The following is a 115,343-nucleotide window of genomic DNA, read 5'->3' as shown; positions in this document are numbered from 1 at the left end:
TGCCAGCTCACATAGTTCCCAAAGAAAGCAAAGCTGATGCTGCCCCCCGTACCTATGATTTCGCATTTGTCACTCTGTTGATGCTGACCAACATTAAATGACCAGGAACCATTCACTACAATCTTATTGCGGAAGACGATCTGTCCGCATACATGGTCATCTGCCGGGCCTGATCCGGATTGGTTCAGTGCATATCCCTGGTATTTCTCAGGTTTTCCAAAATAGTACAGCAGCAGATCTATCTGATGTGGGGCCAGATCATGAAAGTATCCTCCACCGGAAAGACCTGGCTGCAGCCTCCAGTTGTTTGCGGTATCTGCTACCAGCAGGGGATTTTCAGCCTGCCACATTCTGATTTGCACTGTTCTAATGTCTCCTATGATCCTGTTATCGATAAGTTCTTTTATTCTCAGAAATAACGGTACAGCCCGGCGATAATGGGCAACGACGAGTTTCGCCCCGCTTTGTTTTACTGCTGCAGCTAGTTCCTCTGCTTCAGCAGCATTGAGGGTAACAGGCTTTTCCACATACACATTCAGGCCTTTTTTTAATGCCGAAAGCGCATATGGTAAATGAAATGCCGGTGGTGTGGCGATGTATATGGCATTGATCTCCGGATGGCGCATCAGTTCCTCTGCATCGCTATACCAGTGAGGTACCTGATGACGTTTTGCATAATCAGCAGCTTTATCCGCATCCCGGCGCATCACCGCCACTAAGCGGCTGCCAGGTATTTTGTTAAATGCCGGTCCGCTCTTGACTTCTGTTACATCTCCACATCCTATTATTCCCCAGTTGATCATTTCTCTCTTTTTTTTATCCGGCAATAAGATAGACCTTTTGCCCAGAATATCCCATCCTTAATCCAAAAAAAAAGGTGGAGTACATTTTGATGCCTTCTGGTGCGTTTCAGCAGCAGGCAGCATCCAAATGTACTTCAGCTCTTTTTTTAAGAAGTAACTCTTATATCCCTACAACTCTGTAGGTAATCTTGTCTCCGTCCTGAACTTCTTCGTAATAAACGCCATCATCAGATACATAGAGTTTTTCACCTCTAACAGTTACTTCTCTGGTATTTTCAGGCAGCTGCTCTACGACATCCCCCAATTTAGCACCGTTTCCGGCATTTACATCCCCATTATCTGTATTGAGAACTCCATCCTTTCCGGAAATAATGTAAGCAGTTTTGCCATCAGCTTTTTCAAGCGGACTATAGTATACGCCTTTGTATTCGTAATAGGTTTGTCCGTTGATGGTCACTTCCTCAGCATCCTTAGGAAGTTCCGGTACTTCAGCACCCACCGGAGGAACAACGACTTTATACTGGTTATCATACTGCCTGTAATACAGACCGCTGGAATAGTAATATTGGGCATCGCCATAGTAAAATGGATAATATCCAAAAGGCAGAACACTCAGGCTGAATCCTAAATACGGCCTGTAGTAGTTATAGTATCCATAATAAGGTCTGCCAAAACCATGGCCATAATAGCCATGTACGCCGAAGCGGGAACGCACATAACGTGGACCGCCATAAAATCCGCCACGACCACCACGGCCTCCGCGGTAGACATAACCTCCCCTGTTATTGCCGCGATAGGAAGAACCACCCCTAAAAGCTGAATTACCACGGGAATAGCTGTTTCCACTGATGCGTGGACCATTAAATGCGCTGCTGCTGCCGCGACCGCCGCCACTACTGATACGGGCACCGCCTCCGCCGCTCATATGCGATCCGCCGGCGCTACCACGTGAACCACCGCCACCACCACTGCCGCGGCCTCCGCGACCTTGTGCTAAAACACTGTCTGCGGCAAACACGCTGGTCATCAGCAGCGCCGCCAATACAATAACCGATTTAAACCTTAGAGTTTTCATATTCATGAATCATTTGTGGTAGTAAGACAAATAACAAATGAAAAGGATTATTCGTGTTTTAAGAAAGGTAACAAAGCTGACAAATGGATGATAAATCCTGCTTTATGGCTTGGCAGGAATGGTTTTGCCCGCACTAACACTATCGGTTCCACGGTCATTTCTGAACGAACGGGTACTGTCAGCAGGTTTTACGCTTGTATCTGCCAGAGTGGTATCAGCAGTTGTACCATCAGTCATGCTCGTAGAAGTTGAGGTGTCTGAATCAGAAGTTTCTTTGTTGTTCCCGCCACATGCTGCTAAAACGGTTCCCGCAAATGCAAGGGCTACCAAGGTTTTGATATTTTTCATAAGATTATATTTGAGTTAGTTTAACATTACGGGCGGAAATTAGTTTTAATTCATTCCATTAATCTGAAGGCTGCTAAATGAAAATAAAAAAAGAATTGTACTTTCGGATTGCTAAACCACCAAAATCTAAAATGAATTTATTTAAAAAAAGCAGACTGTTTGTGATGCCGGCACTTCTGGTTTCGGCCATGGCCGCCCAGGCACAAATTGCAGCACCTTCGCCATATGGGGCAGTACCCAGTGCGAGACAATTGAAATGGCAGGAGACAGAAATGTATTGTATCATCCACTTTACACCGACCACCTTCCAGAATAAGGAATGGGGATACGGGGATGCCGACCCTTCGATCTTCAACCCCACAAAGTTCAGTGCAGACCAGATTGTAGCTGCTGCAAAATCGGGAGGTTTTAAAGGCATCGTTTACGTAGCCAAACACCATGATGGCTTTGCCCTATGGCCTACCAAAACATCAAAATATAACATCAGTGAGAGTCCATGGAAAGATGGCAAGGGAGATATGGTAAAAGAATTTCAGCTGGCCGCGAAGAAGGAAGGCATGAAATTCGGAATTTACTGCTCACCATGGGACAGGAGCAACACCACTTATGGTACTCCGGAATATGTAAATGTATACCGTCAGCAGATTACAGAACTGTACAGCAACTATGGCGACCTGTTCATGAGCTGGCATGACGGTGCCAATGGTGGAGATGGCTACTACGGTGGTAAGAACGAAAAGAGAAAAGTTGATCAGTCGTCGTATTATGACTGGATGAACACCTGGGCTATTACCAGGAAACTGCAGCCAAATGCATCTATCTTTAGTGATATCGGACTGGATGTACGCTGGGTAGGAAATGAAAAAGGCCTTGCTCCTGAAACAAGCTGGTCTACTATCACCATCAAAGGTAATGAGGGTAAAGCCCCGATGCCGGGATATATGGACGACTACAATCTTGGAAGCGGCACCAGAGGCGGAGAAAAATGGATTCCCTTTGAGGGTGATGTGGCACTCAGACCGGGATGGTTCTACCACCCTGAGCAGGATAACCAGTTAAAAACCACAGCACAGCTGTTTAACATTTACTGTAACTCCGTAGGACGCGGCGGGGCACTGGACCTTGGCCTCTCACCTACCACTGAAGGTATCCTCCATCCGAATGATGTGGCAGCGCTGGCAGCATTCGGGAAGTACCTGAAGGAAGTCTTCGCAGTGAATTTAGCCAAGCAGGCAAGTATCAGCGTAAGCAACGTACGCGGAAAACAGCAGAAACTATATGGTGCAGCAAAGCTGACAGATGCAGACCGCTACAGTTACTGGGCAACAGATGATAAAGTGCACCAGGCGACTGTAAATCTGGATTTCAAACAAGCGGTACGTTTTTCTATCCTGCAATTGCGTGAGAATATCAAACTTGGACAGCGTATCGACAGTGTGGAAGTGGAAGCTTTTAAAGACAATGCCTGGGTGAAGCTGGCCAAAGCAACAAGCATTGGTGCCAACAGAATCATTCGTCTGCCAAAAGAAGAAACAGCGGCTAAAATCCGGATCCGCATATTTGCGCCGGTAAGTATTGCCCTGAGTGAAGTCGGCCTGTTCCTGGAACCTGAGATCAAGACCGAAAGCAGCACTACAACAGAGAATGTTTATGATAAATCATCCTGGAAGGCAATAAATGATGCCAACTCCATTACGATCGACCTGGGTAAAAACACCAGCTTCTCTGCACTGAGCTATCTGCCTGAGCAGGATAAATCTTCTGCAGGAGCCATCCAGAAATACGATCTGCAGATCAGTGAAGACGGTGTTTCATGGAAAAGCATCAGTACGGGAGAGTTCTCCAATATTGAGGCAAACCCTATCCTGCAGCGTATAGCAGTACCAAACAGTTCAGCAAAGTTTATCAAACTGATATCCAGACAGGCAGTTCCCGGAAATGGCGGAAAAGTGCAGTTGGGACTGTCGCAGATTGAAATTTATAAATAGGTAATAACAGTCAATATTTATCCTAAGGTCAGGCTACAGAAAATAAAGCCTGAGTTCTTTTACAGCTAGCCTGATCTTAGATTTTACAGTCCCCAGAGGGATTTGCAGTTCATCAGAAACCTCCGCCTGTGTATAACCATGAAAGTATACCAGGTCGAGTATCTGCTTCTGGGATGCCGTCAGTACACACATCAGCTCCCTCACTCCTATAGAATCCGTTCTGTCGGGCACGTAATGGTACGAATCTACCTGGCAAAAAACACTGTCAATATCTTCGTTACGGGTGCTTTTGGAAAAGGTCTTCCCTCTCTTATAATCAATCGCCGAGTTGCGGGCAAGCCGGGCCATCCAGGTAAATAGTTTACCTTTTTCAGGATCAAAAGTGTCTATAGATTTCCAAATCTTTACAAAGGAATCCTGGAGTATATCTTCAGCAATTTCCCTGGCAGGTACAACCCTCAGGATAATCCCCAGTAAGGGAGAAGAATACAGACGATATAATTGTCTGAATGAAATATTGTCACGATCCTGAAGATCACGAATAAACTTAACTTCAGGGCAGCCATGATCATCCTGGTGATCATAGTGACCTGTAGTTAGGGGAAGAGTTTCAACTTCTGCTAGCATCATCATATTAAATTATTAATTAATTTAACCTTAGTAAAAATAGGTGCTACTAGTGTGATTACAAAAGGAATTTGCCGTTCATTCCATTCATTTTTTGTCTTAAGAGAATGAGGACTCATTAGCGGATTTGACAGTAAGATAACCCTTTACGACGAAAATGGGCTTATCTTCGCTGAATGGATAATTTAAGTACTAAAGATTTCGAGAAAGTGTTTGTTTCAACTTTTGCGGGCGACCATAGCGGAAACCTGCAACCAAGGCAAACACCGGGTGTATTGTACAGTAAAACCAATCCTACGCCTGTAGCTAAACCCGCTCTGCTGGCCTGGTCTGAAGATCTTGCTGCTGAGCTGGGCATCAGTGAACCAAATGAACAGGATGTTCAGATCCTCAGCGGAAATATGAGGACCCCAAGTATGTATCCATATGCTAATTGTTATGCCGGACACCAGTTCGGAAACTGGGCCGGACAGCTCGGAGACGGCCGTGCCATCACCTTGGGTGAATGGCCTGTATCAGAAAAGGGATCAATTGAATTACAGTTAAAAGGTGCCGGACCAACGCCATACTCGCGCAGGGGCGATGGACGTGCCGTGCTGCGTTCTTCAATCCGTGAATACCTGATGAGCGAAGCGATGCATTACCTGGGGATACCTACCACCAGGGCGCTGGCACTGGTAGCCACAGGCGACCAGGTACTGCGGGATATGTTCTATGATGGCAGGACGGCGTTTGAACCGGGAGCTATAGTGATGCGCACTGCGCCAAGCTTTTTACGCTTCGGGAGTTTCGAGATGCTGGCTGCAAGACAGGAAACCGCACAATTACAACAGCTGACCGACTGGACAATTGACCAGTTCTATCCACATATCACTGCTGAAAATAAAACGATCAGCTGGTTTAAAGAGGTGCTGGACAGAACTGCAGCGCTGATTGTAGAATGGCTGAGAGTGGGTTTTGTCCATGGGGTGATGAATACCGATAATATGTCTGTACTCGGATTAACTATTGATTATGGCCCTTACTCTTTCCTTGACGATTACGATCCCAACTTCACACCCAATACTACCGACTTACCGGGCCGCCGTTATGCCTTTGGCCGCCAGCATACTGTAGCTTACTGGAACCTGGGTTGCCTGGCAAGTGCCATTGCCCCTCTCTTTGAAAATACAGATGAGCTTTCTGCTGCATTGGAAGATTACAAAACAATCTATCTTGAAAAATATTACCGGATGATGGGCAATAAGCTGGGGCTTGATGCCATACGGGAAGGTGATCATCTGCTGATAGATGACCTGGAAGAAACGCTGGACAGGATTAAACCGGATATGACGATATTTTTCCAGCTGCTGATTACGTTGCCAGCTGATGCTGATGCTGAAGTAATCCTACAGCATTTCCAGCCTTCCTTTTACCAGGAGCCGGAGCAGGAGTCGCAGGATAAATTAATTAGTACCCTAAGTTCTTATCTGAGCAGGATCAGGAGAAATGAGATCAGTGCAGAAGCGTCCAAAACACTCATGAGGGCCAATAATCCACGTTTTATTCTGAGAAACTACCTGTTACACCAGGCGATACAGGAAATGGAAAAAGGAGAGAATACGCTCTTCCTTAAGTTGCAGGAGGCCATGAAAACTCCATATTCGGCTGATCACGACGAGTTCTTTAAGCTCAGACCTGAATGGGCCATTACGCAGCCCGGCAGTTCTACTTTATCCTGCAGTTCTTAACAGGAGGACTGTGGCGCTATAACTGGTTCTGATTGGTCTTTCCGTTTTCTGCATCAGTCAGGTTCTGCAATGTCGTACCGGCGATTTCCCTGAGCGCCTCCGTAGTAAAAAATCCCTGATGGGCTGTGATCAGTACATTGGGGAAACTCATCAGCCTCAGGATCTGTTCATCGGCAATCAGGCTTTCAGACAGATCCCTGAAGAACAGCTTCTCTTCCTGTTCGTAAACATCTATGCCTAAATAGCCCAGCTTACCTTTTTTAAGCGCTTCTATCGCATCATTGCTATCCAGGATGGCACCCCTGCTGGTGTTGATCAGCATCACACCATCTTTCATTTTGTCAAAGCTTTCCTGATTGATCATATGGCGTGTCATCTCATTCAGCGGACAGTGGATAGAGATAATGTCGGCAGTAGTGACCAGCTGATCATAATCAACCAGCTGTATATAGGAAGGGACGGCTGTAACTACAGGATCATATGCATAAACTGCTGTACCAAATCCATGCATGATCTTCGCAAAGGCCAGACCAATCTGCCCCAGGCCAATCAACCCCACTTTCTTACCATAAAGGTTAAACCCCGTTAGCCGCTCCAGTGAGAAATTTCCTTCCCTGATCCTGTTATAAGCTTTATGGGTTTTCCTGTTAAGGGTCATGATCATCGCCACCGCATGTTCTGCAACTGCCTCCGGTGAATAGGAAGGTACACGGAAGACACTGATGTTTAGATTTTTCGCAGTGATCAGGTCTACCTGGTTGAATCCTGCACAGCGTAATACCACCGTCCGGATACCTGACTCATGTAACACAGTTAAGGTAGCCGCATCTACCAGGTCATTCACAAAAACACAGACGGCATCACAGCCCGTGGCGAGGACAGCAGTATTTGCTGTTAAGGCCGGCTCCAGGTACAGCAGTTCATGCCCGAAATCAGCATTGACTGCATTGAAGAATTCTCTGTCGTAAGACTGGGTACTAAAAATAGCTACTTTCATGCATCTGAGTTTTCCTAAAGATAGGCTTTAGAAATTCAAATGATTCTGAGTAGGATCAGTGATTTAAATGATGAAGATCATTTCCCTGAAGGGATTAGCTCATTTTCAGCTTTTTCTGGATATCAGTAACGTATCCTTTGAACTTTTTATCTGTCTCAATCAGGTCTTCTACCGTCTGACAGGCATAAATCACTGTAGAGTGATCACGACCACCATAAAAGGCACCAATGCTTTTTAAAGACGATTTAGTAAGGCTTTTTGAAAGATACATGGAGATCTGGCGTGCCTGTACAATCTCCCGTTTGCGGGTAGCAGACTTCACCATATCCACAGGAACTTCAAAGTACTCACAAACCAGTTTTTGGATGTAATCCATTGAGATTTCCTTAGTGGTGTTCTTAATGAAATTCTTCAGCATAGATTTTGCCAGAGAGAGATCGATATCCTTTCTGTTGAGCGTAGACTGTGCAAGCAATGAAACCATGGCTCCTTCAAGTTCACGAACGTTATTATCTATGTTATTGGCTACATATTCTACCACTTCAGTTGGCAGTTCAATGCCATCGGCATACATTTTCTTTCTCAGGATAGCCACCCTTGTTTCCAGATCAGGGATCTGAAGATCGGCAGAAAGACCCCATTTGAAACGGCTCAGCAGACGTTCTTCCAGACCTGTTAAATCTTTCGGTGGCTTATCAGAAGTGATGATGATCTGTTTGCCCGACTGGTGCAGGTGGTTAAAGATATGGAAGAAAATATCCTGTGTTTTCTCTTTGCCTGCAAAATTATGTACATCATCCATGATGATCACATCCATTGCCTGGTAGAAATTCACAAAATCGTTGATCGTATTGTTTTTTAAGGACTCTACAAACTGCTGACAGAATTTTTCGCAGGATACAAAGATCACCAGCTTATCAGGCAGTGTGCGTCTGATCTCATTTCCGATGGCCTGCGCCAGATGCGTTTTACCCAGGCCTACGGCACCGTAAATCATGAGTGGGTTGAATGATGTCGCTCCCGGTTTGGCTGCCACTGCGAAGCCCGCAGAGCGTGCCAGACGATTACAGTCGCCCTCCACATAACTTTCAAAAGTATAATGTGTATTCAACTGCGGATCTACATTCAGCTTTTTTAATCCGGGAATGATAAATGGATTTTTAATGTCCTTATTGATGGCCACAGGAACTGGCATAGACTGCGTCTTCGATGCCGATCCGTTACCGCTGGAGGGCATACTGGTGGTGTAGGGAGAGCCACTGTTTGATGACTGATCAACTACGATATTATATTCCAGACGGCCTTCTTCTCCAAGCTGCTTTTTCACGGTTTTGCGCAGCAGCCCCACATAATGTTCTTCCAGCCATTCATAAAAGAATAAACTTGGCACCTGTACGGTTAATACATTGCCTTCCAGTTTTAAAGCAGAGATAGGTTCGAACCAGGTTTTGAAACTCTGGACCGGAATGTTATCCTTGATTATCTGGAGACAGTTATTCCATACTTCAGTACAAGTTTTTTCCATATTTCTTTAAATAAACTAGAGGTTTTCGAATTAAATAACGGCCGGTTGTACTGCCGTTTTGGGAGGGCGAAGATCCAAAAAATTACTAACAAAAAACGATTAAATTTCATCTATTTCGTAAGTCATTAACAGGCAAACCAATAGCGTAAAGAAATTTAAAATTTCTGTTAATAACTTATCAACAACGGGAAATCCATGTGAATAAGTATGTGTAAAAACATTTATCCCCGATATCAGGGATGAATGTTTTAAAATACATTATTTTTTGGGCGCGCCAAATTGTCATGTTTTTCTAATCAAGGTAATCTCCGTAAACAACTGATTATAAAACCGGTATATTTTCATGAAATTATTCAACTATTTTCAAAGATTATACAATCTCCAGTTCCACCTCAATATTCCCGCGTGTAGCATTCGAATAAGGGCAAACCTGATGCGCTTTTTCTACAAGTGAATGCGCTACTTCGGGAGCCACTTCCGGAATGGAAATCTGAAGCTTCACCGCCAGTCCAAAACCACCGTCCGCTAACTTTCCTATGGCTACCTGGGCAGTAACAGTACTATCTCCTGCTTCTATTTTTGCCATCCTGATGACCATGCTCAGCGCACTGTTAAAACAGGCTGCATATCCTGCTGCAAAAAGTTGCTCGGGATTGGTATAAGCTCCTCCCCCGCCACCCAGTTCTTTTGGTGCCCTCACTTCCAGATCCAGTACTCCATCGGAAGATTTCACATGTCCGTTTCTTCCACCAGCCGACAAGGCTTCAGCAGTATATAATTTCTCTATCTTTTCCATGATGTTTAAACATACATCGATAGCCTATGTTTTGATAAAACGTTTTAATATTTTATAATTACACCCATATATTGATCGGCCTTGCCAAAAACAAAAAGCCGTATCAGGAATCCCGATACGGCTTTGTAATTTGATTACAACAGTCAGATAACTGCTGCTGAGTAATAATCTATGCTTTGTTAGATAATCCTGGTATCTCCACCATTTCATCTGCTTCAGCGTCGTAATCGACACCGGCAACGTCAAAACCGAAGAGGTTCAGGAAGTCTTTCTTATAACCCGGAAGGTCTCCGATTTCTGCGAGTGTATCTGTATCGGCTTCAGCCCATAGTTTAGCAACTTCTGCCTGCACATCATCACGCATCTCCCAGTCGTCTACACGGATTCTTCCCTTTTCATCTGTAGGAATTTCAGCACCTGCAAATAACCTGTCCTGGAACAAACGCTGCATCTGTTCGATACAACCTTCATGCAGGTTAGCATCTTTCATTACTTTATACAGCAGAGAGATATACAAAGGAATTACCGGAATGGCAGAACTCGATTGTGTAACCAGGGCTTTATTTACAGAAACATAAGCTTTTCCATCCAGGTCTTTCAGTTTCTCTGTGATGCTGAAAGCAGAAGCTTCCAGATGGTCTTTCGCACGTCCGATCGTTCCGTTACGGTACACCGCTTCAGTGATAGCAGGGCCAATATAAGAATAAGCTACAGTAGTTGCTCCCTGAGCAAGTACACCTGCAGCCTTCAGGTCCTCAATCCAGAAACCCCAGTCTTCACCACCCATTACAGCGACAGTGTTTTCTATTTCTTCTTCGTTAGCCGGCTGGATAGAGATATCTGATACTAAACCGGTATGAAAGTCTACAGTCTTGTTGGTAAACACCTGACCGATTGGCTTTAACACTGAATTATATACCACCCCTGTTTTAGGATGCGTTCTGCGGGGAGAAGCCAGACTATAAATTACCAGATCAACCTGACCGAGATCAGCTTTGATCAGATCAATTGTTTGTTGTTTGATGTCGTCAGAAAAAGCATCGCCATTGATACTTTTAGCATACAATCCTGCTTCATGAGCCTGAGCTTCGAAAGCAGCAGTGTTATACCATCCTGCCGAAGCAGTTTTACCAGGAGCAGGTGCTTTCTCAAAATATACACCTACGGTAGATGCATCTGATCCAAATGCGGCTGTAATCCTTGATGCCAGTCCGAACCCAGTGGATGAACCGATAACCAACACGCGTTTAGGGCCATTGATAGCTCCTTTTGATTTGACGTGGTTAATTTGATTGACAATATTTTGCTCACATCCTTTTGGATGTGCAGTCAGGCAGATAAACCCACGTATTCTTGGTGCAATGATCATATTCTATTGTTTAAAGAGGCCTAAAATAGTAATTCTTTTTTATTTATCGTCTTTTGGAATTTCTTTCAATATCGCTAAAAGGTACGCCCAGAACTTTTTGACAGAAGAGATCTGCACTCTTTCGTCCGGTGAATGCGCCCCTCTAATGGTTGGCCCAAAGGAGATCATATCCATCGCCGGCAGGTGAGCACCGAGGATACCACATTCCAGACCGGCATGGCAGGCCTCAACCCTCGGAGATTTGCCAAAGGTCTGCTGATACAGTCCGGTCATTAACCGCAGTATTGCTGAATCAGGATCAGGTTTCCAACCCGGATAATCCCCGGCCTGCTGTACATCACATCCCATGTTTTCAAAAGCAGCCGCTACAGCATTAGATACATCTGTTTTGGTACTTTCAACACTGCTGCGCTGTAAAGACTGCGTTGTAAACTCTCCATCTTTGATCAGCACCCTCGCCAGGTTGGTAGATGCTTCTACGAGATTCCTGATATCAGGGCTCATTCTGAAAACCCCATTTGGCACCGCATAGATGGCATTGACGATCTTTTTGAAATCTACAAATGTCATCACCCTCGATGGCATGCTGGTCTCTTCGATGCTGATCTGCAAAGAGGGCTCCGCAGTATGGTATTCATCTGCCAGCACTTCAGAAAATTGTTTGAGCAGGAGTACAAACAGTTCCTTCTGACCATGCGGCACCACAACCACTGCAACAGACTCCCTCGGAATCGCATTTCTGAGGCTACCGCCGTCAACGCTGTGCAGCTGGATATGGATAGTCTGCGACAGGCTATGAAACAGCCTGTTCATCAGCTTATTGGCATTTGCCCTGCCCTTATGGATATCCATCCCGGAATGCCCCCCAAGGAGGCCCCTGACTTTAATCTGAAAGGCAGTCCCTTTTGTATCGGCATTCTCCTGCTGATACTGATAGCGGGTGTTGGTATCGATTCCGCCGGCACAGCCGATCGTAAGTTCATCATCTTCCTCTGTATCCAGGTTGAGCAGAATGCTGCCGCTGAAATTTGCAGGATCAAGTTGTTTGGCACCGGTCATACCCGTTTCTTCATCAATTGTAAACATGGCCTCCAAAGCCGGATGTTCTATCGACGAAGAAGCCAGCACAGCCATGATTGTAGCTACGCCTATACCATTATCAGCACCCAGAGTCGTGCCGCATGCTTTAACCCAGTCTCCCTCCACAAACATTTCGATTCCCTGTTCATCGAAATCAAAAATTACGTCCCCGTTTTTCTGGTGGACCATATCAAGGTGGGATTGTAAGACAACGGTTTTACGATCTTCCATGCCCCGGGTAGCAGGCTTTTTTATCACCACATTCCCGATAGCATCTTTAATTGTTTCAAGTCCAAGACCTTGACCAAAGCTCAGCATAAAGGCAATTACCTGTTCCTCCTTCTTTGAGGCCCGCGGAATTGCATTCAGGTTTACGAAATTTTGCCACAGTTCCTGAGGCTCCAGCTTGTTCAGTTCCATTTATTGTATGAATAAGCCGCCAAAATAACGATTATCGTTTATATCCGGGCAATCGTTTTGCCAAGGTACCAGAACATATAGCTGAATAAAGGGGCCGCAATTACATCTGCAGTATAGTGTACATGCTGGATCAGCAGCAGTATTCCGAGCACCGCGGTGGCACAGAATATCACGATTTTCTCGGTTTTATTTTCCAGACAAAGACCAACCAGGCAAAGTGTTGCGGTATGTCCCGAGAAAAATAAGTCCTTGGTAATCATATTTGATCCGTAGAAAATGATAGAAAATGGGTCGCTCATATGCACCAGATGCCGGGGGGCTTCCAGAGGAATCAGAGAAATGGTCAGCATCCTGACGAGGCACAGAAAAATATATCCCCAGAGCGCAGTAATACAAAGCATACTATTTTTTCGTACACGCCAGAAGAATAAACCCGATGCAGGATAGAGAACCAGGAAAATATATACCGATACATCTTTTGCAGGAAGCTGCTCCAGCACCCAGTCATGAACAGGAACCCCGTGTCTCCCCTGTACAAAAACGAAAAAGTCCTGCAAGTAGAAGACGATCAGGCTCATCAGCGATAAGCCCAGGATAAGTTTCAGCCTAAAAGCAGGATAATCCCAGGCGAAACGCCAGGGTAACTGTTTAGTATGCATTAATACGGTTTGTTGATAATTGGGCACAAATATAATATTAGATTCCCGGTACTGCACACATTCAGAATTAAATTGTCATTAAAATAAAATAGCGCCAGAATAACTACCGAAAAATAATTGTGGCCAATTGATTTCTTTTGTGGGCTGTAGAAAATTAGTATATTTCCCTGATGACGCTTAATCCCAGAAAACTGTCTGCATTTCCTATTGGTATTCCCTTTATTTTATTACTGTTGACGGTATTATTTTCACAATGCCGCCGCAAAGAAGTTAAGGTTCCCCGCGACATCACTATTACCCCGGTAAATGCCGTTACGAAGTTATTTGTGGACAGCTTACAGATGGAGGATTATATCAGTGCACAGGGTCTGGAAGATAGCTCCGCCAGTCGCCTGAGAAACTTTTACAACAGCCGGAACTTCCAGTTTGCCTGGGTAGCAGAAAAAGGACTGGCAGAACAGGCTAAGGTATTTTATGAACTTGATAAAAATTACATCACCCTGTCCGGCGACAGTACGGATGCGGACCAGGCGCTACACCAGCAATTAGGCCTGCTGATCAGTAAGGACACCCTGATCAGGGCCGTAAGTCCTGCGCTGATCGAACTGGAATTATCGCTGACACAACATTTCTTTGATTTCGTCACCTACGCCTACGCCGGAAAACTCGATCCCTCGGCCCTGCAATGGTATATCCCGAGAAAAAAGCTGGATGCCGTAGCCCTGCTGGATTCACTGGTGGCAAAAAAGGGCACCAGCATCGAAAACTGGGAGCCTGTAAACAGATATTATAAAACGCTGAACAAAGAATTACTGCGCTGGTATGGCATTCAGCGCAAAGGCGCCTGGGAAAAGCTCATCCCTGAAAAAGGTAAAATCTACAAGCCCGGAGATACAGGAATATTTATTGCGCAAATCAGAAAGCGTCTGGCAGATTTTGGGGATCTGACGGCAACAGACAGCCTGGCTATCTTTGATACGGCCATGACGGAGGCCATCAAAAAGGCACAAAAGCAATTCGGTACCATTCAGAGCGGCAAAATAGATCAGTCTTTGATCAGGGCACTCAATGTGCCCGTAGAAACACGGATTCAGCAGATGCTGATTAACCTGGAACGCATGAAATGGACACCTCCGATTCCGGAAACCAGATTTATTCTCGTGAACATCCCTGAGTACAGACTGCATGTCTTTGAAGCCAACAAGGAAGTCCTGAATATGGGTATCGTGGTCGGAAAAGCGGCCAATAAGACGGTTATCTTCAGCAATGAGCTTAAAAATATTGTGTTCAGCCCCTACTGGAATATCCCTCCAAGTATTGTACGTGCAGAAATTCTGCCCGCCATGCGAAGCAACCGCAACTACCTGGCTCAGAAAAATATGGAGCAGTATGGCAGCAGTGAAGGTCTGCCGCAGATCAGACAGAAACCTGGCGATGGCAATTCCCTGGGCAGGGTTAAATTCCTCTTTCCCAACAGCTACAATATCTACCTTCATGATACACCTGCAAAATCATTGTTTGCAGAGGAGAAACGTGCTTTCAGCCATGGCTGTATCCGCCTGGCCCAGCCGAAAAAACTTGCGGAATACCTGCTTTCTGACCGCCCGGAATGGAGCAGTGCCAAAATTGACCAGGCAATGAACAAAAAATCGGAAGTCTGGGTGAACATGAAACAACCGGTTCCGGTATTTATCACTTATTTCACCTCCTGGGTAGATAAGGACGGACTGCTGAATTTCAGGGAAGATCTCTATGGGCATGATCAGCTGATGGCTGCCCAGATGTTCAGGTCTGCTGATTAATTTTGTTATTATTTCTTCCTGGTTTTACGACGCTGGTCGAGTTTCTCTTCCTGAAGATCATCTGCAGCATCAATAGAGTGTGAGTTGTGAATATCTTCGTCTTCCTCAGAAATATCGGAAAGGCGCTGATAATATTTATGCAGCACATCCAGCTCTGCCTCTGAAAGGTCTTCAATATCTACCATACGGTTGCTCGCATGCCTGCTGGCTGCAATCAGTTCATTAAGTTTAAGCTGTATGGCCTTGGAATCTTTATTCTGTGATTTTTGAATCAGAAACACCATCAGGAAAGTGATGATCGTTGTTCCGGTATTGATGACTAACTGCCAGGTATCCGAATACTTAAAAATCGGGCCGGTGATCCCCCAGATGATAATTACGGCAAATGCTGTACCGAATGCCGCTGAACTTCCTGTCCAGTAGGTGATCTTTGTAGACATCGATTCAAAAAACGAATCTTTTTTCTTTTCCATAAATTGTTCAGACTTGTTGAGGCTATAACAACCACAAGCACTATCTGTTTGAGACAAATAATCATTATGTTTACAGGCATAATGTGCTTACGATGAACTATACATTAAGAAACATATCGATTTTGCTGTTGGTATTGGTAAATGCGGGATGCGATCAGATCTCCAAGCATGTTGCCCGTCAGAACATCGGGTCTTATGAGAGTATTGATGTGATTGGAAAATACCTGATATTGATGAAAACAGAAAACTCCGGTGCTTTTCTGAGTACCGGTGATTCCATGGCAGGGCCTCTTAAATTCTTTCTGTTATCACTGTTCCCGCTGCTGCTGATGTGCTACGGGATTTATTATTTGTTATCTAATCATCAGTTGCCAAGACTCCTGGTGCTGGGCATGAGCTTTGTGATCGGCGGCGGACTGGGAAATCTTTACGACAGGCTGCTGTATGGTTCAGTGACCGACTTTCTGCATATCGATCTCTATGCCTTTAAAACCGGAATTTTCAATTTTGCAGATGTTTCTATCATGGTGGGTATGATCATGATCATTATTAATCTTTATTTCAAACGCAGCACAATTACAGCATAAGATGAAATCATTTCAATTCACTTTCCTGCTCCTGATGATTGCTTTTACAGCATCAGCCCAGAGCAGTTATGTTCAGTTCTCAACCAGCAAAGGCAATATCGTCGTGATGTTGTATGATCAGACACCGCTGCACCGCGACAATTTTCTGAAACAAATTAAAAACGGCACTTTCAAGGATCAGGAATTTAACAGGGTAATCAAAGGATTTGTGAGTCAGGGCGGGGAACTGGACGAAACCATCCTGAACCGCGAAAAGCTTCATCCTGAGGCTCCTTTGCAGCGTGTAGCGGCAGAGATCATGCCTGGTTTATACCATAAAAAAGGCGCGTTGGGAGCGGGCCGTAATGATAATCCCGAAAAAAGCTCTTATCTCGATCAGATCTATTTTGTTGAGGGAAAAAAGTACAGTGATACAGCGCTTGAACAGATGGAAAAGAAAACCGGCCATTCTTTCAGTGCCGCAGAGCGCTCAACCTACAAAACCATAGGGGGTACTCCTCAACTCGATGGCGATTATACCATATTTGGTGAAATTGTAAAAGGCCTTCAGGTGGCAGAAAGTATAAACAGTGTCGCTACAAATGCCAGCGACCGCCCTGTCAGCAAACAAGTTTTTAAGTTGCACATCCTTACAAAAGACGAGATCAGTAAGTTAAGGAAGTAAAATCTTTGACAGCTCTGCCTTTTCTTCCTCATCCATTTCCACAATATTTCCAAGGACTGCTGCCAGTTGCTCCCTCTGGTCTGAAGCTAGAATCGTCTGCAGTAATGACACAATGGTTTTCTTCTGGTCGATACTCAGGTTACTGAAAATCTTGGGCTGGATTTCATAAATGGTCCTGATCAGATCAGAAAGATCATGACTACTGGTTTCTTCCTTTTTGGAGATCACCCCCTCCCGCTCATACCGCTCCAGCAATCTCGATGAATATTCCTTGAGAAATTTCTTTCTCTTATCCCTGAGCAATTCATTCAGCTTCTTCAGCAGGAACTTGAATTCAGGAGAAGTCTTGGAGCGCTGGTAGATCTTTACCTGGGTGTCAAATTCTGAACCACTGAAGTCAAAGTCCGTAAAAAATTCACTCTGTACATATACGCTGTGAAAATATTCATCCGCCTTTTTGTTCAGCGTAGTATACTCCTTGTACATTTCTTCATTTTTCTCATTGATGAAATATACTTTTGAAAGCTCCTTATGGAGAGACTCTTTCCACTGCACAAACTTCAGTTTAAATACAGTATCGCTATCTTCATACCTGATCAGGAAATTTTCCTCATAGTCCTGAATGTAATCTGTATAATCAAGCAGCTCACCATTGATGAGAATCTGATAGCCACTTTCCTTATTAAGTTCCAGAAACCAGCAGAATTCAGCCTTCAGGTAAGGGATGATTTCCTGCTCCAGGTCTTCTGAAGAAATCTTCATGTTTGAAAAGATCACCCTCGTACCAGACTTTTCATTTAATGGAATATCCAGCAGACTTGCCTGATAGTTATTCAATGCATGCATACCGATGCTGATCCTTCCGCTATGCAGTGCTCCATGATGCAGGAAGGTAGTCTGCCACTCGGCATCATTTGCAAACTTGAAAAATGTTAAACGCCCTACGCCATTTTTTCCATGCATGACCGACCTGTTTTTATTCATCGGCAGCTGCAGGGCTTTCTCCGACTCAAAAAATGGAGCAAACTTTATACTGAGGTTATCAAAATTGATCCCATGGCCATCGTCAGAAATTTCCAGCCCATCCAGAAAGCCCAGTTCATTTGCAGCATAATTGATTTCTACTGTCCCGGCATTGGCATCAAAACCATTCCAGATATATTCTGCAAGCGCTTGCTTTTCATTGTAATTACGCAGTACTTTCTGAATACCATTGGAAGTGATGTTAACGTTGTTAGCCATAAAAAGGGATAAGAAATCATTATAAAAATAATAAATAATTTGAACAAATGTCCCGTTTTTTGATTCTCCGAAACAATTTCCCGGCAGCGAGGTTATCTTCAGTTAAAACGCAGATATAATACTATGGCAACTTTAAATGTACAACCAAAAAGTAAAAGCCTCTGGTGGCTATGGCTGATCATCATCCTGGTGGGTATGGCAATCGTTTATTTTGCAATCCACAAAGATGATCACAAAACTTCGGATAAAATAGTTACTGATTCAACAGCAATTACACCTTAAAAACACGTCTTATGGCAACTGAAAATATAAATGAAAGCCGTCTTCTGGTAGAGCTGGATGGCAGCGATTATGAAATAGCTGAAGGGGAACCTGATGTACAGGGATGGCATATTAAAGATACCCAGGGAGCGAGAATAGGAAAAGTGCATGACCTTCTTTTTAATCCCTCCACGCAGAAGGTAAGGTACCTGATTGCCGATCTGGAGGCAAAGGTTTTTGGTGTGGAAAACAGAAAAGTTCTGATACCGATAGGACTTGCTGAACTGCACCTGAGTGACGACGAAGTATATTTACCAGCGATCACTATTGCACAGCTTGCAGCAGCGCCGGATTACATCAGGGAGTTGTTCAAGCCTGAGGATGAAATCAGGGTACGTAACGCATTTATAGATGATATCGATATAGAGCAGACCTGGGATGAACAGACATTCTATGAGCATGACCATTATAACCAGCGTAACTTCTATGGGAGACGTTTCAACAACAGGGATGAAATATAATTTGAAATAATTTGGGCTCAGAGATAATAAAGCAGATTTTTGAGCGTCTGTATATATGAGAGCGTTAATTTAGATAGCGGGGATATGTCGGAGGATATATCTCCGCTTCTTTTTTGCTATCTGCCACCAGCTCTCCAAAAAACGAAAAGTACAGCAGATCCTAAGTATTAACCAACCTACCATCCGGATCCGCTGTACCTCCCTGCAATTTAATCCGGGGGTTCCTTGATATATCGGTTTGAATGAATGAGGATCACTTGCATATCTTTTGAACGCTAAGAGGTTCTTTATAATACAGTGTGATAAACCGGTTAATCTCCTATGCGAATCAAAAAAAAAGACACATAATCATGTATATATGTGTCTTGGTGCAAATTTTCAGTCAGCCTTTAAGGGCTAAGTTCTATTCCACGAAACTGTCCTTACTGAGCAGCTCTTTAATTTGCTCTACTTCTTTTGAAAGAGTTTCGATAATTACATTGACCAGAACTGGCTCAGTTGTTAATTGGCTATCTGTATTTTCTGCCGCTTTATTTTCCATGATTTTAAATTATTTTATCATTTAATTTGCCCGACTTATAATTTGATATTACTAATATAGCAAAACAGCGCCGGATCGCGTTCTTTTTTTTTACACACTCCGATAGCCAAAAGAGCAGATATTAATCACAGAGAAATTATGAAATTTCAGGAAGTGTATTTTTGTATATAAAAGGGACTTTTGCCTTGTAACCAGACAGTAAACTGTTCCAATTCTGAGGAAACGCAATGTGGAAAATTAAATAATTACTAATTTTTTTAACAGTACTCTGAAAGTAACATTCGGAAATGAGAATATTAAATGCTTTTAGCAAAACATGTACGAAGAAAGATAAATGATCAGTATAGATGGTATTTTTTTCCTTGAGAAAAAGAATCCGGGATGTCAGGATCTGATGAAAAAAAAGGGCAAAACAAAGCCGGGCATTGTTCAGTCTACCCGGCTCCATGCATCAATCGTATAGAATTAATGTAGTCATGAGGACTAACCAAATATATTAATAATTCAGAAGTAAACAAAAAAAAATAATTATAATCACTTAATGATCAGACTACTATAAAAAATCTTTGAAATTAAGACAGGAACGCAGATTACTGAAAGTTTTAATAATAAAAATTATCATTTTCATTATTAAAACTGGTCACTCAGTTCACCCTGCTGTGAAGAAGCTGCCCTGTTATGGTCAGGTACAGGTATGGAAACCATAAAGCTTGTCCCCTCGCCCGGAGTACTGATGAAGCTGATGGTACCACCCTGCAATTCAATAAATTCTTTGCACAGGATCAGACCCAGTCCTACGCCTTTTTCGTTGTTGGTACCAAATGTAGATTTAGCCTTTAAAGAAAATACATCTTTCTGATTCTCCTCGCTGATCCCGGCACCCGAGTCAACAATGGTGATCGTACAATCCGTACCTGCAGCAGCAGCTACCAATATATTTCCCCCCGCCGGGGTAAACTTAATCGCATTACTGATCAGGTTACGGATCACTAGTAACAGCATATCTGCATCAGCCATCACGTATATACCTTCACTGATTTCGCAGGATAAACTGATACCTTTTTCCTGCGCAATACTGCTTTCCACAGTCAGCATATCCCTCAGCGTCTTCAGCAGGTTCAGATACCGGATATTGATCCTTACCCCTTCCAGTTGCGACTTAGACCAGGATAGCAAATTTGCCATCATATTGGAAGTATTTTTCGTCAGCCCTAACAGTTTGAGCTCTATTTCCCTTTTTTCCTGCTCAGTCAGCGGATAGGCAGTAAGCAGCTCCAGGTAACTTTGTATTGAGGCCAGTGGGCTTCGCAGGTCATGTGCAACAATAGAAAAAAGCTTATTTTTTTCCCCGTTCAAAGATTCCAGCTGGATATTTTTCAGTTCGATGTCCAAAGCCCTGTTCAAGGCAGATTCCCTTTCCTGCTGGTAGTTCTGCCGCATATATTGCAGGGAGAAAAAGATGGACACCACAACCACCAGATATGCCGAAACATTATCTGTAAAGCGGCTTGCCAGTGTCGGATAAGTTGTGGGTACTAAAGCAGGCTGATAATACTGTATGATACAGGCTCCGCTAACTGTGAGCACGTTGACCAGGAGCCATGCCCATTGCTGCTTCCTGGGCGCTGTAGAACATAACAGGTAAAAGAATAAAGCAAAGAGAATCAGTGTTGGCCCGTCAATCCCGGAATTCAAAAAATAAACAAGAGTAAAGAATACATTCCCGAGGATTCCCAGCCCAATGATACTGAAAGTAAAATTTTTCTTTACACGTGAGATATAGTACAGCCCGGCAAAACCAATCAGGACAACAAAACTCGCCAGGGCTACTTTGGGCAGGCCAACAAAATAATTAAAGGGAACATTGTAAGCCAGCGCAAAAAAACCAACGATACATATGCAATGATAGATACGCGCTTCCAATGAGAAAGTCGCATCACTTCCGGTAAGTTTAACCTGAAGTCGTTTTAGCATAGAGATAATATACATGAACCTGGCTATTCCTCAAATATAGCCATTTTAAGCACATATTAGCGCTTTAAGCATCCCAAAAGGATGATGAAAAAAAATAATAAAATAGTTCCCACAAAATAAAATCGCTATTTTTGATTTGCAGGTGAAAAAATTTCAATATTACGCAATCCTAAAGCAGCTTCTACGCTGGACTATCCTTGTCTTTCCTACTGCAGTGATTACAGGCAGTGTTATCGCTTTGTTTTTATGGTTATTAAATCTGGCCATTCACTACAGGTTTGCACACCAATGGTTACTTTTCCTGTTGCCCCTGGCCGGAGTAGCCATTTATTTCATTTACTACTACCTGGGTAAAAACACTGAAAAAGGCAATAACCTGATCATTGAAGAAATTAGCCAGTCTGGTGCGGGCATTCCCAAAAGGATGGCCCCGGTGATCCTGGTCACCACCGTGATCACACATCTTTTTGGTGGATCTGCCGGCCGCGAAGGCACCGCCGTACAAATTGGCGGCAGTATTGCCGGGATGCTGGGCCGCTGGTTCAGATTAAATGAAATGGATACAAAGGTGATGCTCACTGCGGGAGTTGCTGCAGGCTTCGGAGCTGTATTTGGGACACCACTTACGGGAGCCATTTTTGCCCTGGAAGTCATTGCTATCGGCCGTATCCAATATCATGCACTATTCCCTGCACTCGTGGCCAGTGTTATCGCTGATATGACAGTAGCTGCCTGGGGTGTTCATCATACTCCCTACCGTATCGACATTGTTCCTCATACTGCTTATTTCCTGTCTGACTGGCTGCCGATGGACCTTCTCCTTATTTTCAAGGTGATTGTTGCTGCCATTGCCTTTGGCTTATCCAGTTACCTCTTTTCAGGAATGGTACACGAAATCAAAGGCCTGTTTTCAAAAAACGTAGCCATCAAATGGCTGATCCCATTCCTCGGAGGGGTAATCATTATTGGACTTACCTATGTCAACGGTAAACAGGATTATCTCAGTCTTGGTGTAGACCCACAATATCCTGCTGCGATCACGATTCCATCAGCCTTTCAGGCTGGCGGTGCCGATACCTGGAGCTGGTTATGGAAAACCATCTATACGACGATTACCCTGGGTTCAGGATTTAAAGGCGGAGAGGTAACTCCGCTATTTTATATCGGTGCTACACTTGGCAATACCATGGCTGAGCTACTCAATGCACCACTGAGCCTGTTTGCAGCCTTAGGTTTTATCGCAGTGTTTGCCGGTGCTACCAATACGCCGCTGGCATGTACCATGATGGGTATCGAACTATTCGGAGGAGAATATGCATTGCTCTTTGCTATCGCCTGTTTTACCGCTTACTTTTTTAGCGGTCACAGAGGGATATACTCCGCACAGTCCCTGATCGTACCCAAATTTGAGGATCCTGATCCTACCAAAAATGCTGTTTAGATCCTGAAATTCATCGAAAAGAAGGGATACCATCCCTCGGGTGAATGTCCTGCCATCAGCTGTACAATCGTTAATCCCGCAGGTGAGAAGTAGAGTCCCCCGCCCTTACCCTGGTGCCATTTATCAGAATCTTCTCCCTTTTCCCAAACCCTGCCGGCATCGTAGAAACCTGACAGGCCAAGCTGTCCCGGAAGGATATAGCTTGCCACATTGAATAGTTTTACCCTTGCCTGCAGGTTGTTGTACACCATTTGTTCTCCTGCAAACCTATATTGCAGGTAACCCAGCAAATTGCCCTGCCCACCGAGAAACATCGATTGGTAAAAAGCCGCCTGACCAACTGTAACACCACCACCTATACGGTCTGAGATCACGATGGTACCTTTGGAGTTTAGCTTTTGGTAGAACGTAAATTCAGGACGGATCTGTAAGTAGGATTTAGAATAATGGTTGAGCCCTGTGTAACCCTGCATCGTAACATTCAGGTAATATCCTTCTGAAGGCAGGATATTGTTATTCCTGTGGTTGCTGTTGAAGTTCACCAGAAAACCCAGATGTGCCTTATCTCTGTTTACCGTGGCGCTGTCGTATGATTTGATTTGCGACTGCTGATTGATAAATCGTCCGTCATTATCATCAAAATTGAGGTGGTAAAACTGTAAGGACGGACCTGCACTCAGTGTATTTCCGTTCCCCACATGCCAGCGTAGCGCCGGATCCACTTGGTAGGTGTCAAACCTGGTACGGTAATACCTTCTGTAATTGTCCATTTTTACCAGCGGACTTTCATTGCCCCTGCCAAAAAAGTTCATGGTATTGTCGGGGGCTTGCGCAACAGCCTGCAGGGTAATATCAGCATTGCCGAGCGCCTGGATCCATTCCCCATTATACCTCACACGAAATGCGTCTGTGGCAAATGAATGGGTAACCATAATCTGCTGAGAGCTGGAATACGGAAGTTTACGGAAACCATCTTTTTTTACGAACCTCATTCCCAGACCAAGTAGAAAACCGTCGTCCCTGTTGAGGGCAGCAGTGGCCAGAGGGATCCATACATTATAGAGATTGGTAGGAATGAATTTGGTATTCAGCGTATCGTTGGAAAGGTGCGTATGTAATCTGCCTGTATTCCCTGTAAAACGGATGCTGTCCTTTTTGTCGTAGACCCTGATCTTGCGACCTGCCTGTTGTACATCATACAGCTTATTGCCCTGACCTCCTACTACTCTTAACTTAATGTCCTGCTCATTGGTGTTGATCAGCACCTGATCGTTACCCCCTGAAACATAAAGCCTGATTTCTTTGGTAATGTCAGGCTGATAGGTGATATCCATGATCTGGTCTTTCAGCTGACCTTCCTTATCAATTTTCTGGATGACCACACGGGTGCCGCGGTTTGGTGCATCAGTAATCGTTACCTTTTCATTTTTATCGCTTGTTTTAATGTCTACGATCCTGTTGATAAAACGGTAATATTCGTCCATTGCGGCAGGCATATTGTCCCGTCGCTGCCTGAGGGCAGTATACAGTTCATCATGGCGCATAAGATAAACCTCCTTTGGCAGGCGTTTTAGTCCCGATTCCAGTACTTCATCTGTTTCGGCTTTCACAAATTCGTTCACCACCTGCATGTATTCAGCATGGCTCAGTTGTGCATCCGGGAATCCTTTCATGAACCTGGTTTTAAACAGGGAATATTTTACGCCGGACAGCTCCGGTCCAAAGTCGCCAAACAGAGGGTTGATCCAGGGAAGAGCTGCAATGGAAGGAAACAACCCCTGGTTTACATGAAACACCTGATCGCGGTCGCGCGGAACGGCCACATATCTTTTACCCTTCCCATCTTTGGTATCCAGCCAGCGCCATTGGTCTTCATGCCTGTCCCAGTCGCCAATCAGCAGGTCCAGCAAACGTGCCCGTAAAAATTGTTTACCATCAAAATGATGATCATTGTCTTCATTCAGCTCTTTGATCATCTTGGGGGTATTGTCGGATTCCCCACCCGGTTCACGCTCTTCCAGCAGCACAACCATGCCCGAAAATTGCTTGTTAAATTCTCCCAGCGCCTCGTCAGGGGCAACTACCCCAATCACAGGGTTCGCATGCTCTACATTGGCCGCCGCCGCCAGTGGTGGCACGATCAGGGCAGAAAAAGGATGTTGTCCACTCATGGCATCATCTACCCAGTCGAGCGCAAAAGTTCCGCGAAGTCCTTCAGGAAGAAGTTTGTCCGGGGTCTTCTCTACACTGCGGATGACATATTCTTTTCCTTTGGCATCTGCCAGACGCAGAGATTTGGACTGCATGCCACCACCCTCTTTTACCGGAGATAAGCCGCCATATACTTTGGATATTTTGATCAGCGGTAAGCTCACCGGTGCCGCCCACTCCTTTCTGAAATTCGTGCCGAAAAACCACTTGTGAACGCCACCAACATCGGCATATGAAGGGTGGACTTTTACAACCACACTATCCGGAAAGTTTTGACGGGCGGATGACTTTGCCCTATCCGAATTTTGTGCCTGCACAGATCCAGCGAATGAGGTTAACAGCAATAAGAGAGGTAATCTTTTAGGCATGGCTTACAATTTTGGCATGAATTTAACTAAAATCACTCGAATACCACGGTTATGATATTCTTAAACCTAAATTACAGAAATATTTACTTTAAATTTATCAACATTATGTTAACTCAGTTTAGAAAAATATTTCATCACCACCGGAAAGAAGGGCTTTTGCTGAGCTTCACTGCTTTAGTTCTGGCAGTTTTCATGACCGGCTGTTCATCATCAGAAGAATCACAGTCAAACATTGTTAAAACTGATAAAGGATATATCCGGGGGATAAAAGAAAATAACAGTATTGTTTTTAAAGGGATACCCTATGCACATCAGCCTACCGGTAAACTGCGTTTCAAAGCACCGGTACCTGCGGAGCCCTGGAAAGATACTTTATCCTGCGAAAATTTCGGCAGCATTGCTGCACAATATAGTCATGATGAAAAAGCAGCCAAAGGCGATGAGAACTGTCTCAGTCTGAATCTGTATGCCCCGGATATCAAAAGATCAAAGCTTCCCGTTGTGGTTTGGGTACATGGTGGCGGCATGACAGCCGGAGCAGGCAAAAGTAAGGATGGCCACGCTTTTTCAGACCGCGACAGTATCATCAGTATCACGATCAATTACAGACTTGGTGTTTTTGGTTTCCTCTACCTCGGAGATCAGGATGCGGATTACCGCAGCTCGGGAAATAACGGCCTGCTCGACTGTATCATGGCGCTGCAGTGGATCAGGAACAATATCAGTGCTTTTGGTGGCGACCCCTCGCGGGTAACCGTCATGGGAGAATCCGCAGGCGCGAAACTGGTGAGCACACTGCTGACAGCTCCAAAGGCCAAAGGTTACTTTCGTCAGCTCATCCTGCAAAGCGGATCTGTGCACTGTATCAGGGATAGTATAACAGCAAAGAGCATCAGACAAAGGCTTCTGGACACCCTCGGACTCAAACGGCCTGCAGAACTGTTAACGCTGAGCACCGCAAAGCTGATCGAAGCGCAGGACAAAGTATGTGCTGGTGCCCGCGGAACAAATTATTTCGGACCTGTGCAGGATGGTGCAGTGATCACTGAAGATCCATACCGGTATGTTAAAGCGCATCCTGATCAGCAGATCAGACTTTTAATGGGCACCAACAGTGCCGAAAGTAAAATGTTCATGGATGCTGACCCAAGGCTTTTTAAGGCTGATGATCAGGCGCTGAAGGATTGGTTTGGCGACAACTACCCGTATCTTAAAACGGCCGACCGCAAGGCTCTGGCTAATCCAACCGGGCTCAGCTACGAAACTAATCTTTTCACGCAGTACATGTACCAGATGCATACCTACCGGCTGGCCAAAACTTTGACGGACAATAAAACCCCTCTCTGGATGTACAGATTTGACTATAGCAGGGATCACTCCGGAGCCAACCATGGTCAGGAACTGGAATACACCTGGTTTACAGGCAGCAATGAGGCTTTCAATGCCGAAGAGCTTGCCCTGGCAGAACAGATACACCAGACCTGGGTGAATTTTGTCAAAGGAAAAGACCTCTCCTGGCCTGTTTATACCAATGAAAAGAGAACCGTCCAGGTATTTGATCGTGTTTCAGCCCCTGAGGTTTTAAAACATGTATTTGACGACCCTCATTATCCAAGCGAGGCGCTGGTACTCCATTGATTACCTGCAATGTCCTTGGATGTTCAGGTAAAATTGTTAATTTCAGGCAGCTAAATCGGAAAACATGAGCAACACAACACGTAGAAAATTTATTGGAACAGCCGCCATTCTAACTGCAGCGACAGCAGCTTCGGCATTACCAGTCACGAATATGGAAACAAAATACCCCGTAGTACACCATGTGTTTTTCTGGTTGAAAAACCCGGGATCAGCAGAAGACCGTGCAAAACTTATTGCCGGCGTAAAAACGCTGTCTAAAATTGAAACTGTGCATGAATTACGTGTAGGCGTGGTTGCCAGTACAGAAAAGCGTGAGGTGGTAGATAACAGCTGGGCAGTGTCAGAACTGATTTTCTTTAAGGACCTTGAGGGACAAGCTACTTATCAGAACCACCCTATACATCTCGAATTTATCAAAAACTGCAGTCACCTTTGGGAAAAAGTGATCGTTTATGATGCAGTAGAAGCTTAACAGCTTCTACTGCATATTTTGGGCTTAGACAAATTTAAGCCATGAGCTTTGCTCAGTATATCCTTCAATAACCTGCACATTGTTCTCAAACTTGAAAGAACACATCAGCGCAGCAACTTCATGACGAACCGTATCAATACAGTTCTGCACCAGGTCATTCCTAAATCCTTTTTTACCAAGATCAAGCACATAACTTACACAGATGATCCTTGCGAGGATCTTGCCCAGATCCACCAGCTTACGCTGAGAAAGTGCCTGGCTGATTGTAAAACTCAGGTCGTCCTTAAAATGAAGACAAGCCTCTGAAGTCAGTGACAGCTCTTTAAGGAAATCAAACAGGTTCAACTGCTTTTGCTTTTTCATGCTGCGCGTAATCATTTCAGCAATCTGGGCATATAACATTTCGTTAGAGCCTTCAAAAATCTGGAATGGCCTGCTGTCCATAATACCGCGTCCGCCGATATGGCTGATCCTGTACCCATTCGCGCCCGACAGCTGTACCAGCAGCTGTGAACATTCCTGCATCAGGTCGGTCACCACAGCTTTCATCGTATTGGCTTCCATCCCTTCAGTAGCGAGGTTATGGGTAATTCCACTGATTTCACTGCTTTTAGCACACATAGCAGAGCAGATGGTGTAAGCCGACTGCATTCTTGAAATCGAGTATTGTACCTGGTCGATAGCCATCAGATTGCCATTTCCTACAATCCTGTTTGTACAATGTGCCATAGCTTCGTCAAGCATGCGCTTGATGAAACCCATACCCATCCCCGGGAACTGCATTCTGCTTCTGTGCAGAATATCCAGCATCATCTTGATTCCCGTAGTTTCCGGGTGTAATCTGTAGCTTGCAGGAACCTTCAGGTCCAGTTTATTCAGTCCGTAAGGAATCATATACAGACCTGCGTTGTCATAGAGTTCTTCTACAACAACTTTTTGTTCATTGATGGAGTTATCGCTGATGAAAAAGTCGATATCCCTGCCCAGTTCACCGTTGTCAAGTGTCTTACGTGCAGCAATGATCCAGAAATCGGCCAGACCGGTTAATCCCTGCCAGTGTTTGGTACCCTTGATGCGGTAGCCATCTGCTTCCTCCTGGTGCATGGTTTTCATGTTCAGTGCATCACTGCCATAATCAGGCTCAGTGATCATCAGTCCACCCATATTCTGATTTTCCAGAAAACGGCTGAAGATCCCTTGTTTCACGGAGTCATCAGCATACTTGGAAACAGGTTCCAGGAACAGTGCGATATTGATACCAAAGGTGAGCGACAAAGGGAGAGACTCATAAGATGCAGCAGCTAAAATACCCAGACATTCTTTCACTATACTGCCACGACCGCCGTATTCCTCAGGAATTGCTACAGAAAGTGGTCTTTCGGCCAGGATCTGATTTAATAGCTCAGGTGGAAGTCCACGGTTCAGACTCAGTTTATTGATGTCTTCTTTTTCGTGGAACAAGTACTTCAGTGTTTTTTCAAAGTCTTTAAGAAACTCCGAAAACTTAATGTCGGTCAATGTCATATATAGTGTGTTATCTTATTAGATCTGTTAGAGAACGAAATTCGAAGATAAATCAACCACCACAAGTATTATGTGATATCGATCATCTTTCTGAAACATTTTAAAATCTTTTAAGATATAGTGTTTAAAATCGTCACTCAGCTTAAGCCAAACAGCATGTAAAGTACGTAAGGTACTATAAATATTGCAAAGTTATTATTTATAATCATACTAAATAGCAAAATCTCACTATTTTGAGCAAATAACAAGGTTTTTGTGCATTTGATATTTAAAAGGTAACAGAATGTTATCTTTGCAAAAAATATAATATGCTGGATATTGTCTATCAGGACGACTACTTAATTGCGATCAATAAACCCCATGGTCTGCTGGTCCACCGCTCTTCGATTGCAAGTGATGCCAAGGAATTTGCGCTGCAGATGCTGAGAGATCAGATCAACCGCTATGTAAGTCCGGTACACCGCCTCGACAGAAAAACTGGTGGCTTGCTCCTTTTTACTTTTGAAAAAGAGGTTGAAATCGCGATGCATAAACAATTCCAGGAAGGTCTCGTTCAAAAGAAATACAAAGCGATTGTGAGGGGATTTTCACCGGAAAGTATGGATATAGACTATCCGCTGGTGAAGGAAAACGGCATGATCCAGGATGCATTTACTTCTTTTATCACTTTAAAACAGGCAGAGCTGGATATTCCTCTGGGAAAACATCCTACATCGAGATATTCTCTGGTCGAGGCCTCTCCTACCACAGGCAGGATGCACCAGCTGAGAAAACACTTTGCACATATTTTTTATCCGATCATTGGCGACAGGAAACATGGCTGTAACAAGCAGAACAGGTTTTTCAAGGAGCAATGGGATATGACCACGATGTTGCTGCACGCTTCTGAATTGTCTTTTGTTCATCCGGTCACTAAGACACCGCTACACCTGAAAGCAACGCTGCATGATGAGTTTAAAAGGGTAATGGAACTGATGAACTGGGAACTGTCAGAAAAAGACTGATTGCCTGCTTAGTTAGATTGATCATTATTCCGGATCTCCCGCTGATTTTTCCTGATCTTTCCTTTTAGTTCACCAAAATTATAGTTGATGCTCAGCCGGTAACTGTTAAAATAATTCTGAACGACACTGGTCTGAGAGAAGTTTACAGCGTTAGTAAAAGTCTTTGCATCCCTGTACTTTACAAATAAATTGCTGGCAACTGCAGCTACCGATAGTTTATCCTTTAGGATCTCCTTATTGATGCTCAAGGCTGTACTAATCATTCCATTTGTAGTGCCCTGAAAACCTGTTGGATTACGACTCTGTATGTTCAGGTTTCCATTCAATCGCCAGCCCTGATTAAAATCATAACCACTTGATAGATTGACACTGCTGGTCAGTAACTTTTTTTCAACAAAGCCACCATCAGCCTCCCCGGCAATATAAAAATAGATGAGGTTAACGTTCAAACTGGCATTCCACTTCCTTGTGATAGATCGGCTGACATTGATAAACGCGCTCAATCCGTCAATTCTTCCAGTATTCTGATAGGATGTACGTGTAATTTGTGTGACCGGGTCAAAAGTAGCCACAGCGAGGTCTGCATTGCTTAGGAATGAATAATCCAGGCCAATAGTAATGGAAGTTTTACCAGCAATGTGATAACCTGCCTGTATATCATTCACCAGCACGGCTTCCAGATTTGGGTTTCCGGTTGTTTCAAAATTAGGGTTACTCCTGTTAACAAATGGGTTCAGCCTGTTGATCCCCGGACGCTTGATACGCTGTGTAAATCCAAAGTTTAAACTGTTTCCACTGGGAAAATTCTTATTGGCACTCAAAGCCGGGATCAACCGGAGATAGCGCTGTGCAACCTCTGATGCATTACTCACAAACTGAGCATCAACCACCGTCTGTTCAATCCTGAGTCCTGCCTGAAAGCTCCAGCTTTTAATATTTAGCGCGTATGAGTTATACGCACTGAATACTTTTTGGGAATAATTAAATAAGTCCGACTGATCTGGCTGAAATTCAAAATTGTCATTTCCGATTCTATCTGACAGATATTGAAAATTACTACTCTGATCCCTGAGTATAGCCTTAATGCCACTTTCGATATTGAATTTGCCGGTAGGGTAAACATAATCAATCTGCATGGTCTGTTCAGAAAATCGTACTTTGTTGCGCTGCTGGTAATCAGGCAGCTGATAATTGACCGGGTTTGAGACCAGCACCTGATTGAACTGATTCCTGTTGTTGGTTGAATGCTGATAAGAGAAAGTTAACAACCTGCGTTTATCAGCGCTGAAACCCAGCTGATAATTGAGTGAAAGATCATTTACCTTTGTGCTGGCCCTGCCACTGTTGTCCAGCCCGTATTGTTGCAATCCAGTTGACGATTGATCCACCATAAACTGTTGCCGGCCACTTTCATCAGCATGGTTTCCGTAGAAGTTAAACTGCCCGGACAGGAGGTTCAATGAATCAATTTCATAACTGATCTCAGTACCAAAATAGCCGTTATTGTTCTGACTTTTTAGTTTTCCGGTTTGAGTTAACAGGCCGGAAGATGCTCCTGTTGTTGATCTTACCGTACTATTACCCGTTTCTGGTACATCGTTCCAGCCCGCTCCTCCAAAAGCAGAAACCCCCAGTTTTCCCTGCTTCAAAGTCAATGAACCTCCACCACTAGGTCCGGCGGCAGGAAATTGCTGGTACATATTCAGGTTACCATTGTATCCGTTTTCAGTCTTTTTCAATGTGATAATATTAATGATGCCGGCCAGGCCTTCGGCATCATATTTAGATGGAGGGATGGTGATCACTTCGATACTTTGAATTGTATTCGCAGGCATAGTTTTTAGCAGGTCGCTCAGGTTGCTTTCCAAAATAACTGAGGGCTTGCCATTCAAAAGCACCTTAAAATTAGAATTGCCCTTCAGCAATACCCGATCAGCTGCATCTACTGTGAGGTAAGGAACCTTTTTCATCATATTTAAAAGAGAACTTCCTTTACTTTCTGGATCTGCCTGCAGATTATAAATGATACGGTCAGGTTTCTGTTTGATTAATGCTTTTCTTGCTGTCACTTCCACTTCATTAAGCTTCTGTACAGAATCTTGTTTGGACTGTTCCTGTGCGGACAAGGAAAGACAATTGAAGTAAAGGCATAGTACAATGATAGAAGTGAGTTTTTTCATAATTATTGAGAGTAAACGATGAACTGCTAAGAAAAAAAAGACATAGCGATGCCTTCCGGGATGAATTCCCGGTAATCAATACGATTCTATTAAAACTATATTATTCTCTGTATTTCCTGAATATCAGATAATTGACAACCAGACTCAGGCCGCCAAACAGAAATACCATGGCCAGAAAAGCCGTTGATTTTGCAATACCCCATTCATAGGCAGCAACATGTCCCATCAGTATCCCTATGGCTATTCCTACAAGCAACATTCCGTATTTTAAAGTGAGGAAGTTAGAATGCCTGATGGAGTTAAATGGTGAACTGGGTACACCTTTTTCAAGCATAGACATCCGCTCTCTGTGACGTGTCATCAGGTAAACATATATCACTCCAAATATCGCCGCAAAAGAACCGATTGATACTATTGCATCCCTTGTAATCTCATCCATAACTGATAATTTATACCCATATGACAGAATTAACAGACCGTCGGTTACACATTATCAATAAAAATATAAATCGATAAATCTGTAACCATCTCTCCGGCTCTTGTGTCATATGTTCAGATGACGCATACGGAGGATCAGGTCTGGATTGATAAAGTAAAAGCCGGCAACCCGGCTTCATACGCATATCTCGTTGACAAATATCAGCATCTGGTATATAACATATCCCTGAAAATTCTTTCCAATCCTGATGATGCCCAGGACGCCGCACAGGAAAGTTTTATCAAGGCGTATCAGCAGATCGGATCATTTGCCGGAAAATCCAAATTCTCTACATGGCTTTACACTATCGCTTACAGAACAGCCATCTCGAAATTTAAAGTTAACCGCATCATTACTGTAGAGATTGAAGAGGAAGCCGATGAGAAATATTCGGATTATACATCCTCCAGCCTTGAGCAACTACAGCTGAAACAACAAAAAAAGCAAGTTGAAGATGCCATCAACAAACTGCCAAAGGTTGAGGCACTACTGATTACGCTGTACTATATCAATGAGTTACCCGTGAAGGAAATTGAAGAGATTACCGGATTAGGGGCCTCGAATATCAAGATCCAGTTATTCAGGGCAAGAAAAAAACTGGAACGTTACTTGCGGCCATTACTGGACGAAGAACTAAGATCAAACTGACATGAAGAGCAAAAAGGACTTGGTTTTCAGGAAAATCATTAAATACGCAGATACTCCAACTGCGCCGGCAGATTTCACATCAGCAGTGATGCAGGAAATCAATGCCCAACAGGAGGAAGCCCTGGTCAACCCGGCACTTGGGAAATTGATCCGGCAACACGGAATTGAGGAAGCTCCCGTCGATTTCCGCAGTATGGTTATGGTTCATTTGCAAGAAGCAGAACAGCAAAAAGTTTATAACCCCGTGATCAGCAAAAAAACCGGTGTTTTTATTGCTGCAATCATAGTCATCATTATCCTGATATCATCCATTCAGGTTAAAAAGACAGCTATTCCAGGTACCAGCCGTAATTATCAGCAGTTTATTTCTTTGATTAGCAGCATACCCCCCGTTTATCTTTTGACGCTATTCTGCTTGTGTACATTAATGCTTGCAGATTATTTTCTGCGAAGAACTCACAGAACAGCAAGCCTGAACACAACCGATCAGTAATCTCCTGAAACAAACACCGGAAAATCCCGGGAAAAATCGTTAAACTTGTGATAGCTTTAGTGGTGTCCCTCAAACGGACTGAGAATATACACTTTGCACCTGATCCGGCTAATACCGGCGTAGGAAAAAGCAAATGACAATACCTCATTATCTATTCGGATATCCCTGTTGCTGTTATAAATTCATTTTATGATACAGAAAATCTGGAATTACATCTCGGAAGTACGAAAGACATCACCACTGGTCCACAGCATCACCAACTACGTGGTCATGAACAATACCGCCAACGCGCTGCTTGCCGCTGGAGCATCGCCCATTATGGCACATGCACATCAGGAAATGAAAGATATGGTCAATATCGCCGGGGCAGTAGTCATCAATATCGGGACACTTGATGAATACTGGGTGGAGAGCATGCGGCTGGCAATCAGGCAGGCAGAAGCACTGAAGAAACCCTGGATACTTGATCCTGTGGGCGCCGGTGCTACCCCCTACCGCAATGCAGTGCTCAAAGAGCTCACCAGCATTTACCATCCATCGGTCATTCGTGGCAACGCGTCAGAAATTATGGCGCTGGCACAAATGAGCGTACAAACCAAAGGTGTAGACAGCACCCATCAAACTGAAGAAGCCATAGGAGCAGCGATACATCTCAATAGCACCACGGCTGCGGTGATCTGTGTTTCAGGCGCTACCGATACCATCGTTCATCAGCAAAAAACAATTTCCCTGAAAAACGGTGATGCCCTGATGTCAAAAATTACCGGCATGGGTTGCTCCGCCACTGCCCTGATTGCTGCATTTTGTGCAGCACACCCTGAAAACCTGTTCGAAGCTACAGCAGCGGCAATGGCACTGATGGGTGTTGCCGGTCAGAAAGCGGCCGCAATGGCAAAAGGACCGGGAAGCCTGCAGATGCACTTCCTCGATATCCTCTCTACCCTTACTGAAGAAGAATTTACCGAACTGCTTATCCTCGAAGAAACATATGCCAGCATTTAACCATAAACTATACCTGGTCACCGACCAGCGTGCCTGCCTGGGAAGGGATTTCTTTCAGGTGGTTGAAGCTGCTGTTAAAGGTGGCGTTGATGTCGTACAGATCAGGGAAAAGGAACTTCCTGAAAAGGACTTTCTAACGAAAACACTGCGTTTAAAAGAACTGCTGGACAAACATGGCATACCTTTAATCGTCAACGATGTGCTTTCTGTAGCGCTCCATGGCCGCGCAGCGGGTATCCACGTTGGCAATTCCGATTTATCGCCCGTGATGATCAGGATGCAATGGCCGGAATCAATTTTAGGCTATTCTCTGGAACATATTGATCAGCTGAGCACATCTCATGCGATGGTGGCCGATTATATCGCACTCAGCCCCGTGTTTCAGACGGCCACAAAAACTGATACCATTACGGAATGGGGACATGAGGGGATCAGGCAAGTGAGATCGCTCACCAAACATCCCCTGGTGGCTATCGGAAATATCCATGCCGGCAACGCAGCGGAGGTGATCAGATCTGGTGCCGACTGCCTGGCGATTATCACAGCCATCTGTTCTGCAGATGATCCGGAAAGGGCTGCCTCAGTGATCAGAAACGAAATAGAAAGAACGATATGACGGTGTACAAGTATCCATCCGTACTCACTATTGCGGGATCTGACAGCGGTGGAGGTGCAGGCATACAGGCCGACCTGAAGACTTTCTCTGCCCTGGGTTGCTACGGCACCTCAGCGATCACAGCAATCACTGTGCAGAACACAATGGGGGTATCGGGTATCCACAGTATTCCTGAAGATATCGTCAGCAGACAGATCATTGCAGTGATGGATGACATCAAACCTGCAGCGATTAAAATCGGGATGGTCCACAGTGCAGAAATGGCTGTTTCAATCAGTGAAACTCTGGCTAAATATAAATATACACCGGTGATATTTGATCCTGTGATGGTCGCTACCAGCGGGGATAAACTGATTAAAGAAGACACTGTCTCCGTTTTAAAGCGCGTGTTATTTCCGCTGATGACACTGATCACTCCCAATCTGGATGAAGCCGAAATTCTTACCGGTCAATCTATTACCAGTGTGCAGGAGATGCAAAAGGCTGCAAAAGCATTGTTGCAGAGCAATTGCGGCGCTGTGCTGCTCAAAGGTGGGCACCTGAAAGGAGAAAAACTGTACGACGTATATATCAATTCCAATGGCGATGAACTGATCTTTGAATCTGATTACATTGACAGTGAGAACGTACACGGTACAGGCTGCACCCTTTCTTCCGCCATTGCCGCCTATCTTGCCCTGGGCAATGATCTGCCCCTGGCAATAGAAAAAGCCAGAATCTATGTCCATGATGCGATCCTGTTTGGAAAAGATGTAAAAACCGGACAGGGACATGGCCCCTTAAATCATTTTTTTAATCCCCAAAAACTAGAGTTACATGAAATGGTCTGAGCAAGCCTGGAAAGAAATTGAGTACATCTACACCAAAATTATTGAAATGCCCTTCAACCAGGAATTACTGTCTGGCAGCTTACAACTGGAGCGCTTCCAGTTCTACATGCAGCAGGACGGAGTATACCTTGGTGAATTCAGCCGGGCCCTTTCACTGATTGCAGCGAGGTGTTTTAACCATCCCTATACACTGGATTTCATTCGTTTTGCAGAAGGCGCCGTGGTGGTGGAAAGATCCTTACACGAGGGATATTTTAAGCAGTTTAACGTCAGCGGTACCGCAGAAGCCTCTCCCACCTGTCAGAATTACACCCAGTTTTTACTGACCAAAGCGAGTCTCGATCAGGTAGAAGTAGCCATGGCGGCGGTATTGCCTTGTTTCTGGATTTACAAAAAGGTGGGCGATTACATCTACGCTAACCAGCATGACGGAGCTAATCCCTACCAGGAATGGATCAATACCTATGCCGGCGAAGATTTTGGGCTGCTGGTCGACAAAGCGATCAGCATATGCGATCATGTTGCGGCAAGCTGTTCGGATGCGCAGCGGGAACAGATGACCAAGGCATTTGTGATGGCTTCAAAACTGGAATGGATGTTTTGGGACAGTGCGTACCGACGGGAACAGTGGCCGGTTTAGTCCTCGTCCTTTGTGAATGGAAATGCGCCACCGCCCTGCTTCAGCGTGAATTCGCCAAAGATAGGTCTGAACTCCATCACAATACCTGCCAGGGCATAACCAAACTTGTCTTTCTCCAGCGGTTTTAGCACAAAGGCAGGCTGACCTGTAGCTTGTGCCATCAGCACATTACCCTTTTTGGTCACCACAACTTTGATCGGCACCCTCAGGCTGGAGTAGTTGCCTACATATTTATCCAGATCCTCTGAAGTAAGCACCGGGCTTTTAAACACAGGAATCGTATATGGAATGTTGAAATAGATTTTCAGCGCACCATTAACCAGCTCTTTTACCGGATAGTCTATACCATTACCACAGTAGGCATAGGCAACTTTTTCTTCAGGGAAATAGCCTACCACGGAAGAAAAGCCATCAATATCGCCGTTATGTCCGAATGCCTTTTTTGGTCCCAGTGAGATCTGGAACAAACCCATCCCAAAACCATCCTTCATAGTTTTCATCAGCGTCAGGTTGGCGGCGCTAACCAGCTTTCCGGCGAACAGGGCATCGATAAATTTCACCAGATCTGCAGGGGTAGATACCACTGCGCCTGCTCCTCCCGGAATACTCATGTCTGTTTCCGGCATCTGCTGCCATCCATCGCCGGGTGTGTAAGAAAAGGCTTCATTTTTTAGCGTGCTTGTTTTACCTCCGTAATAGGTATCTGCAAGCCCAATTTTACGCGCAATCTTTTGTTTGAGCACTTCGGCATAAGTTTTCTTGCTCAGATTTTCTATGATATAACCCAGCAACACCGAATTGGTATTGCTGTACTCCCCTTTAGTGCCGGGCTCAAAATCCGAAGGCTGTGCAGCAAAAGTTTTCAGCATTTCTTCAGTGGTACGCGGTTTAGACATATAACTCTGGTATGTTGTATCTGCTACAAAATTGTACAGACCACTTCTGTGATTCAGCATATTGCTGATGGTAATCTTCTCTGCATTTGGCAGCTGCGGATAAAATTCCGACAGTTTAGTATCAAGGCTGAGTTTTCCCTCTTCGATCAGTTGAAATATCATTACTGCGGTAAACATCTTGCTGATGGAGCCGGTGCGGTAATGTGTTTTGAGATTGGCTTCTGTATGTTCTTTGCCGGCAATAAAGCTGTAGCCTATGGCTTTCTGATACACTATGCTGCCATTACGCGCGATAGCCATACTGCCCATGGCCTGATGATCTGCTGACACTGCCTGCATTAAGCTGTCAATCCTGGCTTTATTTGGCGTCTGGGCTGAGGCAGATTGCGCACCTGCGATGATGATAATACTAGTGGCAATAAAGAGCAGAGAGGTCAGAGCGAATTTCTTCATGATTTAGCGTAATAAGGTAACAATGACAGAACGCCACATTCCCGTATTTATGATTTCTGGCTAAATATAAATAAAAAATCCGCCGCCGGCTAGGGCTGTTGTGATAATATACCGTTTAGCAAACCTGCCAGACGTAAACCAGCCTGCTGCATTCTCTTTTCTATGATCGCATAATGTTTGTCATCATAACCGGCCTCAAGGGTACGGTCTTTCATCTGATCTACCTCGGCATACAGCTTGCTGCTGATCTCATAGCTTTCCCACATCCATACCACCAATGGTGCCTTTTGCCATTTTCTGATCTCTTTTGCAGAGGCATGATCGTACTTATTGACGATCTCTTCATAATTTAAGCCCTGGTGTTCAATCAGCCTCGAGTCCCAAAGACTATGGAGGTTTGTCCCTTTATCATTGTAATTCAACTGGATCGTATTTCCACCCTGATCTTCGGCCCTGCTGACATGCATTGGCTGATGAAGATCACCCACAAAATGCACGATAAACTTTAATGCTTCTGCTCTTTTTTCTTTCGTCTCGTTTTTGTCAGCCAATATTTTCTCCTGTTTCAGCATCGCGCTATACACATTATCATTGGTCATGCTTTCCACCTTTTCCTTAAACTGACGGTAATTTAAACCCAAAGGAAGATTGATATAATGCCATGGTGTAGTATATTTAAACTCAGGTTTCATCCGTATCTCATCAGCCCAGGTGCTCACCTCCGCCAGGCTTTCAGTGCCCAGTAATTCCTGTACTGCTGCTGTAGCATCAGCGGTTAAATGGTTGGACGCGATTTTGCCGATAGCACGGTGTCCGGTACCACCCCATGACACCAATGCAAAACATACGATTACAAAAAAGATAGAATAAAGATAGTTGGATTTTATCATGTGATAACTCAAATTAAGCGACGAAGGTCGGCCGGCAGCATTAACTCCAGATAAACTTCAGGTAATATTTAAGCTATTTACCTAATACTTTATTCAACTCATCCAACAGATATTCTTTTGTATCACTGGTATATTCCCAAAACATCAGTCCGCCCATCTTTTTATCTTTTACATACTCAGCTTTATTCTTTACTGACCACTCATCATCAAAAGATATGAACTGCCTGCTCGAAGGATTATACAGGTAAGGTGCTTTTGCATCCTTATCACGGTAATACTTAAAACCCTTTTTATTGATCAGACTATCTTTTATCATTGTATAACCACCAGCCTGCGCTTTTCCAGTGGTTTTTACTCCCAATCCGTTCTGCGAGTTTTCTGCCACAATGGATGATCTACCGTAAAATGCCAGTCCCATCACCAGTTTCGCCGCAGGAACGCCAGCAGCGATATAATCTTTCACAGTTTTATCCGCGTTATCTTCTGCAGTATACATTTTTGATGGATAAAGATTAGTATGGTGTACTGCAACACCCAGACTATCCTGGAAATAATCATAGGTCATCAGATTGATATAATCAAGGTAGGCCTGCGCCTTGCCCATTTCTGTAAGGTCCAGAAATCTTTTAAATCCCCCTACTGCTGTGGTAAGCAATAGATTCCTGCCTGTTTGTTTCTCTGCCTGGTCCAGCTCCTCGCGCAGCGACTTAAACATCAGCGTATAATTTTGCTGATCTTCCGGCCGGAACTTATTACCTGCACCCGCCTGTGCCGGATATTCCCAGTCGATATCTACACCATCCAGACCATAATCTCTGATAATCTGTACAGCACTTGCTGCAAAAGCCCTGCGCGAAGTATCAGAAAGCACAGCGTCTGAGAAGTTGCCGCTCCATAGCCAGCCACCTATGGAGATCAGAATCTTAAGACCGGGATTTTTCAGCTTCAGCTTATTTAAATTTCTGAAGTTCGTAGAATCTGTTTTCAGATTCGTCAGCCAGGCACGGTTGTTCTGCACATTTACAAATGCATAGTTGATATGCGTTAGTTTTTGCGCATCCACCAGTGCGGTATCAACCAGTCCACGGTAGCCCCCAACATAACCAATAACCACATATTTCTTGTGTTTCGCACTCTGGGCACGAACTCCAAAACTTGCGCCCGTCAGAATGAAGAGGCAAAGTACTCCTGACAGAGCCGCCCTATACAAATGCATCCGTTTCATCATTATATTTTTAATCTTAACCTCCGTTTTTCCATCTGCCCCACGATCAGTATCAGGATAAATGATATCGCAAAAGACCGGGCCAGTCCGGGCGCCCCGCTATTCAGCATGCCACTAAATTCCAGTCCGGACAGATGCATCAGGAAGATGAGAAAGTATGGCATCAGGTAACAGGTAAGCGTGCTGGTACCCGCGGGAGCAATCCATTTAAACCAATCCTTTTTCCCCTGCACATCAATAAGGTAGATTGCAAGTTCAAAAAACAAGATGGTAATGCCCGTACAGATCATCACCCAGGCAGGTGTAGAATGAATCTTCGAGATACCGCCCGCCACTGGACGTATCAGCAATCCCGCAGCAACCAGGGCAATGCCCAGGACAGCCATGATCAGCCACAAACGCTGCGTTTTCCCTAAGCCCACCAGGCGCGCATATAAACCCGAAATTACAATTCCACCCATGGTCAATCCTACTGAAGAGCCATCACCGATCAGCCAGAATCTGAAGGGCAGCAATTCCATATGCACAGCAATATTGATGACCATAAACAGAAACCAGCTCAGGATCAAAAAGCTCAGGCGCCCCCTGCTTACCAGATACAGTACAGCACACACCAGATATGACCAGCCGATAATCCCCAGGATGCCCCACCATGATGGCTTCATCCAGACGGGTGCTTCCGGGCTGCCGCCTTTGTATAAAACAGCCATCAGGATCAGCAGCACTATTCCCGTTCCCATGAGGATATTCTTCTTTGTCTTATTCATGCTCTCAGGGTAATCCAGCCAGATCAGGAAAAAGCTCGCTGTAATGATCAGTCCCCACACTGCTTTAGGCAACACCGAAGCGGCACTGTACTCTTCCAGGTTCACATGAAAAAATCCCATAATCAGCAATGCCGCACTGCGGGAAAGGATATAAAACAGGATTTGAAGAAAAGACTCCCCTTTCTTGATCTTATTGTTGATGGCAAAGGGAAGCGACAGTCCTACGATAAACAGGAAGGCCGGAAATATGGTGTCAGCAAAACCCATAGCATCGGCACTGGCCTCCGTATGACCCAACCACAGCGGCACATTCCTGACCCCTGAAGAATCATTCACAAAGATCATCAGAAACATGGTTACAGCCCGAAGTACATCGATAGATAACAGGCGTTTAGGTAGTTGTTGCATAAAACAAAACTAACCTTTGAACCGGCTTTAACCAAATGAAATTGAAAAGATTAAGCAACCCAGGTCACCACCTCATCAGAGAGCATGAGACCCCATTTTCCGCAGCTTGTTTCTATGGTATGGATATACTTGAAAGAGTGACTAAAGAGGTCGTAGCCCTGCCCCATTACTTTCACATCTACATTTTCACGTGGAAAATGTTTATTGTCCTGGAGGCAGATAACTTCCTCCTGATCTGAAATCAAAAAATCAAACACATAACCAATATTATGCAACTCAATCACCTTGTCGGTGATAGAACTATTTACTTTCCGTGACTTTACTGCTATGTTTTCCATCATAATCTGATACATTAAGGGTAAAACGATTTTTTTTGGCGAGGCCATAGCATTTTCTTAACGGCCCTAATAAGAGTTACGATGTAAAAAAGGGAAAAGATCAGAATAAAAAAATATTTTTGGGATTTAATGAAAAGTTCTGCCCACAGAGCGGCTGATTTTCAGCTTGTTTGCTGCTTTGATATACGTTAACATCTGCTCCAGAGCCCCCTTTCGCATATTCAGCCGAACGTTTACAGTTTCAGCAAATTCATCAGCGCTGCTAAAGCTCAGCAGGCTAAAGCTACTGTTCTTCACTTTCTCTACGGTTACCTTATCAAAATCGTCAAGACTGATCAGCACATTATCATCCCATGGAAAGAAATAGATCACTTCCAGCTCATTGATCTCATTGATTTCAATCTTACAGCTGAATCGTGAAAACAGGATATAATAGATCAGCATCCCTATAGGCAGGTTCATCATCACCACAATCAGGTCGTATTGGTTGAGCAAGCCAAGGCCAAGTATTAATATGGGGATAATTACTAACAGGTACACGTTAAATGGATAACCTGAACCAAATTCTGAATATGGTGTTTGCGCTGCCAACGTGATCGGGTTTAGTTAAAGGTAAAAAAAAAAGCTAATACTGTTATCCAGTATTAGCTTAGTAAATTTTGAGATCGCCCCAGCGGGACTTTCCTTATTTTGTATTCAAAGAGAGAATGTATTTTACAATCTTCTTTGCATCCGGTGAAGTAATTGCCGGATGTGGTGTCATCGGTACCTGTCCCCATTTACCGCTGCCACCACTGATGATCTTCTGTGATAAAGCTGTAACATTAGCATCAGTCATAGGATATGTCTGGGCGATAGTTACATAAGCAGGACCGACCATTTTATTATTTACACTATGGCAGCCTACACAGTCAGATTTACTGACCAATAGCTGACCCGCCGCAATATCAGCCTTGCTGACAGTGATGGTGCTCACCTTGGTAACTGTTTTCACAGTCTTTTTGGTTTGGCAAAAGGCCGCTGTAGTACTGCCTGTTACTGCAATAAAAAGACAACCGGAGAAAATAAGCTTTAGCTTCATAACTAATTGATCAACAGAATTTAAAATACGACTAGATGTAAGCGATGCAGTCCATCTCTACCAGAGAATCTCCCGGAACACCACCTTTTGCAACAGCAACTGTTGTACGTACAGGAGGTTTCTTGCCGAAACGACCTTTATAAACTTCGTTCATGCCTTTGTAATCAGCAATATCATTCAGGTAAACATTTACCTTCAGCACTTTTTCCATAGAGGAACCAGCTTTGATCAGTTCAGCCTCAAGTTCTTTTAATACAATCTCAGTATGTGCAGCGATAGTGAAGGGAGCAGTGTGTGCACCTTTACCTGCAACATATATCGTGTTTCCTAATTTAGTGTGACCAGAAAACAATGGAACGTCATCCATTTTAGTGATGTTGCCAGCTTCTTTTTCAGGGGCTGCATCTTTAGTAGCGGCATTGGCAAACAATCCAAATCCTGTTACGCCAACAGCAGACAGTAATAACTTTTTCAGGGCAGATCTTCTTTCTGTACTCATTTGATTAAAGGTTTAATGGTAATATAATTCTATTTACTATTCTTGGTTCTTAGCCACTCACGGCCGGGCTTATCCACCCTAAAGGTCTCCAGGTTTTTCTCATCCTGTATGGTCACATACATTGTACGGCCATCTTTGCCACCAAAAGCAACGTTTGTAGGTTTCTTTCCTTTCAGGACGATCTCTTTCAGCAACTTGCCTTGAGGCGATACTTTTGCGACCACTCCCTTTCCATAACGTGCCTGATAGATGTTGCCATCCACATCAACCCGCAGGCCATCCATTCCGAAATCCGGAAATTCGATCAGCAGACGTTTATTGCTGATGGCACCTTCCGGGGAGAGGTCAAATGCCCAGATCTTCAGCAGCTCATTGACATACAAAGTTTTATTGTCCGGACTCACATCAATTCCGTTTACAGTAGCTACACCATCCAGCAGCAAGGTGAATTTGCCATCGGTATCGATACGCCACACCCTGCCCGTTCCGGCTTTCCAGTTGGGATCACTGGCATACAAACGGTCTTTGTCATCGATCGCGATATCGTTCGGCTGCGTCATTCTCCCATCGTGTGCAAATACGCTGATGTCTTTTGTTGCCATGTTTACCCTCAGAATATTATGACCGGTATAATCGGCAATCAGCATATCCCCTTTACTGTCAAACCTGATGCCATTACCCATGCTACCCTTTGGCAGCTCAAGAAAGACACTAGCCTTACCTTTGGGAGTGATGATACCAACAGTACCATCATGGTCATAGTTTACCGCATACAGATTTCCTTTTTTATCAACCGCCGGTCCTTCTGCTCCAATTGTAAAGCTATTTGGAGGTGTCAGCAGGGTCGACTTAAACAATCCATTCTGCGCATTTGCACCAAATGAATAAGCCAGGCAGACAGAGAGTACCGACAATGTTTGAGCGCATTTGTATGGGAGCCTGTTGTTTTTAAGCATTATATATTTTTTAAGGTTTTAATTTTCTTACTTCAGCCACCTGCTGAGGTGTAACTTCTCCCGGTGTATTACCGAAATTGCTCTTAATATAGGTAACTACCTGCGCAATCTCCTCATCTTTGAGGAAAGATCCATGTGCCGGCATCACTTCATTGTAGGGCAATCCTTTCACCTGTACAGGTCCCTGCAGTCCGTTCAGGATCACCTGGATCAATTTTGTTTGATCACCATTTACCCACTCTGAAGCGGCAATCGGCGGATAACGGTTGCCATCGCCTTTTCCGTCACGCTGGTGGCAAGGACTGCAATAGGTGGTATATACTTTTGCTGCTGCAAGCAATTTACCCCTGTCCAGATCATCTGTAATCGCATTCGGCGTCTTGATGTTTGAACGCGTGATCTTACGTTTTGCCATTCCCGCCAGCTGCGCAGCACCAAATGTTTGCTTGTTGCCCTTGAACATGATTCTCCAGATCTTCCCTTTTTCGGTATCACTTACATATAGTGAACCATCAGGCCCTTCGGCAAGCCCCATCGGGCGGTAGACAGCGTTACTCACATTCACAATCGGGTCTACACCAGCAAATCCATCGGCAAATACTTCCCAGGGACCAGAAGGTACGCCGTTTTTGAAAGGAACAAAAGCGATGATATAACCCGCCTGAGGGTATGGAGCACGGTTCGTAGCACCATGAAATGCCATAAATGCACCATTCTTGTATCTTGCAGGAAACTGATTCCCCTTGTAAAACATCAGGTCGTTCGGAGCAAAGTGCCCCGGGAAACCAATCAATGGCTGTGTCAGCTTTGCACCGTTACCTTCCTTGATTTTATTACCCCCGTATTCCGGGTTCAGGATCTTTTTCCCTTTGATCTGGTCATAGTAATAATATGGCCAGCCACCGTTCATTCCCTGTTTTACTTTAAAAAACTCTTCCGCAGGAAGGATAGCGCTCTCCCATGGGGTATATATAGCAGGCCATAACATCCTCAGGTCGTCGCGACCGTGATTAATGGTATACAAAGACTTACTGTTATGGTCCCACTCCAGGGCTACGATACTCCTCAGACCGGTAGCAAACTTTACTCCTTCTTCCTGTTTCTGGTTGAGTTTGTTTTCATCGAACATCCATATTCCACCATGGTCTACCAAAAAAGGGCTTGGGTCAGTTTCAGAATCTGGCGTACCAGTTCCCGGAGAACCTGGACGTCTGTTGGCCACCTGACTTGCATTGGAGCCTGCTCCCCAGCCTACATAGATATGCCCGTTGTCGTCAAACGTAACAGGTTTGGTCTGGTGCTCATGGTAAGGCGGGTTATCCACTACAATTGTATCCATTTTACTGTCCGGTACCAGCTGGCCCGGGGTCAGTTTGTTGCGGTACACAATCAGCTCTGAGCTAAAATAGAGATATCCGTTATGGATGCGCATGGCAGTACCATAGGTACGGCCTTCATATTTTCCAAAAGGCTGGATAATATCTGCCTTTCCATCATTATTTGTATCACGCAGCGCGATGTTTCCATAACCATCGTTGCGGTTGTGATTTCTCGCTTTTACGTAAATATCGCCATTATCATTTACTGCGATATGCCTCGCCTGTCCCTTCAAACTATCTACTACCACTACCGCCCGGAATCCCCCCGGCAATACCAGTCCGCCGTTACCCGGATCCGCCGGTGGCAAACCTGTATGAGGCTTGTATTGTGTAAAACCCATCACGATGACGAAGAGCCAAAAGCATACTAGGTAAACTCTTGGTATCCGAAAACGGAGCAGGGACTTAAAATAATCTCTGATTTTGAGTGCGCGGTGTTTGTGGTTCATTAGTAAATCGGTTAATCATTAGCAATATCTCAATAATTTACGGAGAAATTGGTGGAATTTACATTTTTTAGTTACTTACTCTGCCATTTTTAGCCCTACATCACCTCTTTCTAACTAAAATGTTATAAAACGACCCTTCTAAAGGTTTTTTCTGATATTTCTTGATCATAAAGACACCTCATCTAAGCAATCAGACCAATCAAAAAGCTAAATAATAATCATTCTTAATTACCTGTGTATGGAATATCCTTCAAAAGTTCATCCTATAGATAAACAGGAAAGATATGAGAAAGAAACTACTATGTTGTGCCGTGATGATCAGTTTTCTATGCAGTTGTGTATCCCATACGGGCAACGAACTGGATGACTATGATGCCTTGCTTGCCCTGCCCTCACAAAGGTACAGGGCGGTCTATGATCAGGATACCGTATTCCTCAGGCTGATCAAAAAAGGCAGCCGGGTTAAGGGTACACTCAACTTTGTTTATGGTAATGGCCTCAAGGAACATGGTAGCTTCAAGGGATGGATGAATGGGGATACGCTGCTGGCCAATTACCACTACCAGGATCAGAAGGGCAGCTGGCAGAGAAATCCGATCGCCATGCTCAGCAATGGGAAAACACTTCATTTAGGTGTTGGTCAGCGCGAATTTGCCTGGGGAAGGGCGTATTTCAAAAAAAATGAACCTATAGATTACGACAAAGGCCGCTTTATATTTATGAAAAACGATTAAAAACGGGTATCGACGAATAGAGTTGGTCGAAAAATTACAGGCGTTTGTCGGGTGTTACAGCACCGTGGTATATTAGCGGGAATTGCGCTGAAACGTTTGCAGGATGAGGGCGTCTTATAGACAAACAATTAAGAAATTATTTAAAACCCTCAAACTCAAAAGATATGAAAACTCTATTCAACAACATCGTAAAATCTAGCGCAACAGCAATCATTTTAGTAGCTTCAGTATTTACACTTAACGCTACAGCAGCAACCATTGAAAATCCTGTAACCAGAGGATCTGAAGTAACTGTTACTTTCGGACATGCTACACCGGATATTAAAAGAGTAATTGTAACCGGAAATACAAAAGTGATCCTGATCCAGAGCAAAACAGAATATGTAACTATGGATTCTACAGACCTGAAAAAAGTAAATGTCAAACAAATAGGAAATGCCTTATCGATCAGCTCTGACGAACGCAAACCCGTGGTAGTTACAGTTTATGTAAACAATCCTTACCGTATTGATGCTTCCGGAAAAGCAGAGGTTAAAACTGCAGGCAAATTTGATCTGGTAAATCTGCAGGTAATGCTGAAAGATGAAGCCAGCGCAAAAGTAAAAGCCACCACCGGAAGTTTATATACTGTGATCAACGACCGTGCAAACCTGCAGCTGATCGGCAGCACCGGCAAACACATCTATGAGATGGCAGATGTTGCTAAAATGGATACCGCTAAATTTGCTGCTACACAATCAGAAAATGCAAAACACTTACAGGAAGCAGTTGCTTTGAATATCAAAGGCAGAAACAACTAGTCTTTAAATAACGCGATCCGCTAAAGATGCCGGTAACCTACCGGCATCTTTTTTTTTGATCATTTTTATTATCTTAAATTGCGCTATGATAAATGCGTATGGTCTTCCACTTTTACTGGTTTCTGTTGTCATCCTGCTAGCCTCCTGCGGTACTCCCGCTGCCGATATTAACGGTGAAAAGGTGCTTTACAGTGCTGCCGACAAGTCCGACACTGCCAGACTGAATATCATCTTAACAGATAAAGTATTCGAAGGACAATATGAGATCAGTCATGATGGTGTTTACAAAGATTCCGGTGATGTCAATGGCGTAGTGAAGGGAGATACGCTCAAGGGTACGTTCCATTACCAAAGCTATGGAATCAGGAAATGGTACAGAATCCCTATCGCCCTGCTGAAAAAAGAGGAAAAGCTGATCATGGGTATTGGCTCAATGCAGATCTATATGAATATGACTTTTTTTAACAAAAAGATACCTATCGACTACCAGCACCCGAAGTTTGTTTTTGAAAAAGCCCCTCAATAAAAAAAGCCGGCGTTAACCGGCTCTTTCATTGTTGAACAATATTTATTTGGCTACCTCAAAGGTATAAGTTGCACCCTGCCAGAGGCCGGTGTACTTATTGCCATTATACTCACCTTCACCAGGAGTAGAAGCTGTAGCTTCGATCATATATTTACCTGGCCATAATGGTGTGAAAGTTACTGTACCATCTGCACCAGTTGTCAGTTCCTGACCCCATTTTACAGGAGAAAACAATAGCACTGTTAAGCCGGCTTTAGATTCTCCCTTCAGCCATACTTTCACGCTCACCGGTTTGTTCACTTTGGTGTCCCCTACCGGAAGAACTTTCAGTTCATTGGCACTTGCAGCAGGATCAGCTACAGCTGATTTACCTACAGCTACCGTTGCACTAGCCAGAAATTCCAGCTGGTACGTACCACTCAGGTCTTTGGATTTATGGCTGACAGCAAGCGTGTATGCACCATCCTTTTGCGATGTAAATGAAGACTCCAGAAAGTTGCTTCCCTTCGTCAGCACCAGTTTCTCCTTTTTACCATCCGCTGTAGTCAGCCACAATGTCAATTCAGGCAGGTCAGAGTGCCATTTGCTGAATTCATCCTTTTCGTTTTGTCCATATTCGCCATAGAATAATTTAACGCTTTGCGGCTGACCAGCTTTACCGGTAGCTGCAGTTTCTATCCATAGGGAATGCGCGAAAACTAAACTTGCGCTAAAAGCCATCAGGAGGGTAAGGATTAATTTTTTCATCTTTATCTTTGGGTTTAATTTATACCGCAAAGAAACCTCTTATTTAGAATAAATACAAACAAAGATCAAATTAATCTAAACATAGTTCTTTAACAGATCCCTAAGCGTATATAAATTTGCCACGGCATCCCCCATTGTGTTATTAAAGTAAGTATATACAGTTTTACCTTTCTGTAGCCATTCTGCAATATAAACGGCATACTCTTCCAGCACACCCTGCTCATAACTGCCCCTGTAACTACCATCCGGTCCATGAAACCTGAGATACACGAAAGGAAGATCAGATTCCAGCAAGGGTGTAGCTGCCGGCGGTTTATCCTGAATAACCATGGCCATCCGGTGACTTCCGAGCATTTCATACACCTCCTCATGATAAAGTGAAATATGCCTGAACTCTAAAGCAATTTTCCATTCTTCGTCCGGGTCATTTTCCCGAAGCACATCCATCAGAAACATCAATTGTTTTACGTCACCAAATCGCACACTCGGTGGCAGCTGTACCAGCAGACAGCCTTTCTTAGTACCTGCACGGGATACCACCTCTATGAAACGCTTCAGCAATGCAGGATCGAAAGCCAAACTTTTATGATGCGTAATTTCCCTGAAAAGCTTGAAACTGAATTTGAAATCGTCAGGGGTTTCAGCGGCCCATTTTTCAACAGTTGATGGCATGGGCAGCTTATAAAATGAACTGTTGATTTCTATACTGTTCATCAATGAGCCATAAAAATGCAGCCTGCTATTATCCTGAAACTCTGGAGGATAAAAACTTTTATTTCTTACAGGCAGTAACAGACCACTTGTTCCTGAATAGTAATGAGGTACAGATATTTCTTCCATAGCCCTATAACTCTATCCCAAATCAGATTGTTTGAGCGTTCAGCTACAAGCTTAAAACGCTTCTCCGTTCAGGATATAAAAGCTGGAGCCTTCTTTGGAGAACCCAATATCAAGTCTGAGATAGATATCCTTTTTTGGAAATAACAGATACCTCAACCCAAATCCGCCGGCAAACTTCAAATTGTTTGTTGTAAAACTGCTCACCTTTGGCGCAACCATGGCAGTACTGGCAAAAACAGATCCGCCCAGGCGTTTATGAAAGGCAAAGGGCAGCATCCGGAATTCTGTTTGTGCAGCAATCATATTTTTATCACGATAGCGGCCCTGGTAGTATCCTCTCATCATCATATCGCCCCCCATCATGGCCAGCTGGTTAAAAGGGATTTCGCCACTCTGAAAATTTCCTAGTACCTGCCATGCCAGTACATTTCTTTTACCTACCGGATAAAACGAGCGGAGATCTACATTGATACTGTTGTATTGAAATGAACTGCCGAGTGAAGGATTATAGTGTAAAAAAGAAACCTCCCCGAACATTCCCTTTCTTACGTTGAGCACATTGTGCCTGTTATCATATACCAAAGCTCCACCCAGACCAATATTGGTGGAGCCGGTGCTCCCTCTGGGCAGCTCAAAGGGATTAACTTCGGGCTGGTTAAATCTTACCGATGAGGTATTCTGAAAATCTATTTCCGGACCTGCAAACACATTCTTTATCACTCTGCGTAATACCCGCTGTTTGATAGCCACCGTAAAAGCATCCACTACAGCGTGATTGTCGCCGCTGGCATCAGGCCCGATGCCATAATAAAACATAGGGAATTTCTGTATCCGCGTACGTCCCAGAAAAAACCATTTGTCCTTATCGCTGTAGATCGCATTGTCCAGCCAAAGTCCGTACTGGCCATTGAAAGTAAAAAACGTGAAAGCCTGCAGTTCACTGAGCCTGTTCAGGGTATCATTTTTTGCGCGGAAAAGTTTCAGTGCAGAGAAACCTATTTCTACACCTGTCTCCGGCGACAGAGCAAAGGTGGGATATACCGTGGTGCTTGGCTTATCAGCAGAAGTAGTATCGTTGAGCACCTTCTGAACCTGCCTCATAAACCAGGAGCGTTGTTTTTGTTGTGCGAAACTGTTAAACGTGCAAAAGATTAAGGCTGCGGCTAGTAAATATATTCTCATTCTGATGATCTAAGCTTCCGGAATACGTAACATATTGCACAAGCAAATAGTTCAGCATTGTTAATGCAAAGATAAAATTAATTTCATCTCAAACTGCTGAAGTATGTCATAACCGCAACTTCTGCTTTATTTAAAGAAACCTGATCGTCATATAAATCGATGCGCAGGCTTTTATACAGTTCTGTTGCATTGTAAACAGCTGTCAGCAAAGATTCCTTTTCATGGATCGCTATCGTGCCGCTCAACAATTTAAAATCAGCTGCTGTTAAGGTAGTTTCCACCTTACGCACACCCCTTGGCAGGTTATTGTTTCTCAGATGGAGTAATGGCCCAAACACAGACATCCGTAAGAAGCCCATAAAGTCTAGGGCTTCAAAGTACTCTCCCCTTCCGATTTTTTGCAGTCCATAGTGTATCCAGATCCAGAACCGGTCTTCGATCCATTGAAAATCCGGACTTGGAAAGGAGGCTTTTGTCGATTGTATAATATCTTGCAGCACATTATTCCTGTCCAGTAAGAGGACAGGGTTTTCTATCCTTTCCCTAAATTCATCAGCAGTTACAAATTTGATATCTACATGCAGCAGCGGCTCATCATACAAACAGATGAGTAACCTGGTTTCTCCAACATGCTCACCTGTAAATCCAGACAGCAGGTTTCCGAAACGATTGGCATAGGCCATCATTTTCTCCTTGTCAGCGTTCAGATTTTCCCTGGTTACTACCACCAGGTCGAGATCTGACCATTCGTCAATTTCATCAGTAAGCCATGAACCAGCTACCGCCAGACCCAGGATTGTTTCGTCATGTTCTAAAACTTCTTTTACTTTGAGCGCAAACTGTTGCTGTATCATGTAGTTCAAAATTTAATGTCTCCAAGCTACTAAATTTACTCCACGTTGTTTAGCTTTGTTTCAACTTGGGCATCCAAACAAAACAACCTTTGCACTGTTTAATTATCAATCATAAGTACAACACATACATAAAATGGATATCAAAAGAATCTTTAAAAATAATGAAAGCTGGGTTCAGAAAAAGTTAGACCTTCAACCTGACTACTTCAGCACAATGTCTCAGGGTCAAAATCCGGACATTCTTTATATTGGTTGTTCTGATAGCCGTGTATCGGCAGAGGAACTGATGGGCGTAGCTCCCGGTGAAGTTTTTGTACACAGAAATATCGCCAATATGGTTCCCAATACGGACCTGAGTGCCATGTCGGTGATCAACTATGCAGTGGCCCACCTTAAGGTTAAACACATCGTGGTTTGCGGTCATTACTATTGTGGTGGTGTGCAGGCAGCTATGAAATCGGGTGACCTCGGGATCTTAAATCCATGGTTGAGAAACATCCGTGATGTATACAGAACGCACAAGGACGAGCTGAATGCCATAGAAAATGAAGAGGAACGTTACAAACGACTGGTAGAGCTGAACGTTGAAGAGCAATGTATCAATGTGATCAAAACTGCTGAAGTACAAAAAGCGCAGCGCGAACGCAATATCACTATCCACGGTTGGGTTTTCGATATTCATAGCGGAAAACTGATCGACCTCAATATCGATTTTATCAAATTACTTGAAAACATCATGGAGATTTATCGTCTTGATGATGTCAAAGAATAAAACTACAAATGCGAAACCGTCATGGTTTCGCATTTTCCCTCTATCTTAGCGCTAAATGCGTGTAATACCCGAAAAGAATCTATCAGCTCCGGCTTACGGCTGGACAATAGTAGTTACCAGTCTGGCTTTTGTAGTCGCCCAGCTGGATGTCTCCATAGTCAATATTGCCCTTCCCCAAATTGCCGATACCTATAAGGTTGATATCAGTGTATTACAATGGATTGTTGACGGCTATACCCTTGCATTTGCTGTACTGATGTTATCTGCCGGCAACCTCAGTGACCTTTTTGGCGCCCGCCGCCTCTTTCAGCTGGGCATGCTGATCTTCGGTGTCGCCTCCGTCGCCTGTGGCCTGGCCACGAGTGCGCTGTTCCTTATCATTGCCAGAGTATTCCAGGGTGTAGGTGCAGCAACGATGATACCCAGTTCCCTCGCCATCCTCAACCAGACTTTTGCCGATATGCCGGGAAAACGTGCCAAGGCCATCGGTCTGTGGACAGCCGCAGGAAGTGCCGCTATTGCTGCAGGTCCTATTGTTGGCGGCATCCTCATCAATATCAGCAACTGGCGCTATATCTTCTTTATCAACGCGCCGCTTTGTCTCGCCGGTATTGTGCTTACTTTTCTGCTGCAAAAACAAAACAGCCCGACGCTGGTGAGGAAGTTCGACTTAGCAGGACAATTTGCCTGGATGCTCTCCATCACGCTACTCATTGCGGCAGTAATCGAGTGGTCAAAGCTGGGATTCAGCCATCCCTTGATTTATGGAAGCATACTGCTCGGCGGGCTTTCCTTTGTGGCATTCCTCATCATTGAAAAAAAGGTAAGCCATCCGATGCTGCCCTTAAATCTTTTTAATTCAGCGTCATTTAATGTGCTGCTGTTATTGGGGGCAGTCCTCAACGGCTTCTATTATGGTACGGTGTTTATCCTGAGCCTGTATCTGCAGAATATACTCAACTATCCACCGCTTACCGCTGGCCTTGCCTTTTTGCCACTTACTGCGGGCTTTGTGATATCTAACCTCGCCAGTGGCAGTGTCATCAACCGCTACGGTATCCGCAAGCCCATACTTATAGGCTTAACGGTTTTTGCACTGGGATTTTCAGGACTGTTTACAGCTGGCATGCATACCTCGTTCTGGCAGTTATCAGTACCATTTCTCCTGATCTCCCTGGGCATGGGCCTTGCCGTTCCTGCAATGACCAACGGCATTCTCTCCAGCGTAGACAAGACGCTTTCCGGAACAGCATCTGCCACATTGAACACTGTGAGACAGGCTGCCGGAGCAATAGGTGTAGCTGTTTTTGGAGCTATTGCAGCAAATGGCGGTGATGCCATCCTGCACACCATCACGATCAGCATCACCGGCGCCATTCTCTGTACGTTGCTGATTATCTTCCTCAGCAGGAAATATGTGAAAAGCGGTACATCATAACGCTAGAATTCTTCATCCACGAGTTCTTTATTCAGCATTGCCCCCGTCAGATTGCCACTGTACACAGCATTTGCTACAGAGCGCATCATCACCGAATTATCTCCGCAGGCATAAATTCCCTTCACCGTGGTCTGCTGAAATCCGTCTGTTGTGATATATCCATGTTCTGTCAGTTCACAACCCAGTTTTTCAGGCAGGTCTGAATGTTGCGTAAAAGGTACTGCGGCATATAATGCCTCAAAGTTCATGCTCTTCCCATCGGCCAGCGTCAGCTTAGTCAAATGACCATTTTCATGCTGCACTTCTGAAATTTCCGTTTCCACGATCCGGATATGATGTTTATTCAGCTTTTCAAGGTCTTCCTTACTAAAGTCTGCTGTGCCCCCGGTAAAAATGGTTATATCTTCAGTCAGGTTCTTCACCAGCGGCGCCAGATGCATGGCTCTCGCCCCATGTGCCAGTATCCCTGTTTTTTTATTCCTGATCTCAAACCCATGACAATACGGACAATGCACTACAGAAATCCCCCAGCATTCCGCGAAGCCTTTGATGTCAGGCATGATATCCTTTATTCCCGTTGCAAAAATCAATTTCTTTGCACTGAATACTTCTCCCCCAGCAGTAGAAATGCTGAAGCCCTTTTCAAGCTGACGGGCATCTACAGCTTTGTCGTTCAAAAACTGAACCGTCTCATACTTCAAAACCTGTGCTTTAGCGGCGGCGGCTATTGCAGCGGGAGTTTCGCCATCCTGCGTGAGAAAGTTGTGCGAATGCGGGGTTTGGCGATTGCAGGGTAAACCACTGTCTATCATCAGAACATTACGCAATGAACGCCCAAGAGCCATAGCCGCAGATAGCCCGGCGTAACTGCCACCTATAATGATGACGTCAAAATTCTTTAGTGTTGTCATAATACAAAGATATCATGTCCATTTACAAATGCAACACTGTTACATCTAAACATGATGATGTATTGGTTTTTTGACAAAACACAAGCAAACTCAAATGCAGATAGCTTGTTGAATAATGATATGGACAGAAGAAAATTTGTAACACATACCACATTAGCCGCTGCAGGGATCCTGGCCTCAGGTAACCTATCGGCCTTTGCTATAAAAAACGACGAAATGCTTATGAATCAAAATCAGAAATACCGTCCACTATCCACATCCGGACTCGGCGGAGTAGCTGCAGGAAATGGTTTTCATGAAAACCCTGACAAGGACGTCAACGAAGCTCTTGCTGCTGCCTGGAACAGTGGTGTCCGTTATTACGATACTTCACCATGGTACGGCCTCGGGTTAAGCGAACGCCGTTTCGGTCATTTCCTGCGCAACCAGAAAAGGGAAGAGTTTACCTTATCTACAAAAGTTGGCAGGGTGCTTACAGGCGATAAAGACTTTGAGCTTAAAGATGGCCTGTGGAAAGGAAAGCTAAATTTTAAATACCATTATGATTACTCCGCTGCCGGTATACGCCGCAGCATTGAAGATAGTCTCCAGCGTCTGGGTCTGCCCTACCTCGATATTGTTTATATCCATGATATCTCACCTGATAATGGGGATATGAAAGAAAACTGGGTAAAGTATTTTGATGAAGCCCTGAAGGGAGCGATGCCGGAATTGACAAAGATGCGCAAGGAAGGAATAATCAAGGCTTGGGGAATGGGTGTAAATACGATTGAACCTGCTGTGAAAGCCATAGAACAGGCTGATCCGGATATTATTTTGTCAGCCACTCAATACTCGCTCATCAAACATGAAGATGCGCTGAATAAACTGTTCCCTGTATGTGAAAAAAGCGGTGTTTCTGTAGTTGTAGGTGCAGCATTGAATGCCGGTTTCCTCGCAGGAGTAGACCGCTATGATTACTCGGGGAAATTCCCTGAGGGTGTAAAAGAAAAACTTGCGAAATTAACCGCTATCGCGAAAAAGCACAATACGGATCTGCGTACTGCGGCTTTACAGTTTTCTGCGGCACCAAAGTTTGTTTCTGCAGTGATTCCCGGAGCATGGAATGCAGGCCAGGCGACAGCAAATGCGGAGTCCTTCTCAGCTGTTATCCCTGCCGCCTTCTGGGATGATCTGAAAAGCCAGAAGCTGATTGCTGCAAATGCACCAACGCCTGTAAAGAAATAAAAAACATGATGAACTTGCTGAATGTAGAAATTAATTAGCAGATACTCCCTAATAAAACTATCTTGCTATACCCTAGTCTACAAACCAAATGAAACAGACACTTCTCGTATTTTCACTGCTCTTCAGCATATTCACTGCCAGATCTCAGGATTTCATCATTACAAAATATGATATCAAACCCGATAGCACAAAACTGAATACCGTAGCGATTCAGCGCGTGATTGATCAGGCGGCAGCGCAGGGCGGCGGCACCATTGTGATCCCCAGAGGAACATTCCTGTCCGGCGCCCTGTTCTTCAAACCCAAAACAAAGCTGAAGTTACTGGAAGGTGCGGTGCTCAAAGGTTCAGATGATATCAAAGATTACCCCCTCCTGCCTTCCCGTATGGAGGGGCAAAACCTGGATTATTATGCAGCACTGGTGAATGCGTATAAGGTCGATGAGTTCAGCATCACCGGCCCGGGATCTATCAACGGCAACGGACTCAAATTCTGGAAAGCCTTCTGGGCAAACAGAGAAGCAAAAGCAAAGCTGAAGCAGCCCAGCACCAACCTCGAAGTGCACCGTCCGCGACTGGTATTTATCTGGGGCTGCAATGATGTGGTCATCAGAGATGTTAAAATGCACAATTCCGGGTTCTGGACTACCCACTTGTACCAGTGCCGCAATGTGCTGATGGAAAACTGCGATATCCGCTCCCCTTTCAGACCTGTCAAAGCACCAAGTACAGATGGTGTAGACATCGATGTATGCAGCAAAGTGACCATCCGCAATTGCTACATCTCTGTAAATGACGATGCTGTATGTATTAAAGGCGGAAAAGGACCTACAGCACAGCAGCTGCCGGGAAATGGTATCGTAGAAGATATCCTGGTGGAGAACTGCAGCTTCGGACCTTCACATTCTACTTTAACGCTGGGCAGCGAAAGCATCCATGCCCGCAACATCACCATCAGGAATTGTAAAGTAGCAAATACCTGCCCTATCCTGCGTTTAAAAATGAGACCTGATACCTACCAGCTTTTTGAAAACATCACCGTCGACAATATCACGGGAAGCTGTGGATCTGTGATTCTCATCAATCCCTGGAAACAATTCTTTGACCTCAAAGGCAGCACGGAAAAACCTTTCGGCACCATCAAAAACATCACTATTTCCAACGTCAATGTAAAGGCCGAGAGTTTCGGTACCATTGAGGGCAATCCAAACGATACCCTCTCCAATTTTGTGTTCAAAAACGTCACTGTCACTACAAAATCCCCGGTCCTCCAGAACAAGTACAAAGACGTAAAAGTGGAGAATGTAACTGTAAACGGTTCGCCACTGAGAATGAATTAAACTATAAACGTTTGATAAAAGGCAGTACCGAAACCGAGAAACTGATATAGGGAACGCTCCCTGCCTGGCTGCGGTAAAAATAGGTGTTCGGCTGCGCATCATGGTCGAACATCCGTGATGCCGTAGTCGTATATAACCCTCCGTTCACACCCAGGATCACCTTTTTGGTCAGCAGGTATTCAAAAGTTGCACCACTGCGGATCTCCACATTGGTATATATAGAATTCTGCGGCAGCGGCGGATGGTCTACGTCAAAGAACAACAGGGTTCCACCCAGTTCACTGCCCAGGGATGCGGAACTGCGCTTCGACAGTTGCTTCCTCAGGATCACCCTCGAAGGAAGATCCACAAACAGATCCAGGTCAGATTCTTTAAACTTACGCCAGTAACTCACTACAGGGACTACCGGAGAGACCGAGGATGGATCCAGAATCACCGCCAGTCCTACAGTCAGTGATGAAAACTGGCTCCTGCGCAGCGGCACGGTCACCGTACCGATATAGTTGACCCGTTTTACCGAAGACAACTCATCCGAGATCCCTGAAATACCACCAGAATACATCACAAGATGGTTGAAAATGGAGTCGGACCGGCTGAAAGTTGCCGTGAAACTGCCGGTCGACTTCGTAATATCTCTGTTCTGCTCCGAAAACCCGGGATTATAACTCCTGATCTCCGTGGTCTGTAAACGCTGTTGCTGATAGCCTACTGTTCCGGTGATCCTGTTTTTCCCCCACTGCGCCAGCGGCAGGTTAAAATTCGTCCTGATCCTGGTAATCTTCATCTTACCCTCATAGAGGTCATTGCCATTCAATTTTGAATGCACACTGGCATTGCCGATGATATCCGTGCTAAAAGATCCCTGTCGCAGCAGCGGGTACAGCTGCGCATAATTGGACAACGCTTCAAAGGTCAATGAATCTTTCATCCGCTGCACAGCTGCCTGTTTAGCATCAGCAGTAACGGTAGTTTGCGCGATGGTATTGGAGATAAATGCGTTAATCAGTATAGCTATAAAAAGATATTTCATGTATCGGATATTAAATTAATGATGTGCTTCAATGAGCAAAGGCTTCGTCTCTTTTTTCTTTTTAAACTTGATGATCATATGATCGATGATCAGGTACATCGATGGTACTACAAACAGCGTCAGGATCATGGAGCTGGTAAGGCCACCAATAATTACCCAGGCCATACCGTTCTTGATCTCTGCTCCTGAACCACTGGCCAGGGCAATAGGCAGCATCCCGAGGATCATCGCCAGCGTAGTCATCAGAATCGGCCGCAACCTCTCCTTCCCTGCTTCTATCAGCGCATCCTCCACAGCATGTCCTTCAGCTTTCAGCTGATTCGTAAAATCCACAATCAGGATCGCATTTTTGGAAACCAGCCCCAGCAACATGATCATCCCGATGATGGAGAAGATATTGAGTGTCTGCATCGTCAGCGCCAGTGCCAGTAAGGCCCCCACCAGGGCTACAGGAATTGAAAACAGCACGACAAAAGGATAGATGGCATTTTCATACAGCGCCACCATAATCAGGTACACCAGCACAATCGCCACCAGCAGGGCAAAACCAAGGCTGCCAAAAGCATCACCCTGATTTTTGAGGTCTCCGAGATATTCAACCGTCACCCCCGCCGGCAACTTCACACCTTTTACTTTTTCCTGGATATCCTTACCCACCGAGCCCGAAGGTCGTCCCGCAACATTGGCCTTCACCGTGATAGAGCCCAGGCGATCGCTGCGCTCCAGCACACTTTCTCCAAGTCCTTCGGTCACTTCCGCAAACTGGCTCAGCACGAAAGTCTGCCCGTCGTTATTGCTGAATGACAGATTCCGCACATTGTTGATATCTGAACGGTCATACCTGTCAAAGCCGATCAGGATGTCATATTCATTCCCTGCCTGCTTGAACTTACTTTTATCATTTCCGCTAAAGGCATTCTGAAGGGCGGAGCCCACCTGGCTGGCATCAATCCCCAGCAGCGTCATTTTCTCCCTGTTCAGCGTCACTTCCACCTGCTGCTTCTGATTCTTTACCGAGAGCTCCACAAAGCGGGTTCCCGGTACTGTAGCCACAATTTTTTTATACTCCTCTGCCACCGTACGCACCTCTTTCAGGTCGATCCCCTTGATGGCGATCTGTATCGGCGCCTGGTTGGCACCCCCGGTAATGGAAGTTGGCGAGGCCGTAATTTTCACCCCCGGAATCACCTTGCTCAGCTTCTTCTGCAGCTGTACCCCAAACTCTTCTGCAGTGATATCCCTTTTCTTTTTATCCACCATACTGATGGTCAGCTCAGCGAGGTTACTGTTATTGGTAGTACCTGCAACACTTCCGCTCACAAAACCCACGCTGGAAAACACTTTGGTTACCTCTGGTTGATCCATGATCATCTTTTCTGCCTGCTGCGTCACCATATTCGTCTGGTATAAGGATGCCGAGGGTGCCAGCTCCAGGTTAATCAGCAACTCCCCCTGATCCGCTGTCGGAATAAATGCCGCGCCTACAAAGCCAAAGGGAATCAGCGCGATACTGCCGAGAATCAACACGATCACGCCCGACAACAGCCATCTTTTTTTATGAATCAGGATCTTCAGCAGCTTTCCGTAATCTTCTTTCAGGTTATCCAGGAAGCGTTCAAAGCCCAGGTTGAGTTTTCCCCATAAGCTTTTTTCGTTCAGCTCCTCGATCTTGCCAAATCGGCTTGCCAGCATCGGTGTTACCGTGAAGGATACAAATAGACTCATCAGCGTGGAGAACACCACCACCAGCGAGAACTCCTGCAGCAGTGAGCCAATGATGCCTCCCGAAAAGGCAATCGGCAGGAACACCACCACGTCTACCAGTGTAATGGCCAGAGCGGTAAAACCGATTTCACTCCTCCCCTCCAGCGCTGCTTTCTCTTTGTCAGAACCCATTTCCAGGTGCCGATAGATGTTCTCCAGTACTACGATCGAGTCATCCACCAGAATACCTACTACCAGTGACATCGCCATCAACGTCATCAGGTTGAGTGAAAACCCGAAGAAGTACATCGCTATAAACGTTGGGATAATGGATGAAGGCAGGGCTACGAGTACAAACATTGAGCTCCTGAAACTGTGCAGAAAAGCCAGCATCACGATACCCACAATCACTACCGCCAGCCCCAGATCTTCCATTACGCCGTCGGCCGACTTCAGTGTATAGATACTCTGATCCGAGGATACACTAAACTTCAGATTGGTGGATTTATACTGGTTTTCAATGCTGGCGAACTTCAGCTTCACCTGCTCGCTCACCTCTACTGCGTTGGCATCACTCTGTTTGATGATCTGCACGCCGATAGATGGGATACCATTGATATGGTTAATGGCCGTGGTCTTCGCCGTAGCATCTACCACCTCTGCAATATCCTTCAGGTATACACTCCCTGCTCCGGGGCGCTGCTGTACGATCAGTCCGCGGATCTGGTTTACAGAAGTGACGTTTGCATCAAAGCGGATAGACATCTGCTGGTCGCGCGTCTCGATACTTCCTGCGGGGAACGACTGATTGGCTTTACTCAGCGCATCTGTCACCTGCCCTATGCCCAGCCCGTATGCATTTAGCTTATCCTGATCGATATTCACCTGGATCTCCCTTTCGTCGCCCCCAATGATATTTACCTGGCCCACGCCCTGCACATTTTGCAGCACAGGCAGCAGCTGCTTGTCCACGAAATCGTAGAGATCCCGCGGCGACATCTTCGAGGTTACCCCGGCTTTCAGGATCGGAGCATCCTCCAGGTTAATCTTGTTTACCACCGGCTTATCGATATCATCCGGTAGTTCGTTCTGTGCCTGATCGGCCTTGCGCTGAATATCACGCTCCGCCTGGTCGATGTCACTACCGCTCTTCAGCGCGATGACCACACTCGATATGCCCTCCTGTGAGGTGGAACTGATCTTGTCCAGTCCTTCCACCGAGGAAAAAGCATCTTCCAGTTTCTTGGTGACAGAGGTTTCTACCTCCGCTGCCGCTGCCCCGGGATAAACCGTACTGACAGACACCGTAGGTACCTCCAGCTTGGGCAGCAGGTTGTAGTTTAAGCTAAAGTATGAACGTGCACCGAAGATAAACAGCACCGTGAAAATAACAATGATTAGTAAGGGCCGCCTGACGGCTATTTCTGTAATTGACATGTTTTGCTTGTTTTATTTGGAAACACTTACCCTGGAACCTTCTTTTAAGTTGATCTGACCCGAGGTCACCACCACTTCACCAGCTTTGAGGCCGCTCATCACCTGGATCAGGTTGTTCAGTTCCATACCCGTTTTAATGGGTTTCTGGTGTACTACATTATTTTCAACCACGTAGACGCTTGCATCCTTGATACTTTCCGTCAGTGCTTCCCTCGGGATCAGCAGGATATTCTGTTGCGTTTTTCGCGAAAAATCAGCATAGACGAAAGTCCCCGAGCGCAGCAGTGCCTTCTCGTTGTTGTCGGCCAGGATTTCCACTTTGTAGTTATGCGTTTCATCTGCCTGCGGACTGATAAAGGTGATTTTACCGTTGAAAACCTGACCGGGATATACATCCGTCGTGATCTTCACCTGCTGCCCCTGTGTGGCCTGATACACTTCTGCCTCAGTCAGGTTCAGCTGTACTTTCACCTGTGATAAGTTCACAATCGTGGCAATCTCCGCCCCTGCATTGGCAAATACCCCCTGTTCCAGAAGTTTCTTCGCCACGGTGCCACTGGTCGGTGCTTTCACCAGTGCATCAGCAATCTGCTTTTTCACCTGGCTCACCTGGTTGCTGGCATCGAGATAGTTCTGGCGGATCTCATTCACCTTCTCCTGCGTTGCCGCCTCCCCGGCTAAGAGCTCGGTATAATTCTGCAGGTCGCGCTGCAGCTTCGCCGCATTGGTTTCGGCCTTCTGGAGATCCAGCTGCATGAGACGGGTGTCCATCACTGCCAGCACCTGTCCCTCAGTAACATGGTCGCCCAGTTCAAATCTCAGCTGCTTGATCGTCCCTCCAACGGTCGTCAGCACACTGGCCTCTTTGAAAGGCGCCAGGCTCCCGGTTTTTATCAGGTTAATTTCTTTCAGCTCCTCCTTCACGGCGGCCACCTTAACAGGGATGTTCACTACAGAATCCTGCGTAGGTGCTTCCTTTTCATTTAAAGTTTTTTTATTGGATACCAGCCTGACAATAATCAGGACAACGATGATAACGGCGATAATTCCTATGATGTGTTTACGTTTCATTTAGAGAGAAGTATAAAATGTTTTTAAACTGCCAGAAGCTTTTTGCAGGTCCAGTTTGGCCTGGTAAAAACTAAAGAGTGAATTGAGATAATTATTTTGTGATTCCTTGATGGAGTTTTGTGCCGTCAGCCATTCGGTCAGATCCGTCACCCCCTTCCTGTACTGCAGGTCGGTAGTTTTAAACACAGATTCTGCCAGCTCAATATTACGGGTGTCACTTTCCAGGTTACTTTGTGCCTTGGTCAGCTTCGTCTTTGCATTCTGGTATTCCAGTTCATATTTTCCTTCATCAAGCTTCAGGTTCTCTGCAGCATTCAGACTTTTATACCTGGCCTGCTTATACTGGGCATTCCTCCTGTAGAAATCAAATAAGGGAATACTCAGCTTGATACCCACCGCAGAGAAGGGGCTCAGCTCATTGAAAGCAGGGCCTAAAGTATTTCCAAAGCCCACAGCACCATAGCGGGCATAAGCCGTCAGCTTGGGCATTGCCCCTGCCCTGATGCGTTTTTCATCAATCGTTAACAGACTCGCATTGATCTGCGACAACTGGTAATCTACGCGGTTCGTCACCACCAGCGGAGCAGCATCGGCAGATTCGGTAATCCTTGCCAGCACGTCCTGCTGCGATACACTGTCTACCGGCAAATCCGAATTTATAGGATATCCCATTTCATATTTCAGCTGGTTTTGCGACAGCGTAAGGTTGCTTTCAGCAATACGGATCTGCGACAAGGCATTGTTATAATCTACCGTCACTTTATCGAGGTCTTTGCGCAGGGTAACGCCTTTCTCTACCTGCAGCTTTGAGATATTCACCTGCTCGCGGTAGGTGCCCATGTTTTCTTTCAGCAAGCGTAACTGCTCACGGTAAACATAGATCTGGTAGTAGGCATTGCCGATGTTGTAAATGATGGTTTCCTCGCTCTTCCTGATATTGACTTCTGCCTGCTGCTTGTTGTATTTGCTGGCTTTGAGACCTGTTAAGAGCGACTGGTCATAGATGGTCTGGTCCAGCTGGGCTGTGGCATTGCTGTTGTATTTCTGGCTAAAGGCCACCCTGATGGGATCGGGACCAAATACACCGCCGGGAATGACTGACTCCTGTACCTTGAGGTTGTTGTCGAGCGACCCTGAGACGGTTACCTTGGGCAGATAATCTGCGAGGGCTTCCCTTGCCTGTGCGTCGGCAGCACGTTTTTCGTTCTCGTAAACTACGCTATTGCGGTTATTCTTCAGGCCATACTCGATGCAGGCTTTTAAATTCCAGCTCTCCTGGGAAAACAGCTGGAAGGGAAGAAAACAGATAAAGGCGATTGCTATATTTTTTTTCATCGCCCCAAACTTAGCCCCGCAGAGCTATCAGTGCTGAAGTTTGATAATGAAATGGACAAAATCAGGAATGAAATGGACAGACCCGGATGTTTTTAATCCTGTTTAGCAGATCAGCAGCAATCTTTTCTGTCCGGCTTTCTCCTGTGGTGCCCGATGCAGACATGGAGGAACCTGACTTTCAGGATGATCCACAGCGAGCCTCCAGAGCTGTCCCAGTCCCAGGTTGATGATGCCGGCAGCGGCATGCGCCTGATAGTGCAGATCAAAGAAATGTTCCCTGAGGAATGCATCAAAGCCTTCCTCTGGTCCATGGTAGAGTTTTCTCAGTTCAGCACGTATCTCAGGGATGAGTATCTTCTGTGTGCCCTGTGCATTGGGCAGGATATCACTGGAGGCACCATAATATGTACATAAAAAGGTGTCTGTTGGTATGGGCGAGCGGTCTACATGAAAGGAATATACATCCGTAGGGAAAAAGGGGTAGCTGTCATCGCGGTCGTAACTGCTGATAACGTTGAGGATTGGCGATGCTCCATGTTCTTCAAGAAGCTTCAGGTCATTCAGGAGAATTTCGCGTGCAATCTGTCCTTCTTCGGTCAACTCAAGCTCAGCCAGCTCTTCCTCATCGATGGTTGTCATGTTTTCGCTCAGCTCCACTTTATCGACGATCTCAGCAAAGTCGCCCTGAAGATTGCGGTCCCAGCAAATGGCGTTTATTTCTCCGCTATATGGAGTGGTGATTAAATCATGGAAGTTAGTGACGATGTGAGTTTGATGTCCGGCCTGAGATAAATCTGTCATGGGAACAAAGATAAGATCATTTCGAAATCAAAGGTAGCTTGTAAAGCTCTGCGTCCAAAGTGCACAATTGAAAATAAAGGATCTACTTCAACAATTTCAATTTCTTTTCAATATACCAAATCACTACTCCGCAAAAGGGCTTATAACCTTTAGCAGTGGGCGTTGACCAATCAGTCAACATCTTATTTAGCTCTTTGGCACTAAATTTTTTTTGCGATAGAACTTTTTGAACACCTTCTATAACCTTCGCTCTTGTTTCCTTTAAACGAGCATTGTTCAAACAGAGCACGTTATTGATGTCTGTGTCCCAGGAAGGAGTACTGGATTTGATAGTACCATCTTTCGTGCTGTATGCAATACTTTTCTGCACCGCTGTGTTGAAAGGAGAAAATGTAAGGTCTTCATGGGCTTTTGATTTATCACAATGTGCAGATCCATCAATACTTCCCGGGCAGCAAACTACCATGTTGTTGTAGTCCCGATCAAGAGCTGGATGCCTATGTCTACTTTTAAGGTGCTCAATCTTTGATGATTCAGTGATTCCCGCATCCTTAACCGGAATACGGCGCATGCAATAGGCACATATATTTTTCTGTTCTTCCAGGAGCGCATCTCTGAGTGCCGGGATGGGTTCATATTTTGTAAACCCTGGAGTGGCTTTTTTCTCGCTCCATTCAATAGGTTCGACACCTTTATTGATCCAGATCATTGTCGTCACTAAAGAAGTTTAACATTGTTTCTGCTTTAGACAACTCAGGCAGGCGATCACCAAAATCTTCACGCATTTCATTTAAAATCACCACTGCATTTTTAAATTCATTGTTGTCAATAAAGGCAAAAAGTTCATTGAGCTTCCTATCAACATCCTTATTCCTTGGTACCGTTTTCAAAGCTACTTGCATAATTGTAGAGGCATCAAGTCCGTACAAATCGATTTCGCTGGCTTTATAGTCTTCCTCTTTATGGTATGTTAGTTTATAGACGATGTTATTTTCATCATCCGGCACTCCAGACATCACTAAGGGTGCATGCGTAGTAGCTATCAGCTGAATCAGGGGAAAAGCTTTCTGAAAGCCTTGTATCACTAAAGCTTGCAGAGATGGATGGAGATGCAGATCAATCTCGTCAATCAGCACAGTTCCTCTGCTTTTGTAACACGCCTCTTTTCCGAAAATTCCTTGATTGAGGATCATACACCTGAAGGCAACATCCAATACAATATTTACAAGTCTTCTATATCCATCAGAAAGCCCGTCAACATTAATTTCCCGACTATCTTTGAAAATGAAATAAACTTCTCCCTGATTTGGTCGGATTGATATATCGCTGAAAATATTACAGCCATCCGGTCCTAGTGCATCTAAAACAGCTTTCGTCACCCCCTCAATTTCTACCTGTCCGCGGTCCGCCTCTTTTAGCACCAACAAACGTTTGGTCCAAAGATTTAAAAATCCGTCTCCCTGTAAACATTCATAGTATCCGAAAGAGGGTTTCTGGGCATAGGTTGTAAATTTCTTTGATGATATTCCACGGGTGATATGTATATCTTTTGTAGAAAAACTGCCGAAAACAGGTAGTGAAATGACTTGCTGGTCCTCTGTGTCAAACATGGAATGGTAGCGCGTCTTCGCATATTTATAAATGGGATCCAGTGGCTTTTGTAAGGTGCGGCTTTTCTTGGAGTTCAATTGTAAGGAAGCTTCAAGGCCTAAGAATTTGAAATCTACATTGATTGGTCTTTCATTTGTAATCCCGAAATCGTTTTCCGTTATGGTGAAATCAGCTTTGGAAAGTCCAGAGAAAACCGTATTTTCATCACTAAAGCCTATGAAAAACGAATTTAAAACCGATTTCAATGCCTGAATAATGGTTGATTTTCCACTAGAGTTATCTCCGATAAACAAATTCACCTGATTCTTAAATCTAAGATCCAAGTGTTTAAAACATCTGTAGTTTATTAATTGAAGTTTTTCCATTATCATATATAGATAACTCAAATTCCACATTAAGTTTGAGATAACCTATCTGCAATCAAATGTAATAACAATTGCCTACTATGCAAAGCTAGGGTGCACAACATGCAGCAGAAAAACTATCCTTTCCCGCTCTGAATTGTAATGATTCGTTATTCCTTCGTACTTCGTTAGAAGTTACTTTTGCCGTTCTCAAGACATTATTTGCAAGTTAATTATTCGTCCGGTATTCATCCATTTTTCAAAGAATGTAATCTAGCTTTGGACATGTCTTATTGATTAGCTGACCATCAAAGTTTGGGTCAAAATCACACTATGCACTAAGCTGTCTTGTTTGCTTGTGAAGCTCTGCTTCCAAAGCCAGGGCTTCAATTTTCTGGAGACTAAGTTTTTCTGCTATTTCAAAAAACGCCGAGACCTGCTGAGATAATTTCTCGGCCGAGGCTTGATCCACCTGAAAGTTATCCCAATAGCGTGCCCCAGCATAACTTCTGACCATCAGGTCGAATAAAATCCTGCCCTCTCCGCTTTCACCCAGAAAGAATTTAGACAAGCCGGGAGAAAAACTATCACACAAACTGAGCAACCTGTAGAGGTTATGCATGTCAGATTTATAGGAAAGATAAACCCTGATCATGCCACTGCAGGATTGTTCAACAACCTGATGTAACATAAAGAGGCACAGTGAATACTTAGCAGTCCGCAAATACCCAAAAGCACCTTCCAGGAATCCTTTAGCCAAATCAAAGCATCGCTGATGATGTTTCATAGCTTTGTCTGCCGCCCTCGTAGGTATATATGCAGACACCTGGAAGGATGTGATCGTTTGATCATGACTGTACATTAGCTTTCCACCATTGGTTATCGTGATGAAAAACCTGTCGTTAGCCTTGATTGCGGCTGTTACAGTTTCCTTTCCATGTACCAGAATAGTAATCGAGCCATATTGAAAATGGGTGTTCACATAATCCTGCACAGGATGTTCAATTCTACTTTCATTTTCCATAACCATAAGTAAATAGTACCTGCAATTTTCACAATCAGAATGATTTACAAAACATCCTGCTGTACTGCTGGATTCAGTTAATTCTCCAAAACAATAGATGTACAAAGGTTTGTACCTGTCTGCCAATACTTTTATAAATGCGCTGAATTGTTCTTTTCTTTCTTTAACTGTGGTCATTCTGATTAGGTTTATTGATAAAAAAAACTCAATAGAACCGTGTACAAGAATGAAGAAAGGAACTTTGAATACAGGTCCGGCAGCAGTTCTTGTAGCTCAAACTTACCCGGTGAAAGCGGGGAATAGCGTTAACTATTCAGAACACTACAATAAGCTGCGCCGGACCTATATTTTGCAAATATAGGCAGCCCGATGCGCTACTTACTCCTCGTGTTCTTAATTTTTCACATTAGTTTGAACGAGGTCCTTAAATAGAACACCTCAAAATTTTAGAGATGTTGTAAAATTTATATATTATTTAATATTTCTCATGTTTAATTTTGTTTTACACAACAAATGTAACACTAAAGATTTAATTAAACAATAAAGAAATTTTTAAATATTACTGGGACTGTCCTGCTGAAGGATCTGAACTATTAAAATCGACTGACCTTTGGTAAAATTCGTTAAAATCCCACAGCAAAATCATAGACGGAAAAGATGTCAGTCAAAATCGTTACGGAATTTCGATCAAAAAATTCAATCGCTAATTCGATTTAAACAACATTAACAACACACAACACTAATAGTCAGATAATTAAGCAGATTTAAACAGAGCAAAAAAACCTAAAAAGGCATAAAATTTGATGCTTTGCAACCAAAAAAAGTGACGGTCAATCCCAATTTTGACCATAATTCACTTCCAAATATGAAAGGCATTGTACGATTGCTAATATTTTTTTTTCTATTCCCAATATTTTCGCTTGCACAAAGCACAGGTTATATAAAAGGGATTGTAATCGATACTGCGAGCAACATCAGGTTGAATGATGCATCAGTAATCATTTTAAGAGCAAAAGATTCAATAATGATCAATTTTGATCGCACAAACGATAAGGGGCAATTTGAGTTCAATAGCCTTCGCTTTGAAAAGATGATTTTATTAGTCAGTTACCCAGGTTATGCGAGATACACAGAACCGTTCTATTTAGATTCCAACAGAACAACTTTAGATGATAAACATATCAAGTTAATACTTAAGGCAGATTTATTGAAGGAAGTAGTAATAAAAGGAAAACTTTCAGGGATCAAAATTAATGGGGACACAACCGAATATAATGCCGCTGCGTATAAAATAAAACCTAATTCAAAGGTTGAAGATTTATTAAAGCAACTGCCCGGAATACAAATAGATAATAAAGGTAAAATCACGGCACAGGGGGCAACTGTACAAAAAGTATTACTTGATGGTGCGGAGTTTTTTGGAGATGATCCTACCCTGGTTACACAAAATATTCGTGGTGATATGGTCGATAAAGTTCAATTATTCGACAAGAAAAGCGATCAGGCAGCATTCACCGGAATAGATGATGGTCAAAAAATTAAAGCCATTAACATTAAACTGAAAGAAGATAAAAAGAATGGATCTTTTGGAAAGATAGATATTGGAGGTGCTGATAAAGGATATTACAAGGGGCAGGCAATGTTTAATTTGTTTAGTGGAAAAACAAGGTTAGCAGCTTATGGAACAATGGCAAATACTGGAAAAATCGGTCTTGGCGGTGAAGACAATCAAACCTATGGAAGTCCCCAGGGAGTAACTTTCGTCGATGAGAGTATGCCTTATCTTCAAGCAGGAAATAGTGAACTTGATACCTATAACGGGAAATACAATAATCAAGGGATTCCTCTGGCCAGAAATGGTGGAACACATTTTGAAACGAAATGGAATCATAACAAAGAATCAATTAATTTAAATTACAGACTAGGTTCTCTCCATGTCAAAGGAACTAAAAGTAACCAAAATCAGAATAATCTGCCAAGCGGAATTATCAATTCCAATTCTGATCAATCTTTCGATAATTTTCTATTCAGACAAAAAATAGATGCCACTTATCAATTTGATTTAGACTCATTGTCAAATTTGAAAATTAGGGTGGACGGTACAATCAAACATAATCAAGTACAAAGTGATTACCTAACAAGGAGTTTAGAAAACAATTCCTTACTGAATACAGGGGAGAGAGATATATCTAATAAAGGGGATGACAAATTATACAACGCCCAACTATTTTATTCAAAGAGGTTCAAAAAAATTGGGCGGACACTTTCCCTAGATTTCACTGAATCATCTCTTATGTCAGAAACTAAAGGATACTTGAAGGCAGATAATAGATTTTACAATTCTCTGGTATTGGATAGTGCAGTTAGTACTGACCAATATAAACTTAGCCTGATTAAATCAAACATTGTAAAATCAAATGTGATTTATACAGAAGCTATCAGCAGAAAAGTATCCCTGAGCTTAAACTACGGGCTATTGATAAATAATAGCAGTGCTAACCGACAATCTTACAACAGATCACCAGATGAGGGAAGATATACCATTTTAGACACATTGAATAGTAACAATTATGAACTTAACCAAATATCAAATCAAGCTGGTACAGTTTTCAATTTAAAGGGTGAGAAGTCTTTTTTCAATGTCGGAACTAAAGTGACAGTGATAAATTTCGATCAGAAAAATGTTATAAATCAAAATAGCCTTAGAAGAACATTTACCAACTGGTCACCACAAGCAAGATTTTCTTATAATCCTACCCAGCAAAAGCGCATGATACTGGGTTACTATGGTTACAATATCCAGCCAACAATTAATCAAATACAACCAATTGTAAATAATACCGATCCACTGAATATTACATTGGGAAATCCGAACTTAAAGCCCTCATTTCACAATTATTTTAACATCGATTATAATTCCCTGAAAATATTAAATGGCCAGGGATTCTACTTTAGAGCAGAATACAGCTTTATTACCAACGCTATCGTAAATTATATTGTAACTGACGTTACAGGTAAAAATACACTTCGATCAATTAATTTGGTCAATAAACAGCCTCACAATATCTTTTTGAATACTACATTTTCCCGTAAAATTAATACGATAGATATGAATACCGGCATAACGTTTGGGTTAAATTCAAATAAGCTCTACAGCTATGTCAATAATGTTTTGAATAAAACAAAAGGCTCCTCCTACTCTTGCGATTTTTTTCTTTCAAAATTCAATGATGATAAAATTGGGGGAATTATTAGTTTTGGCCCCACCTTTAACAAAAGTGAATCGTCATTACAACCATTGATCAATGATAATGGATGGGGATTAAAGGGCAATTCGCAAATCTACATTGACTTGCCTTTCAAATTGGGAGCAAGTTCCGAAGCTACCTATCAATATAGAAGCAGTACCAGATCATTTAATGACACTTTTCATCGCTTGATAGTAAATACTGCTTTAAGCAAAAGATTTTTCAAATCGGAATCCCTCAAACTTGTAATATCTATAGATGATCTGCTAAATCAGAATATCGGATTCAGCAGAAATGTCACAGGAAACATGATCACACAAGAAAGCTTCACCACTATTAAAAGATATTTTATGACATCATTGATCTGGGATTTTAACAAGATGGCTGGAGCAGCTAAAAAGTAAAATATGCATACAAAATCAACCATAGTAATTCTTTTCTTTTTCGGTTTTGCCAGGATAGCAAATGCACAAGACACAAGATTCATGAGGCAAGGTGTAATTGAGTTTGAGCGCAGTATCAATATGTACGCTGTCTTAGATAGAATAGTTAAAAATGATGGCAGCATATCCAGAAGAGAACAATTTGAATCCTACAAAAAGAATCAACCTCAATTCAGGACGCTTTTAAGTTCGCTCAGCTTTTCAAATGGAAAAACTTTGTTTAAGCCCATCTATAATGAACAGCCACGCCTGATGATGTATGAAGATTACCCGGAATTCACTCAAATCAATACTGTTTATACTGACCTGGTTAATCATCAGAGAGTCACACAAAAGAAGGTTTACGATCAACTGTTTTTACTGAAAGATAGTACGAGAACGATCAAATGGAAACTTACCGGAGAAACAAGGGAAATTGCTGGATATGAGTGCCAAAGGGCCAATGCGATTATCATGGATTCAGTATATGTGGTCGCTTTTTATACAGAAAAAATTCCTGTTTCAGGTGGGCCGGAATCCTTTTGTGGTTTACCTGGAATGATTTTAGGAGTGGCGTTACCCCATGATCATGTTACTTGGTTTGCCAAAATCATAATAGACAAATCAATCACTGGTAACGAAGTAACCGAACCAAAAATTGGTAGAGGAATAACTTTCGCTGAACTGATTCCGAAACTTAAATCAGCACTAAAAACTTATGGTAACTATGCGAGCGAAATGCTCAAATCATTTTTATTATAATTTTCCAATAAGTTACAGAACATATTCATCCAGATGGAGACTTGCTACATCTCCACCTTGAGAGATGATAATACTTTGTATTTTAACAGGCAGTTAGGGTTGCGCCACTAACACAGGTACAACTAGAGGTGCAGGGGACACAAACACTGCAATTGGATGTCCCTGTCCAACAACACTTATATGACCCTCCATCACCTCCGCCGCTTGGAGAACCTGGGTCGGAGATAGAACCACCACCCTTGACCTTTTTTAATTCTTTTCGATTTAAGGGATTGCCCATAATAATCTCATGCTTTTTCATATTTATATTTTAAGGTCAAAAATCTATCACATCATGCACGATAGTTTATGCTTATAATCTAAGTTTTTCTTCTTAAATTTAAAAAATCGATTTATAGTGGCAAAGGCCACCTTACCCGCTCTGAACTGTAACCTCTTTGTATTCCTTCGTACTTCGTTCGAGGTTCGTTAAGGGTTAAACTATCCCTCAACTATACTCAAACTATAGCCAGGCTATACCATGTTTACCCCATCTTTACCAGAACTTTACGCCATCCCCACCCCAACTTTACCCCTTAAGTAAAGTTGGGGTAAAGTTGGGGTCTACATAGGGTAAACATGGTATAGTACGAGTATAGCTCAACCTTAGTTAAACCATAGTTTAACCCATAACATAGCCCGAACAAAGTACGAACAATAACAAAAGAGCAGTAAAGGAGATATAGAATTACATGTTACAACAACATCGTCTTCCTGTGAAACATTATTTTTCAAAAATACCATACTAATTTACAAAACAATCCTTACCTTTGAAAGTATTTTAAGTTTGTCATAATTGTACCCGGATTTGAATACCTGAAACCACTACATTGTAGCCCCTGCTTTGCTCTGAGTATTTTGATTCTTAGAATACCAACGGTTTAATTTTTAACTTAAATTTATCTATTTATGGCACGTGTCGTAAGCGGCCCTTATCTGGGCTATTCAGGTACAGTTGATGGTATGACGTATTACCAGATCAATGGTATTACCTATGTAAAAAAGAAAAACAAAAAGAGCACTAAACCCAGGACAGAGAACCAGGAGGCACAAAATGTAACACTAACAATGATCTCCAAATTTCTGAAACCCTTTGACGATTTTGTGAAGTTCAGTTATCAGCATGTTGCGAAGTCGAAAGGAATGAATCCTCACAACGCAATAGCGAACCATATCTGGGAAAATGCGTTGCAAGGTAGAGACATGAACCGCAGCGTAGATTTGCAGCAGCTGCTGATCACCCAGGGTAATCTGCCCGCTGCAAAAACTCAAAAGGTGGAAATGACAGAGAAAGGTCTGAAATTTACCTGGAGTAACGAAATTGAAGAGGGTAAAAGTCATCACAGTGACCAGGTGGTTTTGCTGGCCTATTTCCCGGAACTTGAAGAAGTGGTGTATAAAATCGGCGGCGCGGAGCGTGGTGTCGGAGAACAATTGCTCCCACTGATTGGCGTAGAACAGGGTTATGAGGCTGAAATCTTTATTTCCTTTGTCACCAATGACCACTCAGATATGGCAAACAGTATTTATCTCGGAAAATTAAACTGGTAATTATGGGAAGGAAATCAAGTAGCTCACCTATTGGTGATTTCGTCGGCAAAGTCGGTCCGGTAGTACTCAGCGAATCTTACGGTGTAGGAACAGTAAGATGTAAACCTGTCAAACGCGGTAAAGAGAAGTCTGAAGAGCAGGAGAAACATACTAAAGCCTTTAAGAGGCTCAACGAGTTTTTGCAGGATGCAATTGATATTATCAACATGGGATATCAGCAAGGTCCAAAGCCCAAAATGAGTGCTTTCAATGCTGCAGTATCCTGGCACTTTTACAATGCGCTGGCCACTGACCAGACGAATGGTATCATTGACTTTGAAAAACTCAGGTTAAGCAACCCGATCAGAAAGACCCAGAAGGCCTGGCAACCATCAATCTCTGCTGAGGATGACTGTGTGATAAACCTGACATGGAAGCTTAATCCTTTGCCAAACAAATATACCCGGCTGGATGACGAGGTTGTGCTCGTGGTAGTTTTCCCTTATCATGGCGAATTCAGATTTGCTACAAGGACAGCCATCAGAAATGATTTAAATATCCGCGCAGAAATACCTTACATCACTAAGGAACAGGATGTTCACTGTTATCTATTCATGCGGTCTGCAGATAAAAAACTGGTCTCAGAGACGCAATACCTTGGCGAAGTACGTGTAAAACCTTAATGATCAGTTTCAGGCTGTCGCACTCTTGCGGCAGCCTTTGAGACTTACTACTGCTCCACCCATTTCAGAAATGGCTGCACCCGGATTTTACTCACAATGATCTTTTCGGGCAGCTCATTTTTGGTAGTAATAAAGAGTTTGCGGTTAAAGTAGTGCTCTATGTTGACGATGAAATCCCGGTTGACGATAAATTTCCTGTTTACCCTGAAAAATTGCTGGGGGTTAAACATCGATTCCAGCTGTTCAATGGTATGCTGCACGGCATAACTGGCAGAACCGGAAGTATAGATGGTAACAGTTCCATTCAGCACATACACTACCTGAATTTCCATCACACGTATAGGGATGATCTTTTCGCGGTAATGCACCAGCAGGTTCTGCTTGTAGCTCGTATCCATCTGCTGGATCACCTTATTCCTGTTTGTCACCTGCTGGGAACTATTGATCAGGTGCTCTTTTAAACGCAGGTATTTTTCTACACTATTGTGCAGCATATCCTCTTCAATAGGTTTTAAGAGATAATCAATACTGTTAGACTCAAATGCCCTGATCGCATATTCATCAAATGCCGTACAGAAAATCACTGAAGCATCCGTTTGCACTTCTTTGAAAATTTCGAAACTCAGACCATCGCTCAGCTGGATATCTGAGAATATCAGTTCAGGAGTGGCATTCGATTGAAGCCACTCTATCGCAGAGGCCACAGAATGTAAAACCGCCTCCACAACAATCTCATTGTCGAGCTGCTCCAGCATCTTTTTCAGCTGCTGGGCTGTCCTGATCTCATCTTCTATAATAATTACTCTCATTTTGGAAGTAAAGGCAAGGTAACACAAAATTTGCCGGCATCAGCAGAAACATCAATCGTAGTTTTTCCCAGCAGCCTGTAGCGCTCGCTGATGTTCTTTAGTCCCAGGCCTGTACCCGAACCTCCTTCCAGCACCTTCTTGGGGCGGTGGTCATTTTCCACCACCAGTGCCGGCGTCTGGTCCGTTCTGATCATGATATGTAAAGGCTGCTGCATCGAGAACATGTTGTGATTGATGGCATTCTCTACCAGCAACTGCAGCGACAGCGGTGGGATCATCAGCTTGAGGTGCTCTTCGGAGATCTCGATCGTCACCTGCAGCGCCTCATCAAAACGCTGGTTCATGATGTACAGGTATGATTTGATAAAAATCAGTTCGTCGCGCAGTGGCGTGAGATAATGTTCATTGAAATTCAGGACATAGCGGTAAACTGCAGCCAGCTGAACGATATAATTTTTGGTGTGGTGATCGGGCGCAATCGCATTGAGTGTGCTGAGGGAGTTAAACAGAAAGTGCGGACTGATCTGCTGCTGCAATGACAACAGCTGGGCCCTCAGGTGCGCCTGCTCCAGGATCTCGTTCTCCAGTTTGGATGTTTGTAGTTCCGAATTGGTATGGATACTGTAAAAAGCACCATAGCAGATGACGTTTAGGATAAAGCCAGCGAAAAACGCGTGCAATATACTTCTGACATTGTTCAGGGGAGTTGCAGGGTCTATGAAATGATTACTTGGCAATACAGAGGCAATAAACCTCCCCAACACCACGATCACTACAATCCCGATCAGGTGGCCGATGATGAACTTCGATAGGCCAGTCAGGAAACTGATATGATGAAGTATAAAAGTCGCATGGATCATCCAGCAGACAGACATATAAAATGTCAGCCTGAGCATGTAATCCAGATATTCCCATATGGTAATATTTACAGTATTGCCCTGTCGCAGGAACAGCGTACTAATGGCAAATATCCCGGACAGAATGAGACACCACTTGATCTGATAGGCTTTGTACATGGTACAAATGTATTCAATTAATCAATGGTGGTTTCCAATTCATTTTGAGCAGAACATATTCGCCAATGAAATGGACAAAATGAACTGCGAAATTCTACAGAAGTAAAAGGCAGACTATTTGTTCAGGTAATAAACTGATACAAATTTAGCCAGATTGCCCTCCCCTTTTTCCGCTTCTTTCTGATCAATGAGCAGTTGCTGTACAGAATACCGACCATTCGGCTTCAGCTGCATAGTGAGTTCATAGGGAGGTTCATCTCCCAGCTTCAGATAGATCACATCTTTTTGAGTTTCCGGATTGAAACGGATGTCTGATGTAAATAGCAGGTTATATTTGAATTTTTCGTCACCATAAGAAAAAGGCTGTCTGATACTAAAAACAATCGGAACCGCTTTACCCTCCGCATCTTTTCTATACAGCTGGATATTACTTTTATTATAGGCTCCGCTGCTTGAATTGCTCAACAGGTCATCGCCTGCATTATTTCTGATCGCCAGATTAAATTCAGGGCTTTCTACAGGAGAGCAGCCGCACAGGCCGCCACCGTCAACATTCATTTTTTTACATCCTACATTAGCAATAAATAATATTACACAAACAAGCATAAATTTTTTCATATGAATTGAGATTTACGTTAATAACGAAGGCTGGCGCAAGACAAGAAAAATAGGTAACTCGTCTGCTAAAACGTAAACAAAACACAATACGCTACAACGATTTAAAAATAAAATTCTTGCATCATAATTCTGATTTAACTTTGCCTTAACCTGCAAAAGATACCTTTACCTGCAGATATGTACACTGTTTCAGATACAGACAGCCAGCTTCTTTTTGCCCTTCGTAAAGGAGACGAAACCGCCTTCAGAATACTGTACGACCGCTATTGGGCAGATATCTACACCATGGTCTACCGCCGGTTACTGGATGAAGATGCCACCAAAGACATCGTCCAGAATATCTTCGTCAACCTCTGGATATCAAGAAAAGAAATTACCATCGAAAGTACCCTGGCACCCTACCTCAACCGTGCAGCAAAAAACAGGGCCATCAGCTTGTACAAACAGAACGAAGCCAGCTTCGCACGTGAAAACTTCTTCCAGGAAGAACAGGTACAACATTCCATCGAAACCAGCCTCGAAGCTACCGAACTGGAAGCCTTTTTTAAGGAAGAAATCGATGGAATGCCAGACACCATGCGCAAAGCTTTTGTGCTCAGCAGGCATGAAGATAAATCTGTCCGCGAGATTGCCACAGAACTCTGCCTGTCTGAACAGACCATCAAAAATAACATTTCCCAGGCACTGGAAAGGCTTCGCAAAAGGATCAAACTCTACTACTCCGACCCTCAGAATCTCACCGTCCTCTTCCTGTTTTTCTTAACAGAACTTTAACTTTTTCATAACACCTTTCAGAAGTACTTTCCGCCACCGGCGATGATAAGTATGTATATGGGGAAGAAGAAAATAAAAGCTGAAGATTGGTTTGCGCAGCATAATGACGACCTGCCAACAGATGTGTTTAAAGATGCAGCAGACCGTGAGCGTATAGCCGAAGAGATTTTCAGCAGGGTTTACCTGGAGATTCATCCGGTGCGGAAAATTAAACTGAGGATCCTTCAGGCTGCTGCTGCAGTCCTGATTCTGGGCTCTGCCGCCCTGATTTTCTTCAAAAGCCAGCCGGGATCCAAACCAGCCGGCCGTGCAGTAGCCTGGAAAGTTTACCGCACAGATCAGGGCCAGCCGAGAGTGCTCAGACTTGCAGACAGCTCTCTCGTCACACTTCATCCCGGTGCGGCACTGGCAGTACCTTCCAACTTCGGCAGTGACAAACGTAACGTAAAACTCAGCAGCGGAGAGGCCTACTTCAAAATCAAACGTGATCCCTCACACCCTTTCATCGTGGAGTCGGGCAAACTCGTAGTAAGGGTATTGGGAACAGCGTTCAATGTGCGCAATAACCTGAAAGCCAGACAGACTGAAGTCAGCGTTTCTGAAGGTAAAGTGCAGGTTTCTGACAGCAAAAGGCTGCTCGGACTACTCACCAAAGGTAAACGCATTACCTACGATATTGTCTTAGGCAGCTATATTTCAGATCAGGTACACCTGTCATCGGTAGCCGCATGGAGGAGAAAATCCATCGACCTGGACAATGTGAGCTTCAGCGAGCTCAGCGAAGTGTTCAGCAGTTTCTATGGCGCAAAACTCGAAGCCGGCAACCCGAAGATTCAGCGCTTCAGATATACCTTAACGATCGACAAAGAAAAAGATGCGCTAGGCACATCGAAAATCATAGCAAAAATTCACGGACTTAAATTAAAGGAGAGCAATGGAAAAATAACGCTTCAGTAAAAATAAGAAGGCCGTCATCATTGGAGTGACGACGGCCCGCGAACAGGATGCCCGGGGCATCAGGTCCATTTTAAATGCATAAACACTTAATCAAACATATGAAAAAATTTATACTTCCGGTATTCAGCATACCGACGATTACAGGATGCTGCCTATTCTTCTTGTTTTTGTTCAGCGCCAGGTTTGATGCCAGCGCCGCCATCAGCTCGGGGATTCTTGAAAAGAAGTTTTCCATTTCTTTCAGCAAAGAAAATCTGGAATCTGCCATCCATAAGATTAAACTTAAAACAGGTCTCAAATTCGCCTATGATCCGGCATTACTTAACCTTAAACAGGTAACCATCAGACAGGAGAGCTTTCAGAATGCTCCATTGAATGATATCCTAAATACACTGCTTACCCCCTATGCGATTTCTTATCAGGAATATGAGAACTCTATTATCCTGGCAAAGAGAAAAACGATTTCAGGAAAGGTTGCTGATGCTGCCGACGGCTCTCCCCTGCCCGGTGTAAGCATCATGGTCAGGGACAGCAAAACCGGTACGGTGACCGACCAAAACGGAAATTACCAGATCTCGGTGCCCGACAATAATGCAGTGCTGGTATTCGCGTTCATCGGCTACGCCAGAAAAGAGGTGATTGTAGGTTCACAACAGGTGATTAATGTCTCGCTTGCCGCGGATGACAATAAGCTGAACGAGGTGGTAGTAACCGCACTGGGCATCACACGGGAGGCAAAATCTATCGGTTTTTCGGTACAGAAAGTGGATGGCGACCTCATCCGTGAATCACATGAAACGAACTTGCTGAATACCTTAAGCGGACGTGTTGCCGGTGTGCAGATCACCAACTCCTCAGGTGGTATCGGTGCCTCATCAAATATCCAGATCCGCGGACAGAACTTTGTGAGCGGATATAATTATAATAACTCACCGCTGTTTGTGGTAGACGGTGTGCCTGTAAGTAATAACAATGAGCAGTCTACACGGAATTTTACCGGCAGACAGGATTTTAACAATCCAAACCTTACCGCCGGTGAAGGCGAAGTGGATTACGGAAATGCCGCAGGTGAGATCGACCCGAATGATATTGAGTCGATCACTGTCCTGAAAGGCCCCAATGCTGCTGCATTATATGGTTCAAGGGCTTCAAACGGGGTGGTGCTCATCACTACGAAATCAGGAAAAGGCAGCAAGGGTGTGGGAATATCCTTCAACTCGCAGGCCAGTTTTGAATCTCCTTTGAAGTTACCTGATTATCAGTACCAGTATGGTCAGGGTCGCGATGGTCAGTACTCCTATGTGGATGGTCAGGGTGGCGGTATCAACGATAACGTGCTCGAAAACTGGGGTCCTGCCCTTAACGGACAACTGATTCCGCAGTGGGACTCACCGGTTGATCCTGCGACCGGACGCCGCTCGGCTACACCATTTGTAGCTTCCCCGAACCAGTTGAAAGACTTCTTCGTTACCGGGCAGACTTTTACCAACAACCTGTCCATCTCCAACAGTACGGATAAACTGAACTTCCGCTTGTCGTACACCAACCTGGAGCAGAGCGGAATCGTGGAAAACACGGATCTGAGCAGAAATACGCTTGGATTAAACGCAGGATATGCCATCACGCCGAAGTTTAAGGTAGACGTAAACATGAACTATGTGAATACCGCCAGTGATAACCGTTCCAGCTATGGTGCAAAAAATGAGGAGGCCATCATGAACATTTTCCTGTTTATGCCAAGGAACCTCAACATTGATAACCTGAGGAACTACTGGAAACCGGGAACTTCCAATACGATGCAGAATACGCCGATCTACAATGCCAATGGTGCACGCCTGAACAACCCTTTCTTTGTTGCGCATGAAAACCTCAATGGCAACAACCGCGACAGGGTATATGGTAATGTGAAGTTCAACTATGACTTCCTGCCCAACCTGAAACTGATGGTCAGAACGGGACGCGATTTCTATAACGATAAACGTACGATGCGCCATGCGAATTCTTCAGCGCAATATGTAAACGGATATTACCAGGAGGACGATGTATATTTCCTGGAAACCAACCACGATTTCTTACTGAGCTTTGATACAAAGATCAAAAGCGACTTTAGCTTTAATGCCAATGCAGGGGGAAACTTGCTGACGCAGAAATCAAGACGCCTGGGAGCCATCAACGGCCGCCTGGCGATTCCTAACGTGTACAACTTGTCTAACAATGCCATTCCGGTGATTGCCGGCAACGCGCGTTCAGAAAAAAAGATCAACTCGATCTATGCCACTACGCAGTTTGGTTACAAAAACGCAATCTTCCTCGACCTGACGGGAAGGAATGACTGGTCGAGCGCCCTGCCAAAACAAAACAACTCCTACTTCTACCCTTCGGCATCACTGAGTGTACTGGCATCAGAACTCTGGGATATCAAAGGTACAGCATTAAGCTACCTGAAACTGAGAGGAAGCGTATCCTCGGTGAGAAGGGATCTGGAGCCTTACCAGACGGCAGCAAACTTCCAGGTGACACAAGGATGGGCCGGAGAAACGGTGGCCGTACACAACAACAACTATCCCAACCCTGATATCCGCCCGGAGAAAGTGGATTCTTATGAGTTTGGTTTCGACTCACGTTTCCTGGACAACAGAATTGGCCTCGACGTAACTTACTATAAGAGTACCACGACCGACCTGATTATTCCTGTAACGCTAAACCCTTCAGCAGGTTATGATACCAAACTGATGAACGTCGGTAAAATGAGCAACAGAGGTCTGGAGGTGATGCTGAGCGCTACCCCTTTGAAATACAAAGACTTCAGCTGGGACCTGTCGGTAAACTTTGCGCTGAACCGCAATAAGGTCATCTCACTTGCAGAGAACATTGGTGTTTCAAGGATCCGTCAGCTCGAAAAATGGGCCAGTCTGGAGTTGCGTACGCTGAATACCAAGGGCGATGGCTCCTTCGGATCGCTCTACGGAGATTACCTGATCTATAATCCTTCCGGCTTGACACACAGAAATGGTTTGCCACAGGAGGAGAATGGCGACTGGGGTTACCTCGGAAACGTAAACCCTGACTATACTGCGGGTATCACCAATAACTTCAGGTACAAGAAGTTCTCGCTGAGTGCCCTGTTGAGCATCCAGAAAGGCGGCGTGGTACACTCACGTACCTATATCGAGGGGATCAAATCCGGAGCGCTGAAAGAATCACTGGTCAACAGAGATGCCAATGGTGGCGGAACGATGGTAGGTATCGGTACCGATCTGGATACAAAAAATCCAAATGGCGTGGCCGTAACTACCAGAAATTACTGGCGTGCCTATTATGACAATGATAACATTGCCACCTTCGATGCTTCCTACGTGAAACTGAGAGAGCTGAAGTTAAGCTACGCTCTTCCTGCATCGCTGATGAAAAAGATTGCGGTAAAAAATGGTTCGATATCATTTGTCGGCAGAAACCTGCTGTTATGGTCAGACGTGCCTAACATCGATCCTGAGGTTTCCTCTTATGACGGTCAGTTCCAGGGAGTGGAAACCATGTCCCTGCCTTCAACCAGAAGCCTCGGACTGGCACTTAGTTTAAACTTTTAACAATAACATTCTTTACAAAGACATATGAAAAAGTTCTCTCTTATAGCAGGCAGTTTAATGATACTCTTCAGCTCCTGCAGTAAATTTGAAGAAATCAATATCAACCCCAACAATCCGGCAACAGTACCACCAGAGATGCTGCTCCCGCCCCTGATCAGTGGTGCTGCCAACTCCATGAACGGCAGTGGCAATAAAGCCGGGCAATATGTACAGCACCTGGCATGGCTGGGTGGTACCAGTGAAGATAACGGCAGGTATAACCTTACCGGCGCTTCCTTCCGTGAAGAATGGAATGCCCCGGTGCGTTTGCTGAAAGATGTGAATCAGCTGCGTGAGCTGGGTACTTCAACTTCGCAGCCACAGTATACTGCCATTGCAAGTGTACTCAAAGTCTATATCCTGTCGCTCATGAGTGATGCCTATGGCGATATCCCTTACAATGAAGCGGGTATGGGAAATATAGCTGGCATGGAGTTCCCGCACTTTCAGCCGCAGCAGGAAGTATTCGGGCTGATGCTGGCCGATCTGGAAGCTGCAAATCAGCAGTTTAAGGCTTTACCTGCCGGAGCGATAATCGCCAGGGATATCCTTTTCAGTGGCAATGCCGCAAGGTGGAGGAAATTTGCAAACTCCCTGAAGGTACGTATCCTCATGCGGCAGTCGGCCAAAGTGGATGTCAAAGCAGCGGTAACCGCCATCTTCAACAATCCCGCAGAATACCCGGTGTTTGAAAGCGTTAGCGATCAGGCTACCCTGGTATATAACAACAATACCGATCTGTATTCCTGGTTTATCCAGAATCCGCCATCAGACGGCAGCGGTGTTGATTTCAATGGCAATACCAGGATCAGTGATGTGATGGTGAACCTGCTGAAGAGCAAGAATGACCCGCGTTTACAGATATTTGCGGCACCTACAAAAAACTCTTATAATGCCAATCGTACCAACCCTGCTGTTCCCTTGGTTTACAGAGGCTTGCGTGCAGGCTACAGCGATGCGGAACAAAATGCAGAATATGCGCGTACAGGTTTAAATAAAGACGATTATTCCGTGATCGGGAAACGCATCCGTAAGGAAAACCGTGCCTTCCTGATGACTTATGCAGAGTTGCTTTTACTAAAAACCGAAGCAATACAACGCGGCATGGGCGTAAGTGGGTCGGCAGCACAAACCTACATGGAAGCACTGAAAGCTTCGCTGGAGAAATGGCCGGCTGTAGCATCTGCTTCACAAACCGAAACGCCTTTCATTTCTGAGGCACAAAAGAACGAGTACCTGGCACAGGCTACTGTAGGTTTATCATCTACAGACCAGATCAAACAGATTGCTGAGCAGCTGTGGATAGATTCGTACCTCAATGGTTTCGAAGGCTGGGCTGGATGGAGAAGACTGGGATATCCTCAGATCGTTCCGGGGCCTTCTGTATTATCGCCGATACCTGTGCGTTATACCTATTCCGATAACGAGCAAAATAATCCAAACCTCATTACCTTTGTACAGCAGACGATGGGCGGAGTAATGCCGACGCACAATACGAAAGTGTGGTTTCAGCCATAAATTTTAAAATTATAAAGATGATGAACCCGACATAATTACAATAATTATTAAGCACGCAGAGCAATAATTATTGTAATTATCAAAGGCTCCATCTAACAATTGAAAAACAAACTAATAACAAGATGAATATAAAAACTCTGCTTTGTCTGGCAGCCCTGACGGGAGGTGTTTCTCCTGCGATTTACGCACAGCAATATGATGTAAAAAAGAATACGCATTCGCATAATGATTACCTGCAGGCGCAACCTTTTTACACGGCACATGCCAATCATTTTGCTTCAATGGAAGTTGATGTTTTCCTGGTCGACAATGAGCTGTATGTAGCGCACAACAAGGAAGACATTGATAAAAAACGGACAATAGAGCGATTGTACATCGAGCCTATTCTGGCGCAGATCAAACTGAATGGCAATAACAAAGTTTACCGCGACAGCGGTAAGCTTCAGCTGATGATCGACCTGAAGACAGCCGGTGAGCCTGCCTTAAAACGCCTCGAAGCAAAGCTGAAGCCTATCCGTCAGTATTTTGATGTGAAGAACAACCCGGATGCCGTAAAACTGGTGATCACCGGCGATGCACCCAACCACGACCGCTTCAAAGCTTTTGACGAGATCTTCTTTTTCGATGGTAAACGCAACACACCCTACACCGCTGAAGAGCTCAAACGGGTGGCCTTTTTTAGCGCCGGACTGCATGAATTCAGTAAATGGAACGGACTCGGAAGAATGGTAGAAGAAGATTACCGCAAGTCTAAGAATTTCGTAGACTCCGTACACCGCGTAGGCAAACAGGTGCGTTTCTGGGGAAACCCTGATACCAAAACCTGCTGGCAGGCTTTCATCAAAATGGGCGTGGATTTCCTGAACACGGATTCACCCGCAGAAATGGCTAAATTTCTCAACAACTATGAGAATAACAGCTACTTGGCCAAACAGAAATATTCGGCATACCAGCCCACTTATAAAAGCGATAACAACAAGTCGAAACCCAAAAATGTGATCCTGCTGATCAGTGATGGTGCTGGATTCTCAGAGTTCTGGGCCGCAGCTACCGCCAATGGCGGATATTTGAATGCCACCAACATCAAACATATCGGCTTCTCCAATACAGCACCTGCAAATGACTACAATACAGATTCTGCAGCAGGCGCCACAGCGATGGCTACCGGAGAGAAAACCAATAACCGCTATATCGGCATGGACTCCCTGGGAAAGGCTATCCCCGACCTGCCGGAGACACTGGCAAAGATGGGCATACGCTCAGGAATCGTCAGCAATGACCGCATTACCGGTGCTACCCCTTCTTCCTTTTTTGCACACCGTGTGGAACGCGACCAGAGTGACAGTATTGCCTCAGACATTCAGCACAGTCCGGCTTCACTTTTCATCGCCGGCAATCATCCGGCCCTTGCCGCCAACCAGAACAAAATCCTGAACAAGGTTAAGTCTGCGGGATTTGAGGTGTACGAAGGTCTTGCGCAGCTTCCTGCGTACCAGAAAGGAAAAAAAGTGATCTGCTTTGATGGCGACCGCCCGGCAGACAACTTCCGGCTGATCGAGAATGCCTTTGATGAAAGTGTAAAATACCTCTCAGCAGATAACAAAAAAGGCTTCTTCCTGGTGATGGAAGGTGCAAAAATTGATGGCGGAGGACATTCCAACAGGATCAAACAGTGTATCGATGAGTACCTGAGTTTCGACAAGGTGATTGGCAAAGCGATGAAGTTTGCTGATGAAAACGGAGAAACCCTTGTGCTGGTTACTTCAGATCATGAAACCGGGGGACTGATCATCTACGACGGGGATTATAAAACCGGGGCGGTCACAGGTACTTTTACCACCAACGACCATACAGGTCTGCCTGTGCCCTTGTTCAGCTACGGACCGGGATCAGAAAACTTTACGGGTTTTATCCAAAACTCAGACATCCCTAAAAAAGTGGTGTCACTTTTGAAATAATGAAGTAAGAGGCCATCCATTGGGATGGCCTCTTTTTTTTATACAGACCTGCTAAAACTTAGCTGATCGAGGTACAAACGCGCATTTTTATGTCTGCGTAAGATACTTGCCGGACAACTTTCTGCAACTGGCCCGCGCAAGGTATTCTTCACTGCCTCCGCCTTACTGTTTCCGGGTACAATAGCAAAGATGAAGGTCGCGTTCATCAAGGCAGGAACCGTCAGGGTGAGTGCTTCCAGAGGTACGTCATCCAGCACTGCAAAACATTTGTCGTTCACCTGCTGCTGCCTGCATGGCTCATCCAGGATTACCTTTTTTACCAGCAGGGGGTCATCAAAATCCGCTACCGGCGGGTCATTGAAGGCAATATGCCCGTTTTCGCCGATGCCCATACATACAATGTCCACGGGATGCTGCTGTAAAAGTGCTGCATAACGTTCGCTTTCTGCGGATGCGCTGCTGGCAGAGCCGTTGAGGTAGTGTACGGATTTAAAGCTGACCCGATCAAATATCCTCTCCCTGAGAAAGTTCCCGAAAGCCTGCGGGGCATCTGCCTGTAGTCCCAGGTATTCATCCATATGGAAAGCATTGATCTTGTCCCAGGGCAGCTCTTCCTGCAGTAAGGCTGCGAGAAAATCGTTTTGCGAAGGTGCCGCAGCAAAGACAACATTGATTTCTGCCTTTTTTTCCAGCAGGGAAAGGATGCAGGAAGCCACATCGTCGGCAGCCACCTCGCCCATCAGCGTTCTGTTTTCAAAGACCAGAACTTCCAGTGCCTCTACGTTGATAATTGGAATGATCGTATTCATGTATTTCAAATTATTTTTCAAGAAATGATGGAGAAGTAAAAACCTTTCTGCCCGAGACAATCGTCTGCATAATATTCACCTGATCATCGAATATCACCACATCTGCATCCTTGCCGGCCAGCAGAGAGCCCTTGCGGTCGGCAATACCGACAATCTCCGCAGGTGTAAGCGAGGCCATTTTCACCGCATCAGCCACAGAAGTATCCGCCAGGTTGATCATGTTCCTCAGCAGTCGGTCCATCGTCGCCACACTACCCGCAAAAGAACTTCTGTCGGGCAGTTTTGCCACATCGTCTTCCACAATCACCGGCAGGCCATCTCTCCTGCTTCCCAGGATACTTGGTCCGGGGGGCATCCCCGCAGCCCGCATCGCATCCGTGATCAGTGCAATCCGGTCGGCCCCCTTGATCTTCAGCACCAGCTTCAGTAAGGGTGCCGGCAGATGGATGCCGTCGGCAATGATCTCTACCGTCATCGCATCCAGCAGGTAAGCACTTTCCACCACCCCCGCATAGCGATAGGCATTGCGGCGTGTTACACCCGACATACAGGAATAGAAGTGTGTAGCATGTCTGAAACCCTGCTCAAATGCCGGTAATACCTCTTCGTAAATCGCATCCGTATGTGCAATCGAGGCCAGGATTCCGTTTTCAGCAAGGTACTTCCCAAACTCCAGTGCCCCCGGCAACTCCGGTGCCGCACTCCAGCGTTTGATATGTGCAGAACCGGCGATGATCTCACGGTATTCTTCGGCTACAGGGTTTCTGATATACCTGGGGTCCTGAGCCCCTTTTTGCTGCATGGAAAAATAGGGTCCTTCGATATGGATGCCGACAAATGCTGCGCCCATCTTATTCTTGTCAAACACCTCGTCATAAATTTTCAGCGTATCCAGCAGGTCCTGTTTCTCGCTGCTCAGCGTTGTAGGCATCATGGCTGTAGTACCGTACTGCGCATGCAGCCTGGCAATTGCCAGAAAGCCGTCCGGATCATTGTCCATAAAGTCGTGCCCCCCACCGCCATGCACGTGGATATCAATAAAGCCCGGTGCCACGTAATGCCCCGCAGCATCAATCTCCAGTGCATCCGGAACATCGATATTCTTCGTGCTCACTTCCAGTATTTTGCCATCGTCAATCACTACACACCCCCCATGCAGTACACGGTGTGGGGTAACGATCCGGCCATTGTATATTTTAATCTTCTTCATTTGAGCTGTACTATGGATGTGCAACCTTTCCTCCCCTACCAAGCGTATTAAAGGCACGGAAGCGCAGGTTTTTTGAAGCAGTAACCGGTTTCACATAGAGGCTGCTTTTGCTGTCGGGCAGCGATCCGTCTGTGGTATAACGAATGGCAAATCCCGGCAGGTCAGTATTGGCTTCGGCCTGAGCTCCACGGATCCTGATGGCAGGCGTAGGAATGCGGTACTGATAACCACCTGCATAGCTGTCCAGCCTTCTCATCTCCCGGGATACTGAATGGCTAAACCTTGCCCAGTCCTTTTCATAGTATATTTTGGCTTTTACGCTATCTTTTTCTGCTGCCCATTGTGGTGAGGGCGACCAGGCTCTTTCTGATAATGCCAGTAATCTTGGCAGGTACATATATTCCAGGCGCTCAGGTGTCTTCACAGTCTCTGACCAGAGTAAGCCCTGTAAGCCAGCCACATTTTTCTGTCCTGCGGCCGTTAAATGTTCAAATGATGACAGCATCGAAGCCGGTAAAGGTCTGTTCACATAGTCGGTATGCTGGTTACGCAGATAGTCAAAGGGTATGAATTTGAACGACTGCTCGATATTGATCAGGCCACCCCAGTTAAATCCGGGTTCATCAAACTGACGGATATAGGCCATATCAAAGTAGAAGTTAGTCACAAAGGAAAGTATCACTTTATAACCAGAATTCGCCAGCCTATAGGCCAGGTCTTCATTACCGGACATATTATTCCATACGTTCACCCGGAAGTTCTTATCGAGGAATAAAGGGTTTGGCATCCATCTCCGCGGGTTCTCCGCAGATTTGCGCAATGCTGTTTCCTCCCATCCCGAAAGAAACAGTCCCTTTTTTTGCAGCATGTCTGAAAGTCGGCCAAAAAAGTAGTCCCAGAGATCTGCAGTCTGCTTAATTTCCGGATGCAGCTTTTTGAATGCATTCACCGATGGCGATCCCGTCCATACGCCTGCCGGCACTTCATCCCCACCAAAATGTATCGTTTCCAGCGGCGCTGCGGCCTGTGCGTACATGTCAATGATTTCATCACTCACTGTTTCCAGGAAACGGTATGCCGAAGGCAGCGAGGGATCGATTACATGGTCGTTCCACTGCTGCACAGAGTGGTAAAGCGATGTATCGGCAAGGTCCCTGAGCAGGTACTCGCGGGCCTTGAGTGTATCCCCTGCCTTCATGAATTTCCTGTAACGTGCCTGCATAGAGACAACTGCGGCACGGGCATGGCCCGGAGTTTCGATCTCAGGAATCACGTTGATATGCCTGCGGGCGGCGTATTTGAGTATGTCTATAAAATCCTGACGGGAATAATATCCACTGCCGGAATTTACCCCCTGCACTGGTCCGGAGCCATACGATGGCATCAGCCGCTCCTGCTCGTCGAGCGTATGCCCCCTGTTTGCACCTACGTCAGTCAGTTCCGGCAGGGCTTTGATTTGCAGACGCCAGCCTTCATCATCGTTCAGGTGCAGATGGAGCGTGGTTAACTTATACAATGATAGCAGATCTATCAGTTTAAGGATTTCCTGTTTGGGCTGAAAATTCCTGGCCACATCCAGCATTACGCCCCTGAAGCCAAATCTTGGGCGATCCTGCACTTCCACATATTTAAGTTTGATATTTTGCACCTTGGTAGCAGGTGTCAGAGGATCAATCAGCACCTTTAGCGACTGCAAACCATAATGTATCTCCCTGGCGCTTTTTCCTGAGATCAGGATCCCTGCAGCAGAAACACTTAGTTTATATTCGTCCTCCATCAAAGAGTTATCTTTCTGAAGTCGTAACGCAGCGCGCTGACCTGTATTGGCTACTTTAAACTTTTTACCAAATAATAACTTCAGGTCATCATTCAGCAGTTCAGCCTCCACAGCAAATGCCTGATCCGCGATGATACTTCCGGAAGCGCTTAAGGTGTAAAATCCTGCATTTTCCTTGTAGCTCAGTGGCTTTGGAAAAATCCGCTGGGCAGCACTGGCAGTCCCAGCCCTTTGATTCAAAGCAAACAGCTGTGCTGGGGTCAGCTCCTTATCTCCTTTGAACCTGCTCATCTTATCTTCAGGTAGAGCGTGGATCAGAGGGTCGTTCATGGCAAAACCCGTATCTTCCGCATCGTCCCAAACGAGGTAAAAGCCATGCGGACATTCACTTTCGTTCACTACCCAGCCGGCGGACAAATATTTCCATTCAATTTGCTGCCCCGAGGCAAGACCTTTAAAGTCTTTGCCGGGAGATAACATGTAGAAGTCCCCGTTGATATGTTTCACCACAAACCGGGCATCGGCGGTCAGTGCCGACATTCTTTTGATACTATTGAAATAGATCTTCCAGCCCGTGGCCGGTAAAGCGTCCGCGCCGGTATTGCGGATACTCAGGCCATTCAGCGTCTGGTCTTTGCCCTGGTAATTGTTTTCATAAACATACCAGTTCAGTTCAAGTTTTTTAGGGTCAGGCTGTTGCCGGCCGGGCTTTGCGGCCATGGCTGTATTCGTCAGGAAGACAGCAATCAGGCAGATGGTTAGAATTTTATACAATGGTTTTTCTATTTAGTTTACTATTTGGAACGGCTTAACCTTGCGCGCAGGAGCTCAATTTTCGCATTGCGCAGTTCATTTTCCTGCCTGATCTCCGCAGGATAAAGATATCCGGTATTCTGCCTGGTAAATTTTTTATCTAGTTCTTCAGGCTGCAAGGCATCCAGTTCTTTCAGCAGTGCAGGCAAACCGGCTTCGGTCATTTCCGGTGCATTGGCCCGGGCTTCGATCGACTGGTACGCAAGATACTGAACCCTGATCGCCGTCATCAGCCTGTATTGCTCAAACTCCTCTTTATTTTTTGAAGGCTGCAGTTCTGTCAATACTTTCAGCGCATATCTGGTACTGTCCAGCATTTGGTCGATACTCAGCGAAGTATTCACCGGCTGTCCCTGCGTGACCTCAAAGGGCGTAGTCGTAATGGCCTTCCAGAACAATCCGGACTGAGCCTGATCAAAGCCATACTGCGTCTTGCTGTAATTACGTACAAATCCATCTACATCCAATGCTTCGGCAGTTTTGATACTCTCCAGAAAGGCCGCGATCAGCATATTGAAACCGCTGATCGGGTATACGCGCCTGATGGCATACAGATCTACCACATCCTTTGTGCTTTCCAGCACTGAGGAATACAAACCTGAGGTTGACCATGAAGTCATGATCATCCCCTTGTAACCCAGTTTCTTCCCAAAAGGTACAAAATCATGAATATTTTTGAAATGTTTGGCCCACTGCGTGAGGAAAAAGTTGTCCGGGTGACTACGTATAGAGGGTGCGCCCCAGATCTCGAACCCGCTTTGCATCAGCTTCTGGTGGTCGCCAAACTGGTTAATATCCCATCCATAGTTCCAGTCGATAAAGATCGTTTCCTTTGGCAGCCCTTGCAGCGCCTCCGGATATTTCAGGGCAATATCTGCCCAGAGCACAGGCTTCTTGCCCAGGCTAACCACGGTTTCGCAGAGCATCCTGATATAATCCCCGTAGAGCCTGCCCATACCTACTGCCTTTACCTTCTTTTTGGATTCTTCAGAATGCCCCAGTAAATAGGTTTCATCGCCACCGATGTGGATATAGGGAGAGTGATGTGTAGAGATCAGGTCTTTGTACAGCGTGGTAAAAAGTTTCTTCGTTTCGGCTTCCTTTAAAGGATTCACCTGGGAGTAATCCTTCTGATCCTCCCTTAAGTCTTTGTATTTCAGGTTCCTGAGAATATATTCAACGTGCCCAAAGCTCTGCTGCAGCGGGATGACATCGATGTGCAGCGAATTACAATACGCAATAAAGGAAATTACCTCATCCCTGCTGTAGGCAAAGCGGTTGGGGATCAGTGGTTCTTCCTTAAAGGGATAAGTTCCCTCCCATTCCATCACCAGCGTATTGATCCCATTTTTGCTGAGCTGCAGTGCCAGTTTCATCAGTGCCGGCATGGGCATGGCCTGGATACGCAGGTCCAGGTGAAAGCCACGCACCGGGAAAGGGCTTGCTTTTGACGCAGCAGCTATGGCTGTTTCCGGCTGGCCAAGAGCAGTGGTCAGCAAAATCAGCAGTACTAATGTTCTTTTTATCATGGTCTTCATGTTAAGGTACTAAATTTATGGTGTCAGCTTCTGCTAAAAAGTGGATTTCTCCGAAACAGTCTGGTCTGTGAAAGTCGGGAGCCGGAGCGTCGATCCTGTTCCAGGTCAGGAAATGAGGTTCAGGCAAGTCATCACCGCATTTGTAAAAGTTCCCTGAGGCCTGTAAGCCCTCAAAAGTGCTGATCTCCTGATGAATAAAAACCTCTGCAGGAACCAGCCATGTCATTTCCCAATTAAAGTGCTCCCCTTCCATGTCCTGAATGGTGAGTGTCTGTATTTGCTGAACTGTAGCTTCATCTGCAAGAGTCCTGTCCCCTTTCTCACTGCCATACGCCATCTTGCCAATACCCAGACAGTTAAACTCTATATTGTAGTAATACCCGCTACGATCAAATGCTATAAAAAATTCAACACAGTTATCGCGGTGCACCTCTCCATTGATCTTCCGCTCAGCCGTCCGGAAGTAATCATTTGATACATTAAATTTCAGGAAGATATCTTTTTTGCTATGTGCAATGATCATCTCAGCCTTGCAGGCGCTATTGAATTTCGGCCATGATGTATTGGAAAGCGGAACTGCAGGTAGCTGATCGAGTATTGACTGGAGCTCCGGTAGTCCGATGTCATGCGCTGAATGAAGATATGGTATAGCTAGTTTCATTTACAGCAATTTTAAGTTAGCATCTGTTGTACGGAAAGGTTTCGAACTGACCCAGCGATTCAGCCGGTACCCCCTGTACGCGTAAAACAACAAATAAAGGTAACAGGGCAGCAAGACCCAATAGGCCTGCTGCAAACCATAGGTGTCAGCAAGATGCCCATAAACCAGCGGCAACACCGCATTGCCGGACAGCCCCATGATGAGAATTGCCGCACCAACTTTGATAAAGCGGCCAAGCCTGTCCATCGCCAGCGGCCAGATCCCTGCCCAGATCATCGAGTTGGCAAATCCCAGCAGCACAATAAACCACAGCGAGATATCCGCCTGATGGCCCAGAATATTCAGACTGCCATGACTGAAAATAATACAGAAGGTCAGCAGCAGCCCGATGCACACACAAACACGTAAAGCAAAAATCTGCGATATATACTTCGGAATCAATGATATGCCCAGCAAATAACCAATTATGGTCGCTCCCAGGGTATAGGAGGGAAAAACCTTGGATTCCAGCAAGGAGATATCCATCGACCGCGCATAACCGATGATCGTATCTACGGCGATTACTTGCGAACCCACATGTACAAAGATGGCTAATGCCCCAAGGATCAAATGAGGAAATTGAAAAATGTTGTCTTTATCTTTATTTGCTGCAGCGGTAAGGCTGTCCTCCAGATCGGTATCAATTTCCGGCAAGGGTGAAAATCTCACCAGTATCCCCAGCAGGATCAATATCACCGAGACACAACTATACGGCAGGATCACCCTGCGGATCAGTTCATCAAGAATAGGTGCTCTCTCTGCTGCGCCCATCGACTTCACCTGTTCAAAAAGTGCCTGATCGGATGATTTAAGTACCACTGCCGCAAATAGCAAGGGTGCGATAATCCCGGCAAACTTATTACAGATGCCCATGATACTGAACCTCATGGCAGCACTTTCCTTTGGCCCAAGTATCGTCACATAGGGATTTGCGGCTGTCTGCAGGATCGCCAGTCCGGCCCCCAGTGTAAACAATCCCAGCAGGAATACAGGGTAGTTGCGCAAAAGTGCAGCGGGAACAAACAAAAAGGCCCCAAAAGCCATGATCCAGAAACCTAGCATCATCCCTTTCTTAAAGCCCACCCTCTTGAGCAGCAGGGAAGCAGGGAATGACATGAAAAGATAAGAGATATAAAACGCAAAGGCGACGAAATAGGATTCAAGGTTACTCAGCTCACAGCAAATCTTGAAATATGGGATCAGCATGGCATTAATCCAGGTCACGAAACCAAATACAAAGAAGAGGATGGCAATAATTAAAAGTGACTGAGTATAAGCTTTTTTATCCATAACGTTAACGTACACGAATAAACGAAACATTTATTTCAGTTCCAAATTTTATTGTACTGATGCCGGAAATTAGTTCACGTAGAAATCACAGTTTTCAGTAGTGATAATATCAATTGGCATAAAGGTATTCTTCTCAGCAGTCTTTCCATGTACGATGTTCTGATACAGTGCGATGATGCCTTTATAGCCCTGCTCCCTGGGTTTCTGACAGATGAGGAAGTCGATAATTCCCTCTTTTAGATAAGAGATGTTATCTTTTGTGTAATCAAAGCCAATGACGATGGGACGCTGTGTTTCATTCTTCTTCAGGTATTTCGCTACAGTGGAGACCCTTGAGTTAGTCACGAAGATCGCCCCTACCTGCTCAGTTTTTAAGAGTTTACTGAGCGCGCTGCTCACAAAGCTGAAATCTGTTTTTTTGATATCCAGTTTAATAATAGGGTTATCTAAATGGTTATCCAAAAAGTAATTCCTGAAACCCTGCTCTTTGCGCAGCAGGTGATGCTGGTTATCAATTTCATGGGAAATATTCACGATCAGTATTGTTTCCTCTTTTTTCACCAGATACTTCATCAGGTGTGCAGATAAATATCCGCTTTGATACAAGTTAGGACCAATATAAGAGAGGCTGTTATGTTCCTGGATATCAGAGTTGATAAATACATAGGGAATCTTAATTCGCTCCAGTTTTCTCAGGAAATGTTCAGACTCCTCAATAAAAATCGGCGCCAGCAGCACACCCTGTATTTCAGAAAGATCAATTTTGCCGATCTGCTGCAGAAAAGAGTTTTTATCATTCAGGTCGTACAGGTAGTTTTCTACCTCAATTCCGTAGGGACTGATTTCGGTACTCGCCTGAGCGATGCCCAGTAAGGGTGCCTCCCAGTAATCCGTTTCTGCAGATACCTTTGGTATGAGCACAGCAAACTTCAGTTGCTTTTTGGAAGCCAGCCTGCGTGCGAAGATATTCGGCTGATAATCCAGCTCCTGAATAATCGCATTGATCTTATCTTTGGTTTTTTGAGATACCCCCTTGCGGTCGTGAATTACGCGATCTACCGTTCCGATGGAAACATTTGCCCTGCGGGCGATTTCCTTCACGCCCGTTAACTCCGTATCTTTTTCTGACATACAATAATAATTGTCTAAAGATAACAGAATTTATATTTACGGATAAAGCTATAATATCAATACATAATTCTACAGCTATTCATGTAAAACCAGGATGGCTTTCACGGTCTTATTCATCACCTGATTGACGGTGCTCCGCGTAAACAGTCTGTAAACGATATTGTGGTGATGTTTTACCAGACAAAGGATATCCGTTTCATGGGATTCAATAAATGCCAGAATACCATTCAGCGGGCTTCCTTCAGTAATGTAATTGAACTCCGGTTCGGCATGTTTGATCAGTCCTTTCAGTTTACTTTCAAAGATCTCCAGCTGTTTCGGGTCTGCTTTTTCGGTTACATACAAAACCTGCAGCTTGTCAGAGCCGAAGCCATGAACCATTTCATTCAGTGCATTGACATCCTCCGCCGATAATCTCGTATCATAATCTGTAGCTAATGTGATAACAGGTACCTTGGAGAATTTACTCTCCTTCGGCACAATCAGCGTCGGGATCTTCAGGTTGCTGACTACCATGCTGGCATTACTGCCCACAATTCCGGTGATACCTGTCGATCCCGTGATGCCCATTACCAGCAGTTCCACATGGTGATGCGATGTATAGCGCGTAATGACTGTCTTTAAAAAACCGACATCACACAGTGTTTTCACCACTACATCTTTGTATTCTTCTTTTTCGGTAAAAACACTTACCCATTCCTTGAGCGCTTCCCGCTTGTTTTCGTAGTAGTTCTCAATGAAGATGGCGTTGTATGTACTGTTGTTGATGCCTTCTGTAGGATGTATGGCATGAATAGCACATACTTCCAGATCCAAAACTTTGGCTAACTCCATTGCGTATTCCATCGCATTGGCCGCGCTGGCCGAGAAATCGGTGGCTAAAAGTATTTGTTTCATTTGCAGAGTTTTGATGAAGAACAGAAATTTAAATAAATAAATGGAAAAACATGAATAATAAAAGGGACAAAACAATGGCTACCGGCAGGGTCAGTATCCAGGCGAGTGCAATGTTTTTCAGGGTGCCGTTGTTCAGGTTTTTTGTACCTCCTGAAGCAACCATCGCACCGGCAATACCGCTCGACAATACATGTGTGGTACTTACCGGAAGACCGAAACCTGTACTCAGTCCGATGGTTGTGGCGGCCACGATCTCCGCGGTGGCACCTTGCGCATAGCTCAGGTGTTCGTTACCTATTTTCTCTCCAATGGTGACCACGATACGTTTCCAGCCGATCATCGTGCCCAGGCCCAGTGAAACTGAAATGATTCCTATCACCCAGATGGGTGCAAAGTTGGTTACCTTTCCCAACTCCTTTGAAGCATCAGATAAAATAGCTTCATCACCATCTTTCAGTTTGATGTTTTTATTGCTTTTGATCGCGTCGATTTCAGCGTTCATCTTTTGGATGAGCTGACGGAATTTGTAAGCTTTCTGGTTATCCGTAACCGGCTTGCCTGATAATTCTGTTTTGGTAGCGGCAATGGCCGAATCCAGTCGTACGAATGAACTGCTTCCCGCTGCTGTATTTCGCTGAAGCACCATTTCTGTTTGCTGCAGAGAGGCCAGGATTTTTTCTTCAGGGATATTATGGTTGATGGCAAAACGTACCGGTAAAAAAGCGATCATGATCAGCATGAGTAGCCCTACTCCTTTTTGTCCGTCGTTACTGCCATGAAAGAAACTCACGAGTGTACAGGTAGTGATGAGCAGCAACCTGATCAGGATCGGGGGTCTGTCGTCTTCGCCTGTAGGGATATGAAAGAGCTGTTTTGATTTGATCACGTGTTTCATGAACATCATGAGGAGTACGGCAAGGCCGAAACCGATGAGTGGCGACAACACGAGTGATAAGCCGATCTCTTCTGCCTGGTGCCAGTTTACCCCGCGACCGCCATAATACCAGGTGAAGCCGAGGCTCGCCCCGATCATCGCTCCGATCATGGTATGAGAGCTGGAACATGGGATGCCAAAATACCAGGTACCGAGGTTCCAGACAATGGAAGCCAGCAGTACTGCCAGCACCATACAGGCGCCTACCTCTACCGGCAGGATCATCAGCTCATTCAGCGGTACGAGCTTCAGAATACCCATCGCTACAGACACACCGCCCAGCAGTACGCCCAGGAAATTCCAGAAACCCGACCAGGGAACGGCAACCACGGGTTTCATGGCTTTGGTGTAAATGACCGTTGCCACCGCATTGGCCGTATCGTGGAATCCATTTACAAACTCGAAGCAGATCACTGCCAGCACACAAATTAAGAACACAACCAGAATGGCGCCGCTCAAATTAACTTCGCCCATGAAAGGGAAGATCACTGCATTTAAAGGGAATTGCATATAAAGAATGACGATAAAATAGATTATTGATCAAATAACCACATATCGTCTTGAAATGCCGTAAAATTCAGGTTAACAAATTGTTATGTTATCAGGACAATTTGATCAACAACAGAAACAGCCGGCAGTCATCCCGACGCCAGCTGCTCCTGAAATTGTATTCAATAAATTTTAAGATTCCCCTATTTCAGGAAATCATCATCGTCATCGTCCAGATCATCATCATCATCCAGACCCAGATCGTCATCATCTTCGAGGTTAAGGTCATCCTCGTCCGGATCATCCTCTTCCCCGTCATCGTTCCCAGGATCTGTAGGCAGATCATCAAACTCTTCAGTACCGTCATCTTCCAGATCATCATCCTCAGGATAATCATCATCCTCGTCATCATCCGGATCTCCGTTATCATCCACCTCTTCCAGTAAATCATCTACATCGGCTGTGCCGATATCATCAGTATCTTCATTCAGATCTTCTTCAGTGAAAGTGTCCGGAGTTGGTTCAGGGGTACCATGCGAACTGTGCAGTTGCTGTGTTTTTTCTTCTACGTCAATGCTTCCGTTTTTTGCGTAGTCTTGATTTTGATTTTCCATAGTACATTCTTTAGCAGGTATAACCGAATAACACCCATCGCCTTCATAAGGTTCTGAGAAAAACATATTTTATCAAAAACCTCCGGTTTTGAGAACATTGACACCTGCATAAAAATTCATTTTCCTCATTGACAATCAGCAACAATTATATTAGGTTTGATAGACATGAGCAAAAAGAAGAAACCGGTAAAAGGTAACGACCAGAACAGAGAATTGCGCCAAAGATTCTTTGAGCGCATAGAAATACTCTGTGAAACCTTTGCCGGCCCGGGATACTTCAAAAAAATCCCTGCCATTCTGCTGGAACACATGTTCATGAACAGGTATCCCGCACTCAAGGCCAGGGCCTTTCCCGATGCCACCATCCCAAAAGCAAAAGTCACGCAGTTCCATAAGCTCATGAACAAGTTTATTGGCGACAGATATGTGGAGCTGGATAACGGGGATAAACTTTATCTGAGCTGGTATCTTGCTGAAGGGCTCATCCTCATCAACTATATCGATGAGATGGCAGAAAGCGATTTTCCCCATGCCCATGAGTTCAAAAAGGCAATTGCAGATTACCTTCCCGGATCAGAAATCCATTCCATGATGGACGAAATGCTCATGGAACTGGTGCATGACACAACAGTATTCCTGAGCGATTACAATCATACGATCATCACGGCAAATATCGGGGCTACGGCATTTTTCGACAAGGAAAGCCATACCAACAACGTCCTGATACAAGACCGGAAACCGGAAAAATCGTCTATCATCCTCGACGGAGAAAAGCGCGCCATTATCAGCCTGAGCTGGCTGGCCGAAAATATGGAATGGATGCATACGGAGGTCAAACCTTCGGTACTGGGCTTCAAAACCGGATCAATTGATATCCCAATCAGAGTCTATATCCAGCAGCATGCGCTGGATAAATTACAGGAACGTATAGATATCACTCCCGGCATCATGCATTACATGATCTTTCTCCTGCTGAACCAGCCCGAGATTAAACACCATAAGAAAGATAACACCAGCCTCGTTGAATATTACCTGATGGACCAGAAAGTCGGCTATCTCCTGATCAGCCTTATCGATGCCAAACTGATCATCCGTACCTTCCTCTTCCTCACCAATGACGGCACCCCCGAAGGCAAGAAACTCAATCAGCTTTTATCGCTGGATAAAGAAGATAAAAAATACCTGATGATTGATACCCTGCCTACTTTCAATTCTTATCATATTGATCAGAATGCAGGCCTCAGCAAAATATTCAGGGAAGCTGGATGTGGCCCCTTGCTCAAACTGGGACACCTGAAGGAGTTCTCACAAAAAGAGATCAAGGACAAAGATCCTGAGTCCATTCTCAAGTACCTGGGCGACTCAGAGAATTTTACCGGACTTGCTGAAAATTCTCCGGATCAGGAACTGTGATCCTCGATCATCTGTCCGATAAATTCTACCAGCTCCATGTTCATATCGCTGTCGGTGTGCCAGACATAACCTCTGTCCATGTCTTCAATCGGATAGATAATTCCCAGCAGCTCCGGAATCACAATTCCGTGAATCTCATCATCGTCATTCATGGTCACCATAAAATGGTTGGGTTCGTCTAAGGGAGTTACCGTCACCGTCTTATATAAAAAGCGCACACTAAATTCCTGCATCATCTGTTAGGTTTAAAAGAGAACACCCTAAACAGGGGTTCTGTTTTAAATGGGACAAAAGTTCGGGCTGATTGGCACGATCTCTGCAAGTACCATGGCATCATACAGATATAAAATAAAAATCATAATTATGAAATTATCAATTTTGCCTGCAGCGCTGATTGCGCTTGCTTTGTTAGCACAAGGCTGTGTAAGTAATAAGAAATTCAATGACCTCCAAACCAACTATACTGATTTACAAACCAAAAACAGTGAACTCAGTAAGAAATATGACGAAAGTCAGCAGGGACTATCCTCATCCAGCTCAAGGGTAAAAAGCCTGGAAGAACAAATTACGTCAGAGCGGGCCAATGTATCAGCGTTACAGGCTGCACTGGATAAATGTCTCACTTCATCAGGTCAGGGTAACCTGAATATCTCCAAACTGGTGGACGAGATCAATTCATCCAACAAATACATTCAGCACCTGGTGAACACGAAAAACAAAAGCGACTCACTTAACATGGTGCTCACCAATAACCTGACACGCTCATTAAGCCGCGAGGAAATGCGTGATGTGGATGTACAGGTATTAAAGGGTGTGGTATATATCTCCCTGGCAGACAACATGCTGTATAAATCAGGTAGCTATGATATCTCCGATAAAGCAGGACAACCGCTGGACAAAATCGCGAAGATCATCAAAGATTACAAGGATTATGATGTACTCATCGAGGGTAATACCGATGCCGTGCCTATTACCATGCCGAACATCCGTAACAACTGGGATCTAAGTGCACTGAGGGCATCATCAGTAGTGCAGGCGCTGCAAACTACCTACGGGGTTGAACCAAAAAGGTTGACTGCCGGTGGTAGAGGTGAATACAATCCTATTGCAGACAATACCACCGATGCCGGAAAAGCAAAAAACAGACGTACACAGATTATCATCACTCCTAAACTGGATCAGTTTATGGACCTGATAGGAAAAGCTCCTGAAACTACTACAAAACCATAAAGATCATATCCTATACACAAAGCCGGCCTTCATTCAATTGGAGACCGGCTTTTTTTTTGGCTTAAAAAGGATAGGAGTTGAAAACCTGATAAGGATCGTAATGCGATTTTACAGTTCGCAGCCGTTGCAGATTGTCACCATATGCAAATTGTACCTGAGCAATATCCGCTTTGGTCAGCACATTGGGATACCCTCCCGGAAGGGCATCGTCAGCCAGGTCGGCACAAAGATCCCTGCTCCAGCGCCGATGTGTTTCGGCATGAACATCGTCGTCAGGTGTCCATGTTGAAGTGATTAACACCAGAATATGGGGTTCCCGCAGGCCAAAAGCAGTAGAATCCAGGGGCAGCTTTGCAGCTCTTCCATAACAATACTGCATGGTGATGGTAGATAAACCTGAAGTTATCTTTGCGCCTGCTTTTAAAATGATGTCGAGCGACTGGCCCTTTAACTCTTTGAGCCATCTCGTTTTCATGTCATTACAGTTGCCCTGGGTAACAAAAGTATCAAATTCTGCCAGCAAGTCTTTGTACCGCAGCTGCTGCACTTTCTCTGACAATGGCTTTTGAAAGTAGGTAAACGCAGCAATTAAATACTCTCCGGCGGTAATTTCTCCGCACCAGGTTAATGCAACGATAACAACAGTTTCGCCATCCGGTCCGGGTATAATTCCTGTGATCATTGAAAGATCATCCGGTGCAGTTCTGGCATATTCATTGCAAAACATCAGTATACCCGGGGCCGCCTGCAGAGGATATAAAAACTGTGCAGATAATACAGATGCGGCATCATGCAGACGTACACGCATAGAAACGACTACCCCGAAGTTCCCCCCTCCTCCTCTGATCGCCCAGAATAAATCTGCGTTTTCAGTTTCGCTGGCCGTTAGCATGTTACCATCAGCCATCACCAGCGTAGCACTGATCAGGTTATCAAGTGCCAAACCATATTTGGGTGTCAGGGGACCGTAACCACCACCCATAATTAAACCCGCCATACCTATAGTGCTGCCCGCCCCGGTAACCGCGACAAGATTGTAGGGGTCTGCCGCAGCGAGTAAATCCCCGGCGGTGGCGCCACCCTGCAGGACGGCTTCTTTCTTGTCAGCATCAATCATCACCTTACGCATGTTTGAAAGATCGATCACCAGTCCATTTTCTGACAGGGCCAAACCCGACCAGTCGTGTCCCCCAGCCCTTACAGTTAAATCCCATTGATATTTTCCTGCGATACGCACTGCCGAAGCTACATCGCTGTCAGTGGTGCATAAGGCAATCAAAGCAGGACGTGTATGTACCGCGGCATTCCACAACTTCACAGATTTCTCGTAGAGCGGATGCCCGGCTGAAACCACCTCCCCCTGCAGGGCTTCTTTTAGTTCTGAAAAGACGCGATGAAATAATAGCTGAATACTCATATTCAAAGCTAAAAGTTCAGTACAGCACAGTAAATCCCCAAAAACCGGCAGATGCTCACCGCATTTGGTGATAGGGTGTCCAATAAAAAAGGGGTATCACATCTCTGTAATACCCCTCATTAAACAATCAATCCAAACGGTCTTAGTTCAGCTGTTTTTTCAACTTATCTGCCAGTACAGATTTTGGAACAGCACCAACTTGTTTGTCTACAACCTCACCATCCTTAAAGTACAGCAAAGCTGGAATATTGCGGATACCGAATCTTACAGACAACTCCGGGTTATTGTCAACATTTATTTTTCCTATGAGGGCCTGACCATCATATTCCTTAGCGATCTCTTCCACTACAGGCCCTACCATACGACAGGGTCCGCACCACTCAGCCCAAAAGTCTAAAAGCACAGGTTTGTCTGATTTCAGCACAAGTTCCTCGAAGTTCGCATCAGTAATTTCTATAGCATTCATAATTTCTATGTTTTAATTTCTATAACAAAGATAATCAAAATTCTAATACCAGTTGCATTTTGCAACTGCTTTTTACTATATTACTGATGTTCTTACATTCGGATAACAATTGAAGGGATTAAGCGCCCAGAATGGCATCCCTGCGTTGCTTCAGCTCTGCTGCATATGCGGGAATAGTTTCAGATTTATTGGCCTCCAGTCGTTTATATATTGGGTTACACGGCGGTTTGACTGCTCTGTGTTTATCACTCCAGGCGAACAGTTCCACGAAGACCGGCAGAAGATCTATCGCCTTATCTGTCAGCGAGTACAGGTATTTCGCTTTGTTTGCTGCTGAGGCCGTCTTGATCAGAAAACCCTCGGCATCCAGCACTTTCAGACGTGCAGTAAGGATATTGGTGGCAATCTTCTCTTCCGAAGCCTTAAATTCACTGAAAGAAGATTTGCCCTCGAACAACATATCACGCAGAATCAGCAATGTCCATTTATCGCCGAAGATATCAATGGCATAACATATAGAGCAATCAGAACGCAAATGATTATCCTTCATAAAGATTTAATGTTTGATAGAATACGGTAAAATTTCAGATTGCAGCAAATTTACGATTTAATTTTCGCTTAACTTTGCGCCTTTATTCACAGTTACAATCGTCATGCAGTCAGCCCATTCCGAAATTCCCCTGTCAAAAGTCCGTTTCACAATCATCGGTTTCGTCACATTCACATTTATAGGATATTTCACGATCGGTCTGGCACTTGGCATTCTACCCGTTTTTATCCACCAGAAACTGGGATACAGTACGATGGTAGCAGGAGTAATCATCAGCCTGCAATACGTCACTACCTTCCTGCTGCGCGGATATGCCGGCAGTATTGTGGATAAAAAAGGACCTAAACCTGCTGTATTGCTCAGTATGATTGGCTTCTCGCTCAGTGGCATCCTGATGTTTGCGGCTTACCTGTTCAGGGACATCCCGGCACTCAGTTTGGGTACGCTGGTGCTGACGAGGCTCATGACGGGTTTTGCCGAAGGCCTGATCGGCGCAAGCCCCGTAAACTGGGCAATCTTTGCGCTGGGCGACAAATATACGGGCAGAGCGATGTCGTTTAATGGTATCGCCAGTTATGGTGCCCTTGCTGCCGGTGCACCCCTGGGCCTCATCCTGAATAACACCTTCGGTATGGGCAGTATCGGTATCGTCATCGTTGCAGTAGGCATCATCGGTCTGCTGTATGCAAAAAGCAAGACTGCGATCCGCGGTACACATACCAGTGCAGCCAGACTGCCCTTCATCCAGGTGCTCAAAACCGTGGCGCCCTTTGGGATGTGCCTGGCACTCGGCGGACTGGGATTCGGCACCATCTCTACCTTCATCACCCTCTATTATGCCTATTTAAACTGGACAGGCGCTGTGCTTTGCCTGTCTGTCTTCAGTATATTGTTTATCGTCGGCCGTATCATTTTCGCAAGGTCCATCGAAACTTCCGGAGGTATGAAAACGGCCGTCTGGTGCCTTGCGCTGGAAAGCACAGGTCTTATGATCCTCTGGCTCGCAAACAGTCCGCATACAGCACTGGTTGGTGCGGGTATTGCCGGACTTGGATTCTCCCTGGTCTTCCCTGCCCTTGGTGTGGAAGCTGTAAAACTGGTGCCCTCCTCCAACCAGGGTGCTGCGATTGGTGGCTACGGCTTGTTCATCGATCTTTCTCTTGGCATCACCGGACCTCTAGTTGGTGGCGTGGCCAGTCATTTTGGGATGCTCTACATTTTTCCCTTCAGTATGACCATGGTATTTTCAGGTTTTCTTCTGGCCGTTTTTATCTGGCAGAAACAGAAAAAAGGGATGATCGCTTAAGCCTTTTTTTGGATTGAATAATCGTTTTAGTACCGCTATTTTAACGACCATTTATGTCATTTTAAGAAATTATAATCACATATTTTGGTTAATATTTCCTCGTAGCAGTAAATCCACAACTTTAAGGAATACGTATATTTATTTATTCTCCGCAGAATTAATATTAGCTTTGCCAGATAAATGACCGAATATACAACCCTAACTGACCGAAAACTGGTTAAACTGATCAGAGCTGGTAACGCCCAGGCGTATACAGAAGTCTATCTCCGTTACAGACGCCCATTGTATCTGCAGGCTTACAAAATGCTTCGTGATCATGAGGATGCCAGAGATATTGTGCAGGATCTCTACCTGAAGATCTGGGAAACCAGATATACACTGCTGGTCAAGACGAATCTGGAATCCTACCTTCACCAGGCTGTCCGGCATAGAGTTATCGATTTTATCAGACGACAGGTGACCGTAACCCGCTACCTGGATTCACTGATCACGTTCCTGGATCAGGAGCTGATCACACCCGACGAATATTACATAGAAAAGGAAACCCTGGACCTCTTCAAACAGGAACTGAATGCACTGCCAGAGAAAATGCGCGAAGTATTTGAGCTCAGCAGAACAGAGGGTCTGTCACACAAGGAGATCGCCAAAAAACTGGGTATCTCAGAGAGAACCGTCAAGAAACAGATTTATATGGCCCTTAAAAAGTTGCGTGTCGGCATGCATTATGCTTTGATTCCATATTTATTTTTCTAAAATTTCAATAACGCCTACTACCAAAGTGCCAGTATTCCGTCATCTATATAAACGGGGTAAATAATCAATCTATGGGTACTTCATCTGACAAAAATCTTTTCGAAAAATATGGTAAGGGCACCATCACCGATCAGGAGCTGCTACAACTGCATCACTGGTACCTGGAATATGCCAGGGCCTCCGATGCAAAGCCTGATCCTGAGCTTTATGAAAAAAATATGGCAGATATGGACCATGTGATCATGGCAACAATCTATCCTGCCAGAACAAAATTTTATATTTCGCCCTATTTGAAGCTGGCGGCTTTCCTGCTCATCGCACTGAGTATCACTTTCTTCCTTTACAATACATGGAACAACAGGATACAGCCGGAAAGTGCTTTTGCCTATGACATTGCTCCCGGCGGTCACCGCGCAAAGCTGATACTGGCAGATGGCAGAAAGATTGATCTTTCACAGGCGCTGAATGGTGAGCTGGCCAGGCAGGCAGGGGTGAAAATCATCAAGAGCAGCGATGGACAATTAACTTACCGGATGACCAGCAGAAAATCCGGCACAGAATACAATACAATAGAAATTCCAAAAGGTGGTCAGTATGGTGTGTGTTTGCCTGATGGTACTAAGGTATGGCTGAACGCTGCCTCAACATTAAAATACCCGGCTACTTTTTCGTCGCTGTCAGAGCGCAGGGTAGTGTTGAGCGGCGAAGCCTACTTTGAGGTGGTCCATAATGCGAAACAGCCCTTTATTGTCCAGACTGCCCGACAGCAGGTCAAAGATATTGGCACCAGGTTCAACATCAATTCTTACCCTGACGAACCGGGGATAAAGACCACGCTGCTCGAAGGTTCTGCAGCGGTAAGCACCGTTCCTCCTGCAGGCAGGCTTACTGAGAGAATTGTGAAGCAAGTTGAGCAGGCCGTCTTAACCAGCAAAGGACTTGTGGTGGCAGCAATCAATGCTGAGGAAGCGATATCATGGAAAAATGGCTTCTTCCAGTTTCAGAATGATGATATCAGCACAGGAATGCGGCAGATTGAAAGGTGGTACAATGTAGAGATCGTGTATAAAGGCACTTTGACTGATGAAAAACTGGATGGTAAACTTTACCGCAACATGAAGTTGTCCGCAGTACTCGATATACTGCTGGGCTCAGATATCAGCTATACCATCGAAAACAGAACTGTTACCATTGCGGGCAGGAAATAAAGTAGCATACAAAAACTAAATATATACCAGATTTCTAAAAAAAAAACAAACCATGATTCCACCATTACAACAACGGCAGGTTCTCTGACGGATTGAGGTTAATTCAGATATAAACACAGGAGTGTTACGAGCACTCCTGCGCTAAACTTTGGGTTAACCCTCCCGAAAGATTCGGGATAAATCTACATAACCAAATTCTTCCGATTAACCCAAACAGAACAAAAGTATGAAATTATATGCTTCTAAACCAGGCATGTCCGGCCTTTGGCTGCCTAAAAAATTGCTACTGAAAATGAAGTTGACCGCTATGATATTTTTCATTGCTCTTTTACAAGTTAGCGCTAAATCCTATAGTCAGCGAATCAATCTTGCAGAAACAAATATTACACTCGGTTCGGCACTGCATGCCATCGAACAACAAACGGGATATGTGACCGTGGCTAAAGATTTTGATCTCGATGAATACCGGATCAATGTATTCCTGAAAGATGCTACAATTGAAGAAGCCATTTCAAAATGTATACGCTCTCTTCAGCTCAATTACAGGATTGTAGATAAGAATATCATTCTCAGCCGCCGCAAATCCTCCGGCTTAACAAATGTAAAGGGTAGCTTTAAACGCCAGCCCGGTGACATCGATGTACATGGCCGCGTGGTTGATGAAAACGGAAAGGCCATGGAAGGTGCAGTGCTGAAGATCAAAGGTACCAGCCGCACCGAGGTAACAGATATTCTGGGCGACTTCTCTTTCATCGCCGTGGATCAGCATGCCACATTAAGCATATCCCATCTTGGCTACAACACACTCGAAATGAAGGTTCTGGTACAGCTGGGCAATATCCGGATGATGCCCTCCGTGAATCAGCTGAATGAGGTAGCTATTCTTTCCACAGGTTATCAGAAGATCTCAAAAGAAGGGAGCACTGGTTCATTTGTACTGATCGACAATAAGCTGGTAAACCGTTCGGTCTCTGCCGACTTCATCAGCAGGATCCGGGGAGTGACCAATGGCTTACTGGTAGACTCCGAAGTGGGAAACACGACAGGGATCAGTATCAGGGGCCGGAGCACGCTGTTTTCAGAAACAAAACCGCTGATCGTCATTGACAATTTTCCTTTTGAGGGCGACCTGAATACCATCAACCCGAATGATATTGAAGATGTCACGGTCCTGAAGGATGCTGCCGCAGCGGCGATCTGGGGCGTACGCGCAGGAAATGGTGTGATTGTGATCAGCACGAAAAAAGGAAAGCTAAATCAGCAGACAAAGATTGGTTTCAATACCAACGTGACCATCGGTGATAAACCTGATTTATTCTACCCGCCGCAAATGACTTCTGCAGAGTTTATCGCGCTGGAAAAGTTTTTATACACCAAAGGGAAGTATAACGCTACGCTAAGGAATAATTACGACCTGATCTCCCCTGTCGTGGCCTTGCTCGCTCAGGAAACACCTTCCAATACGGTTGCGACGCAGGCAAGTATCGAGGCGCTGAAGCGAAATGATGTACGCCATCAGATTGATCAGTATTTTTATCAAAAGAGCTTGCAGCAGCAGTATTACCTGAGTGTGAATGGCGGAGGCCAGAACAATACTTATCATTTATCATCAGGATATGACCACTTCAGTCCTGTAACGATCGGTTCATCAAACTCACGTTACACCTTAAAAGCCAACAACACTTATGACCTGGCCAACCATAAAGTACAGCTGAGCACGGATATTACTTTTACACGTTCCATTTCAAAAAATGATAATCTCAATGGATATACGCCGGTATATCCCTATGAGCTGATTGCAGATCCGAATGGAAATGCGCTGCCGGTCTCAAATTCACCAGGTTTAAGGGCTTCATTTACTGATACAGCCGGAAATGGCAACCTGCTGGACTGGAAATACCGTCCCCTGGATGAACTGAGGAAAAAAGCGAATTCTTTCAGCAGCGAATCCACCGACATCAGGGTAAATACAGGCTTGCGTTATCAGGTCCTGAAACCAGTGGCGGTTTCTGTAAACTATCAGTACTTCCGATCTTCGGGCATCAATAAAACACTGCAAAATCTGGATTCCTATTACACCAGAAATGCAATCAATGAGGTCACTCAAATCAACCGGAGCACCGGTGCAGTGATTTATCCCATGCCGGTAGGAAGCATATTCAGCAGAACCAATAATGCATTTGATGCTAACTATGGTCGTGCCCAGTTGGATCTTAAGCACACTTTTGCCAGACAACATAATCTGAATGCTATTGCTGGTTATGAAATACGCTCAGAAGCTGCGTCTGATAACAGTCAGAATCTCTACGGTTATAACCCGGAAACCGAAACGAATGTAATCGCAGACCTCCTGACCACTTTCCCGATGTATTATGGCAACCAAAGTAAGCGAATTGGAACGATTGTCAGAAGTCAGAACAGAACTGTAAACCACTACATTTCATATTATGCTAATGCAATTTACACCTATGACAGCCGGATTATTTTATCAGGAAGTTATCGCAGGGATGAATCGAATTTATTTGGTGTCTCAGCACAAAGAAAAGGAGTTCCACTTTTCTCAACCGGCATCGCCTGGAGTGTAGCGAAAGAGAAATTTTATGATCTTAACTGGTTGCCCAGATTGCAATTGCGGGCCACATATGGTTACAATGGCAACGTCAACAAGACAATTTCTGCATATACTACAGCAAGCCCCAATCTATCACCTAATTACCTGGGAACACCATTTACTTTTATTACGAACCCACCCAACCCATCCCTGCGTTGGGAACGTATTAAAAATATCAATTTCGGTCTGGACTTTGGCTTTAAAAAAGAGGTTCTTTCCGGTAGTATTGAGTATTATCTCAAGAACGGAGCAGACCTGATTGGAACCAGCCCGATCGCACAGCAGACGGGCATGAGTATATTCACAGGAAACGTAGCCGATACCCATACCAGAGGGTTTGACATCCAGTTCAACTCCTGGAATCTCACCGGGCAATTCAAATGGAGAACCACCGCGATCTTCAATATATCAAAAGATAAAGTGGCCAGCTATCAGGCAAATACAGGTTCAAATTTAAGCATCCTGAATCACAGATCTATTACACCACTGGTAGGTTACCCTATCCTGTCAGTTTTCAGTTTCAGATCCGCCGGACTGAACAATGCAGGAAATCCTCAGGGCTATTTAGCCGGGGAGATCAGCACAAACTATACTTCTATGGTAAACTCTACTAACCGGAGTGATATCAGGTTTGAAGGTTCTGCAGTACCCACACATTTTGGTTCTTTAAGAAACACCTTCAGTTTTAAAGCGATGGAATTATCAGTCAATATCAGTTATAAATTCGGGTATATCTTCAGGCGGATGTGCTTACAATACAATCCGCTCTATGAGGGCGATTATCATACCGATGAGTATAGCCGGCGCTGGCAGCAACCGGGAGATGAATTGACCACTACCGTCCCCGCGCTGATTTATCCTGCCAGTGTAAGTCGTGATCAGTTTTATGCATTCTCACATGCAACAGTTGAAAAAGGAGACCATATCAGGCTGAATGATCTTCAGTTCACCTATACCCTTGCCGGCAATGCATTACAAAAAATGGGTCTCGGTTCTGTAGGCTTCTATACCTATGGCAGTAATTTAGGAATCCTCTGGAGGGCAAATAAACGCCGGATAGACCCGGATGCAAGAACTGGTTACCCAGCTCCAAGAACTATATCTTTTGGTATCAAAACTAATTTTTAAAAAGTGATGAAAAATAGATTCAACAATATACATATTGCCCTTGCAGGGTTGCTGATCATGGTTTTATTGTCATCATGCAGAAAAGACTTTCTGGATGCTAAGCCCTCCAGCAATATTATACAGCCAGTGACACTTGAGGATTTCGAAAACCTGCTGGAAGGTGATAATTTCACCTATTCCACCTCTGCTCTGCCTGTATTATCCGCTGATGAATATAGCTATATTGATTATCCTACATGGCAATCAACGGCAACAGCGACAGAAAGAAATGCCTACATATGGGCATCTGATGTATTTGCGGGTCAACCCAATGTACAGGACTGGGCAAAACCTTATGTTGCGGTTTTTTATGCCAATAACATATTGAGCGGTTTGCAAAAAATAGAGGTCAATGCCGGTAATTCTGCAGAATGGAATTATATAAAAGGATGGGCGTTGTTTGAACGGTCCTATTATTTTTACGACCTGACCAGAAATTTCTGTAAAGCTTACGATCCGGCCAGTTCCAATACAGATCTGGGCATCCCTCTAAAACTCAGACCTGAGATCGATCAAATAGTGCAGCGTTCCACATTAGAGCAAACATACCAGCAGATCCTTAAAGACTTAAACTCTGCCAGAGTACTCCTGGGCTCATCAGTGCCCACAGCAAAAAAGAACAAAGCCACAGCGGTATCCGCCTATGCTTTGCAGGCAAGGATTTTCCTGAGTATGGGCGACTACACAAGGGCTGAACTTGCCGCTGACAGTTGCCTTGCTTTATATAATAAGCTTATAGATTACAACACGCTCAGCGTAAATGACCCATTCCCTTTTATCAAAACAAATGACGAAACTTTATTTACCACCGCTACTGTGCCAAGTTACTCTGCCACGGCCAGTTTGGTGAATAACTTTATCACAATCAATAATGACTTACTCGCTTTGTACAACAGCAATGACCTGAGGCGAAAAATATTTTTCAAGCCTTCTCCAAAAGGATTTGTGATGGGTGGCAATTATTTTGGACAGAACATATTCCCTTATACTGGTCTCGCGACGGATGAAATTTATCTGATCAAAGCCGAATGTGCGGCCAGGGGCGGCAGGACAGCGGCGAGTCTTTCTGCGTTGAACACTTTGCTTGTCAAGAGATTTCCACCTTCATCATTTGTACCTTTATCCGCCGCAACTTCACAACAGGCATTGGATCTTGTCTTATCAGAACGACGCAAAGAATTAGTTTGGCGGGGATTGAGGTGGGATGATCTCAAAAGGTTGAATAAGGAAGGGGCCGGAATTGTATTGACAAGAGTCCTGAATGGAACACCTTATGCCCTGTTACCAAATGACATTCGTTACGTTTTCCCAATCCCCTCAGATGAGATTGCATTGAGCGGAATTCAACAGAACAACAGATAATCAGAGTGCATTTCATAATAAAAGGGGCTTAAGCCCCTTTTATCATTACCTGTATTTGTTTAATAGTTTGTGTTTTTATAAGCCGAGATAGTATCCGGATCCTACGCCAATAAGGTAACCGTCATCTTCCCATTCGAACGCCTGCTGACTGGAGAAGCTATTCGGGATATGTCCATCCCCGGCGGCAGTCTCATAAAAGGCGCAGGGATTGATGGAGAGTGGCAGACAAAGCCCCAATAAATATGGAGTGTTAAATTTAACGTAATATCCTGATAGCGATTGTCCGTACCAGTCTCCTGTACTGTACTTTTTCTCAGGATTAAAGGTAACACTGCTCCCTACTGCAACTGTTGCAGCAAGCAAGCCAATAATGATTTTGTTCATGGTTTAAAATTTTAGGTTTAATAATAGGTAATCTTTTTATGTAACAGTTTTCAATATTTCTTCTGATCAGGACTCCCTGGGATACAATTTCAATCCTGTAATGGCCAACAAAATGAAGACTGCGTTAAACCAAATATGTTGTTTCCAGGTCATTGAACTCAAAACCCCTCCGCAGGTACAGATTAACTGGCTACCGGAATTGACCATATAAATTAAATATGCGGTAAAGACGATCATAATTGCCAGAGAAGAAAACAGTCCGGCCTTTCTGGTTTGCGGAAAGATCAGCAATGTGCTGATGAGGATTTCTACTGATGGAACTGCCCAGGCCACGATTACGTTGTACTGCCCGATCAGAACTGACTTACTCAACACAAACTTAAAGGAAGTAAAAGACTGTATTTTACTGGTTGCCGTGTATACGAACAGCAGGATAAAACAGTAGACTATGCTATCTGCAATTACAGCTTTTGATTTTGCTGAAACAGGATATTTTTGAACTCTTTTGAATAGTGTTTGCATGGGTTAAATATTGTAGTACCAAGTTAAACACGATACTCTTAATAGTTGTGCCCGTTTGTAGCAAACATATTCTCATTAAACACAAAATGATGTGACTATTTCACAATCTGGTGTAACATTTGGCGCATCAGCAGTCTTCAGATGCAGAGCGTCTCAGACGAATCAGGAATAGATACGAACACTTATAAACCTTTACTGATACAAAATTTTAAGAAGCTCTTTTAGAACGGGAGACCGTCTGACGGCTGGTTCCCAGGTATGAAGCGATTTCCTGCTGATGAAACTTCAGGTCTACCCGGGGAATGGATTTAACCAGCTGCACATAGCGCCCCACGGGATTCAGGGAGATGAAATCCATTATTCTTTTACGGCATTGTTTAAAATCGTTAAGAAGAATGAGATCTATAACCATGTGAAGATAGGGAAACACCCGAAGAATCTCATGCAGCCTTTTCTTTGACAAGGAGAGTAAAACACTATCCTGCATCACCTCAATATACAAATCACTGGGCTGATCGCTCAGAAAGCTGACTGAATCAATAATGATGCATTTTTCATCCCAGAAATACAGCGTGTGTTCTTTGCCATCCTCATCGTGAAAATATCCGCGCGCTGCTCCACATTCAATGAAGTAAATCTGGTCTGCCACATGACCTGGCGTAAGAAGCAACTGATTTTTCTTATGACTGCTGGTAGTAAGCTGCGAATCAACAAACTGCATCAGCTTTTCACGGTTCTTAACGTCTCTAAGCTCATCCGGTAAATTTTTGACGTTGAAAAGAACATCATATAATCCGTGGTTCACCATAAAAATCCTCTACAATTGCCTGAAAATTCTATAAGCATAATGAGTAATTAAACTTTCAGATAAAATAACGTTCAGCCATGACAAAGTAAACTTGGGCATTAATGCTTTTGCCATATCTCAAATCTGTAATTTATTATCACTATTAAACAAATCTAAAAATTTTTACTGTACTTACCACAAATAGATGTGTTTATTAATTGTTAAAAATCAAATATTATTTGGCACCTTACATGACAGAATTCAAGCCGTAAAAACTAAATCGGATGCAATAAAACACTATCAATCATACAGATAAGGCAACACCAAAACCATATCTGGTTTAGAATTATATTTTATCTGGCGGCCAAAATTTTACAAAAACCAAATAATCTGAAACGTAAAATGACCTTTGCAGCAAATTTTCCTTATTACTAAATATTGTTATAAAATCAATCTTCTTTAACACATATTTGTATCGGGTTATGGTAATTGTTAGATGGTAGCGATCCACACCCAGGATTAATTCGTCGTTTTTTTTATAAAAGCCGGTTCACTCATCCGGCTTTTATATTTTATAAATTCTTAACTTGTAGCGTTTTGCGCAACCGATGCGTTCTACCAACAAAACCTACATAATCATGAAAAAAATCTTAACACTCTCCTTCAGCCTGTTGCTCATTTTCTCGCTGATCAGCTGTAAAAAGAAAGAACAGGAATCTAACCTGCAGGGCAGCTGGGAACTCAGACGCATCGAAGGCATACAGGTAGCCGGCGTTGATCCAAACTTTAAATCAGGTAATGGAAATGTCCTGAAATTCAATGGAAATAACTATGAGTGGTACAATGAAAACAAGCTCCAATCCAGCGGAACATTTACCATCCAGCCTGATGTCAGACCAATCAATAACCTCAAGTCAAACTATAGCCTGACGCTGAGTAACGACAATCAAATCCAGCTCTACATCCACCTGGAGGGTAAAAAACTGGTTGTCTTTCTTGGAGTAATTGCTGCTGACGGCACAGAATCACATTACGAAAAGCAGTAAGTCATTTAAGCTATTACTATTCTTCAAATATATGTTGTTTCTTCAGCTCCTTTAAACTATAATGAGCTGTAGAAACAACGATTTGCAGATCAGGCTGAATACCCTGCCCTTTTACTCTTTCCCTTCTTTCTACCTCAATATCATCACCGTTGATCCTGCAATGAAGCTGTTCCTTTTCATCATCTACCTTGCCAAGATATTTCCTGAAGTTGATTGAATCGGTAAGATACCGGGCGTTTAACCTGCCGAGGATGCCTGCTTTATAGATCTCGATATAGAGCTTATTTTCCCTGGTCAAGGTATACTTGTAGTTTCTGCGGCTGGTGGGTTTCACACAGGCAGCCACCATGGCTAATAATAATAGAGAGAGCGTCAACTTTTTCATACCGGCAGCATTAACTTATTCCTTTTTAAAGATAAACACTTCAATTTTACCATCTTCGGTAACTGTGCCCCTATACATACCTTCGGTATTGAATGGCATGGCTGCATGGCCCTTTGCATCCAGTGCAATCAGGCCGCCATCACCACCCATGTTTCCCACCTTAGCTATTGCCGCCTGTGCAGCATCGGCAACAGTCATATTTTTATATTCCATCATCGCAGAGATATCATAAGCCACCACATTCCTGATATAAAACTCACCCCATCCCGTGCAGGAGATCCCGGCAGTGGCATTATTGGCATAAGTACCCGCACCGATAACCGGGGAATCCCCTATCCTGCCATACTTTTTATTGGTCATCCCTCCGGTAGAAGTTCCCGCAGCGAGGTTGCCCGCATTGTCCAGTGCCACAGCCCCAACGGTACCAAATTTATTATCCCGGTTCTGGGTCCCCAGCAGCATCGATTTTTTGCTGCCAT

General features: G+C 44.5%; 104 protein-coding genes and 1 riboswitch (2 of these 105 only partly in view). Of the genes, 41 read left to right on the top strand and 63 right to left on the bottom strand.

The genetic code is table 11. The features are described 5' to 3' along the window. From OQY15_RS11960 to OQY15_RS11950, 3 genes are all read right to left on the bottom strand, one after another. Positions 1–803, bottom strand: the 5' portion of a protein-coding gene (locus OQY15_RS11960) for a Gfo/Idh/MocA family oxidoreductase (protein ID WP_265791965.1). Its footprint begins 163 nt before the window's first position; 803 of the gene's 966 nt are visible here — the first part of the coding sequence; its start codon is at positions 801–803; its stop codon lies off the left edge, out of view. Between the two features lie 160 nt (positions 804–963). Further along, on the bottom strand, positions 964–1,878 hold the full coding sequence (locus tag OQY15_RS11955) for a DUF6515 family protein (protein ID WP_265791962.1): 915 nt from the start codon (positions 1,876–1,878) through the stop codon (positions 964–966). Between the two features lie 102 nt (positions 1,879–1,980). Further along, a complete protein-coding gene (locus tag OQY15_RS11950) occupies positions 1,981–2,226 on the bottom strand; it encodes a hypothetical protein (RefSeq protein WP_265791960.1) in 246 nt (81 codons plus the stop codon). Positions 2,227–2,357: 131 nt separating this feature from the next. Here OQY15_RS11950 and OQY15_RS11945 point away from each other — a divergent pair, with 131 nt between their 5' ends. Next, positions 2,358–4,214 (top strand): alpha-L-fucosidase, encoded by a 1,857-nt coding sequence (locus OQY15_RS11945; protein ID WP_265791958.1) that lies wholly within the window; start codon positions 2,358–2,360, stop codon positions 4,212–4,214. A gap of 33 nt (positions 4,215–4,247) precedes the next feature. Here the strand turns inward: OQY15_RS11945 and OQY15_RS11940 are convergent, their stop codons facing one another. After that, positions 4,248–4,847: a sigma-70 family RNA polymerase sigma factor gene (locus OQY15_RS11940; protein ID WP_265791956.1), complete on the bottom strand. Its 600-nt coding sequence runs from the start codon at positions 4,845–4,847 to the stop codon at positions 4,248–4,250. A 170-nt stretch (positions 4,848–5,017) separates the two neighbouring features. Here OQY15_RS11940 and OQY15_RS11935 point away from each other — a divergent pair, with 170 nt between their 5' ends. Further along, entirely contained in the window at positions 5,018–6,571 is a 1,554-nt protein-coding gene (locus OQY15_RS11935; protein ID WP_265791954.1) for a protein adenylyltransferase SelO, read from the top strand. A 16-nt stretch (positions 6,572–6,587) separates the two neighbouring features. On the opposite strand, the gene OQY15_RS11930 is transcribed toward OQY15_RS11935, so the two are convergent. The 6 genes from OQY15_RS11930 to OQY15_RS11905 form a co-directional block, all read right to left on the bottom strand. Beyond that, complete coding sequence (locus OQY15_RS11930; protein WP_265791952.1) at positions 6,588–7,568, bottom strand: 2-hydroxyacid dehydrogenase; 981 nt, start codon at positions 7,566–7,568, stop codon at positions 6,588–6,590. A 94-nt stretch (positions 7,569–7,662) separates the two neighbouring features. After that, positions 7,663–9,093, bottom strand: a complete 1,431-nt coding sequence (gene dnaA, locus OQY15_RS11925) for a chromosomal replication initiator protein DnaA (protein WP_265791949.1) — start codon at positions 9,091–9,093, stop codon at positions 7,663–7,665. 370 nt (positions 9,094–9,463) lie between these two features. Further along, positions 9,464–9,880, bottom strand: a complete 417-nt coding sequence (locus OQY15_RS11920) for an organic hydroperoxide resistance protein (RefSeq protein ID WP_347343835.1) — start codon at positions 9,878–9,880, stop codon at positions 9,464–9,466. Between the two features lie 178 nt (positions 9,881–10,058). Next, positions 10,059–11,258, bottom strand: coding sequence for an enoyl-ACP reductase FabV (fabV, locus tag OQY15_RS11915; RefSeq protein WP_265791945.1), 1,200 nt, complete (start codon positions 11,256–11,258; stop codon positions 10,059–10,061). A 39-nt stretch (positions 11,259–11,297) separates the two neighbouring features. Further along, the gene (locus OQY15_RS11910) at positions 11,298–12,758 is read right to left on the bottom strand and encodes an aminoacyl-histidine dipeptidase (RefSeq protein ID WP_265791943.1); all 1,461 of its coding nucleotides are present in this window, start codon (positions 12,756–12,758) and stop codon (positions 11,298–11,300) included. A 38-nt stretch (positions 12,759–12,796) separates the two neighbouring features. Beyond that, a complete protein-coding gene (locus tag OQY15_RS11905) occupies positions 12,797–13,417 on the bottom strand; it encodes a phosphatase PAP2-related protein (protein WP_265791941.1) in 621 nt (206 codons plus the stop codon). Between the two features lie 170 nt (positions 13,418–13,587). Here OQY15_RS11905 and OQY15_RS11900 point away from each other — a divergent pair, with 170 nt between their 5' ends. Further along, positions 13,588–15,219: a L,D-transpeptidase family protein gene (locus tag OQY15_RS11900; RefSeq protein WP_265791939.1), complete on the top strand. Its 1,632-nt coding sequence runs from the start codon at positions 13,588–13,590 to the stop codon at positions 15,217–15,219. An 8-nt stretch (positions 15,220–15,227) separates the two neighbouring features. Here the strand turns inward: OQY15_RS11900 and OQY15_RS11895 are convergent, their stop codons facing one another. After that, positions 15,228–15,692 (bottom strand): low affinity iron permease family protein, encoded by a 465-nt coding sequence (locus OQY15_RS11895; RefSeq protein WP_265791936.1) that lies wholly within the window; start codon positions 15,690–15,692, stop codon positions 15,228–15,230. 92 nt (positions 15,693–15,784) lie between these two features. On the opposite strand from OQY15_RS11895, the gene lspA reads away from it, so the two are divergent. Together lspA and OQY15_RS11885 are read left to right on the top strand one after the other, a co-directional pair. Next, entirely contained in the window at positions 15,785–16,279 is a 495-nt protein-coding gene (gene lspA, locus OQY15_RS11890; RefSeq protein ID WP_265791934.1) for a signal peptidase II, read from the top strand. 1 nt (position 16,280) lies between these two features. Further along, entirely contained in the window at positions 16,281–16,943 is a 663-nt protein-coding gene (locus OQY15_RS11885; protein ID WP_265791932.1) for a peptidylprolyl isomerase, read from the top strand. Here the strand turns inward: OQY15_RS11885 and OQY15_RS11880 are convergent. Then, positions 16,932–18,185, bottom strand: coding sequence for an ATP-binding protein (locus OQY15_RS11880; RefSeq protein WP_265791930.1), 1,254 nt, complete (start codon positions 18,183–18,185; stop codon positions 16,932–16,934). The two genes, OQY15_RS11885 and OQY15_RS11880, sit on opposite strands and share 12 nt — an antisense overlap. 123 nt (positions 18,186–18,308) lie before the next feature. On the opposite strand from OQY15_RS11880, the gene OQY15_RS11875 reads away from it, so the two are divergent. Both OQY15_RS11875 and OQY15_RS11870 read left to right on the top strand, forming a co-directional pair. Continuing rightward, a complete protein-coding gene (locus tag OQY15_RS11875; RefSeq protein ID WP_265791928.1) occupies positions 18,309–18,467 on the top strand; it encodes a hypothetical protein in 159 nt (52 codons plus the stop codon). A gap of 11 nt (positions 18,468–18,478) precedes the next feature. Next, on the top strand, positions 18,479–18,967 hold the full coding sequence (locus tag OQY15_RS11870) for a PRC-barrel domain-containing protein (protein ID WP_265791926.1): 489 nt from the start codon (positions 18,479–18,481) through the stop codon (positions 18,965–18,967). A gap of 403 nt (positions 18,968–19,370) precedes the next feature. Here OQY15_RS11870 and OQY15_RS11865 read toward each other — a convergent pair whose 3' ends face one another. Together OQY15_RS11865 and OQY15_RS11860 are read right to left on the bottom strand one after the other, a co-directional pair. Next, positions 19,371–19,508 (bottom strand): hypothetical protein, encoded by a 138-nt coding sequence (locus OQY15_RS11865; RefSeq protein WP_265791924.1) that lies wholly within the window; start codon positions 19,506–19,508, stop codon positions 19,371–19,373. 630 nt (positions 19,509–20,138) lie between these two features. Further along, positions 20,139–21,482 (bottom strand): HAMP domain-containing sensor histidine kinase, encoded by a 1,344-nt coding sequence (locus OQY15_RS11860; protein ID WP_265791922.1) that lies wholly within the window; start codon positions 21,480–21,482, stop codon positions 20,139–20,141. 142 nt (positions 21,483–21,624) lie between these two features. Between OQY15_RS11860 and OQY15_RS11855 the strand changes: the two genes are divergently transcribed. After that, positions 21,625–22,923 carry a voltage-gated chloride channel family protein gene (locus OQY15_RS11855; protein ID WP_265791920.1) on the top strand — a complete coding sequence of 433 codons (1,299 nt, stop codon included), beginning with the start codon at positions 21,625–21,627 and terminating at the stop codon, positions 22,921–22,923. Here the strand turns inward: OQY15_RS11855 and OQY15_RS11850 are convergent. Next, a complete protein-coding gene (locus OQY15_RS11850; protein WP_265791915.1) occupies positions 22,920–25,502 on the bottom strand; it encodes a BamA/TamA family outer membrane protein in 2,583 nt (860 codons plus the stop codon). The two genes, OQY15_RS11855 and OQY15_RS11850, sit on opposite strands and share 4 nt — an antisense overlap. A 105-nt stretch (positions 25,503–25,607) precedes the next feature. Between OQY15_RS11850 and OQY15_RS11845 the strand changes: the two genes are divergently transcribed. Further along, positions 25,608–27,140, top strand: coding sequence for a carboxylesterase family protein (locus OQY15_RS11845; RefSeq protein WP_265791909.1), 1,533 nt, complete (start codon positions 25,608–25,610; stop codon positions 27,138–27,140). Between the two features lie 64 nt (positions 27,141–27,204). Then, entirely contained in the window at positions 27,205–27,612 is a 408-nt protein-coding gene (locus tag OQY15_RS11840; RefSeq protein WP_265791907.1) for a Dabb family protein, read from the top strand. Positions 27,613–27,636: 24 nt separating this feature from the next. Here the strand turns inward: OQY15_RS11840 and OQY15_RS11835 are convergent, their stop codons facing one another. Continuing rightward, complete coding sequence (locus OQY15_RS11835; RefSeq protein ID WP_265791905.1) at positions 27,637–29,136, bottom strand: acyl-CoA dehydrogenase family protein; 1,500 nt, start codon at positions 29,134–29,136, stop codon at positions 27,637–27,639. Between the two features lie 308 nt (positions 29,137–29,444). Between OQY15_RS11835 and OQY15_RS11830 the strand changes: the two genes are divergently transcribed. Continuing rightward, positions 29,445–30,140: a pseudouridine synthase gene (locus OQY15_RS11830; protein ID WP_265791903.1), complete on the top strand. Its 696-nt coding sequence runs from the start codon at positions 29,445–29,447 to the stop codon at positions 30,138–30,140. 8 nt (positions 30,141–30,148) lie between these two features. Here the strand turns inward: OQY15_RS11830 and OQY15_RS11825 are convergent, their stop codons facing one another. Together OQY15_RS11825 and OQY15_RS11820 are read right to left on the bottom strand one after the other, a co-directional pair. Beyond that, entirely contained in the window at positions 30,149–32,320 is a 2,172-nt protein-coding gene (locus tag OQY15_RS11825) for an outer membrane beta-barrel protein (RefSeq protein WP_265791901.1), read from the bottom strand. 100 nt (positions 32,321–32,420) lie between these two features. After that, positions 32,421–32,759: a DUF6249 domain-containing protein gene (locus OQY15_RS11820; protein WP_265791899.1), complete on the bottom strand. Its 339-nt coding sequence runs from the start codon at positions 32,757–32,759 to the stop codon at positions 32,421–32,423. 117 nt (positions 32,760–32,876) lie between these two features. Between OQY15_RS11820 and OQY15_RS11815 the strand changes: the two genes are divergently transcribed. The 6 genes from OQY15_RS11815 to tenA all read left to right on the top strand — a co-directional run bounded on the left by OQY15_RS11815 (position 32,877) and on the right by tenA (position 37,027). Then, positions 32,877–33,446, top strand: a complete 570-nt coding sequence (locus tag OQY15_RS11815; protein WP_265791897.1) for a sigma-70 family RNA polymerase sigma factor — start codon at positions 32,877–32,879, stop codon at positions 33,444–33,446. Position 33,447: 1 nt separating this feature from the next. Continuing rightward, positions 33,448–33,939: a hypothetical protein gene (locus OQY15_RS11810; RefSeq protein WP_265791894.1), complete on the top strand. Its 492-nt coding sequence runs from the start codon at positions 33,448–33,450 to the stop codon at positions 33,937–33,939. A gap of 48 nt (positions 33,940–33,987) precedes the next feature. Then, a riboswitch (TPP riboswitch) is annotated at positions 33,988–34,082 on the top strand. Positions 34,083–34,128: 46 nt separating this feature from the next. Further along, a complete protein-coding gene (thiM, locus tag OQY15_RS11805) occupies positions 34,129–34,941 on the top strand; it encodes a hydroxyethylthiazole kinase (RefSeq protein WP_265791892.1) in 813 nt (270 codons plus the stop codon). Continuing rightward, positions 34,928–35,557, top strand: a complete 630-nt coding sequence (gene thiE / locus OQY15_RS11800; RefSeq protein WP_265791890.1) for a thiamine phosphate synthase — start codon at positions 34,928–34,930, stop codon at positions 35,555–35,557. Before thiM ends, thiE begins: the two co-directional genes overlap by 14 nt. Beyond that, entirely contained in the window at positions 35,554–36,387 is an 834-nt protein-coding gene (gene thiD, locus OQY15_RS11795; RefSeq protein ID WP_265791888.1) for a bifunctional hydroxymethylpyrimidine kinase/phosphomethylpyrimidine kinase, read from the top strand. The genes thiE and thiD overlap by 4 nt, the downstream gene beginning before the upstream one ends. Then, the gene (tenA, locus tag OQY15_RS11790) at positions 36,374–37,027 is read left to right on the top strand and encodes a thiaminase II (protein WP_265791886.1); all 654 of its coding nucleotides are present in this window, start codon (positions 36,374–36,376) and stop codon (positions 37,025–37,027) included. Before thiD ends, tenA begins: the two co-directional genes overlap by 14 nt. On the opposite strand, the gene OQY15_RS11785 is transcribed toward tenA, so the two are convergent. The 10 genes from OQY15_RS11785 to OQY15_RS11740 form a co-directional block, all read right to left on the bottom strand. Beyond that, positions 37,024–38,376: a serine hydrolase domain-containing protein gene (locus tag OQY15_RS11785; RefSeq protein ID WP_265791884.1), complete on the bottom strand. Its 1,353-nt coding sequence runs from the start codon at positions 38,374–38,376 to the stop codon at positions 37,024–37,026. The genes tenA and OQY15_RS11785 overlap by 4 nt on opposite strands. 89 nt (positions 38,377–38,465) lie before the next feature. Further along, positions 38,466–39,266 carry a S1/P1 nuclease gene (locus OQY15_RS11780; RefSeq protein WP_265791882.1) on the bottom strand — a complete coding sequence of 267 codons (801 nt, stop codon included), beginning with the start codon at positions 39,264–39,266 and terminating at the stop codon, positions 38,466–38,468. A gap of 73 nt (positions 39,267–39,339) precedes the next feature. Then, positions 39,340–40,482: a glycoside hydrolase family 18 protein gene (locus tag OQY15_RS11775; protein ID WP_265791880.1), complete on the bottom strand. Its 1,143-nt coding sequence runs from the start codon at positions 40,480–40,482 to the stop codon at positions 39,340–39,342. A gap of 11 nt (positions 40,483–40,493) precedes the next feature. Next, positions 40,494–41,666, bottom strand: a complete 1,173-nt coding sequence (locus OQY15_RS11770) for a DUF5009 domain-containing protein (protein WP_265791879.1) — start codon at positions 41,664–41,666, stop codon at positions 40,494–40,496. 50 nt (positions 41,667–41,716) lie between these two features. Continuing rightward, positions 41,717–42,007 (bottom strand): hypothetical protein, encoded by a 291-nt coding sequence (locus OQY15_RS11765; protein ID WP_265791877.1) that lies wholly within the window; start codon positions 42,005–42,007, stop codon positions 41,717–41,719. 123 nt (positions 42,008–42,130) lie between these two features. Further along, entirely contained in the window at positions 42,131–42,595 is a 465-nt protein-coding gene (locus OQY15_RS11760) for a hypothetical protein (protein WP_265791875.1), read from the bottom strand. Between the two features lie 94 nt (positions 42,596–42,689). Beyond that, the gene (locus OQY15_RS11755) at positions 42,690–43,085 is read right to left on the bottom strand and encodes a c-type cytochrome (RefSeq protein ID WP_265791873.1); all 396 of its coding nucleotides are present in this window, start codon (positions 43,083–43,085) and stop codon (positions 42,690–42,692) included. 31 nt (positions 43,086–43,116) lie between these two features. After that, positions 43,117–43,584 carry a RidA family protein gene (locus OQY15_RS11750; protein WP_265791871.1) on the bottom strand — a complete coding sequence of 156 codons (468 nt, stop codon included), beginning with the start codon at positions 43,582–43,584 and terminating at the stop codon, positions 43,117–43,119. A 29-nt stretch (positions 43,585–43,613) separates the two neighbouring features. Continuing rightward, positions 43,614–44,540, bottom strand: coding sequence for an SMP-30/gluconolactonase/LRE family protein (locus OQY15_RS11745; RefSeq protein ID WP_265791869.1), 927 nt, complete (start codon positions 44,538–44,540; stop codon positions 43,614–43,616). A 10-nt stretch (positions 44,541–44,550) separates the two neighbouring features. Then, a complete protein-coding gene (locus tag OQY15_RS11740; RefSeq protein WP_265791867.1) occupies positions 44,551–46,368 on the bottom strand; it encodes a c-type cytochrome in 1,818 nt (605 codons plus the stop codon). A 284-nt stretch (positions 46,369–46,652) separates the two neighbouring features. Here OQY15_RS11740 and OQY15_RS11735 point away from each other — a divergent pair, with 284 nt between their 5' ends. From OQY15_RS11735 to OQY15_RS11725, 3 genes are all read left to right on the top strand, one after another. Then, positions 46,653–47,102, top strand: coding sequence for a hypothetical protein (locus OQY15_RS11735; RefSeq protein ID WP_265791865.1), 450 nt, complete (start codon positions 46,653–46,655; stop codon positions 47,100–47,102). 164 nt (positions 47,103–47,266) lie between these two features. After that, positions 47,267–47,902 carry a DUF2807 domain-containing protein gene (locus OQY15_RS11730; protein WP_265791863.1) on the top strand — a complete coding sequence of 212 codons (636 nt, stop codon included), beginning with the start codon at positions 47,267–47,269 and terminating at the stop codon, positions 47,900–47,902. Positions 47,903–47,987: 85 nt separating this feature from the next. Next, positions 47,988–48,428 (top strand): hypothetical protein, encoded by a 441-nt coding sequence (locus OQY15_RS11725; RefSeq protein WP_265791861.1) that lies wholly within the window; start codon positions 47,988–47,990, stop codon positions 48,426–48,428. A gap of 42 nt (positions 48,429–48,470) precedes the next feature. Here the strand turns inward: OQY15_RS11725 and OQY15_RS11720 are convergent, their stop codons facing one another. The 4 genes from OQY15_RS11720 to OQY15_RS11705 form a co-directional block, all read right to left on the bottom strand. Further along, a complete protein-coding gene (locus OQY15_RS11720; protein ID WP_265791859.1) occupies positions 48,471–49,175 on the bottom strand; it encodes a DUF4198 domain-containing protein in 705 nt (234 codons plus the stop codon). A 75-nt stretch (positions 49,176–49,250) separates the two neighbouring features. Continuing rightward, the gene (locus OQY15_RS11715; protein ID WP_265791857.1) at positions 49,251–50,015 is read right to left on the bottom strand and encodes a DUF72 domain-containing protein; all 765 of its coding nucleotides are present in this window, start codon (positions 50,013–50,015) and stop codon (positions 49,251–49,253) included. A gap of 51 nt (positions 50,016–50,066) precedes the next feature. Next, positions 50,067–51,116 carry a BamA/TamA family outer membrane protein gene (locus OQY15_RS11710; RefSeq protein WP_265791855.1) on the bottom strand — a complete coding sequence of 350 codons (1,050 nt, stop codon included), beginning with the start codon at positions 51,114–51,116 and terminating at the stop codon, positions 50,067–50,069. A gap of 164 nt (positions 51,117–51,280) precedes the next feature. Next, a complete protein-coding gene (locus tag OQY15_RS11705) occupies positions 51,281–52,051 on the bottom strand; it encodes a nucleotidyltransferase domain-containing protein (RefSeq protein WP_265791850.1) in 771 nt (256 codons plus the stop codon). A 133-nt stretch (positions 52,052–52,184) separates the two neighbouring features. Between OQY15_RS11705 and OQY15_RS11700 the strand changes: the two genes are divergently transcribed. Beyond that, a complete protein-coding gene (locus OQY15_RS11700; RefSeq protein ID WP_265791847.1) occupies positions 52,185–52,823 on the top strand; it encodes a carbonic anhydrase in 639 nt (212 codons plus the stop codon). 55 nt (positions 52,824–52,878) lie between these two features. Further along, the gene (locus OQY15_RS11695) at positions 52,879–54,261 is read left to right on the top strand and encodes an MFS transporter (protein WP_265791845.1); all 1,383 of its coding nucleotides are present in this window, start codon (positions 52,879–52,881) and stop codon (positions 54,259–54,261) included. 2 nt (positions 54,262–54,263) lie between these two features. Here OQY15_RS11695 and OQY15_RS11690 read toward each other — a convergent pair whose 3' ends face one another. Beyond that, positions 54,264–55,172 (bottom strand): NAD(P)/FAD-dependent oxidoreductase, encoded by a 909-nt coding sequence (locus OQY15_RS11690; protein WP_265791843.1) that lies wholly within the window; start codon positions 55,170–55,172, stop codon positions 54,264–54,266. A gap of 120 nt (positions 55,173–55,292) precedes the next feature. Here OQY15_RS11690 and OQY15_RS11685 point away from each other — a divergent pair, with 120 nt between their 5' ends. Continuing rightward, the gene (locus OQY15_RS11685; RefSeq protein WP_265791841.1) at positions 55,293–56,399 is read left to right on the top strand and encodes an aldo/keto reductase; all 1,107 of its coding nucleotides are present in this window, start codon (positions 55,293–55,295) and stop codon (positions 56,397–56,399) included. Positions 56,400–56,487: 88 nt separating this feature from the next. Continuing rightward, positions 56,488–57,738: a glycosyl hydrolase family 28 protein gene (locus OQY15_RS11680; RefSeq protein WP_265791839.1), complete on the top strand. Its 1,251-nt coding sequence runs from the start codon at positions 56,488–56,490 to the stop codon at positions 57,736–57,738. Position 57,739: 1 nt separating this feature from the next. Here the strand turns inward: OQY15_RS11680 and OQY15_RS11675 are convergent, their stop codons facing one another. The 8 genes from OQY15_RS11675 to OQY15_RS11640 all read right to left on the bottom strand — a co-directional run bounded on the left by OQY15_RS11675 (position 57,740) and on the right by OQY15_RS11640 (position 68,095). Next, positions 57,740–58,768: a hypothetical protein gene (locus OQY15_RS11675; protein WP_265791832.1), complete on the bottom strand. Its 1,029-nt coding sequence runs from the start codon at positions 58,766–58,768 to the stop codon at positions 57,740–57,742. A 15-nt stretch (positions 58,769–58,783) separates the two neighbouring features. Continuing rightward, entirely contained in the window at positions 58,784–61,909 is a 3,126-nt protein-coding gene (locus tag OQY15_RS11670; protein ID WP_265791831.1) for an efflux RND transporter permease subunit, read from the bottom strand. A gap of 12 nt (positions 61,910–61,921) precedes the next feature. Further along, positions 61,922–62,980: an efflux RND transporter periplasmic adaptor subunit gene (locus OQY15_RS11665; protein ID WP_265791828.1), complete on the bottom strand. Its 1,059-nt coding sequence runs from the start codon at positions 62,978–62,980 to the stop codon at positions 61,922–61,924. Then, positions 62,981–64,315: a TolC family protein gene (locus OQY15_RS11660; protein WP_265791826.1), complete on the bottom strand. Its 1,335-nt coding sequence runs from the start codon at positions 64,313–64,315 to the stop codon at positions 62,981–62,983. A 102-nt stretch (positions 64,316–64,417) separates the two neighbouring features. Beyond that, a complete protein-coding gene (locus OQY15_RS11655; protein ID WP_265791821.1) occupies positions 64,418–65,116 on the bottom strand; it encodes a DUF1826 domain-containing protein in 699 nt (232 codons plus the stop codon). 82 nt (positions 65,117–65,198) lie between these two features. Next, the gene (locus OQY15_RS11650; protein WP_265791814.1) at positions 65,199–65,825 is read right to left on the bottom strand and encodes a hypothetical protein; all 627 of its coding nucleotides are present in this window, start codon (positions 65,823–65,825) and stop codon (positions 65,199–65,201) included. Next, positions 65,809–67,092 (bottom strand): AAA family ATPase, encoded by a 1,284-nt coding sequence (locus tag OQY15_RS11645; RefSeq protein WP_265791811.1) that lies wholly within the window; start codon positions 67,090–67,092, stop codon positions 65,809–65,811. Before OQY15_RS11645 ends, OQY15_RS11650 begins: the two co-directional genes overlap by 17 nt. A gap of 310 nt (positions 67,093–67,402) precedes the next feature. Beyond that, positions 67,403–68,095, bottom strand: a complete 693-nt coding sequence (locus tag OQY15_RS11640) for a HEPN domain-containing protein (RefSeq protein WP_265791809.1) — start codon at positions 68,093–68,095, stop codon at positions 67,403–67,405. Positions 68,096–68,903: 808 nt separating this feature from the next. On the opposite strand from OQY15_RS11640, the gene OQY15_RS11635 reads away from it, so the two are divergent. From OQY15_RS11635 to OQY15_RS11620, 4 genes are all read left to right on the top strand, one after another. After that, positions 68,904–71,747 carry an outer membrane beta-barrel protein gene (locus OQY15_RS11635; RefSeq protein ID WP_265791807.1) on the top strand — a complete coding sequence of 948 codons (2,844 nt, stop codon included), beginning with the start codon at positions 68,904–68,906 and terminating at the stop codon, positions 71,745–71,747. 3 nt (positions 71,748–71,750) lie between these two features. Further along, the gene (locus OQY15_RS11630) at positions 71,751–72,527 is read left to right on the top strand and encodes a GLPGLI family protein (RefSeq protein ID WP_265791805.1); all 777 of its coding nucleotides are present in this window, start codon (positions 71,751–71,753) and stop codon (positions 72,525–72,527) included. Between the two features lie 948 nt (positions 72,528–73,475). Next, a complete protein-coding gene (locus tag OQY15_RS11625) occupies positions 73,476–74,117 on the top strand; it encodes a DUF6266 family protein (RefSeq protein WP_265791803.1) in 642 nt (213 codons plus the stop codon). Positions 74,118–74,119: 2 nt separating this feature from the next. Then, on the top strand, positions 74,120–74,779 hold the full coding sequence (locus OQY15_RS11620) for a DUF6266 family protein (RefSeq protein ID WP_265791801.1): 660 nt from the start codon (positions 74,120–74,122) through the stop codon (positions 74,777–74,779). A 47-nt stretch (positions 74,780–74,826) separates the two neighbouring features. Here OQY15_RS11620 and OQY15_RS11615 read toward each other — a convergent pair whose 3' ends face one another. The 3 genes from OQY15_RS11615 to OQY15_RS11605 form a co-directional block, all read right to left on the bottom strand. Beyond that, entirely contained in the window at positions 74,827–75,588 is a 762-nt protein-coding gene (locus tag OQY15_RS11615; RefSeq protein WP_265791798.1) for a LytTR family DNA-binding domain-containing protein, read from the bottom strand. Next, the gene (locus tag OQY15_RS11610) at positions 75,585–76,604 is read right to left on the bottom strand and encodes a histidine kinase (RefSeq protein ID WP_265791796.1); all 1,020 of its coding nucleotides are present in this window, start codon (positions 76,602–76,604) and stop codon (positions 75,585–75,587) included. Before OQY15_RS11610 ends, OQY15_RS11615 begins: the two co-directional genes overlap by 4 nt. Before the next feature lie 114 nt (positions 76,605–76,718). Next, positions 76,719–77,222: a hypothetical protein gene (locus tag OQY15_RS11605; RefSeq protein WP_265791794.1), complete on the bottom strand. Its 504-nt coding sequence runs from the start codon at positions 77,220–77,222 to the stop codon at positions 76,719–76,721. A 177-nt stretch (positions 77,223–77,399) separates the two neighbouring features. Here OQY15_RS11605 and OQY15_RS11600 point away from each other — a divergent pair, with 177 nt between their 5' ends. From OQY15_RS11600 to OQY15_RS11580, 5 genes are all read left to right on the top strand, one after another. After that, the gene (locus OQY15_RS11600; protein WP_265791792.1) at positions 77,400–77,996 is read left to right on the top strand and encodes a sigma-70 family RNA polymerase sigma factor; all 597 of its coding nucleotides are present in this window, start codon (positions 77,400–77,402) and stop codon (positions 77,994–77,996) included. Positions 77,997–78,053: 57 nt separating this feature from the next. Then, positions 78,054–78,953 (top strand): FecR family protein, encoded by a 900-nt coding sequence (locus tag OQY15_RS11595; protein WP_265791790.1) that lies wholly within the window; start codon positions 78,054–78,056, stop codon positions 78,951–78,953. 98 nt (positions 78,954–79,051) lie between these two features. Beyond that, positions 79,052–82,540 carry a SusC/RagA family TonB-linked outer membrane protein gene (locus OQY15_RS11590; RefSeq protein ID WP_265791788.1) on the top strand — a complete coding sequence of 1,163 codons (3,489 nt, stop codon included), beginning with the start codon at positions 79,052–79,054 and terminating at the stop codon, positions 82,538–82,540. Between the two features lie 24 nt (positions 82,541–82,564). After that, a complete protein-coding gene (locus OQY15_RS11585; protein ID WP_265791786.1) occupies positions 82,565–84,097 on the top strand; it encodes a SusD/RagB family nutrient-binding outer membrane lipoprotein in 1,533 nt (510 codons plus the stop codon). Between the two features lie 122 nt (positions 84,098–84,219). Continuing rightward, on the top strand, positions 84,220–86,055 hold the full coding sequence (locus OQY15_RS11580; protein ID WP_265791784.1) for an alkaline phosphatase: 1,836 nt from the start codon (positions 84,220–84,222) through the stop codon (positions 86,053–86,055). A 38-nt stretch (positions 86,056–86,093) separates the two neighbouring features. On the opposite strand, the gene OQY15_RS11575 is transcribed toward OQY15_RS11580, so the two are convergent. The 10 genes from OQY15_RS11575 to OQY15_RS11530 all read right to left on the bottom strand — a co-directional run bounded on the left by OQY15_RS11575 (position 86,094) and on the right by OQY15_RS11530 (position 98,257). Next, positions 86,094–86,864: a glucosamine-6-phosphate deaminase gene (locus tag OQY15_RS11575; RefSeq protein WP_265791782.1), complete on the bottom strand. Its 771-nt coding sequence runs from the start codon at positions 86,862–86,864 to the stop codon at positions 86,094–86,096. 10 nt (positions 86,865–86,874) lie between these two features. After that, positions 86,875–88,074, bottom strand: coding sequence for an N-acetylglucosamine-6-phosphate deacetylase (gene nagA, locus OQY15_RS11570; protein ID WP_265791779.1), 1,200 nt, complete (start codon positions 88,072–88,074; stop codon positions 86,875–86,877). 10 nt (positions 88,075–88,084) lie between these two features. Beyond that, on the bottom strand, positions 88,085–90,625 hold the full coding sequence (locus OQY15_RS11565; RefSeq protein ID WP_265791777.1) for a family 20 glycosylhydrolase: 2,541 nt from the start codon (positions 90,623–90,625) through the stop codon (positions 88,085–88,087). Between the two features lie 20 nt (positions 90,626–90,645). After that, on the bottom strand, positions 90,646–92,193 hold the full coding sequence (locus OQY15_RS11560; RefSeq protein ID WP_265791775.1) for a family 20 glycosylhydrolase: 1,548 nt from the start codon (positions 92,191–92,193) through the stop codon (positions 90,646–90,648). Positions 92,194–92,203: 10 nt separating this feature from the next. Further along, complete coding sequence (locus tag OQY15_RS11555) at positions 92,204–92,863, bottom strand: carbohydrate-binding family 9-like protein (protein ID WP_265791773.1); 660 nt, start codon at positions 92,861–92,863, stop codon at positions 92,204–92,206. Next, positions 92,864–94,192: a sugar MFS transporter gene (locus OQY15_RS11550; RefSeq protein WP_265791771.1), complete on the bottom strand. Its 1,329-nt coding sequence runs from the start codon at positions 94,190–94,192 to the stop codon at positions 92,864–92,866. 69 nt (positions 94,193–94,261) lie between these two features. Then, on the bottom strand, positions 94,262–95,323 hold the full coding sequence (locus OQY15_RS11545) for a substrate-binding domain-containing protein (RefSeq protein WP_265791769.1): 1,062 nt from the start codon (positions 95,321–95,323) through the stop codon (positions 94,262–94,264). A 75-nt stretch (positions 95,324–95,398) separates the two neighbouring features. Next, the gene (locus OQY15_RS11540; protein WP_265791767.1) at positions 95,399–96,220 is read right to left on the bottom strand and encodes a universal stress protein; all 822 of its coding nucleotides are present in this window, start codon (positions 96,218–96,220) and stop codon (positions 95,399–95,401) included. A 28-nt stretch (positions 96,221–96,248) separates the two neighbouring features. Continuing rightward, on the bottom strand, positions 96,249–97,664 hold the full coding sequence (locus OQY15_RS11535) for an inorganic phosphate transporter (protein WP_265791765.1): 1,416 nt from the start codon (positions 97,662–97,664) through the stop codon (positions 96,249–96,251). Positions 97,665–97,846: 182 nt separating this feature from the next. Then, entirely contained in the window at positions 97,847–98,257 is a 411-nt protein-coding gene (locus tag OQY15_RS11530; protein ID WP_265791763.1) for a hypothetical protein, read from the bottom strand. A 165-nt stretch (positions 98,258–98,422) separates the two neighbouring features. On the opposite strand from OQY15_RS11530, the gene OQY15_RS11525 reads away from it, so the two are divergent. Beyond that, positions 98,423–99,670: a hypothetical protein gene (locus tag OQY15_RS11525; RefSeq protein ID WP_265791761.1), complete on the top strand. Its 1,248-nt coding sequence runs from the start codon at positions 98,423–98,425 to the stop codon at positions 99,668–99,670. On the opposite strand, the gene OQY15_RS11520 is transcribed toward OQY15_RS11525, so the two are convergent. Next, positions 99,658–99,906: a hypothetical protein gene (locus tag OQY15_RS11520; RefSeq protein ID WP_265791759.1), complete on the bottom strand. Its 249-nt coding sequence runs from the start codon at positions 99,904–99,906 to the stop codon at positions 99,658–99,660. The two genes, OQY15_RS11525 and OQY15_RS11520, sit on opposite strands and share 13 nt — an antisense overlap. A 127-nt stretch (positions 99,907–100,033) precedes the next feature. Here OQY15_RS11520 and OQY15_RS11515 point away from each other — a divergent pair, with 127 nt between their 5' ends. Then, a complete protein-coding gene (locus tag OQY15_RS11515) occupies positions 100,034–100,900 on the top strand; it encodes an OmpA family protein (RefSeq protein WP_265791758.1) in 867 nt (288 codons plus the stop codon). A gap of 61 nt (positions 100,901–100,961) precedes the next feature. Here the strand turns inward: OQY15_RS11515 and OQY15_RS11510 are convergent, their stop codons facing one another. From OQY15_RS11510 to OQY15_RS11500, 3 genes are all read right to left on the bottom strand, one after another. After that, entirely contained in the window at positions 100,962–102,317 is a 1,356-nt protein-coding gene (locus tag OQY15_RS11510) for an FAD-dependent oxidoreductase (protein WP_265791757.1), read from the bottom strand. 142 nt (positions 102,318–102,459) lie between these two features. Further along, a complete protein-coding gene (gene trxA, locus OQY15_RS11505; RefSeq protein WP_265791755.1) occupies positions 102,460–102,783 on the bottom strand; it encodes a thioredoxin in 324 nt (107 codons plus the stop codon). Between the two features lie 118 nt (positions 102,784–102,901). After that, positions 102,902–103,333: a helix-turn-helix domain-containing protein gene (locus tag OQY15_RS11500; protein ID WP_265791753.1), complete on the bottom strand. Its 432-nt coding sequence runs from the start codon at positions 103,331–103,333 to the stop codon at positions 102,902–102,904. A 103-nt stretch (positions 103,334–103,436) separates the two neighbouring features. On the opposite strand from OQY15_RS11500, the gene OQY15_RS11495 reads away from it, so the two are divergent. The 5 genes from OQY15_RS11495 to OQY15_RS11475 all read left to right on the top strand — a co-directional run bounded on the left by OQY15_RS11495 (position 103,437) and on the right by OQY15_RS11475 (position 111,740). Continuing rightward, positions 103,437–104,639: an MFS transporter gene (locus OQY15_RS11495; RefSeq protein ID WP_265791752.1), complete on the top strand. Its 1,203-nt coding sequence runs from the start codon at positions 103,437–103,439 to the stop codon at positions 104,637–104,639. A gap of 180 nt (positions 104,640–104,819) precedes the next feature. Next, positions 104,820–105,392 carry an RNA polymerase sigma-70 factor gene (locus OQY15_RS11490; RefSeq protein WP_265791751.1) on the top strand — a complete coding sequence of 191 codons (573 nt, stop codon included), beginning with the start codon at positions 104,820–104,822 and terminating at the stop codon, positions 105,390–105,392. A 71-nt stretch (positions 105,393–105,463) separates the two neighbouring features. Next, on the top strand, positions 105,464–106,600 hold the full coding sequence (locus tag OQY15_RS11485) for a FecR family protein (protein WP_265791749.1): 1,137 nt from the start codon (positions 105,464–105,466) through the stop codon (positions 106,598–106,600). A gap of 292 nt (positions 106,601–106,892) precedes the next feature. Beyond that, the gene (locus OQY15_RS11480) at positions 106,893–110,339 is read left to right on the top strand and encodes a SusC/RagA family TonB-linked outer membrane protein (RefSeq protein ID WP_265791747.1); all 3,447 of its coding nucleotides are present in this window, start codon (positions 106,893–106,895) and stop codon (positions 110,337–110,339) included. Positions 110,340–110,345: 6 nt separating this feature from the next. Continuing rightward, positions 110,346–111,740: a RagB/SusD family nutrient uptake outer membrane protein gene (locus OQY15_RS11475; RefSeq protein ID WP_265791745.1), complete on the top strand. Its 1,395-nt coding sequence runs from the start codon at positions 110,346–110,348 to the stop codon at positions 111,738–111,740. Positions 111,741–111,815: 75 nt separating this feature from the next. Here OQY15_RS11475 and OQY15_RS11470 read toward each other — a convergent pair whose 3' ends face one another. The 3 genes from OQY15_RS11470 to OQY15_RS11460 form a co-directional block, all read right to left on the bottom strand. Then, the gene (locus OQY15_RS11470) at positions 111,816–112,124 is read right to left on the bottom strand and encodes a hypothetical protein (RefSeq protein WP_265791742.1); all 309 of its coding nucleotides are present in this window, start codon (positions 112,122–112,124) and stop codon (positions 111,816–111,818) included. A gap of 66 nt (positions 112,125–112,190) precedes the next feature. Next, positions 112,191–112,646 (bottom strand): MauE/DoxX family redox-associated membrane protein, encoded by a 456-nt coding sequence (locus OQY15_RS11465; RefSeq protein ID WP_265791740.1) that lies wholly within the window; start codon positions 112,644–112,646, stop codon positions 112,191–112,193. A 208-nt stretch (positions 112,647–112,854) separates the two neighbouring features. Then, positions 112,855–113,454, bottom strand: a complete 600-nt coding sequence (locus OQY15_RS11460) for a Crp/Fnr family transcriptional regulator (RefSeq protein ID WP_265791738.1) — start codon at positions 113,452–113,454, stop codon at positions 112,855–112,857. Between the two features lie 617 nt (positions 113,455–114,071). Between OQY15_RS11460 and OQY15_RS11455 the strand changes: the two genes are divergently transcribed. Next, positions 114,072–114,479, top strand: a complete 408-nt coding sequence (locus OQY15_RS11455) for a hypothetical protein (RefSeq protein ID WP_265791736.1) — start codon at positions 114,072–114,074, stop codon at positions 114,477–114,479. A gap of 16 nt (positions 114,480–114,495) precedes the next feature. On the opposite strand, the gene OQY15_RS11450 is transcribed toward OQY15_RS11455, so the two are convergent. Next, positions 114,496–114,864 carry a hypothetical protein gene (locus tag OQY15_RS11450; RefSeq protein ID WP_265791735.1) on the bottom strand — a complete coding sequence of 123 codons (369 nt, stop codon included), beginning with the start codon at positions 114,862–114,864 and terminating at the stop codon, positions 114,496–114,498. A gap of 15 nt (positions 114,865–114,879) precedes the next feature. Next, positions 114,880–115,343 carry the 3' end of an isoaspartyl peptidase/L-asparaginase gene (locus OQY15_RS11445; RefSeq protein WP_265791732.1) on the bottom strand. 577 nt of this gene lie beyond the right edge of the window, so the window shows 464 of its 1,041 coding nt (coding positions 578–1,041); the start codon falls outside the window, past its right edge — the gene reads right to left on this strand; the stop codon is at positions 114,880–114,882.

It is taken from the genome of Pedobacter sp. MC2016-15 (assembly GCF_026239695.1).
Taxonomy (GTDB): Bacteria; Bacteroidota; Bacteroidia; order Sphingobacteriales; family Sphingobacteriaceae; genus Pedobacter.
Note: the sequence above shows the minus strand (reverse complement) of the source record. Positions and strands in the feature narration are given on the sequence as shown.

Coding starts and splice junctions, on each gene's coding strand:
- OQY15_RS11910 (WP_265791943.1), bottom strand. CDS start 12,758: ATGGAACTGAACAAGCTGGAGCCTCAGGAACTGTGGCAAAATTTCGTA.
- OQY15_RS11525 (WP_265791761.1), top strand. CDS start 98,423: ATGAGCAAAAAGAAGAAACCGGTAAAAGGTAACGACCAGAACAGAGAA.
- thiD (WP_265791888.1), top strand. CDS start 35,554: ATGACGGTGTACAAGTATCCATCCGTACTCACTATTGCGGGATCTGAC.
- OQY15_RS11605 (WP_265791794.1), bottom strand. CDS start 77,222: ATGAAAAAATTTATGCTTGTTTGTGTAATATTATTTATTGCTAATGTA.
- OQY15_RS11845 (WP_265791909.1), top strand. CDS start 25,608: ATGTTAACTCAGTTTAGAAAAATATTTCATCACCACCGGAAAGAAGGG.
- OQY15_RS11835 (WP_265791905.1), bottom strand. CDS start 29,136: ATGACATTGACCGACATTAAGTTTTCGGAGTTTCTTAAAGACTTTGAA.
- OQY15_RS11710 (WP_265791855.1), bottom strand. CDS start 51,116: ATGAGGCAGGTTCAGAAGGTGCTCAACGATACTACTTCTGCTGATAAG.
- OQY15_RS11485 (WP_265791749.1), top strand. CDS start 105,464: ATGGGTACTTCATCTGACAAAAATCTTTTCGAAAAATATGGTAAGGGC.
- OQY15_RS11830 (WP_265791903.1), top strand. CDS start 29,445: ATGCTGGATATTGTCTATCAGGACGACTACTTAATTGCGATCAATAAA.
- OQY15_RS11860 (WP_265791922.1), bottom strand. CDS start 21,482: ATGCTAAAACGACTTCAGGTTAAACTTACCGGAAGTGATGCGACTTTC.
- OQY15_RS11535 (WP_265791765.1), bottom strand. CDS start 97,664: ATGCAATTCCCTTTAAATGCAGTGATCTTCCCTTTCATGGGCGAAGTT.
- OQY15_RS11930 (WP_265791952.1), bottom strand. CDS start 7,568: ATGAAAGTAGCTATTTTTAGTACCCAGTCTTACGACAGAGAATTCTTC.
- OQY15_RS11865 (WP_265791924.1), bottom strand. CDS start 19,508: ATGGAAAATAAAGCGGCAGAAAATACAGATAGCCAATTAACAACTGAG.
- OQY15_RS11515 (WP_265791758.1), top strand. CDS start 100,034: ATGAAATTATCAATTTTGCCTGCAGCGCTGATTGCGCTTGCTTTGTTA.
- OQY15_RS11580 (WP_265791784.1), top strand. CDS start 84,220: ATGAATATAAAAACTCTGCTTTGTCTGGCAGCCCTGACGGGAGGTGTT.
- OQY15_RS11625 (WP_265791803.1), top strand. CDS start 73,476: ATGGCACGTGTCGTAAGCGGCCCTTATCTGGGCTATTCAGGTACAGTT.
- OQY15_RS11655 (WP_265791821.1), bottom strand. CDS start 65,116: ATGACAGATTTATCTCAGGCCGGACATCAAACTCACATCGTCACTAAC.
- lspA (WP_265791934.1), top strand. CDS start 15,785: ATGAACTATACATTAAGAAACATATCGATTTTGCTGTTGGTATTGGTA.
- OQY15_RS11690 (WP_265791843.1), bottom strand. CDS start 55,172: ATGACAACACTAAAGAATTTTGACGTCATCATTATAGGTGGCAGTTAC.
- OQY15_RS11810 (WP_265791894.1), top strand. CDS start 33,448: ATGAAGAGCAAAAAGGACTTGGTTTTCAGGAAAATCATTAAATACGCA.
- OQY15_RS11945 (WP_265791958.1), top strand. CDS start 2,358: ATGAATTTATTTAAAAAAAGCAGACTGTTTGTGATGCCGGCACTTCTG.
- OQY15_RS11450 (WP_265791735.1), bottom strand. CDS start 114,864: ATGAAAAAGTTGACGCTCTCTCTATTATTATTAGCCATGGTGGCTGCC.
- OQY15_RS11700 (WP_265791847.1), top strand. CDS start 52,185: ATGGATATCAAAAGAATCTTTAAAAATAATGAAAGCTGGGTTCAGAAA.
- OQY15_RS11935 (WP_265791954.1), top strand. CDS start 5,018: ATGGATAATTTAAGTACTAAAGATTTCGAGAAAGTGTTTGTTTCAACT.
- OQY15_RS11480 (WP_265791747.1), top strand. CDS start 106,893: ATGAAGTTGACCGCTATGATATTTTTCATTGCTCTTTTACAAGTTAGC.
- OQY15_RS11595 (WP_265791790.1), top strand. CDS start 78,054: ATGGGGAAGAAGAAAATAAAAGCTGAAGATTGGTTTGCGCAGCATAAT.
- OQY15_RS11900 (WP_265791939.1), top strand. CDS start 13,588: ATGACGCTTAATCCCAGAAAACTGTCTGCATTTCCTATTGGTATTCCC.
- OQY15_RS11665 (WP_265791828.1), bottom strand. CDS start 62,980: ATGAAACGTAAACACATCATAGGAATTATCGCCGTTATCATCGTTGTC.
- OQY15_RS11550 (WP_265791771.1), bottom strand. CDS start 94,192: ATGGATAAAAAAGCTTATACTCAGTCACTTTTAATTATTGCCATCCTC.
- OQY15_RS11675 (WP_265791832.1), bottom strand. CDS start 58,768: ATGAAATATCTTTTTATAGCTATACTGATTAACGCATTTATCTCCAAT.
- OQY15_RS11705 (WP_265791850.1), bottom strand. CDS start 52,051: ATGATACAGCAACAGTTTGCGCTCAAAGTAAAAGAAGTTTTAGAACAT.
- OQY15_RS11745 (WP_265791869.1), bottom strand. CDS start 44,540: ATGCTTAAAAACAACAGGCTCCCATACAAATGCGCTCAAACATTGTCG.
- OQY15_RS11720 (WP_265791859.1), bottom strand. CDS start 49,175: ATGAAAAAATTAATCCTTACCCTCCTGATGGCTTTTAGCGCAAGTTTA.
- OQY15_RS11465 (WP_265791740.1), bottom strand. CDS start 112,646: ATGCAAACACTATTCAAAAGAGTTCAAAAATATCCTGTTTCAGCAAAA.
- OQY15_RS11475 (WP_265791745.1), top strand. CDS start 110,346: ATGAAAAATAGATTCAACAATATACATATTGCCCTTGCAGGGTTGCTG.
- OQY15_RS11735 (WP_265791865.1), top strand. CDS start 46,653: ATGAGAAAGAAACTACTATGTTGTGCCGTGATGATCAGTTTTCTATGC.
- OQY15_RS11850 (WP_265791915.1), bottom strand. CDS start 25,502: ATGCCTAAAAGATTACCTCTCTTATTGCTGTTAACCTCATTCGCTGGA.
- OQY15_RS11670 (WP_265791831.1), bottom strand. CDS start 61,909: ATGTCAATTACAGAAATAGCCGTCAGGCGGCCCTTACTAATCATTGTT.
- OQY15_RS11585 (WP_265791786.1), top strand. CDS start 82,565: ATGAAAAAGTTCTCTCTTATAGCAGGCAGTTTAATGATACTCTTCAGC.
- OQY15_RS11730 (WP_265791863.1), top strand. CDS start 47,267: ATGAAAACTCTATTCAACAACATCGTAAAATCTAGCGCAACAGCAATC.
- OQY15_RS11750 (WP_265791871.1), bottom strand. CDS start 43,584: ATGAGTACAGAAAGAAGATCTGCCCTGAAAAAGTTATTACTGTCTGCT.
- OQY15_RS11610 (WP_265791796.1), bottom strand. CDS start 76,604: ATGTACAAAGCCTATCAGATCAAGTGGTGTCTCATTCTGTCCGGGATA.
- OQY15_RS11495 (WP_265791752.1), top strand. CDS start 103,437: ATGCAGTCAGCCCATTCCGAAATTCCCCTGTCAAAAGTCCGTTTCACA.
- OQY15_RS11455 (WP_265791736.1), top strand. CDS start 114,072: ATGAAAAAAATCTTAACACTCTCCTTCAGCCTGTTGCTCATTTTCTCG.
- OQY15_RS11545 (WP_265791769.1), bottom strand. CDS start 95,323: ATGTCAGAAAAAGATACGGAGTTAACGGGCGTGAAGGAAATCGCCCGC.
- OQY15_RS11955 (WP_265791962.1), bottom strand. CDS start 1,878: ATGAAAACTCTAAGGTTTAAATCGGTTATTGTATTGGCGGCGCTGCTG.
- OQY15_RS11660 (WP_265791826.1), bottom strand. CDS start 64,315: ATGAAAAAAAATATAGCAATCGCCTTTATCTGTTTTCTTCCCTTCCAG.
- OQY15_RS11725 (WP_265791861.1), top strand. CDS start 47,988: ATGATAAATGCGTATGGTCTTCCACTTTTACTGGTTTCTGTTGTCATC.
- OQY15_RS11755 (WP_265791873.1), bottom strand. CDS start 43,085: ATGAAGCTAAAGCTTATTTTCTCCGGTTGTCTTTTTATTGCAGTAACA.
- nagA (WP_265791779.1), bottom strand. CDS start 88,074: ATGAAGAAGATTAAAATATACAATGGCCGGATCGTTACCCCACACCGT.
- OQY15_RS11875 (WP_265791928.1), top strand. CDS start 18,309: ATGGCAACTTTAAATGTACAACCAAAAAGTAAAAGCCTCTGGTGGCTA.
- OQY15_RS11530 (WP_265791763.1), bottom strand. CDS start 98,257: ATGGAAAATCAAAATCAAGACTACGCAAAAAACGGAAGCATTGACGTA.
- fabV (WP_265791945.1), bottom strand. CDS start 11,258: ATGATCATTGCACCAAGAATACGTGGGTTTATCTGCCTGACTGCACAT.
- OQY15_RS11785 (WP_265791884.1), bottom strand. CDS start 38,376: ATGAAGAAATTCGCTCTGACCTCTCTGCTCTTTATTGCCACTAGTATT.
- OQY15_RS11715 (WP_265791857.1), bottom strand. CDS start 50,015: ATGGAAGAAATATCTGTACCTCATTACTATTCAGGAACAAGTGGTCTG.
- OQY15_RS11680 (WP_265791839.1), top strand. CDS start 56,488: ATGAAACAGACACTTCTCGTATTTTCACTGCTCTTCAGCATATTCACT.
- trxA (WP_265791755.1), bottom strand. CDS start 102,783: ATGAATGCTATAGAAATTACTGATGCGAACTTCGAGGAACTTGTGCTG.
- OQY15_RS11590 (WP_265791788.1), top strand. CDS start 79,052: ATGAAAAAATTTATACTTCCGGTATTCAGCATACCGACGATTACAGGA.
- OQY15_RS11950 (WP_265791960.1), bottom strand. CDS start 2,226: ATGAAAAATATCAAAACCTTGGTAGCCCTTGCATTTGCGGGAACCGTT.
- OQY15_RS11765 (WP_265791877.1), bottom strand. CDS start 42,007: ATGATGGAAAACATAGCAGTAAAGTCACGGAAAGTAAATAGTTCTATC.
- OQY15_RS11630 (WP_265791805.1), top strand. CDS start 71,751: ATGCATACAAAATCAACCATAGTAATTCTTTTCTTTTTCGGTTTTGCC.
- OQY15_RS11775 (WP_265791880.1), bottom strand. CDS start 40,482: ATGCATTTGTATAGGGCGGCTCTGTCAGGAGTACTTTGCCTCTTCATT.
- OQY15_RS11770 (WP_265791879.1), bottom strand. CDS start 41,666: ATGCAACAACTACCTAAACGCCTGTTATCTATCGATGTACTTCGGGCT.
- OQY15_RS11820 (WP_265791899.1), bottom strand. CDS start 32,759: ATGGATGAGATTACAAGGGATGCAATAGTATCAATCGGTTCTTTTGCG.
- OQY15_RS11880 (WP_265791930.1), bottom strand. CDS start 18,185: ATGGCTAACAACGTTAACATCACTTCCAATGGTATTCAGAAAGTACTG.
- OQY15_RS11640 (WP_265791809.1), bottom strand. CDS start 68,095: ATGGAAAATGAAAGTAGAATTGAACATCCTGTGCAGGATTATGTGAAC.
- OQY15_RS11510 (WP_265791757.1), bottom strand. CDS start 102,317: ATGAGTATTCAGCTATTATTTCATCGCGTCTTTTCAGAACTAAAAGAA.
- OQY15_RS11895 (WP_265791936.1), bottom strand. CDS start 15,692: ATGGAAAAGAAAAAAGATTCGTTTTTTGAATCGATGTCTACAAAGATC.
- OQY15_RS11600 (WP_265791792.1), top strand. CDS start 77,400: ATGTACACTGTTTCAGATACAGACAGCCAGCTTCTTTTTGCCCTTCGT.
- OQY15_RS11575 (WP_265791782.1), bottom strand. CDS start 86,864: ATGAATACGATCATTCCAATTATCAACGTAGAGGCACTGGAAGTTCTG.
- OQY15_RS11540 (WP_265791767.1), bottom strand. CDS start 96,220: ATGAAACAAATACTTTTAGCCACCGATTTCTCGGCCAGCGCGGCCAAT.
- OQY15_RS11560 (WP_265791775.1), bottom strand. CDS start 92,193: ATGATAAAAAGAACATTAGTACTGCTGATTTTGCTGACCACTGCTCTT.
- OQY15_RS11695 (WP_265791845.1), top strand. CDS start 52,879: ATGCGTGTAATACCCGAAAAGAATCTATCAGCTCCGGCTTACGGCTGG.
- OQY15_RS11940 (WP_265791956.1), bottom strand. CDS start 4,847: ATGATGATGCTAGCAGAAGTTGAAACTCTTCCCCTAACTACAGGTCAC.
- OQY15_RS11460 (WP_265791738.1), bottom strand. CDS start 113,454: ATGGTGAACCACGGATTATATGATGTTCTTTTCAACGTCAAAAATTTA.
- OQY15_RS11885 (WP_265791932.1), top strand. CDS start 16,281: ATGAAATCATTTCAATTCACTTTCCTGCTCCTGATGATTGCTTTTACA.
- OQY15_RS11490 (WP_265791751.1), top strand. CDS start 104,820: ATGACCGAATATACAACCCTAACTGACCGAAAACTGGTTAAACTGATC.
- OQY15_RS11645 (WP_265791811.1), bottom strand. CDS start 67,092: ATGGAAAAACTTCAATTAATAAACTACAGATGTTTTAAACACTTGGAT.
- OQY15_RS11740 (WP_265791867.1), bottom strand. CDS start 46,368: ATGAACCACAAACACCGCGCACTCAAAATCAGAGATTATTTTAAGTCC.
- OQY15_RS11825 (WP_265791901.1), bottom strand. CDS start 32,320: ATGAAAAAACTCACTTCTATCATTGTACTATGCCTTTACTTCAATTGT.
- OQY15_RS11500 (WP_265791753.1), bottom strand. CDS start 103,333: ATGAAGGATAATCATTTGCGTTCTGATTGCTCTATATGTTATGCCATT.
- OQY15_RS11905 (WP_265791941.1), bottom strand. CDS start 13,417: ATGCATACTAAACAGTTACCCTGGCGTTTCGCCTGGGATTATCCTGCT.
- OQY15_RS11470 (WP_265791742.1), bottom strand. CDS start 112,124: ATGAACAAAATCATTATTGGCTTGCTTGCTGCAACAGTTGCAGTAGGG.
- OQY15_RS11650 (WP_265791814.1), bottom strand. CDS start 65,825: ATGATCTGGATCAATAAAGGTGTCGAACCTATTGAATGGAGCGAGAAA.
- OQY15_RS11685 (WP_265791841.1), top strand. CDS start 55,293: ATGGACAGAAGAAAATTTGTAACACATACCACATTAGCCGCTGCAGGG.
- OQY15_RS11620 (WP_265791801.1), top strand. CDS start 74,120: ATGGGAAGGAAATCAAGTAGCTCACCTATTGGTGATTTCGTCGGCAAA.
- dnaA (WP_265791949.1), bottom strand. CDS start 9,093: ATGGAAAAAACTTGTACTGAAGTATGGAATAACTGTCTCCAGATAATC.
- OQY15_RS11870 (WP_265791926.1), top strand. CDS start 18,479: ATGGCAACTGAAAATATAAATGAAAGCCGTCTTCTGGTAGAGCTGGAT.
- OQY15_RS11555 (WP_265791773.1), bottom strand. CDS start 92,863: ATGAAACTAGCTATACCATATCTTCATTCAGCGCATGACATCGGACTA.
- OQY15_RS11780 (WP_265791882.1), bottom strand. CDS start 39,266: ATGATAAAATCCAACTATCTTTATTCTATCTTTTTTGTAATCGTATGT.
- OQY15_RS11815 (WP_265791897.1), top strand. CDS start 32,877: ATGACGCATACGGAGGATCAGGTCTGGATTGATAAAGTAAAAGCCGGC.
- OQY15_RS11615 (WP_265791798.1), bottom strand. CDS start 75,588: ATGAGAGTAATTATTATAGAAGATGAGATCAGGACAGCCCAGCAGCTG.
- OQY15_RS11840 (WP_265791907.1), top strand. CDS start 27,205: ATGAGCAACACAACACGTAGAAAATTTATTGGAACAGCCGCCATTCTA.
- thiM (WP_265791892.1), top strand. CDS start 34,129: ATGATACAGAAAATCTGGAATTACATCTCGGAAGTACGAAAGACATCA.
- tenA (WP_265791886.1), top strand. CDS start 36,374: ATGAAATGGTCTGAGCAAGCCTGGAAAGAAATTGAGTACATCTACACC.
- OQY15_RS11520 (WP_265791759.1), bottom strand. CDS start 99,906: ATGATGCAGGAATTTAGTGTGCGCTTTTTATATAAGACGGTGACGGTA.
- thiE (WP_265791890.1), top strand. CDS start 34,928: ATGCCAGCATTTAACCATAAACTATACCTGGTCACCGACCAGCGTGCC.